Source organism: Arthrobacter sp. Leaf69 (assembly GCF_001422645.1).
Classification (GTDB): domain Bacteria; phylum Actinomycetota; class Actinomycetes; order Actinomycetales; family Micrococcaceae; genus Arthrobacter.
Window position 1 is genome coordinate 229,972 of the sequence record NZ_LMLR01000010.1, and the last position, 113,045, is coordinate 343,016.

Consider the following 113,045-nt stretch of genomic DNA (forward strand, 5'->3'; position numbering starts at 1 on the left):
GCCAAGACCGCCACGCCGGGCGCGGCAACGTCGGGCTTCAGCAGGTCGGATCCGGTTGCCAGCAGCGGGCCGCGGGAAGAGAATCCTGCGATCTGCGGCTGGGCCTCAAGCGGAAGCCCGGTGGTGTCCTTGTTGACCAAGGAAACGGTGATTGCCGCGTTGGCCGTGACCTTGGCCTTGATGGTCTCCGTGGCCGGAGGGTTCACGTGGACGGTGGGAATGGAGTGCTTGTCCGTGTCCAGCGAGGAGTTGCTGAGATTCACCAGGATCATGCCGACGCCGCCGCCGCGCTTGACTTCGGCGCTCTTGGCGACGCGGTCAAAGACGCCGCGGTCACACACGACCACCTTGCCGGCGACCTTGGCGGGGTCCAGTGTGTCCGGACCACACAGGGCAGCATTCGCATCGCCTGCAGTCGCCGCCGCGTTGGCAGCCAGCACGACGCCGGCACCCTTGACCTCGCGGTTCATGATGCTTGCTCCGCGGAACTTGCTGCCGTCGGAGAATTCGACGGTGCCCTGGAGCTCTTGGGAGAAGCTGCTGGCAGCGACCGTGGTGACCCACGGCGCGCCGTGGTTGACGGTGCTGGCCGTCGGACCGGAGTTGCCAGCCGAGGCTGCCACGAAGATTCCGGCCGAGGCCGCTGACAGGAACGCCATGGAGACCGGGTCCGTGGTGGTGGACGTGGACCCGGAGATCGAGTAGTTCAAGACATCGACGCCGTCGACGATGGCCTGGTCGATTGCGGCAACCGACGAGGAGCTGTAGCAACCGCCGGTGTTGGGGTCGGTATCTTCCCAGCAGACCTTGTAGACGGAGAGCTTGGCCGCCGGGGCGATCCCGCTCGTGAGGCCGAAGCTGCGGCCGTCAACGAACGTCTCGACGTTGGCGTTGCCCACTGCGGTGCTGCCCGTGTGCGTTCCGTGGCTGGCGACGTCGACCGGGGAGATCTTCTCGATCGGGGAACGCTTGTCCGCCGGAACGTACTTGAGGAAGTCCTCGGCGAAGTAGTGCGCCGAGAGGACCTTGGAGTTGCAGGCAGAGCCGTCGAAGTCCGCGCCCGTGCCTTCGCCTTTCTGGCATTCCCCGATGAACGTGTCGCCGTCAGACTTGAGCATCGCAATCTTGCCGTCGTCGGTGCGGTAGGGAACACCGACAACGGGATCACCGACCAGGGGCTTAACTTCTTCGCCGGCGAAGAAGGCGCTGGACGGGGTGTAGCCGGTGTCGATAACACCGACGACGACGCCCTTGCCCGCGTTCTTCTGGCCGCCGAACTTCGTGTTCCAGGTGCCGTTGGGGCCGCTGAGCTTCAGGAAGTCGGTGCTGGAGTAGTCGGGCGCGTTTTCCGTGTCCGGGGCAACGATGAGCACGCCGGGGTCCTTGGCGAGCTTGATGGCCTGATCCGCCGTCAGGCTGGCGCTGAAGCCGTTGACGGCTGCCGTGAACTGCCGCTTGATCTGGACGTTCTGCTGGCCTGCGACGTCGGCCTGCTTCTTTTCGAGGTACGCCTCGTACCGCTTTACCTCGGTCTTGTTGGTGTCGAGCTTCTTGCCCGATTTCGGCTTGGTGGCCGCGAATCCGGGCTTCCCGCCGTCATACGTGGCCGCCGGCTTGTCAGCCAGGACAACGATGTAGCGGCCGTCCTTGTAGCTGTTTGGATCCAGATTCTTCTGGGCAATCCCCGCCACGGTGGATCCCTGCGACGGTGCCGCGGTGGCGGGTACGATCGCGGCTGTTGACAAGAGAACCGGCAAGCCCAGGGTCAGTGCCACGGCCCTCCGGAGTCCCCCGCTTCGAAGGAAGCTCTTTCCTGGTGATTTCACGTGTGGTTGAACCTTTCATAAGGAACGGTCCCGACGTTGCTGCCGGGTCAAAGGACTGGCAGGACAGAAAGGAGCTGAGACTCTCACGGCCCCGACGGATACCAGCCGATTCATACAGTACAGACTGAGAGCCAGATATGACATAGGCCACAATGGAGAAATCAAAATTTGTCACACACTTCGACAGGAACCGGGGAACCGGGAGCGTCGGATGGGCGCAGGCGGCCCGGCGGCGCGCCGCCGCACGCGGGAGAAAGGCCGCCCGGCCGCACGCGGGAGAAAAAGCCGCGCCCGGTCGATTGCCCGCGAGTCGACTACCGGCGGGGCGTTACCGGCGGGGCGTCCTGACAACTTCGCTGATCCAGGCACGGGTCTTCTCATCGAGCGGACCGGCCACGTTGCTTTCCCGGGCCTTACGGTCCGCTTTGATCTTCTGCAGGACCATCCGCCCGAGGCCCGCGAAAACGGCAGCGGCAACAACGGGCAAAAGCACGGATTTCGATTTCTCAGCCATAAGCACATGCTACTGACGGGGCTCCGGGGTGACCATAGCGTCGTCGCAGGCCACCCCGTGTGTGGGGGCTGTTCGGCGGGGCGCGCTGCCGGCCCGACGGCCCCGGAGGCGGGCGGGCAGCGTTCATACTCCCGGCCGGATGCGGCCGGACGCGCCGCGGCCGGTAGAATGGGCATGCAAGCTCGCGGAGCGCCCTTTCACGCTGTAGCCCTCACCACACAGCGGACCGGCGTGAGACGGCACCACTCCGCTGCGCCCTTACCCAATGCTCACGCACAGGAGTTGCCGGATGCCCCGGATCGTTGTCGACGTCATGCCCAAGCCCGAGATTCTCGACCCGCAGGGGAAGGCCATCGTGGGTGCGCTCCCCCGGTTGGGCTTCACCGCGTTTAGCGCCGTCCGCCAGGGCAAGCGCTTTGAACTCACCGTCGATGGCGAGGTGACCGAGGAGATCCTGGCCCAGGCCCGGAACGCCGCGGAGACCCTCCTGTCCAATCCGGTCATCGAGGACGTCGTCAACGTCGAGGTCGTCGAGGCCTGACATGACTGAACTCCCCCTGATCGGCGAGGCCGTCGCCGTTGCCGCGCACCCGCAACTCGCTGGTGCGAAGATCGGCGTCGTCACTTTCCCCGGCACCCTGGACGACCGCGACGCCGTCCGCGCCGTGCGCCTCGCCGGCGCCACGCCCGTGGCCCTCTGGCACGCGGACACCACGCTCGGTGACGTCGACGCCGTCGTCATTCCCGGCGGTTTCTCCTATGGCGACTACCTCCGTGCCGGCGCCATCTCCCGGTTCGCACCGCTGATGTCCAAGATCATCGACGCCGCCAACTCGGACGCCAGGCTGCCCGTGCTGGGCATCTGCAACGGCTTCCAGATCCTCACCGAGTCGCACCTGCTGCCGGGCTCCATGATCAAGAATGACCACTTGAAGTTCATGTGCCGCGACCAGGTCCTGCGGGTGGAGAACAACACCACCGCTTGGACCGGGGACTACGGCGTCGGCCAGGAAATCACGGTGCCGTTGAAGAACCAGGACGGCCAGTACATCGCGGACGAGAAGACCCTGGACGCCTTGGAGGCGGAGGGCCGCGTGGTGTTCCGCTACGTCGGGTGGAACCCGAACGGCTCCCGCCGCGACATCGCCGGCATCGCCAACGCCGCCGGCAACGTGGTGGGCCTTATGCCGCACCCGGAGCACGCCGTCGAGGCAGGTTTCGGCCCCGAAGACGGCTCCGGCACCGAGGGCCTCGGCTTCTTCACCTCTGTCCTGAACAAGATCGTGGGAGACAACAAATGACGGAGACGTCAGCGGGCCGGACGGCCGGCACCGCCACCGAGACCAAGAAGTTCAACATCGACACCGTCGAGAACGCGGCGAGGACCCCGGACGTCGAACTCCCCTGGGCCGAACTGGGCCTCAAGCAGAACGAGTTCGACGAGGTGGTCAAGGTCCTGGGCCGGCGCCCCACCGGCGCCGAGCTCGCCATGTACTCCGTGATGTGGAGCGAGCACTGCTCCTACAAATCCTCGAAGAACCACCTGCGCCAGTTCGGCGACAAGGTCACCGACGAGATGAAGAAGGACATGCTGGTGGGCATCGGCGAAAACGCCGGCGTCACCAACCTGGGCGACGGCTGGGCCGTGACGTTCAAGATCGAGTCCCACAACTCGCCGTCGTTCGTGGAGCCCTACCAGGGTGCGGCGACCGGCATCGGCGGCATTGTCCGCGACATCATCTCCATGGGCGCCCGCCCGGTGGCCGTGATGGATCCTCTGCGTTTCGGCGCCATCGACCACCCGGACACTGCCCGCGTTATGCACGGCGCCGTGGCCGGCATCGGCGGCTACGGCAACTCCCTGGGCCTGCCGAACATCGGCGGCGAAATGGTCTTCGACTCGGTGTACCAGGGCAACCCGCTGGTCAACGCCCTGGCCGTCGGTGTCATGCGGCACGAGGACATCCGGCTGGCCAACGCCTCCGGCAAGGGCAACAAGGTGGTGCTGTTCGGCGCCCGCACCGGCGGCGACGGCATCGGCGGCGCCTCCGTCCTGGCCTCCGAGTCCTTCGACGACACCAAGCCGTCCAAGCGCCCGGCCGTCCAGGTGGGTGACCCCTTCGCCGAGAAGGTCCTGATCGAATGCTGCCTTGAGCTGTTCAAGGGTTCCCTGGTTGAGGGCATCCAGGACCTCGGCGCCGCAGGCATCTCCTGCGCCACGTCGGAGCTTGCCTCCAACGGCGACGGCGGCATGGAAGTCGAGCTGACCTCCGTCCTGCTCCGCGACCCCACCCTGACCCCGGGCGAAATCCTGATGTCCGAGTCGCAGGAACGCATGATGGCCGTCGTCACCCCGGAGAACATTGCCGCGTTCGAAGCTGTGATGGACAAGTGGGCCGTGGAGTACTCCTGGCTGGGCGAGGTGACCGATACCGGCCGCCTCATCATCACGTGGGAAGGCGAAGTCATCGTCGACGTCGACCCGCGCACCGTGGCCCACGACGGTCCGGTCTACGACCGCCCGTACGCGCGCCCCGAGTGGCAGGACGCCGTGCAGGCCGATGTCTTCACCGGGTCCGTGCAGGACGCCGGCCGCCCCTCTGCCCCCGCCGAGCTGGCCGCCGCCATCACCGAACTCGTCGCCTCACCGAACATGTGCAGCAAGTCCTGGATCACCAACCAGTACGACCGCTACGTCGGCGGCAACACCGCCATGGCGTTCCCGGACGACGCCGGCGTGGTCCGGGTGGACGAGGAAACCGGCCTGGGCGTGGCCCTGGCCACCGACGCCAACGGCCGCTACACCTACCTCGATCCGTACCACGGCGCGCAGCTGGCCCTGGCCGAGGCGTACCGCAACGTCGCCACCTCCGGCGCCGTGCCGATGGCCGTCAGCGACTGCCTGAACTTCGGCTCCCCCGAGGACCCCGACGTGATGTGGCAGCTGGCCGAAGCCATCCGCGGACTGTCCGACGCCTGCATGGTGCTGGGCATCCCGGTCACCGGCGGCAACGTCTCGCTGTACAACCAGACCGGCACCACCCCCATCCACCCCTCCCCCGTGGTGGCCGTGCTCGGCAAGTTCGACGACGTCGCGCGCCGCACGCCGTCGGGCTGGAAGGAAGACGGCCAGGCCATCTACCTGCTCGGCACCACCGCGGCGGAACTGGACGGCTCGGAATGGTCCAACATGCGCGGACATCTTGGCGGCCTGCCGCCCAAGGTTGACCTCGCCGCCGAACGCGAGCTGGGCGAGATCCTGATCAACGCCTCACGCGACGGCATGGTGGACTCCGCGCACGACCTCTCCGAAGGCGGCCTCGCGGCAGCCCTCGTGGAGTCCTCGCTGCGTTACGGAGTGGGTGCCCGGATCGCGCTCCAGGACGTCCTGGACCGCGACGGCGTGGACCTGTTCACGGCACTGTTCTCCGAGACGCAGGGCCGGGCCATCGTGGCCGTGCCCCGTTCCGAGGAGATCCGTTTCAAGGACATGTGCACCGCCCGCGGCTTCGCACACCTCCGGATTGGCGTTGTGGACGCCGAGGGCGGAACGCTGGAGATCAACGGCGTCGAGACCATGAACCTGGACGCGCTCCGCGAAGCCCACGAGGCCACCCTGCCGAAGTACTTCGGCTAGTCCCACACCCCAAACCACGCGGGGTCACTTGCCGCCCATAAATCCCCTCGGGATGGGCGGTAAGTGGCTCCGCGTTGCTTTTAGTCGTCGCTGCGGAGTTCGCGCTGACGGGCGCTGAGCAGTTCCAGTTCCGGCCGCGCCGCGACAAAGCGTTCGACGGCGGCAAGCACCTCGATCAGATGCGACCGGTCCGCCGCGACGAGACCGACGCCGATCACAGTGCGCCGGTACTGGTCGTGCAGGCCGGCCTCTGTCACGGAGACGTCGAAGCGGCGCTTGAGCTCGGCCAGCACCGGGCGCACCACAGAGCGTTTCTCCTTCAGGCTGTGAACATCGCCGAGGAGGACATCAAATTCGATCCAGCCAATCCACATGCCCTCAGCGTACGCAGCCGACGCCGGTCAGATGGTGAGTTCGCCCATCCGGTCCCAGCCTTCGCCGTCGAACTGGCGGCTGATGATCCGGGGCGTCTCCTCCAGGGCCTGCGGCATGTCCGCCATGGCCTGTTTGAAGTGTGCGCTGTTGACGTGGTCCCCGGCGGCGTCGTCCTGGAAGGCCTCGACCAGGACGAACTCGTTGGGGTCCTCCACGCTCCGCGACCAGTCGAACCAGAGATTGCCGGGTTCCTGGCGCGTGGCCCGGGTGAAGTCCTCCACGAGGCCCAGCCACCTATCGGACCAGTCCGGCTTTACTTTGAACTTGACGACAATGAAAATCACGGGGCTACGCCTTTCGTTGTGTGCGGTCGGTCAGTCCATTGTTTCACTTGGCGCAGCGACCGCCGGCGAAACGGCCGGCGCGGCAGGCTTCCCGGACACGGCGGCGAGGGAGTGCTCACACTCTGCGATCGCCTCCTGGGCCCGCACCAGCTGCTGTGGCGTGCCGACGCGTTCAGCCCATTGCTCCGCCAGTTGGAATTCCACCAATGCCTCGGTGAAACGCCCGGCCTCGTGCAACGTCCAGCCGAGGTTGTTGTGCAGCGAGACCATCCAGCGTTTGGTCCGCGGATCGTGCACCGTGGAGGCATACTCCAGGGCGCTGCGGGTCCAGGTTTCGGCGTGGGCAGCGTCCGCGATGGCGAGCATATGCAGCGCATCAACGGCAAGGAATTCCTCGCTGAGATGGTCCGCGAGTTCGGCGGCCTGTTCGAAGAGCGGCACGGCCATTTCGGCGTGGCCGCTGGTGTTTAGCAGGCGTCCACGTTCCAGGAGCACCCGGACTGCCACGGTGGGCTCGTCGGCATCGATCGAATCCAGCAGGGCATCGGCTTCGTCGTAGCGGCCCTGCAGCCCGATGGCCCTCCCCAGCTGGGTGGCGAGCTCGGCCTGTTCGTCGGCGTCGTAGCTTTCATCACCAGCTGCCGCCCGGAATCGTGCTTCGGAGCCGGCGGGGTCATCGAAGTTCCACAGTTGGTCAAGGGATTTCTGTTCCAGCATGTACGTTCTCCTGATCAGCTTTCACCTGCGGCGAGTTGACGTGCCCCTTCAATGTATCGGGAAGTGATGTGCCGCTGCGCCGCCCGGGCCACGAAGCCGCCGGCTGTGTAGAACCAGTTGGAGTGCCTGCTGAAGGCGGTGATCGTCAGGAAAACCCGTCCCTCGGCGTCGATCTCCACTTCGAACGCCTCTTCGCCGCGCTCCGGATGACCAGGGAGCGTTCCGTAGCCGAACCCGGCGCTGTCCGGGCCGCCGCCGGGCGCGGGCCGGCGCACCCACACCACCTCGCAGGGCGCATTGATCCGGAAGGGCCCGACGCCGAATCCGCTCACCACCCGCGCTCCGGGAACCACGACGTCGGAGTCGGTGCGGACACGCAGCCCGGACCGCTTCTGTAGCTCCCAGGCAAGGATTCCCTCCGCCACCCGCCGATAAGCCTCCGGCCCGGCGCCGAGGTGCGTCCGGGACACGAGGCAGGGAAATCCCGCCGGAGCCTGGCCGTGCTCGGTGAAGCCAATCCCCGGATAGTTCAGCGCGCCCCGGGCGACGCGGCCGGCGCCAGGGTTACCGCTCATGCGCCTCCACCCCGGGCGAGCCCCGCCCAGCCCAGCTGCTCGCGTTGCTTCCGGCTCAGCGTGGCCACCACCAGATCATAGGAGTCCTCCACCATGTCCCGGATCATGTCATCCGGCAGCGAACCGTCCAGCCGGACCCCGTTCCAGTGTGTCTTATTCATATGCCAGGCTCCGGTGATTTCCGGATGGGCGGCGCGCAGCTGTTCGGCCAGGGCCGGTTCGCACTTCAGGCTGACCGCGAAATCATCCGGATCCATCGCGGACAGCGCAAACATCTTGGCTGCGTGGCCGGCGCCGCCGGCCACCGCGGCCCGCACCTTAAAGACGGACGTCTCCGGTCCGAACGGGAAGTCCTCGAAAGCGCCGGGAAAGCCGAGGCAGATTCCCCGGAGCGCAGTTACATCCATGATCCGAGCCTACTGGCCGGGGCGGACATGGTGCGTGGACCTCCCGGCTCCGCAGACGTGCGGTCAGAGGCCGAAGCGCCGGGCGTCCTGCGCCGGGCATGCGTTCATGATGACGTCGAGACCAGCGGCTTTCGCCCGGGCCGCCGCCGCTTCATCGATGACGCCCAGTTGCATCCAGACAGCCTTCGCGCCGACGGCGATCGCCTGGTCCACCACGGCCCCCACCTTGTGCGAATTCACAAAGCAGTCGACGACGTCGATCGGCTGCTTCTCCGCGGGGATGTCGGCCAGGGCTGCGTAGCCGGTTTCCCCGTGCACGGGATCGGCGGGGAGATTGACCGGGATGATCTCCATCCCGAGCCGGTCGCGGATGAACAGGGACGTGTCATAGGCGGCACGCCATTGATTCGTGGACAGGCCGACGATGGCCCACCGCCCCTTGGTGCGCATGAGTTTTTCGAGGACTGCCGGATCGTTGACGTGGGCCATGTGCACAGCCTATCCGCCGCGGCGTCTGGTCCCGGCCAGCGCCGGCGGGACCGCGCGTCACTGCACGCCGAACAATTGACTGACACGTCGCCGCTGAATTACTGACCGCCGAATATTACGCGACAAATCCCCGGAATTTGAGGAAATGCCCGCGATCCGTTTTAGTTGGGAAGGACCATCCCGAGCGGCCAAGAGACCTGGATCGATGAAGCCGCAGCAACCCTGACCGCAGGGTGCTACCGCCAGGACCGATGGAGTATCCCCATGACAACTGTCCTTTCCTCGCCCGCGCCCCAGACGGCCCCCGGCAGTGCTGCTGCCCCTGTCACCGAAGAGGAGCGGCTCACCTTCTGGGAGGCGGCCGCACTCCGGCTCGACTGGGAGGACGCGCCTGGGCAGGACAAACCGTGGCACACCACCCACCGCCGCGTCCCGGCCGACGTCGACGCCGGCATTGGACCGGACATCACCTGGTTCGAAGGCGGCAAGCTCAACGTCGCGTACAACTGCGTCGACCGCCATGTAGCGGCGGGACGCGGGGACCGGGTGGCCCTGTACTTCGAGGGCGAACCCGGCGACCGGCGCACCATCACGTACGCCGGCTTGCAGCGCGAGGTCTCCAAAGCCGCCAACGCCCTGCTGGACCTCGGGATCGGCAAGGGCGACCGGGTAGTCATCTACCTGCCGGTCATCCCGGAAACGGTAATCATCACCCTGGCCGCGGCCCGCATCGGCGCCATCCACTCGCTCGTCTTCGGCGGTTTCTCCGCGGAAGCGCTCAAGTTCCGGGTGGAGGACACCCGCGCCAAGCTGCTGGTCACCACCGACGGGCAGTTCCGCCGCGGCGCCGCCGTGCCCGTCAAGGACAACGCGGATGCGGCCGTCTCCGGGGACAACGCCATCGAGCACGTCCTGGTGGTCAACCGCACCACGGCGCCGGACCTGCTCGACACCGTCCCGATGACCGCGGGCCGCGACGTGTGGTGGCATGACGCCGTCGGGCGGGCCCCGGACGTCCACAAACCTGAGCCGTTTGACGCCGAGACGCCGCTGTTCATCATGTACACCTCGGGGACCACCGGCAAGCCCAAGGGCCTGGTCCACACCTCGGGCGGCTACCTGACGCAGGCGTCCTGGAGCTTCGAGCACCTCTTCAGCAACCCCGACCCGGCGCTCCGGGACCAGGACGTCCACTGGTGCACGGCGGACCTCGCCTGGGTCACGGCCCACACCTACGAGCTGTACGGCCCGCTGTCCAACGGCGCCACCCAGGTGATCTTCGAGGGCACCCCCAACACCCCGCACCCGGGCCGGCACTTCGAAATCATCGAACGCTACGGCGTGACGCAGTACTACACCGCGCCCACCCTGGTGCGGTCGCTGATGGGTTGGTTCCCGGACGGCGTCCCGGCGAGTTACGACCTCTCCTCCATCCGGCTGCTCGGCACGGTCGGCGAGGCCGTCAACCCCGAGGCGTGGCGCTGGCTCCGGGAAAACGTCGGGGCCGGCACCGCCCCTGTGGTGGACACCTGGTGGCAGTCCGAAACCGGCGCCACCGTCCTCTCCCCCGCCCCGACGGACACGGAGTTCAAGCCCGGCTGCGCGGCCCGGCCCCTGCCCGGCGTCGGCACGCGGATCGTGGACGACGCCGGCACCACCGTGCCGCCGGGCGTCCAGGGCTTCATCGTGGTGGACGCCCCCGGCCCCGCAATCGCCCGCACCGTATGGGGCAACCCGCAGCGGTACTTTGACTCGTACTGGCGCAAGTACGCCGCCCAGGGCTGGTTCCTCGCCGGTGACGGCGCCAAGTACGACGACGACGGCGACATCTGGATCCTCGGGCGGGTGGACGACACTCTCAACGTCTCCGGGCACCTGCTCTCCACGATCGAGATCGAATCGGCCCTCGTCGCGCATCCGGACGTGGTGGAGGCCGGCGTGTGCCCGGTCGCTGACCCGAAGACCGGCCACGCCATCGTCGCGTTCGTCGTCCTGAAAGGTTCGGCGGCTACCGAGGACATCGCGTCCGAATTGAAGGCTCACGTGGCGAAGGCGATCGGGCCGATCGCGAAGCCGCGGGCCGTCGTCGTCGTTCCCGATGTGCCGAAAACGCGCAGCGGCAAGATCATGCGCCGGCTGCTGACCCAGCTGTTCGAAGGAACCACCCTCGGGGACACCACCTCGCTCCAGAACGAACCATCCATCGCGGACATCCAGGATGTCCTGCGGTCCCGTTACACCCAGAAGTAAGGAACTCTCATGACTGACATCAGCAACGTCGCCCGTCTTTCCGAACCGCTCAAGTTCGCGTACTGGGTTCCGAATGTCTCCGGCGGCCTGGTGGTTTCCACCATCGAACAGCGCACCGGCTGGGACTTCGAGTACAACAAGAAACTGGCCCGGATCGCGGAGAACTCCGGCTTCGAATACGCCCTCACCCAGACCCGCTACGCCGCTTCCTACGGCGCGGACAAGCAGCACGAGGCCACCTCCTTCAGCCTCGCCCTGCTGGCCGCCACCGAGCGGCTCAAAGTGATTTCCGCCGTCCACCCGGGCATGTGGCACCCCGGCGTGCTGGCGAAGTACATCATCACCGCGGACCACATCTCCAACGGCCGCGCCGCCGTGAACATCGTCTCCGGCTGGCTGAAGGACGAGTTCACCAACTTCGGCCTTGAATGGCTGGAGCATGATGAACGCTACGTCCGCACCGAGGAGTTCATCAAGGTCCTCCGCGGGCTCTGGACCGAGCAGGAGTACAGCCAGTCCGGCAAGTATTACAACATCAACAACTTCACCCTGAACCCGGCTCCGGTGGACGTGCCGGGCCGGGCGCACCCGGAGATCTTCTTCGGCGGGAACTCCACCGCCGCGCAGGCCACGGCCGGGCGCGTGGCGGACTGGTACTTCTCCAACGGCAAGGACCTGGAAGGCTTCAAGGAGAACATCGCCGGCGTCGTCGCCGCTTCTGGTGAGACCGGGCGCGGAACCAGCGGCGCCTTGCCCGCCCTGAATTCCTCCCACCTCCCCAGCCCGCGTTTCGGCCTCAACGGCTTCGTCATTGCCCGCGATACCGAAAAGGAAGCCCGGGACACCCTCCGCGAGATCGTCGCGAAGGCGCACAAGCCCGCCGTCGAGGGTTTCCGCGCGGCCGTCCAGGAAGCCGGCGCGTCCACGAAGGACGGCAAAGGCATGTGGGCCGATTCGAGCTTCGAGGACCTGGTCCAGTACAACGACGGCTTCAAGACCCAGCTGATCGGCACGCCGGAGCAGATCGCCGAGCGGATCGTGGAGTACAAGAAGATCGGCGTGAACCTGTTCCTCACCGGCTACCTGCACTTCCAGGAGGAGGTGGCCGCGTTCGGCCGGGACATCCTGCCGATCGTCCGCGAACTCGAAGCGGACCTCGCCCGCAAGAACGGCACCGAACTCGACCTGTCCGGCACCCCGGCCGGTTCAACCGCCGGGCTGGTGAACGCGTAATGGCGGACCGCACGTTCGGTTTCCGCACCCGCGCCCTGCACGCCGGCGGCACGCCCGACGCCGAGCACGGCGCCCGGGCCGTGCCCATCTACCAGACCACCTCCTTCGTGTTCAAGGACACCCAGGACGCCGCCAACCTCTTCGCGCTGCAGAAGTACGGCAACATCTACTCCCGGATCGGCAACCCCACGGTGGCCGCGTTCGAGGAACGCATCGCCTCCCTGGAGGGTGGCATCGGCGCGGTGGCGACGTCCTCGGGCATGGCCGCGGAATTCATCACATTCGCCGCCCTGACGCAGTCCGGGGATCACATCGTGGCCGCCTCCCAGCTCTACGGCGGCACGGTGACCCAGCTCGACGTCACCCTGCGGCGCTTCGGCGTGGACACCACTTTCGTCCCCGGCACCGACCCGGCGGACTACGCCGCCGCGGTCCGGGAGAACACCAAAGCGATCTTCGTCGAAGTGGTGGCAAACCCGTCGTCGGAAGTCCAGGACCTGGAGGGGCTGGCACAGGTGGCGCGCGACGCCGGCATCCCCCTCGTCGTCGACGCCACGTTGAGCACCCCGTACCTCGTGCGGCCCATTGAGCACGGGGCGGACATTGTGATTCACTCCGCCACCAAGTTCCTCGGCGGGCACGGCACCACGCTGGGCGGGGTGATCGTCGAAAGCGGCCGTTTCAACTGGGGTAACGGCAAGTTCCCCACAATGACCGAACCGGTGGCCTCCTACGGCAACGTCTCCTGGTGGGGGAACTTCGGCGAGTACGGTTTCCTGACCAAGCTCCGCTGCGAGCAGCTGCGCGACATCGGCCCCGCCCTCTCCCCGACCTCCGCGTTCCAGCTCCTGCAGGGCGTGGAAACCCTCCCGCAGCGCCTGGACGAGCACCTCAGGAACGCCCAGGCTGTGGCGGAGTGGCTTGAAGCGGATGAGCGGGTGGCCTACGTGAACTTCTCCGGCCTGCCCTCGCACCCGCACTTCGAGCGGGCCCGGAAGTACCTGCCGTTGGGACCCGGCTCCGTGTTCTCCTTCGGCGTGAAGGGTGGCCGTGCCGCGGGACAAAAGTTCATCGAGTCCCTGCAGCTGGCCTCGCATCTGGCCAACGTTGGCGACTCGCGGACCCTGGTGATCCACCCCGGTTCCACGACCCACCAGCAGCTCACCCCGGAACAGCTCGAATCCGCAGGTGTCCCCGAAGACCTCGTCCGCATTTCGATCGGGCTGGAAGACATCGAGGACATCCTCTGGGACCTCGACCAGGCTTTGGACGCCGCGTCGGAAGCGCCGAATGAGTCTGAAAAATCCGCCCCGGCCGACCTGCCGGCGGACACCTGCACGATCGGAGCAAACGTATGAGCACCGAGGAAACCCGGACCTGGACCGGCCCGTCCGCGCCGGAGCGGCTGGCCCTGTTGCGGCAGGCTAAATCGATCGCGATTGTGGGCGCCTCGGATAAACCCTCCCGGGCGAGCTACTTCGTGGCGACCTACCTGCAGTCCTCCACGCGCTACAAGGTCTATTTTGTGAACCCGGTGGTGAAGGAGATTCTGGGCGAGCCGACGTATGCCTCCCTCGCGGACCTGCCGGAAAGCCCGGACATCGTAGACGTCTTCCGCAAGCACGACGACCTTCCGGGGGTCCTGGACGAAGCCATCGCGGCCGGTGCCGGGACGCTGTGGCTGCAGCTGGGCTCGTGGCACGAGGATGTCGCGAAAGAAGCCGAAGCCGCCGGACTCGACGTCGTGATGGACCGCTGCGTGAAGATTGAGCATGCCCGTTTCCACGGCGGCCTGCACCTGGCAGGGTTCGACACCGGCGTCATTTCCTCCAAGCGGCAGGTGCTGGCCTAGCTCCCCCGGCGACGCTCCCGGACTGCCGCGGGCGTGTCCGGGTTGACCGGCTCCCGAATTCGCGGGTTACGTGCGGGGTCGCCGTAACCCGCGAATTCGCACGTTACCGGCGAACCGGACGGGCTAGCGAGCTGGGAGCGTGGGCAGCTCGACCGGAAGGGTCGGCTCCGGCAGCGGATTCGCGGGAAGGACCCGGTCCCCGCCCCGGCCGGGAAGACCTGGCACCCCGGGCGTGACCGGACGGTGGGGCGGTGTCGGAAGGATTCCGCCGCGGCCAATAGCGGGCGGAGTGGCAGCGGGCGTCCGGGGACCGGGAGTCGCGGATCCGGGACTTTCCGGAACGTTACCTGCCGTCGGCTGCGCGGTGGCGCCCGCCGCATTCGAGGGCGCGGGAGTTGCCGGAATGTCCGTCGGTGACGGCTTGGCAGGCTTCGGCGCCACGTCGGGCGTCTCGCCGGATGGCTGGAAGATGACGCCCACAGTGTGGTTGACACTGTCGCGGAAGTCCTCACTGGAGGCCGCGACTGCGCCCGCGCCGAGGGTCATGGCGCCCACAACTGCGCCCCCGACGATTGCCAGCCTGCGCTTCCGTCCGCGGCGCTCGGCGAGGCTCGAGACCCCGGCCGGCAGGGCTTCCTCAGTGTGATCGGGCGCGGTCGCGACAAGGGGCAACGCCGTTGTCGCGGCCGTCGGGACTGTCGCGGCAGCGGGGGCGCCGGCGGTCAGCAGCGCGGCGAGGTCGGCGCGGGGCGCGGGGGCCCGGTCCGGCACCAGGGCGCGGAGCTCCTCCAGAGAGCCGCGGAGCTCGGTGGATGATTCGAGTCCGGAATCGCGGAGCATCGCCTGGATGCTGCCATCCTGCTGGGGTTCGCGTGTTCCGGTCATGATGCTGCGTGGTCCTTTTCCGTGACGAGTTCGCGCAGGGCGCTGAGCCCGCGTCGTTGAAGCTGCTTGATGGCCCCCGGAGTCTTGTCCATGATGCCGGCCACCTGTTCGATGGAGAGGTCCGCGACGATCCGCAGGACCAGGACTTCCCGTTGCTCGTCGTTGAGTTGGGCGAGGAAATCCGTAATGCCACCCAAGGACCCCAGGGCCTCTTCCTCGGCGGAAGCGGCGTAGCGGGTGTCGTCCCGGGGATCGTATTCCGCCAGGTGGGGCGTGCGTTCTGCCCGCCGGTGGTGGTCTACCAGCCTGGCGTGTGCGATGGAGAAAATGAAGGTCCGCAGGCCGCTGTGACCGCCGGTGACCTTGGCCAGTTTCGGCAGGACATCGACGAAGACGTCCTGGGTCAGCGCCTCGGCATCGTCCACGCCGCGGGCCCGGAAGTAGCCGAGCACCGCGGGTGAAATGACCGTGTAGACAGCGCTAAATCCTGATGGCTCGCCAGCTAAGGCTGCTGACAATTCGTCATCGCTTAGCTGTTCTGCCAAGAGGCTGTCCTTCCGGTTACTGCTGGGGGTGCGGCCCCGGCAAGTCTAGCGGCCGCACCCCCGGTGCCTCCAAAGAGGCGTTAGTGCCTACTTGTTGAGCTCAGGCAGCTCGTCCGACGGCAGGGTCGGGACGGCCGGAACAGCCGGCACACCCTTGGCGCCCGGTACGGCCGGCACAGCAACGGTTACACCGGCGTGAGCCTTGGCCTGGGCAGCTCCCTGCGCGTTGGCTGCACCCTCGACGGAGGCGCCGTCCTTGTCAGCGGACACGGTGCCCTCTGCGGAGCCTTCGGCATCCTCGACGCTGGCGTCACCCTTGGCGGAGCCGTCAACGGACGGGGAAGCCGGAACAGCGGGGACAGCGGGGACGGCCGGCGCGGCGGGAAGTTCAGGAGTCTCCGGGACCTCGGGGGATGCCGGGACGGCGGGCGTAGCGGGGGTCACTTCAGCCTGCTGGGTGTTCGAAACCTGGGCTGCGTTGGCCAAGCCAACGCCGGAGAATCCTCCGATAGCGAGAATCGCGGCGCCGACAGCAATCTTGGTGGTCTTGCTAACACTCTTCATGAGAAACGTACATCCTTTGGTTGTTTGAAGGCGGCTGAAGCCTGATGGGGGCAGTCAACAGCCCGCGCGTTCGGTGGAAGGCTAGCCGGCGCCAGATGGGGGCGGACGCCGGCCGCACTTACAGTGGAAGGCCAGCCGGACACCTGGTGGGGGGTCCAAGCTCCGGCGGCGCTTACAAAGGAGTAATCGCTGGAGGCACGCAAAAGGTTACGCCCCGCTCGAAAGTTTTTTTCAAGCTCTTTGCGGGCAGCCTGACGACGACGGCGTCCGCCCCCGCCGAGGTGCCGCCGCCACACCCGATGCGTATCACTTGGCGTCGTTCTCAGGCCTCAGAACGACGCAAAGCGCAACAGCCGTCAGGAACGGAAGAGTCCGCTGTACGCGTTGAGGGCGATCTGGCCGCCCAGGTGGGCGTACAGGACATTGCTGCTGGCCGGAATCTCCCGGCTCTTGACGAGGTCGATCAGCCCGGCGAGGGACTTCCCCTCGTAGACGGGGTCCGTGATCATGGCTTCGAGCGAGGCGCCGAGGCGGATGGCCTCCAGGGTGGAATCGACGGGGATTCCGTAGAGGTCACCGGCCCAGCCCTCCATGACGTTGATTTCGTCCTCGCGGAGCTCCCGCCCCAGGCCGATCAGCTCGGCGGTGTTCCGGGCAATGCGCTCCACCTGGGCGCGGGTTTTCTGCAGGGTCGCCGAGGCATCGATGCCGATGACGCGGCGGGGTTTATCCTGGCCGGCAAAACCCGCGATCATCCCGGCGTGGGTGGATCCCGTGACGGTGCAGACGATGATGGTGTCGAAGAAGATGCCGAGCTCCCGCTCCTGTTGCTCCACCTCGTACGCCCAGTTGGCGAAGCCCAGCCCGCCCAGCCGGTGGTCGGACCCGCCGGCCGGGATCGCGTACGGCGTGCCGCCTGCGGCCTTGACCTCTTCAATGGCGTTTTCCCAGCTGCTGCGGATGCCGATGTCAAAGCCCGCGCTGTCCAGTCGGACGTCGGCCCCCATGATGCGGGAGAGCAGAATGTTGCCCACGCGGTCAGAGAGCGGATCGGGCCAGTCAACCCAGTTCTCTTGTACCAGACGGGCCTTGAGTCCGAGTTTCGCGGCCACCGCCGCCACCTGGCGGGTGTGGTTTGACTGGTAGCCGCCAATGGAGACGAGGGTGTCCGCGCCCTGCGCCAGGGCATCCGGGACGAAATACTCGAGCTTGCGGGTCTTGTTGCCGCCAAACGCGAGACCGCTGTTGACGTCCTCCCGCTTGGCCCAGATCTGCGCTCCGCCTAGGTGCGCGCTGAGCCGTGGCAGCGGGTGGATGGGGCTGGGTCCAAACATCAGCGGGTAGCGCTCGAAATCGGTGATGGCCATCATCTGTCCTTTGCTCGGTTAACCAGGGACTGCCAAAATGCAATATATTGCATTGTCCGATACCGGTTCCGGGAGGGCAAGGGGATATACGATATGTTGCATGCCCGTTCCCCCGCTTTCCGGAGTCCACAGACGGCCGCTGCTCCGGGACAACGTCTTCGATTCGCTCCGCAACGCGATCGTTGACGGCACGTTCGAGCCCGGCGAAAAGCTGAGGGACACGGAGCTGGAAGCATGGCTGGGCGTCAGCCGGACCCCCATCCGGGAGGCCATGCTGCGGCTGGAACGCGCCGGGCTGGTCATCGCGCTGCCGGGCAAGGCAACCATCGTCGCCCCCTGCGACCTGGCCTCGACCCGCAGCTGCCAGCAGGTGGTGGCCGGGCTGCACGAGCTGGCCGCGCGGCTGGCCGTCCCGCTCCTGACGGAGGAGCACATCTCCGCCATGGCCGAGGCCAATGCCCGCTTCGAACAGGCCCTGCAGGACGTGGACGTCGAGTCGGCACTTACGGCCGATGACGACTTTCACGGAGTTTTTGTCACGGTCAGCGGCAACCCTGTGCTCCGGGAACTGCTGGAACAGACCACCCCCGTGCTGCGCCGGGTTGAGCGGATGCGCTTCGGCTCCTTCGCGGCCCGGGGTTCGGTGGCCCAGCACGCTGAGATCATCCGGCTCGCCCGCCTTGGCGACGCTGAGGCTGCCGCGAGGGAGTGCCGGGAGAACTGGCTTTCGCTGCGCTTCGCGTCGGCGGAGTAGGCAGAAGGCGCTTAAACCACGACGGCGGCGGGCCACCTTTGTGAGGTGACCCGCCGCCGTCGTGCGTCAGTCAAAGCGTCAGTATCAGTCGTTGATCAGGTCGTTGATCACGATGGTCTGGTCGCGGTCCGGGCCGACGCCGATCGCCGAGAAGCGTGTCCCGGAGAGCTTCTCCAGGGCCAGCACGTAGTTCTTGGCGTTCTCCGGCAGGTCGTCCAAGGTGCGGGCGCCGGTGATGTCCTCGGTCCAGCCTTCGAAGTACTCGAAGATCGGCTTGGCGTGGTGGAACTCGGTCTGGGTCATGGGCATTTCGTCGTGCCGGACGCCGTCGACGTCGTAGGCCACGCAGACCGGGATCTGCTCGATGCCGGTGAGGACGTCCAGTTTGGTGACGAAGTAGTCCGTGAAGCCGTTGACGCGGGAGGCGTGGCGGGCCAGGACGGCGTCGTACCAGCCGCAGCGGCGCGGCCGGCCGGTGTTAACGCCGAACTCACCGCCGGTTTTCTGCAGGTACATGCCCATCTCGTCGAACAGTTCCGTGGGGAAGGGCCCTGCGCCGACGCGGGTGGTGTACGCCTTGATGATGCCAATGGAGCGCGAGATGCGGGTGGGGCCGATGCCCGAGCCCACGGAGGCGCCGCCGGCGGTGGGGTTCGAAGAGGTCACGAACGGGTAGGTGCCGTGATCGACGTCCAGGAACGTGGCCTGGCCGCCTTCCATGAGGACCACCTTGCCCTCGTCCAGGGCGGTGTTCAGCACATAGGTGCTGTCGATGACCAGCGGGCGGAGGCGTTCGGCGAAGGACAGGAAGTACTCCACGATCTCGTCCACCTCGATGTCGCGGCGGTTGTAGACCTTGACCAGGAGCTCGTTCTTCTGCCGCAGAGATCCTTCGACCTTCTGGCGCAGGATGGAGGCATCGAAGACGTCCTGCACGCGGATCCCGAGTCGTGCCACCTTGTCCATGTAGGCGGGGCCGATGCCGCGGCCGGTGGTGCCGATGGCGCGAGAGCCCAGGAACCGTTCGGTGACCTTGTCCAGGACCTGGTGGTAGGGCGCGACGAGGTGGGCGTTGGCGGAGACGCGCAGCTTGGAGGTGTCGGCACCCCGGGCTTCCAGGCCGTCGATCTCCTGGAACAGGGCCTCAAGGTTCACCACGCAGCCGTTGCCGATGATCGGAACCGCGTTGGGGCTCAGGATGCCGGCCGGAAGGAGCTTGAGCTCATACTTCTCACCGCCTACGACGACGGTGTGCCCGGCGTTGTTGCCGCCGTTGGGCTTGACGACGTAGTCGACTCGGCCACCAAGCAGGTCAGTGGCCTTACCTTTGCCTTCGTCGCCCCATTGGGCTCCGACGATCACGATTGCTGGCATGGGATCCTCCCCCATTCGTTCGGGCCGAAATCCGAGTGGTTCACCGGGGTGGTCACCGGAGCTCAGCGCCGTTCATGAGAATGCCCCGAATCTACCGCTGTGCTCTTTCCATCAACGCCAGAGTCCGGGGCTCTTACCACCCAAGTTTAGCCGATAGCGGTGGCGGCGGCTCATTTGACCATCCAATGGACTTCCGGCGGACTCCCCGGCCGACTTTGCCGCAGACTCCCAGGCAGACTTCCCGGCAGAAAACTGTGATTGTCTACACAGGCCGTGGTCCCGGCAGCCTCGCGCACCCGCACACCGCCGCTTCCAGGCCGGATTCCCGGGAAGGACGCCAGCCGAGGCATCGCCCGGAACCGCCCGGTCCCTGTACCTGGGCCTCCGGCAGCCGCGACATTTCGCAGGGCTTGATAGACTAATAAGGACCGACCAGGAATCGGTCCACACCACATTTTCAAACCACACCGTACTTGGCGTGCCCGGTGTTCGGCGTGCCCGTGTACGGTCTGGCAGCTTTACCAATCCCGCAGGAGAATCAGCAACATATGACAGCCTTGGCCACTGAAAATTCCCGCGAACAGCTACTGAGCCGCCGCTACGAACCTAGCGTCGCAGCCGTCAACGAGCTGTGCGACACGCTGCAGGCAACCAAAGCTGGCACGAATGTCCCCTACGTGGACCCGATGCACGACGTCGACGAGTGCCGGATCATCAGCCTCTTCTCCAACATCGGAACCGAGGACGAATCAGGTTTCATCACTGCCGGCGACGACGAAGCCGCCACCCGCCTGCTCGGTGTCCAATGGAAGCTGGGCCTGCGCCCCGAGTACGTAATGCCCTGGAACGTCCACCCTTGGTACGTCCCGGGCGAGCCCAACGGAAAGTTCACGCCGGACCAGATTTCCGCCGGCCTGAAGCCGCTGCTGAAGTTCCTCGCACTGGTGCCCCGCGCCTCGGTGATTGTGGCGCACGGCACCGAGGCCAACCGCCTCGCGAACCTGCTCCTGAAGACCGAGGTGCCCATGATCTGGCGCCGCGGCCTCAAGACGTACAAGGTCCGCTCGCTCAGCGGCCGTGCTTTTGCCGGCACCCCGGCCCGCCAGGAGCAGTACCTCGAGGAAATGGGTGCCGTCTACGCGGACGCTATGGCCCGCACGGGTCGGGCGCCCACCTTTCGGTGGACGCCCGCCGTCGTACTTTAAGAAAGCAAAGCGGGTTAGCGCTTCTCGGCTTCGATGGCTGCCTTGGCGGCGGGATCGGAGTCCTTGAGGAACTTCTCGATCCGCTCCGGCTCCTCGGCCTCGCCGATCGCCGCGGAGGCGCGGCCCAGCGAATACAGGGCGCGCAGGAAGCCGCGGTTGGGTTCGTGCTCCCACGGGATGGGCCCGACGCCGCGCCAGCCGTTGCGGCGCAGCGAATCCAGGCCGCGGTGGTAGCCGACCCGGGAGTAGGCGTAGGAGTCGATGGTCCGGCCCTCGGTCCAGGCTTCCTCGGCCAGCACGGCCCAGAGCAGCGAGGAGGTCGGGTGGCTTTCCACCAGGTCCAGAGCTTCCTGGCCGGCATCCAATGCTGCGTAGACCTCGGTCTCGGCAGGCAGGAGCGTGGGCTCCGGACCCAGCAGGTTCTTGCGGAACTCGTCCGACATGCCTAGAACGTCTTGCCGGTGGAGCCGAGCTGCTGGGCAGCCTCAACGACGCGGGCCGCGAGGCCGGCCTCGGCGGAAGCGCCCCAGACGCGGGGATCGTAGAGCTTCTTGTTGCCCACTTCGCCGTCGACCTTCAGCACGCCGTCGTAGTTGCGGAACATGTGGTCCGCTACGGGGCGCGTGTAGGCATACTGGGTGTCGGTGTCGATGTTCATCTTGATGACGCCGTAGGACACGGCGTCGGCGATCTCCTTCTCGGAGGAGCCGGAGCCGCCGTGGAAGACCAGGTCGAACGGGTTGGCCTTGCCGATCTTGGCGCCCACCTGCTCCTGGATGTCCTTGAGGATTTCCGGGCGGAGCTTGACGCCGCCGGGCTTGTAGACGCCGTGCACGTTGCCGAAGGTCAGCGCCGTGATGTAGCGGCCGTTTTCGCCGGAGCCGAGCGCGTCGATCGTGGCCAGGGCGTCCTCGACGGTGGTGTAAAGCTTGTCGTTGATGGCGTTCTCGACGCCGTCTTCCTCGCCGCCGACCGTGCCGATCTCGACCTCGAGGATCATCTTCGCGGCGGCGGTGCGCTCCAGGAGTTCACGGGCGATCCGCAGGTTTTCCTGCAGGGTCTCGGCGGAGCCGTCCCACATGTGCGAGCTGAAGAGCGGGTTGCGGCCGGCCTTGACCTCGGCTTCGGAGGCTGCCAGCAGCGGCAGGACGAAGCCCTCGAGCTTGTCCTTGGGGCAGTGGTCGGTGTGCAGGGCGATGTTGACGCCGTAGTTCTTCGCGACTTCGCGGGCAAACGCGGCGAAACCGAGCGAGCCGGCCACCATGTCCTTGGTGGACGCGCCGGACCAGTAGGCGGCGCCGCCGGTGGAGACCTGGACGATGCCGTCGGACTCGGCCTCGGCGAAGCCGCGGAGGGCTGCGTTGAGGGTCTGGGAGGAGGTGACGTTAACGGCGGGGAACGCGAAGCCGCCCGTCTTAGCGCGGTCGATCATCTCGGAGTAGATCTCTGGGGTTGCAATGGGCATGCTGACTCCTAAAGTGAATTTCGTCTGCGGGCTGGGTTGACCCTGGAGTGAACCTCGTCGGCTAGGAACCATCCTAGCCATTCCTGCGCCGGGGCAGTGTTTCCGGTCACTCGGGCCTGTAATACTCGCCCGTCCGGGTCCGGCGCCCCGCCAACCCGTGCGGTGTGCTACCCCGGGAGCTGGTTGAACACGTGCCGGCGGATCCAGGCGTGCATGGCGATGGCCGCGGCCGAGGCGGCGTTGATCGAGCGGGTGGATCCGAACTGCTCGATCGACAACGTGTCCACCGCTGCTGCGTGGACCTCGGGCGACAGGCCGGGGCCCTCCTGCCCGAACACCAGCACACAGTCCTTGGGCAGTTCATAGGTCTCCAGCGGGACGGAATCCGGGAAGATGTCGATTCCGATGATCGCCAGCCCCTCCCCCTGGGCCCAGGCCACGAAATCCGCCACGGTGGGGTGGTGGCGGACGTGCTGGTACCGGTCAGTGACCATGGCCCCGCGGCGGTTCCACCGGCGTCGTCCGATGATGTGCACTTCCTTGGCCAGGAACGCGTTGGCGCTGCGCACGACAGTGCCGATGTTCATGTCGTGCTGCCAGTTTTCGATCGCGATGTGGAAATTGTGCCGCTTGGAGTCCAGGTCCGCGACGATCGCCTCGTGCTTCCAGTAGCGGTACTTGTCCACCACATTGCGGCGATCCCCGTCCGCCAGGAGGTCCGGATCCCAGTGTGCACCCTCCGGCAGTTCGCCTTCCCAGGGGCCGACGCCGACCTCCGCCTTGGGCTCCGCCTCCGGCGCCGGGTCGCCCTCTCCTGCGGTCAAGCTGCCGGAACGGGTTTCGCTGGGTATCTCGGGTTCAGTCACGACTCAACATTAGACTGGGACTGGCATCGGCACATTATCGGCGGAGGACAGCATGACGGAGCAGCAGTCAAACCACACGGACGAGTCGGATCACGTGCGTTCATCAAAGTCGGTATACCGCAGCGGCCAGGAGATCGAGTGCTGGCTGACCGATATGGACGGGGTCCTGGTCCACGAAAACCAGCCCATCCCCGGCGCCTCCGAACTCATCCAGCGCTGGGTGGACACCTCCAAGCGCTTCCTCGTCCTGACCAACAATTCCATCTTCACTCCCCGGGACCTCGCCGCACGGTTGAAGAGTTCGGGCCTGGAAATCCCCGAGGAGAACATCTGGACCTCGGCCCTGGCCACAGCCCAGTTCCTCAAGGACCAGGTGCGTGGCTCGGAGTCCGGCAACCGCGCCTATACGATCGGCGAAGCCGGACTCACGACGGCGCTGCACGAGGCCGGTTTTATCCTCACCGACCAGGACCCGGACTTCGTGGTGCTCGGCGAAACCCGCACCTACTCCTTCGAAGCCATCACCATGGCCATCCGGCTGATCCTGGGCGGCGCGAGGTTCATCGCCACCAACCCGGACGCCACCGGCCCCTCGAAGGACGGACCGATGCCCGCCACCGGTGCGATCGCCGCGCTGATCACGAAGGCGACCGGCCGGGAGCCCTACATTGTGGGCAAGCCGAACCCGATGATGTTCCGCTCGGCCATGAACCAGATCGACGCTCATTCGGAAACCACCGCCATGATCGGTGACCGGATGGACACCGACATCATCGCCGGCATGGAGGCGGGGCTGCACACGGTGCTGGTGCTCAGCGGCATCACCCACAAGGACGACATCGCCGCCTACCCGTTCCGGCCCAACCAGGTCCTGAACTCCGTCGCGGACCTGAAGAACCAGATCTAGGGCACCGCCTTAGAAGGCAATCTTCTTGCCCCCGCCTGAGGGAAGCGGGAAGAGCTCGTCCTGCAGCCCTTCGATGACCGGCCGGTAGACGAACGGGTTCCAGCCCGGGCTGGCGTGCGCCGGCCGTGCGCCGTCGGTCCGGTGCGAGTCCGAGGCCATGTTGTCCTTGAACGTCAGGGACCAGGAGTCGCGGGCCGTCTCGTAGTCAACGGTCCGGTCGCGGGGGTTGCCGATAAAGGCCATCCGCGTCCCTCCGAGCTTTCCCACGAAACGGGTGGCATCAAAGTGGTAGATGTAGGCGGACTCGGACTGGATCAGGACGCTGGAGGGCGCAACCGGTGAAAGTTGCTCCAGGGTCTGGTCCACCACTTGCCCCCAGCTGCGCTCGTTCTTGTGCAGCATCCGCTCGCCGAGTTCGTAGCCGCCGCGCACCACCGTGGGGAACCGGAAGCCGCTCTCGTAGAGAAACACGACGCCCTCAAACCAGCTCTGGTCCAGCACGTCGTACTTGCTGTACGGGCTGGAATCCAGCAGGATGAACGCCACCTCAATGCCGTGAAGCTCCCGGAGCCGGGCGGCGACCTGGGTGGCCACCATACCGCCGAAGCTGTGGCCGTAGAAGTAGAGCGTATCCAGCTGGTGGGCCCGGGCGTGCTCCACCACCGCTATCACGATCTGGTCGATGTCGAGGCCCGTGTTGGAGTATCCGACGGCGGCCAGCTGGCCGCGCTTGTTCAGCGCCCCGCGCAGCGCATTCAGAATCCACAGCGCTTCCTCCCAGCTCGTCTTGTAGCCGGGGAAGAGGAACCAGCTGGCATGGGGGAAGTACTTCTCTGCGGTCTCGTCCGGCACGGTGAGGATCCTATGGACCCGGCGCTCGGCCTGCACACGCCTGGTAAACAACATATCGGCGGCCAACACGGAGGCGGACCCCGTGCCGATCAGGAAACTTCGCCGGGAAAATCTTTTGAGTTCGGCGGCGTGCCGAAGCACCCGGGCGTCGGCGTCGCCGGTCCCGTCCATATCCTCAACATCCGGCACATCTCTACCGTAGCCACAGGGGACGCCGGATCCGAAACGGGCCGCGGCTGGTTGCCCCTAGACCGGTTCCGGCTCCCGGCCGGCCACGGCGCCGCTGATCTCCCGGTCGAGTTCGCGCATGACGGGATAGGGGCCCACCTCGCGGCGGACGGTCTCCAGGCCACCTTCGCGGCGGCTGATTTCGAGGCCGATTTCGGTGTAGGTCGCGAGGAGCTGCGTCCGGGCCATATCCGCGGGGTTGTCCATCATCCCGAACACCGAGTCGCTCGCGGCCAGCAGTTCATCGTCGGAGTAGACATTCAACGGCCGGGTTCCTGTGGCGTCGATGGACGCGGAGAAGTCAGCGGAGAGGTCAAGCGGGCGCACGGCTCCGCTGGGGGCGTCCCGGAAAGGAGTCAGTTCAAGCGAGACGCCGGCGGAGGCGGGCAGCGCACCGGCTGTTTCGACCAGGGCTGCCGCGCCATCGATCGCGTTGAGGTCGTTCCGGAGACCTGCGAGGGCCGCTGACTCCACAAGAACAGCGAGGCCAAGGTTCACCCGGATGTGCGAAGTGATGCCCATCCGCCGGACGCGCTGGATCAGCTGCATGAGAACGGGGCGGGACTGTTGCGTAAGGCTCCCCCGGACGTCGATCCGGACGATATCTGACGCGATGTCTAGGGTGGGCTGGGCATTAAGAGAGGTGTCCATAGGTACTCCAAAAAGAAGGAATCTATGGCCGACGGCTCAACCTCATTCAGCGTATAGGCCAGCCGCGGTGCGCACAAGTCATATTGGGCTACCGGTTCAGCCGGCCTCTTGCCGGCCGGGTTCCTCGAAGTGGGTGCGGGACGCCGTGCCGCCCACCGACTGGACCAGTGAGGTGGCGATGTCGCGGAGCTTGACGTTGCCGTTGCTCGAGGCGTCCGTGAGGATCCTGACTGCAGTCTCCTGGCTGCAGCGGTTCTGGGCCATGACAATCCCGATGGCCATGTCGATCACAGTGCGGGATTCGAGTGTGGCCCGGAGATTCGTGGCGCTGTCTGTGTGCAGGGAGAACCGGACGGCCAGCCGCAGGGCCTGGGAAATTTCGCGGGTGTAGCCGCGGGCCCGGGCGGCAACATCGCCGTCGAACTTGTGCGGCACATCCGAATAGAGGTTGAGGGCCGCCTGGGCCTCGCCCTGCAGGTGGAACGGCACGGAGAGCACCGACCGCAGTCCGTGCGAGGCGACAGCGCTGGCGTAGTCCGGTCCCCAGCGGTCCTCGTCAAACAGGTCCGGAACGTAGACCTCACGCTCCTCCTGCGCCGCCGTCAGGCACGGGCCCTGCGAGAGCCGGTACTGGATTTCGTCCACCTCGCGGGCGGAATCGCTGCTCCAGCCGATGGTCGCGGCCTTGCGGTCGCGCAGCAGTGTGATTCCGCACAGGGCGTCGTCCCCGGTGCCCGCGACCTGGTGCGCGGAGAAACGGGCGAGTTCGTTGAGGAAGTCCTCGAAGTCGGCGCTGTCCAGGATGAGGTTCTGGATCTGATCGACCGTACTGAGGGGTTCACTTCCGAGGACTTCTTCGGGAAGGAGCATGGCGCGTGGTCTCCGGGGGTGTTCAAAGGGATATTACAGAATGATAAAACACACCCAATCCACCGTCTACACGCGTCCGCTGAGGGAAGAACCGCCTAGCCGAGGCCGAGTTCGTCCTTCCCGAAGGCGAAGAGGTAGGGAACGCCGGCCTCGGCCTCGATCTTTTCCTTGGCCCCGGTGTCGCGGTCCACGATCACGGCGACGGCAACAACGTTGCCGCCGGCCTTGCGGACTCCTTCGACGGCGGTCAGCGCGGAGCCGCCGGTGGTGGACGTATCTTCCAGCACCAACACCTTGCGGCCGTCAACGGAGGGGCCCTCCACCTGCCGGCCCATGCCGTAGGATTTCTGGGCTTTGCGGACGACGAAGGCGTCCACGGTGCGTCCGGCGTCGACGGCGGAGTGCATCACGGCGGTGCCGACTGGGTCGGCGCCCATGGTCAGTCCGCCGGCGCACTCAAAGTCGATCCCGGCGTCGTCCAGCAGCGAAAGCATGACCTGGCCGACCAGCTTGGACGCCTCATGGTGCAGCGTGATCCGGCGCAGGTCGATGTAGTAATCGGCTTCGGCGCCGCTGGAGAGGATGACCTTGCCGCGGACAACGGCCAGCTCCTTGATCAGTTCAAGCAGGCGGGCACGGGCGGCAGCGGTGTCAGCTGCAGGGGCACTGTTGGCAGTCATGGGACCCAGTTTAGTGGCTGGGTGGTTCAGGACTCCCAGCCGGTCTGTTAGATGTCGGGGCGCCGCGGGCGGATCCGGGGATGAACGCGCCGGGCCTTTCTCCTCTAGGCACCCCCGCCGGGCAGGAGTCCGATGGAACCATGACGGCAGGAACGGATTCTTCCACCCGCTGGCCCGCCATCCCCAAAGACCCCGGCAGCTTCCGGGTCCGGCCGAACATGGTGGACTACGACGCGGCCTGTGCCGCTTTTTCCTGGGATGAGGCCCGCCACGGACTGTCCGGGCTGCCCGGGGGCCGCGGCGTCAACATCGCCTATGAAGCGGTGGACCGGCATGCCACCGGCGGGCACGCACGGCACGAGGCCTTGCGGTTCGTCCGGGCCGACGGCAGCAGCCACTCGCTCACCTTCGCCGAACTCGCCGAGCAGACCAACCGCTTTGCCGGGGTGCTCCGGAGCCTCGGCATCGGGCGGGGAGAGCGTGTCTTTTCGTTGACCGGGCGCGGACCGGCGCTCTACGTTGCGGTGCTGGGCACCCTCAAGAACGCCAGTGTTTTCTGCCCCCTGTTTTCCGCGTTCGGCCCCGAACCCGTCCGCCAGCGGCTGCAGTTGGGATCCGGCCGGGCCCTGGTCACCACCCGGGCGCTTTACCGCAGGAAAATCGCCCAGCTCCGCGACTCGCTGCCGGAACTCCGGCACGTCCTGCTGACCGATGCCGACGGCAGCCCGGAGCCGGGCACGCTGGATCTCGCCGCGCTGATGCGCGCAGCCCCGGCCGACGGCGGGATTGCCGCGACGCAGGCCGAGGACATGGCCCTGCTGCACTTCACGTCCGGCACCACCGGGACCCCGAAAGGCGCCATTCACGTGCACGACGCCGTCACCGCCCACCACGCGACCGGCACCACCGCCCTGGACCTGCACCCGGAGGACATCTACTGGTGCACGGCCGACCCCGGCTGGGTCACGGGAACCTCGTATGGCGTGATCGCGCCGCTGACCCACGGGGTGACCACCATCGTGGACGAGGAGGAGATGGACCCGGACCGCTGGTACCGGATCCTCGCCGAACAGCATGTCACCGTCTGGTACACCGCTCCCACGGCGCTGCGGATGCTGATGAAAGCCGGGGCGGACCGGGCGCGGGGCCATGACCTGTCCGCGCTGCGCTTCGTCGCCAGCGTCGGCGAACCGCTCAACCCCGAGGTGGTCGTCTGGGGCCAGGAGGCATTCGGCCAGCCCGTCCACGACAACTGGTGGCAGACCGAAACCGGCGGCATCATGATCTCCAACTACGCCGCCACGGAGATCCGGCCCGGGTCGATGGGGCGGCCGCTGCCCGGCGTCGTGGCGGGCCTCGTGGCCCGGGACGCCCAGGACCGGCCGATTGTCCGCGACGGCGAGGCCGTCCTCGTGACGGCGCCGGACGCCGTCGGCGAATTGGCCCTGCGGCCCGGCTGGCCCTCGATGTTCCGCGGCTACCTGCACGAGGAGGAGCGCTACCGCCGCTGCTTCGCGGGCGGCTGGTACCTCACCGGCGACCTCGCCAGGTGCGACGCCGACGGGTACTACTGGTTCGTCGGACGCGGCGACGACGTGATCAAGTCCTCAGGGCACCTGATCGGCCCGTTCGAGGTGGAAAGCTGCCTCATGGAGCACGACGCCGTGGCCGAGGCCGGGGTGATCGGCGTCCCCGACCCCGTGGCCGGCGAGGTGGTCAAGGCCTTCGTGGAGTTGCGGCCCGGCTGGCAGCCGTCCGAGGAACTGCAGCTGGAGATCATCGGCTTCGCCCGGAAGCGGCTCGGCGCGGCGGTGGCGCCCAGGCTGCTGGAGTTCACCGCGTCCCTCCCCCGGACGCGCAGCGGGAAGATCCTGCGGCGGCTGCTCAAGGCCCGCGAGCTGGGCCTTCCGGAGGGTGACACCTCTACGATCGAGACCCCGGCACGGCCGGAGGCACGGACATGACCGGGCCGCTCGAGCCGCCGGCCCGCGCGCTGGACCCGGCCCACGGCCGGCATCTGCTGCTGCAGATGCTGCGTGTCCGGCGGCTTGAGGAGAAATGCGTCGAGCTGTACAGTGCCGCCAAGATCCGCGGCTTCCTGCACGTTTACATCGGCGAGGAAGCTGTCGCGGCAGGCGTCCTGGAATCACTGGAGCCGGAGGACGCCATCCTGGCGACCTACCGGGAACACGGCCATGCCCTGCTTCGCGGGGTTTCCGCCGGGGCGATCCTCGCCGAGATGTACGGCCACGTCGAGGGCTGCTGCCGGGGCCGCGGCGGCTCCATGCATCTCTTCGACGCCGCCACGCGCTTCTATGGAGGCAACGCGATCGTCGCCGGCGGGCTGCCGCTCGCCGTCGGCATGGCGCTCGCGGACAAGATGAGCGGCCGCTCCCGCGCCACCGTGTGCTTCTTCGGCGAAGGCGCCGTCGCGGAAGGCGAATTCCACGAGAGCCTTAACCTCGCCGCGCTCTGGCGGCTGCCCGTGCTGTTCTGCTGCGAAAACAACCTGTACGCGATGGGAACGGCGCTGGGCCGTTCGGAATCCCAGACGGACATGGCGCTCAAGGCCTCCGGCTATGAAATCGCGGCGTGGGCCGTGGACGGCATGGACGTTCTCGCCGTCGAGGACGCCGCGCGCCGCGCCGTCGAGGCTGTGCGCGCCGGCGGTGGACCGCACTTCCTGGAGCTGCGCACGTACCGGTTCCGGGCGCACTCGATGTTCGACCCGGAACGGTACCGCGACAAAGCCGAGGTGGCCCAGTGGCTCGAACGCGATCCCATCAACCTGCTGCGCGCCACGATGGAGGCCGCCGGCCAGCTCTCGGCCCAGGAGTGGGACCAGCTGCAGGCCGAGGCCAACGCGGAGGTCACTGCCGCCGTCGAATTCGCCGAAGCCGGGACCCTGGAACCCGTGGAGGATTTGACCCGCTTCGTCTACAGCGAGCGGAGCGCGCCATGAAATCCAGCTACCGCGAGGCGCTCCGGGCCGGGATTCGCGACGCCATGATCCGGGACGAGCGGGTCTTCCTGATGGGCGAGGACGTCGGGGCTTATGGCGGGTCCTTCGCCGTGAGCCTGGGCCTGCTGGAGGAGTTCGGCCCGGAACGCATCCGCGACACTCCGCTCTCCGAGTCCGGTTTCGTGGGCGCCGGCATCGGCGCGGCCCTGGGCGGGATGCGTCCCATCGTGGAGATCATGACCGTCAACTTCAGCCTGCTTGCCCTGGACCAGATCGTGAACAACGCGGCGAGCCTGCTGCACATGTCCGGCGGGCAGTTCAATGTGCCCATCGTGATCCGGATGACCACGGGCGCCGGGCGTCAGCTCGGCGCCCAGCACTCGCACAGCCTGGAGGGCTGGTTTGCGCACATCCCCGGGCTGCGTATCCTGACCCCCGCCACCCTGGCCGACGCCCGCGGGATGGTGTGGCCCGCGCTGCAGGACCCGGATCCGGTGCTGATCTTCGAACACGGCTCGCTCTACAACGTGACCGGGGAGCTCGACGACGATGCCGGCCCCGTGGACATCGACACGGCCGCTGTCCGGCGGCCCGGCGCCGACATCACGCTGATCACCTACGGCGGGACGCTTCCGGCCGTGCTGGACGCCGCAGAGCAACTCGCGGCAGAGGGCATCGACGCCGAGGTGCTGGACCTGCGCACGCTCCGTCCCCTGGACGAGGCCTCAATCCTCGCCTCCGTCCGCAGGACCCACCGAGCCGTGGTGGTGGACGAAGGGTGGCGCAGCGGGAGCATCTCCGCCGAAATCAGCGCCCGGATCACCGAGAACGCGTTCTATGACCTGGATGCCCCGGTGGGCCGGGTCTGCAGCGCCGAAGTGCCGATCCCCTACTCGAAGCATCTGGAACTGGCGGCCCTGCCGTCCGTGGACCGGATCCTCGCGGCGGCCAGGCAGGCGGTCAGCGCCGGTGGCTGATTTCCTGATGCCATCGCTCGGGGCCGACATGGAGCACGGCAAAATCGTCGAATGGCTGGTCAAGCCCGGCGACTACGTCCGCCGCGGCGATCTCGTGGCGGTGGTGGACACGGACAAGACCGTCATGGACGTGGAGTCCTTCCAGGAGGGAGTGGTCGCCGAACTGCTCGTGGACCCCGGGGCAACGGTACCGATCGGGACCCCGCTGGCCCGGATCACCCCGACCCCGGCCGAAGTCGGCGCGCCGGCCCCACCGGTTGCCCCCACGCCATCTAGTGCGGCAGCGCCCCCGGTCCGTGCCGCCGTAGTGCAGGCATCTCGCGGGGAGCCTCCACCCATCGCCCCTCCGGTGCGGCATCTGGCCCACCGGCTCGGGGTTGATACGGCCAGGATCCACGGCACCGGCAAAGGCGGCGCCGTCACGCGGGCCGACGTGGAGCACGCTGTGGCGGCGAGGCCGTCCGCCGGACGGGTGCGGTCCTCCCCGCGGGCCCGTCGGCTCGCCGCGGAACTCGGCGTCGAGCTGTCCGGGGTCAGCGGCACCGGACCGGAGGGCGCCGTGACAGTGGCCGACGTGCAGCACGCAGCGGGCAGCCGGGCGGAAGCCGCGGCTCCCGCCGAGCCCGCTCCCCCGCGGGAACACGCCCCCGAGGCGCCGCACCCGGGGAAAAGCCCGGACGCCCGCGAGCGCGTCGCCAGCCTGCGCCGTGCCGTCGGCGCCCTCATGTCACGGTCAAAGAAGACCATCCCCCACTACTACCTGAGCACGACCCTGGACCTGCGCGCCGCCGTCGAATGGATGCAGTCCGTCAACGCGCACCGGCCGGTGGCGTCCCGGCTGGTTCCCTCGGCGCTGCTGCTCAAGGCTGCGGCGCTCGCGGCCAAAGACGTGCCGGAGGTCAACGGCTTCTACGACGACGGCGGGTTCCGGCCCAGCGCGTCCGTGCACCTCGGCGTCGCCGTAGCCTTGCGGCAGGGCGGCATTGTGGCCCCCGCCATCCACGACGCGGACACCCTGGCCGTGGACGTGCTCATGGAGCAGCTGCGGGACCTTGTCGGCCGCGCCCGGACCGGCCGGCTGCAGCGCGCCGAAATGGCGGATCCCACCATCACCGTGACCAACCTCGGGGACCTGGGCGTGGAGAGTGTGTTCGGGGTGATCTATCCCCCGCAGGTCGCGATGCTCGGCTTGGGCCGGGTCATGGAACAACCCTGGGCACAGAACGGGCTGCTGGGTGTCCGGCCGGCTGTTACCGCCACCCTCTCCGCCGACCACCGCGTTAGCGACGGGCTCCGCGGCGGCCGCTACCTGACCCGGATCGACGAGCTGCTGCAGAAGCCGGAGGAACTGTGAACCAGATGGGAATTGTGAAGCAGAGTGCGCAACGGGAGGAACCATGAACGAACAGGACGCCCGGGACGCGGTGCGTGCCGCGATCGGCAAGGTGGCACCGGACGTCGAGCTGGCCGAGGTGGACGAGGACGCCCGGCTGCGGCAGGACCTGGAGCTCGACTCGTTGGACTTCCTCCGGCTGGTCGAAACGATCGACACGGCCACCGGCGTCGACATCCCGGAGCGCGACTACCCGGAAGTGGCCACCGTCAAGGGGTTGATCGGCTATCTCGCGGCCCACGGCTGAGCCCGGCCGCTACACCCCGGCAGGTGGACAACCAAACTGCCCCCTGATCGGCTCCTTGCCTGTGTGACGAACGGCTACGAACGCTGCGGAGTGCGGCGGGCGAAGGCGGGCGCGTGTTCGGGCCGGGGTCCGAAGGCAACGAACCGCGGCACCACCCGTCCGGCGGCCGGGATGTGCCGGGCCAGGAACAGCAGGACGGCCGGCGCCCCGGCCCGTTTTCCGGTCATGATTGGCTCGAACAGGACCCGGTGCATGACCCGCTGGACGGTCTGCACGACGACGGTGGGCGTCCGCCGCCGTCGTTCAACCCTCGCGAGATCCGCGCGGGAGACCCTGCCGCGGAGCAGCGCCGGGACCAGGCCCTCCGCGGCGGCCACGGCGTCCTGGATGGCCAGGTTGATCCCGACACCGCCGGCGGGCGACATGGCGTGCGCAGCGTCGCCAATGCAGAGCAGCCCGTTGATGTGCCATTCGCGCAGCCGGTCCAGCCGCACGTCGAGCCAATGCAGGTCCGCCAGGGAAGAGATGGCGTCCACACGGTCGGCCAGGTCGGGGCGAAGGGCCGCGATCCGCTGCCGGAAGCGGTCAATCCCTTCGGCGCGGATCCGGGCGTCGGTGCCTTTCGGCGCGAGGTAACCCATCTGGTAGTAGTCGGTGCGGTTGAGTCCCAGCAGGGCCTCGCCCCGGCCGAACGCGGGAACGATTCCGGCCACGGCACCCTGCTCGGAGGCATAGCGCGGCAGCCGGAACCACCAGGTGTCGAACGGCACCCGGTACTCCTTCGGCGCGAGCCCGGCCGCGCGGCGCAGGGTGGAATGCCGCCCGTCCGTGGCGACCACAAGGTCGGCCCTGAGCTCGCTTTCCGTTCCGTCCGCGGCGCGGTAGCGGACCCCGGTCACCCGGCCGCCGTTCCGGACCAGCGCGGTGGCGGTGGAACTCATCCGCAGGGTGAAGGACGGCTCGGCGGCGGCGGCGTCGGCAAGGAAGTTCAGGAAGTCCCACTGCGGCATCAGCGCCACGTAGTTGTACGGCGGCGGCAGCGACTCGAAGTTGCCCATCACCACCGGCCGCCCGCCCGGGACCGGGAAGGCGACATTGGTGAGCCGGCTTTGCGGAAGCCGGCGGAACTCCTCGCCGAGGCCCAGTTCATCGATCAGCCTGACGGTCGAGGCGTGGACGGTGTCGCCGCGGAAATCACGGAAGAAATCGGCGTGCTTCTCCAGTACCGTCACATCCACGCCTGCACGGGCCAGCAGCAGCCCCAGCATCATCCCGGCCGGGCCGCCGCCGACCACCACGCATCCGGTCGTCTCCATGGCCATACGCTACGCCCGCGCGGGCCCCGGCGGGAGGGGTTTTCGCGGCGAATTCCGCCCTGCGCGGCGGTTTCGGACCGGCGCTACGGAGATCCGCGCAGCGCCGGTCCGAATGCGTAGCGCAGGTCCGAAAAGCCCGCCGCGTTAGAGCCGGGTGTCGAAGGAATCGCAGAAGACGTTCTCGTTGAACGTGCCCTGGAATTCCGACTTGCCCTGGATCTTCCCGATGGTTGCCCGGATGGCCTCGGGCGTTCCGGCGTGCGCGTGGATGGCGGTCTTAACCATGGGCACGTCGATCAGGTGGTTGGGCTGATTGAGTGAGACGAACACGGTGGGGACCTCCGTGACGTACCAGGGGATTTCCGCGGCCATGGGTGTGGACCACTTGATCCGGATGGCAGCCTCCTGGGCGAAGCCCTTGACATTGGCGAACACGAACGCGGCGTCGTACTTGTCCGCGTAGTCGCCGGTGGCTTCCTCGGAGATGACCGACATGAAGTTCACGCCGGTCTCCCCTGCCGCCTCCCGCTGGTCCGCCGTCTTGAACAGGTGCACCTCGAACCCGGCGCTTTCCAGTTCGGCTTTGACGGTGTCCAGGTAAGCCAGCGGATCAGCGCGGGTGAAGTCCGCGCCTCCGGAGATGCCGTACAGCCGGATGCGTTTGTGCGTTTCCGGGGTGATGGGCAGGTTGTTGGCGGTGTCCTTGACCAGCGCGACGGTCTTGTCCGCGATCTCCGCCGCCACGGCACGGTGGGCGTCGCTGCCGATAACCCCAAGGGCATCCGCCGGCGGAACCAGTTCCGCGGCCGACTTGCGGTGCAGCCCCAGGCTTGCCTTGAGGGCCAGGATCCGGCGCAGGGCGTCGTGCAGCCGTTGGTCGGAAATGACGCCGGACTTGTAGCCGTCCAGCATGTACTGAAAATCCTCTGCCGGGTTGCGGAAGAACAGGAACATGTCGCAGCCGGCGGCGATGGTGGCGGGCACCAGATCCTTGCGCTTCATGGCCTGGGTCAGGCCGATCATCTGCGAGGCGTCCGTGAGGATCAGCCCGTTGAAGCCGAGCTCGCCGCGGAGCAGGTCCTGGAGCAGTTCCGGCGCGAGGGTGGCGGGCATGATGTCCTTGTCCGCCAGACCGGGGCGGAAGTGCCGGGACAGCTGCGGCGCCCCGATGTGCCCGATCATGATGGACTGCACACCATGGCCGATCATCTCCCGGTACACGTGCCCGTACGTCCGGTTCCACTCCTCGTAGCCGAGGGTGTTGTAGGACGTGACCCCGTGCTGGTCACGTTCGTCCATGCCGTCGCCGGGGAAGTGCTTCATGGCGCAGGCTGTGGGTGACTCGCTGATGCCGTCGAAGTATTCCTTGGCGCGCTCCACCACAATCTCCGAGGTGTTGCCGAAAGCCCGCGTGGAGATGACCGTGTTCCGCCAGTTGTAGTGGATGTCCACGATCGGCGCGAACGCCCAGTTGCAGCCCAGCGCCGCGGTTTCCACTCCGGCGACCTGCCCCATCCGCCGGGCGATGGACTTGTCCGGATGCGAACCGGCCTGCAGATGCGTCGAAACAAACGTTCCGTCGTCGCAGCTTCCGGCTCCACCCATTTCCGGGTTGGATGCCACCAGGAGCGGGATGCGGGCCTTGGACTGCGCGTAGCGGATGTGCTCTTGCACCGCGGCAGAGGGCCCCGGCCGGTAGCGCATGCCGCCGACGTGGTAGTTCTCCAGGACACCGTCGAGGTACTCCGGGGAGTAATCATTGTTGTGATTGATGAACAGCTGCCCGATTTTCTCCTCGAGGCTCATCCCGGCGATCGTGGCATCCACCCAGGCCACGGCGTCGTCGTCGAGGTTGAACGGCGCGGCCCGGAGGTCGACGTCGAACTCGCGCGGCCGGGTGCCCGCGGTACCGGATGGGTCACCGGCGCGGGTCCCCGTTCCCGCGGCGGAACCGGCGACGGCGGCAATGCCGGCCAGCGCTTCCGTCACCACCTGGCTGACCGGGGCGGCGATGTCCACCACGATCCCGGTTTCGTCGGACTCGAGCGGTTCCAGCGTTGCGAGCTGGGAATCGAGCAGCGCGGCCGGCATGAAGTGGCCGGAGCGGCCTTCGAGCCGCGACCCCAGGACCTCTTTGCTGCCGTGCAGGTGGAGGAACACGGTGCCGGGCGCCAGGGCGCGGATGGCGTCCCGGTAACAGCGTTTGAGGGCCGAGCAGGCGAGCACCAGACCGCCGTCGCCGGCGTTGGCGAGCTCGCTGCCCACGGTGGCGAGCCAGGGCCAGCGGTCCTCGTCCGTCAGCGGGATCCCGGCTGCCATCTTGGCGACGTTCTCCACCGGGTGGAGGGAGTCGCCGTCGAGGAAGGGTGCGCCGAGTCCGCGGGCGACGAGGTCGCCGATGGTCGTCTTGCCGCAGCCGGAGACGCCCATTACAACGATGCGGGGTCCGGTCATGCCTGTCGGTTCGGTGGCGGTCATCAGTGCTGCCCGGTTACCAGTCATGGACGGTTCCGTCGACGAGGCGGTTGTAGGGCAGGTAGGCCTGCTGGTACGGGAACGCGGCGGCGGCCTCTTCGTTGAACTCGACRCCGATGCCGGGCTTGTCGCCCGGGTGCAGGTACCCGTCCACGAACGTCATGGACTGCTCGAAGACCTCGTTGGTCTTGTCCGAGTGCTGCATGTATTCCTGGATCCCGTAGTTATGNCCGATGCCGGGCTTGTCGCCCGGGTGCAGGTACCCGTCCACGAACGTCATGGACTGCTCGAAGACCTCGTTGGTCTTGTCCGAGTGCTGCATGTATTCCTGGATCCCGTAGTTATGGATCGCCAGGCCCACGTGCAGCTGCGCGGCGAACCCGACCGGGGARATGTCCGTSGGCCCGTGGAAGCCGGACTTGATCTGGTACTGCGCGGCGAARTCCATCACCTTCTTCARCGGGCTGATCCCGCCGAAGTGGGTCGAGGCGGCCCGGACGTAGTCGATCARCTGTTCCTTGATGATCGTCTGGTAGTCATACACCGTGTTGAAAATTTCACCGATCGCCAGCGGCGTGGTGGTGTGCTGCCGGACCAGGCGCAGCGCTTCCTGGTTCTCCGCCGGGGTGCAGTCCTCCAGCCAGAACAGGTCATACGGCTCCAGCGCCTTGCCCAGCTTCGCGGCCTGGATCGGCGTCATCCGGTGGTGCCCGTCATGGAGCAGCGGCAGTTCCGGGCCGAACTCGTTCCGGACCGCCTCRAACACGCCCGGCAGGTGCCGCAGGTACGCCCGGGTGTCCCAGTCCTCCTCCAGCGGGAACGCGCCCCGSCCGGCCGGCTCGTAGTCATACCGCTCCCCCGAGGCCTGCGCCTGCGCCGCGACCCCGTACACGGCCTTGATCCCSGGCACCGCGGTCTGGATCCGGATCGACTTGTACCCGAGCTCCAGGTGCTCCCGGACCGAATCAAACAACGACGGCAGATCCGCGCCCGAGGCATGCCCCGGGCACCGCGGTCTGGATCCGGATCGACTTGTACCCGAGCTCCAGGTGCTCCCGGACCGAATCAAACAACGACGGCAGATCCGCGCCCGAGGCATGCCCGTACGCACGCAGCCCGTTCCGCGACGCCCCGCCCAACAACTGGTACACCGGCATCCCGGCCAGCTTGCCCTTGATGTCCCACAACGCCATGTCCACCGCGGCGATCGCGGCCATCGTCACCGGACCCCGCCGCCAGTACGAGGACCGGTACAGGAACTGCCACGTGTCCTCGATCCGGTGCGGGTCCTTCCCGATCAGCAACTGCGCAACATGCTCCTTCAAATACGCGGCCACCGCGAGCTCCCGCCCGTTCAGCGTCGCGTCGCCGATCCCCGTCACACCATCCTCCGTGGTGATCCGCAGCGTCACGAAGTTCCGCGAAGGGCTGGTCACAAAGACTTCAGCAGCAATGATTTTCANAACCCGTCGCCGCGTAGCCTGGCCGGGGGCGGCGCGGGCTCCCGCCCGTTCAGCGTCGCGTCGCCGATCCCCGTCACACCATCCTCCGTGGTGATCCGCAGCGTCACGAAGTTCCGCGAAGGGCTGGTCACAAAGACTTCAGCAGCAATGATTTTCATGGTCTGGATGGCTCTTTCAGTCGTAGCTGGTGGGGGTCAGTTGGTGGTGGACGTCAGCGGTTTGGCGGCAGGTCCGCCGGCAGCGTCGTCTGAGGTGTCCTCGGTGCTGTCATCGCTGCCCTCGGTGTGGCCGGCGGCATTTGCGCCGCTCTCGCGGCGGGCACGGATATCCGCGAGGATTTCCGCGTGCCTGGCGTCCGTGAGCTTGTATTTGGTCATCACGGCCACGGCCACGAGGGTCAGCACGGCCGGGATGGCGCCGGCGGCGAACTGGATTCCGAACACGGCTTCCGCGGTCTGCGCGGCGCCGGACTTGTAGCCGCCCAGGGCCAGCGCGTACGCGGCCAGTGCCCCGCCCACGGCCTGGCCAGTTTTGCGGGTGAAGGAGAAGAGGGCGTAAGTGATGCCCTCCGTGCGGACTCCGGTCTTCCATTCGCCGTATTCCACGGTGTCTGCTTCCAGAGCCCAGACGACGATGTTGACGGCCAGGACACCGACCAGGCTCAGGACGAGGCCCGTGAATCCGATCCAGACCTGGCTGGCGGGGGTCAGGAAGATCGTGATGCCGCCGATGACCGTCAGCAGCGACGAGTAGATGTAGACGCGCTTCTTGCCGAAGTTCCGGACCAGCCTGGGCATGAACCCGGCCAGCACGAAGGTGAGGACTAGTTGCGTGATGGACAGGACCGGGTAGAGGTCCAGCCTGCCCAGGACGTCGCGCAGGTAGAAGAGCTGGACCGACGTCAGGGCGAGGTAGCCCGAGAGGAAGAAGAAGGAGCTCAGGCAGAGCATCAGGAGCGGCTTGTTGCCCTTGAGCGTGTCCATGCTCTGTTTGAACGTGACGTTCGGGACGGCGCGGTGGACCCGTTCCTTGGCGGTCAGCACGGTGAAGAAGTAGAGGGCGGCGCCGATCACCACAAACGCGAGAGTGATGTTGGTGAAGGTCGCCTGGAGGTCGGCCCCGGGCTTGATGAGCGGTGCCACGAAGATGCCGAGGGCGGACCCCACCAGCAGCGCGCCGATCATGCGGGCGGAACCCAGCTTTGCCCGCTCCCCCGGATCCTGCGTCATGGCGCCGGCCAGCGATCCGTAGGGGATGTTGACCAGGCTGTAGGCCAGGCCGAGGGCGGCGTACGTGACGTAGGCGTAGAGGAGGGTGCCGGACTCACCGAGCTCCGGGATGGAGAACGTTGCCACGCTGAGCAGGAGCAGTGGGATGGACCCGAACATGATGAACGGGCGGAACTTGCCAAAACGTTTGCTGAACGTCCGGTCCACCACGCGGCCGGCGAACACGTCGGCGAAGGCGTCGAAGATCCTGACCGTGAGCAGCAGGGTGCCGGCCGCGGCGGCGGAGATGCCGGCCACGTCCGTGTAGTACACCAGCAGGAACATGGTGGCGGTGGTGAACGCGAGGTTGTTGGCCGCGTCGCCGGCGCCGTAGCCGACGATGCTTAACTTGCTGAGCTTTTTCATGTGTGGGCTCCTTTACCCGGGGCCGGCTTCGGGGCCGGCGAAAATGGTGAAAACGCTAGGAGGCGGAGATGCTCTTCGTGCTACCGTTCTTGACGCCGGCGAGAGCAGTCCAGCGCTGGCGCAGGGCGAACGCGGCCGGCTTGGGCCGGCGGTCGCGGGTGAAGACGCCCTTCTTGTTGCCGTCCACGCGCATGATGCCGTTGGACGTCTGGAAGTCGGCAAAGTTCCAGACCTGCTCGCCCACCATGGCGTCCACGCGGTCAAAGACGCGGTGGTACATCGCCAGGAAAGCGGCCTGGTATTCCTCGCTCCAGGGCTGTTCGTAGATGGAGTGGAACCCGGGCATGGTATCCGGCCCGTACTCGGTCATGATCATGGGCTTGCCGTACTTGGCTTCCCATTCCCGGAGTTCCTTTTCCAACACGGCCTCCGCCGTTTCGAGGTCCCCGTTGTTCAGGTACCAGCCGTAATAGCGGTTGAGCATAATGACGTCGAAGAGGTCGCCCAGCAGTTCCTTGTCCGGGGTGTCGAACATGACGTTGACGTAGCCCACGGGCCGGGTGGAGTCCAGCTCGCGGGTAAGTTCCACCAGCGGCTGGAAGTACTCGCGGGCGCCTTCCTCGGAACCGTTCGGTTCGTTGGCGATGGACCAGATCACCACCGAGGGGTGGTTCTTGTCCCGGGCCACGAGCTCGGTGATGGCCTGGCGGTGGCTGGCGGCGGTGTTTTCGTCCACGCCGCCGTCCTCATAGGTCTTCTTGGCGATGCCGCCGAAGACGGCGCCGAAGCCCAGGTGCAGTCCGACGGCGGCGGTTTCGTCGATCACAACAATCCCGTGACGGTCCGCGAACTCCATGACCTCTTCGGCGTAGGGGTAGTGCGAAGTCCGGAACGAGTTGGCGCCCACCCAGTCCAGGAGCTGGAAATCGTTGACCATCTGGGCGTTGCTGTGGCCCTTGCCGACGGTGACGTGGTCCTCGTGCATGCCGAAGCCGGTGAAGTAGAACGGCTCCCCGTTGATGAGGAACTCCTTGCCGCTGACTTCGACCGTCCGCACGCCGACGGGCAGCGTGTAGGTGTCCAGCAGCTGCCCGCCGGCACGGATCTCGGCGGTCAGGCTGTAGAGGTAGGCCGCGCCGGGCTTCCAGAGCACGACGTCGGCTACGGACAGCGTGCCCCGCGGACCGTCCGCGCGGGCCAGCTCGACGCCGTCGGCATCCTTGAGCGAGACGGCCACGGTTTCGCTGCCGGTCCCGCCGGCCGTGGAGACCGTGTAATCGACGCTGCCGGTGGTGCCGTCGAAGCCGGTGACCACCGTGATGTCGTCCACGGTCACCGCGGGGGTGCTGAACAGCCACAGGCTGCGGTGCAGTCCGGCGTAGTTGTAGAAGTCGTGCAGGTAGCTCTGCTGGCGGCGGCCGTCCTCGGTGACGGTGATGCTGCCCGGCGGGATGGTTGCCTGGGTGAGTTCGTTGTTCACGGAGATGGTGAGGCGGAATGCCCGGCCGGGGGTCACGTGGTCGGTGATGTCGGCGCTGAACGGCATGTAGCCGCCGGTGTGCTGGGCGACCAGGACATCGTCGACCCACACCATCCCCTCGTGGGTGGCGGAGTCGAGGCGGAGGTGGATCCGGTCTCCGGCCCAGCCGCGGGGGACGCGCACCTCGCGCTGGTACCAGACGTAGCCGACGTGGTCGCGGATGGCTTTGTCGGGGAAGACGTCGTTGTAGCTGGCGGGGACACCCATTTCCAGCGGCGACGCGAGCGGCGCCTTGAACCATTCTTCCCGGTGGCCGGACCGGTCGAAGTCCACCTTGAACCGGTACAGCCCGTCAAGGTTGATGAGCTCACGGGTTTCATTGGCCTGGGGCTTGAGCATCTGGGGAATCCTTACGCGTCGTTGCGGGGGTGCGCCTGCGGGTCTGGCCGGCGGGCCGGGATGTCCTCCCGGAGCGCCTTTGTCTGGATGTAATCCTAGTCACGTGGCAATCATTTGGCAAGCGGTTGCCAAACATTTCTGGAACAGTGGGGTGCCGGCGTCAAAAACAGCACTGCCCGGGTACCGGCATCGCCGGGCCCGGGCAGCGGTGCCCCCACAGGGGTCTGGACTACTCCGGGACAGCCGGCCCGGAGAACGTCCCCCTGAGGCTTTCAATGAGTTCCACGACCGGCCCGCCGCCGGCCGCCGCGGGGTCCACCAGATCCGGGGACAGCAGTTCGAGCATGGCGCGCGTGCGCCCGGCTGCGCTGCGGGTATTGGCTGCGGCGATGTCCTCCGCCAGCGGGTCGTGGAGCTCTGCCGCAGCCGCGGAGAAGTCCATCCAGGCGGCGATCATCAGCGCGGCGGCGGCTCCGCTGCGGCCGCGGCCGCGTTCGGCCAGGAGCACGGGCACGGCGCGCATGCGGAGCTTGGTGCTGCCGTCCATGGCGATCTGCGCCAGGTGGTGGGCGATCCGGGCATTGGAGAAGCGTTCGATCAGGGCGGCGCGATAGCCGGGGATGTCCAGGTCCGGACCCGGCAGGTTGGCTTCCGCCGCATCCCAGAAGCGCTCGACGGCGTCCCTGCAGAGCGGATCCGTCAGCGCCTGGGCCACGGTGCTGTGCCCGCGGAGTTGTCCGGCGTAGGCGAGCAGGGAGTGGGCGCCGTTGAGGAGCCAGAGTTTGCGGTTTTCGTAGGGTTCGATGTCCGCGACGAACACGGCGCCGGCGTCTTCCCAGCGCGGCCGCCCGGCCGGGAAATCCCCGCTGAGGACCCAGTTGTGGAACGGTTCGGCCACCACCGGGGAGTTGTCGCGGTAGCCGCAGGCAGCCTCGACGGCGTCGAGGTCCGCTCCGGTCGTGCGCGGGGTGATGCGGTCCACCGAGGTGCTCACGAAGCTGGTGTTCGCCTCGATCCAGGCCGCCAGGCCGGCATCCCACTCCCCGGCCATGCCCATAACGGCGTTGTGGGCCACCGTGCCGTTGTTGGACAGGTTGTCACAACAGACGACGGCGAGCGGTCCGGTGCCGGCAGCCCGGCGGGCGGCGAGGGCGAGCACCAGCCGGCCAAGCGGCGTCGTGGGGTGTCCGTCGCCGGATGCCAGCAGCGCAAGGTCGGCGGCGACGTCGGCCGCGGCCGTGTCCAGGCTGCCGTCGGCGCGGAGGCGGTAGGCGGCCTCCGTGATGGTGAGGGTGATGACGGCCGTGGCGGGGGCGGCCACCAGCGCCGCGAGCCGCTGCAGGTCAGCGCCATCCACGGCTTCCACAATGCTGCTGACGGTCACGAACGAGTCCCCGGCGTCGCCCCGCTCCACGACGGTGTACAGCCCGTCCTGCTCGGCAAGGGCCAGCGCGGCGTCCGGACGGCGCCCGGTGAAGGCGGCGATGCCCCAGCCCGCTGCATCGCCCGACTGGTGGGTGTACCAGGCCTGGTGCGAGCGGTGGAACGCCCCCAGTCCCAAGTGGACGATCCGCACGGGTGCTTTGGTGGACGGGCGCAGTGCGCGGTTGAGCCGGGGAAGCCCGACGGCGGATACCGTGCCGGCTTGTAGTTCGATGCTCACAGTTTGAAGACCCTTCGGGGAGATCCGTCGACGAGGTCGACGATGAGTTCGTGGGCGCGGTCCTCGCTGACGCGGTGTTCCGCGACGAGACGGGCCAGGAAGGAGGCCTCGATCCGGCGGGAGGCGTCGTGCCGTGCGGGGATGGAGCAGAACGCGCGGGTGTCGTCGATGAAGCCGGACGAGCGCGAGAACCCCGCGGTCTCGGTGACGGCGGAGCGGAAGCGCAGCATGGCGTCCGGTGCGTCCAGGAACCACCACGGCGCACCGAGGTAGACGGACGGGTAGAACCCTGCCAGCGGAGCGAGTTCGCGGGAGAACACGGTCTCGTCCAAGGTGAAAAGCACCAGGTGGAAGTCCTTCGCGGTGCCGAAGTCCTGCAGCACCGGGCGGATCGCCTCGGTGTAGTTGACCGCGAACGGGATGTCGTGGCCGGTGTCTGCGCCGAAGTTCTCGAACGTTGGGCCGTGGTGGTTGCGGAAGGACCCCGGGTGGATGGTCATGACCAGTCCGTCCTCCACGGACATCCGCGCCATCTGGTGCATCATGTGGGCCTCGAAGTCGTCGCGGTCCTGCGCGGTGGCCCCGCCCGAGCGGGCGCGGTCGAACAGTTTCGCGGCGTCGCCGGCGTCGAGTTTGAGCGTCGCGGGAGTGCGGACGCCGTGGTCGGCCGAGACTGCGCCGTGATCCACGAAGTAGCGGCGCCGGTTTTCCAGTGCGGTGAGGTAGCCGGCATAGCCGGAGCCGCCGTCGCCCGCTGCGGCGATGAGCCGGTCCACGTTGGCGGACCAGTCGGGGTGCGCGATGTTCAGGTAGGCGTCCGGGCGGAACGTGGGCAGGACGCGTCCGTGGAACGTGGGGTCCTGGGCGATCGCCCTGTGGCTGGCCAGGTCATCCAGGGGGTCGTCCGTGGTGGCGAGGACCTCGATGTTGAAGTCCTTGAAGAGCTGGCGGGGACGGAACCCGGGCTCGAGCAGACGGGCCGAGATCGCATCGTAGCTGGCGTCGGCCGTCGCGGCGCTGATCTCCTGCCGGAGGCCGAAGACACTGTCGAACTGGGTGCGGAGCCAGTAGCCGGAAGCCGTGCCTTCGAAGAGCGGCCAGGCCTTGCAGAACTCGTGCCAGACGGTCCGGGAGTCCGGTTCCGCCGTTGTGGAGCCCCGCAGCCGGTCCAGCGGGACACCGCTGGCGTGGATCAGGCGGGTGACGTAGTGGTCCGGGCTGACCAGCAGCGCTGCCGGATCCGGGAAGGGTGTGTTGTGCTCGATGACGGCGGCGTCAACGTGCCCGTGCGGGGAGATGATGGGGAGGTCCTGGACCCGGCCCAGGAGCTCGCGCGCAATGCTCCGCGTTCCGGGATCAGCGGGCAGGAGCCGGTCGGGATTGGCGGCTATCGACTGTGACATAGATCAATGGTCCGGCCTGACGGACTAGATTGTCAACCGGTTGCCAAAAATTGCCAAAACATTTGCCGATGTGGCGGGCCGTGCCCGTTCAGCCCGCCTCGTTCAGCCCGCCGGCAGCAGCCGGCCGCTCGAGCCCCGCAGCACCAGTTCCGTTTCGACGCGCAGGATGGCTGCGGGTTCCCCCGCGCCGAGCGGGAGATCGCCGTGAGAGAGATCCCTGTGCAGGAGATCCAGTAGCAGCGCGGCGGCGCCCGAGCCGCACTCCCCGAGCGGGGAGCGGACGGTGGTCAGCGGGGGCGTGGTGAAGTCCGCGCCGAAAATATCGTCGAAACCCACAATGCTGATCTGGTCCGGGACCACCACGCCGGCGGCCTGGAGTTCCTGCATGAGCCCGATGGCCAGGAGGTCGTTGTAGGTCAGCACCGCCGTGGCGCCGCTGGCCCGGACGTCGCGCGCCACCTGCCGGCCGCCGTCGACCGTGGGTTTGCTGGATTCCAGCCGCACGGCCTCAAGCCGGGACCACTCGCAGGCGGCCTGCACGCCCTCCCAGCGGCGGGCGGACATCCAGGACTGCGGCGGCCCGGCAACGAAGGCGACCTTCTGGTGTCCGTTGGCGGCCAGGCTGCGGACTGCCTCGCTGATGCCCTTGTTCACGTCCGGAACCACACACGGCACGCCGTCCACCTCGCGGTTGATGACCACCACGGGTTTGTCGCGGGCGAGGGCCCGGATGTTGTCGTCGTCCATCCGTGGGCTGGCCAGGATGAGGCCGTCCACGGTGGCCATCATCCGGCGGGCCGCCGTGAGTTCGGTGGCGGCGGACTCCGCCGATTCGGCGAGCACCAGGGTGTAGTCCCGGGCCGTGGCGGTGGTTTCGGCTCCGCGGATGATGTCGAAGAACGTGGGGTTGGTGATATCCGCGACGATCAGCCCGAAAGTGCTGGTCCGGCCGGTGGGAAGCGCCCGGGCGAAGGGGTTGACCTGGTAGTTCAGCTCGGCGGCGGCATCCTCGATGAGTTTCTGCGTCTTGGCGCTGACCCTGCCGGGCTTGCTGAGCGCCCGGGAAACCGTGGACGGATTGACGCCGGCCACCTTGGCGATGTCGTAGATGGTGGCATTGGGCTTTCCGTCCCGGGCGTGCTTTTTGACCGGACCTGCTGGTGCGGCACCTTCCGGCTCTTTGGGTTCAGTCACGGCTCCATCGTAGTGCGGCACGGCAACAAACAGCGGGACGGTTGCCAAACCATCTCGCACATCCCGCCCCCTGCACGCCAACGGTCTCTCACTTTCGTCAGGAAAGTGAGAGACCGTTCGCCTCACGGCGCCGAAATGTGCGGGAGCGTTGGGCTACGACCGCTGGGGGAACTTGCCCTCGGCCGCGATCCGCTTGTTCAGCTCGGCGAGGAACACGTCCTCGTCGAAGTCCAGGCCCACTTCCGTGCCGGTCCAGCTGGAGAGGTGGATGGCGTTGGCCAGCCGGACGCCGTTGATTCCGTCCGAGCCGGGGGCCAGCAGCGGGGTGCCGTCCAGGATGTTGGCGGCGAAGTTCTCCAGGACACCGGCGTGCTGACCGCCCCAGACGGACTCGAACTCGATGACCTCGGTGCTGTAGTACTCCTCGGGGTTCAGCTCCCCCATAAAGAGCTTGCGGACATCGTCCATGCCCATGCCGTCGCTGAGTTCCCGCTCGGGCTTCCGCAGGCGGGTCACGGTGGCGGTCTTGGAATTTTCGACGACGATCTTGCCCTGGTCACCCAGGATCTCGAAGCGGTCCGTGCCCGTCAGGTCGTGCGTGGCGGTGACAAACACGCCCGTGGCGCCGTCGCCGTAGTCCACCACGGCCGTGACCTCGTCCTCGACGGCGATGTCCCGGCGGAAGCCGTAGGCCACCTTCGCGTACACCGACTGGGGCACGCCGCAGATCCACTGCCACAGATCCAGCTGGTGCGGTGCCTGGTTGACCAGCACTCCGCCGCCTTCGCCGCCCCACGTGGCGCGCCACTCGCTGGAGTTGTAGTAGCCCTGGGGCCGCCACCAGGTGGTGATGATCCAGTTGGTGCGGCGGATGCTGCCGATCTCCCCCGCGTCCACGATCTCCTTCAGGCGCTGGTACAGCGGGTTGTTGCGTTGGTTGAACATGATGGCGAACGAGAGCCCGGGCTTGGACGCGGCGAACTCGTTGAGCTCCTTGACCTGCTTGGTGTACACGCCGGCCGGCTTCTCGACGAGGGCGTGGATGTTGCGCTTGAGCGTTTCGATGCCCATTTCCGGGTGCAGGAAGTGCGGCACGCACGTGACGATCGCGTCGACGTCGCCGCTTTCGAGCATCGTGATGTAGTCGTCGTAAAAGGGGACGTCAGCGTACTGGGACGAGGCCTGCTCCTTCTTCCCGGGGTCGACGTCGCAGATGGCCCCGATTTCCATGTTGGGGACCAGCCCGTCCTGGATGAACTTGGCGTAGGCGCCGCCCTGCTGGCCCAGGCCGATGATGCCCAGACGTACTTTTTTGCTCATAAGTGAATCTCCGTGTTCGTGGGTGCTGTGGTGGGGACGTCTTAGAAGAGTTCGCCGTGGCCCATGGCCACGAGGTTGTCGTAGGAAGTCTGCAGGGCGTCCCAGACGGAGCGGCCGTAAAGCTCGTCCTGCTCCACGAGCAGGTACCGGGCGCCCGCGGCCTGGGCGGCCGGGATGATGGCGGGGAAGTCCAGGTTGCCCTCGCCCACTTCGGCGAACTGGACCACGTTTTTGAACTCGGCCATGAAGCCGGCAAAGTCCCCGGTTTCCAGGAGCCCGAAGGCACTCTCGGGGAGCTGGCCGATCCGGTAGTCCTTCAGGTGGACCATCGCGGTGCGGCCGGCGTATTTGGCCAGGGTCCGGACCGGGTCCAGGCCGCCGCGCTGGACCCAGTGGACGTCGATTTCCAGGCCCATGGCCGGGGAGTTCGCGGCGATGATGTCCAGCATGTACGCGCCGTCGAATTTCGCGAACTCGATGTGGTGGTTGTGGTAGTACAGGCCGAGTCCGTGCTCGGCCAGGCGCTCGGCGTACCCGTTGGCCTGCTTGGCGAAGTCCACGACGGCGTCGATCGATTTCATGGCGGGGAACGGCAGCATGCCGATCCGCAGGAGCTTCGTGTCCAGGCGATTGGCGTCCTCGACGATCTTGTCGAAGTGGTCCTTCAGCGAATCCCCGGGCATGCCCTTGGGGGTTTCCATGGCCACGGACAGGGCGGCCACGTCCATGCCGAGTTCGGTCTGCGCGCGGTCCAGTTCCGCCACGTTTTCCGGCGTCATGGGGATCTGGGATACCTCGACCGCGTTGTAGCCGATCGCGTTGACCTTCCGGAGCGTTTCGAACGCCCCGAGATCCCTGAAGCTGTCCCGCAGCATCATGGCTTGTACACCTATTGTGGCCATTCCGGTTCCTCCGTCCGGCCGGCTCCCAAGGAAACCGGCACGTCGTATTTGTTGGTTGCTAGTGGTCTGGCCGCGTCCTCAGGCGAGGACACCTGCCTGTTCGTGCTGCTGCCGCTGGAGTTCCAGCAGCCGGTGCCTGTCGGCCCTGCGCTGTTCCTGGCGGTCCGGGTCCGGGACCGGCGAGGCCAGCAGCAGCCGCTGCGTGTAGGGGTGCTCCGGGTCCCGGGTGACGACGTCGGCCGGGCCCTGCTCCACAATCTCGCCGTGGTACATCACTGCGACGCGGTGGCTGATGTGCCGGACGACGTCGAGGTCATGGGACACGAAGAGGTAGGAGACCCCGGTGTCCCGCTGGATCTGCAGGAACAGGTCCAGCACGCGGGCCTGCGTCGACAGGTCCAGGGCGCTCACGGGCTCGTCGCAGACGATCAGTTTCGGTGACAGCGCCAGCGCCCGGGCGATGGCGACGCGCTGCCGCTGTCCGCCGCTGAATTCCCTGGGGAGCCGGTGGATGGCGTCGGAGGGAAGTCCCACCTGGTCCAGCAGCTCCCGGACCCGCGCCCTGGCTTCGGCGGGCGGCTTGCCCTGCACGGCGAGGGGTTCGGCGAGGATGTCACCGATTTCCAGTGCCGGGTTCAACGAGGTGTACGGGTCCTGGAAGACCACCTGCAGGTCCCGGCTCAGGGTCCGCCGGTCCTTGCGGCTGGCGTGGCTGATGTCCTTGCCGTCGAACGTGATCCTGCCCGCCGTAACCGGCGCCAGCCCCAGCACGGCGCGGCCCAGGGTCGTTTTGCCGGAACCGGACTCCCCCACCAGGCCGAGGGTCTCGCCCTGGCCGATGGTGATGTTGATATCCGTCAGTGCACGGAACGGTTTGGCCCGGAAGCCTTTGCCGGGATATTCCACGATGAGGTTGTCCACGCGCAGCAGGTCTGTGTGTTCCCCGGCCGCGGGGGTGGAGCCGGAAGTTACGGTTGCAGTCATGATGCCGCCCCCTGGGAGGTTGATGAAACGAGCGTGGTCATGGGTTCCCTGCCTTCCAGCATGGACCCGAGCAGGGTCCGGGTGTAGGTCTCCTGCGGGTTCCTGAGGATGCCGCGGACCGGGCCCTCCTCCACAAGCCGGCCGTTCTGCATCACCACGACGCGGTCGCAGAGGTCCGCCACCACGCCGAAGTTGTGCGTCACCAGGATCACGCCGATGTTCAACCGCTTCTGGAGGTCCCGGATCAGGTCCAGGACGTCGGCCTGCACGGTGACGTCCAGGGCCGTGGTGGGTTCGTCGGCGATCACCAGGTCCGGTTCGCAGCTGATGGCCCCGGCGATCAGCACGCGCTGGGCCATGCCGCCGGACACCTCGTGCGGGTAGGCGTCGAAGGTCCGCTTGGGGTTGACGATTCCGACGTCGGTCAGGAGCTTCAGTGCCCGCGTGCGGGCTTCCTCCTTGGAGATGCCGAGGACGCGCATCATGGGGGTGACCAGCTGGTAGCCGATGGTGAAGGCCGGGTCCAGGTTGCTCATGGGTTCCTGCGGAATGTAGGAGATCCTCTTGCCGCGCAGCTTGGACAGCCGCTCCTGGCTGACCCGTTCGTCCCCCGGCGCCACGGTGTAGTTGCCGTCGAACTGGATGGAACCGGCCACAATACGGGCGTTGTCCGGAAGCAGCCCCAGGATGGAGAACGCCGTCTGGGACTTGCCCGAGCCGGATTCGCCCACGATGCCCAGGATCTCGCCGCGGTCCACGTGGAACGACACGTCATCCACCACCTTTTTGATGGAACCGTCCGCCTGGGGGTAGCCGACGCCGAGATTGGTCACCTTCACCAGGTGGTGTTCGGTGCCGGCGTCGACGGCGGCCACGGACTTGCGCGACGGCCGCGCAGTGGAGGGTGCCGGCGTCGTGCCCGCCGACGGAACTGCCGCCTTCCTGCGGTGCTTGATCTTTTCGCCGTCTTCAAGCGCGTCGCGGAGGGCGTTGCCCAGCAGGACCAGGCCGCCGATGGTCAGCGCCATGGCAAGCGCCGGCCAGAACAGCAGCGTCGGGTTCAGGTAGACGTTCTTGAAACCCTCGGAGAGCATAACGCCCCAGGTTGCCTTGGTGGGGTCGCCCAGGCCGAGAAACTCCAGTCCGGACTGGATGGCGATTGCCACCCCGGCGATCGCCGCGGTCTGGATGATGATGGGTGCGCGGACCACAGAGAAGATGTGGCGCGCGATGATGCTGAGGTCGGAGAGCCCGGACACCCGTGCGGCGTCAACATAGAGCTCGTTGCGCACCGACTGGACCGCCGTGCGGGTCAGCCGGAAATAGGACGGGCTGATGAGGATGCCGAAGGCGATCATGGAAATCCAGACCGACGGGCCGAAGGCCGCCCGGATGGTCAACAGCACGATCAGGCCCGGAAGGCTCATGAGGATGCTGACCACCCAGTTGGAGCCGGCCTCGAACTTCCCGGCGTAGTAGCCGGCGATCAGGCCCGCCGGCAGTCCGATGACAATGGCCACGCCCGCGCAGAGCAGGGCCGATAGCAGCGTCAGTTGCGCGCCGAACAGCAACCGGCTCCAGACATCGCGTCCGGCGCTGTCGGTTCCCAGGACGTTGACTGAGTCCGGGGCGGCCAGGGTCTTGGCAATGTTTGCGTAGTTCTGGTCAAAGGGAGCCAGGACCGGGGCCAGAAGGGCCAGGAGCGAGATCACCAGGAGAATGCCCATGGCGGCGATGCCGAGGGGGTTCTTGAACAGGCGCCGGATCACGGTGGAACGGACCACGGTACCGCTTTGGCCTGTTCCCGCGGGGGTGGCAACTGCCGCGGTTGCGGCGGCTTCTTCGGAAGAATTGTTCATGAGACACGTACCTTCGGGTTGAGCCAGCCATTGAGAATGTCCACCAGCAGGTTCACGACTATGACGACGACCACCGTGTACATCACGACGCCCATCACCACCGGAAGATCCGACTGGCCGGTTGCGGCCACCGCCAGCGGCCCCATGCCCGGAAGGGCGAAGATCTGTTCGATGATCACCACACCGCCAAGCATGCCGATCAGCTGCAGGCTCAGCACGGTCAGGCCGGCCGGAGCGGCGCTGCGCAGCACGTGCTTGAACAGAATTTCGCGCTCGCCGATCCCGCGGCTGCGAAGGGTGCGGACATAGTCCCGCTCGAGTTGTTTGATGACGGCGCTGCGGATCTGCTGCGCGCCTCCGGTGACGCCGTTGATCAACAGGGCAATCACCGGAAGCGACATGGAATAGATCCAGGCGTCGGCCCCGGCGTCCGGGGAAATGGTGCTGGTGGCCGGGAAGAGTCCCAGCTGGATGGCCAGGATGGTGACCAGGATGACGCCGATGACGAACCCCGGTACGGAGTCGCCGATGATGGCGCCAACCTGGACCACCCTGTCCACCCAGCCGCGCTTGACCGCGGCGGCAACGCCAATGAGTGCGGCACAAATTGCGATCAGGATCATTGCGGCGAAAACCATGGTCATGGTCACCGGAATCCGGCTGGCCAGGGAGTTGGCCACCGGTTCCGAGGTGAACCAGGATGCGCCAAGGTTTCCGCTGAGGGCATCGGACACCCAGGTGAAGTAGCGGGACACCAGGGGTTGGTCCAGGCCCAGCTCCTGTTCTTTCAACGCCACCTGCTCAGCGGTGGCCTGGTCGCCCAGGATGTTCCTGGCGATGCTCCCGCTGGACATATACAGCAGGAAGAAGGTGAGCGCCGAGACAACAAGCAGCACCACCAGCCCGCTGCCCAGCCTTTTCGCAATGAACCTGATCATGGTGCCCTACTTGGCCGGTGAGTAGTTGTAGATGGACGGGACGGCCTGCTGGATCTGCGGCGTCACGTTCACCTTGGCGTTGTGGTAATACATCTGGTTGACGCGGAACAGCGGAGCGAACCAGGCCTGCTCCACCACGTACTTGTTCACGTCCTGGGCCAGCTTGCCGGCGTCGGCGCCGCCGTTGCGCACGGCGTCAATCTTGGCGTCGAGATCCGGCGACGCGTTCTTGAACGGGTTGTAGAGCGCCTTGGTGGAGATGATCTGGTTGATGGCCACGGTCGGCTGGCCCTGGAAGAGGGAGAAGTACATCGTGGTGTACTTCTGTCCGGCCACATCGGACGTGAAGGTGTTGGTGAGCGCGGCGCCAATCTTCAGGGTGATGCCGACGTCTGCGAGCTGCTGCTGGACCACGGAAATTTGGGTCTGGAAGTCGGGGATGCTGGGGATTTCCAGGGTCACTCCGGTTTCATAGCCGGCTTCTTTGAGGAGCTGCTTGGCCTTGGCCGGATCGTAGCTGTAGTAGTTTTCCAGCTCTTCGGTCCAGGCGCCGCTGGCCTTGCCGAAGGGCTGGGACGTCGGGGTGCCCTGGCCCAGCAGGACCTGGTCGAGGATGGTCTTGCGGTCAAAGGCGTGGTTGATGGCCTGGCGGACCTTGACGTTCTGCAGCGCGGGGTTCTTGGCACCGTCACGGTCCAGGAGGAGCAGCCCCTGCCAGTCCACCTCGTTGGCGGCCAGCTTCATCTTGGCGCCCTCGGCCTGCTTGCCGTTCTTGGGGTCCAGGAGGGTGGCGTCCACCTGGCCGGAGACCAGGGCGTTGGTGCGGGCGGTGGGGTCGGTCAGGATCTTGAAGGTCAGCTTGGAGTACTTCTGCAGGTCCTTGTTCCAGTAGTCCTTCCGGGCGGTGAACACGGTCTGGGAATCTTTGACCGACGCGGCCTTGTCCATCACGTAGGGACCGGAGCCCGCCGGTTCGGTCTTGATGCCGTCGGTGCCGAGCGCCTTGGGGCTGCCCATCAGGCCGGCGGCCTGGCTGAGGAAGTATTCCAGGGCCGGGTCCGGGGTGCTGAGGTTGATGTCGATGGTGTCGGTGTCCACCACGGCCACGTCCTTGACGGCATTGAGCTGGGCCATCTGCGGACCATTGGCCTTCTTGAAGTGGTCCATGTTTGCCTTGGCGGCTTCGGCGTCGAACTTTGCGCCGTCGCTGAAGGTGACGTCCGAGCGCAGGTCCACCGTCAGTTTGGTGTTGGCTGCGTTGTACTTCCAGGCCGTCGCCAGCATGGGGCTGAGCTTTCCGTCCGGCTCGCGGAGGATGAGGGTGTCGTACACGGCCTGGTACGGCTGGAGGATGTGGCCCACATGGGCCTGGGCCGGATCCCAGGACCGGACGTCCTGGATGGTGCCCAACGTCAGTGCCGTGGCAGCGCCGGCGGCCGAGCTGGATTTTGCAGCGCCTCCGCACGCTGTCAGGGCGAGGGCCGCGCTGACGGTGAGGGCGGTTGCTGCCGCCTTGGGACCTAACTTCATTGTTGGCTCCTAGTGAGTCTGTGACCTGGGTGCTTCAAAACCGGGAGGTGTGGCGTGGGCCACACCGGCCTTGTGGGATTCACAGTACGCATTGTTGCCTATCTTGGCAACCGATTGTCATATTCGTTGCAAAATGTCGATTGGAGGGCAGCGAAAAGCCCGGAATCAAATCATTAAGCGGGTTAACATCCGGTTGCCAGAAGGCTCAGGAAACCTGGTGGGCCGCGCCCGGGTAGCTCTGCCGGTAGATGTCCTTGACGATGCGCAGCGATTTCTCGGCCTCCGCCGGGCTGATCCAGAACGGCTCCGTCTCGGACAGCCGGCCGTAGAAGTCGTTGATCAGCAGTTCGTGCGAGACGCCCCAGTAGGACCGGCCGCCGGAGCCGCTCCTGCGCTCCGGAATGACCTCAGTGCGCCCGTCCCGATGGGCAACAGTAAGGTCGCCGCGCAGGCTCAGAACGGCCTTCTCCGTGACCACCTCGAGTGTCACCGGCGCGTTGGAGGCATTGGCAAGGGTGGCGTAGAACGCGCTCCGGGCACCGTTGGCGTGCTCCGCCACGAACTCGGTGGTGTCTTCCACCTCGATGGTGCCGCCCAGGAAGCGTGTGGAGGCGTTGCCACTGACAGCAACGACGTCTCCTACCAGCCACTGGAGCAGATCCACGGTGTGGATGGCCTGGTTCATCATCAGTCCCCCACCGCCGCCGGCCCAGGTCCCCCGCCATGGCCGGTCCCGGTAGTACTCGGCGGAACGCTGCCACATCACCGTCGCCGAGGCACCCATCACGGCCCCCAGCTCGCCGGATGACAGCAGCGCAGACATGGCCTGCGACGTCGCGTTGTACCGGTTCTGGAAGCACACTGCGATCTTCGCGCTGCCTGCCGAGGCCACGTCAACCAGCCGCCTCCCCTCGGCCAGGGTGTGGGCCAGCGGCTTCTCCACGATGACGTTGACGCCACGCTCCAGGCACTCCGCGGCCACCGAGGCGTGCTGGTCATGCGGAGTGCAGATGTGCACCACGTCCGGCCGGACCGCCTCGATCATGCTCAGGTGATCGGCGAAGCCGGGGACGCCGCGGGCGGCGACCGCGGCGGCCAGCCGCTCCGGATCCGAATCGCAGACCGCAACCAGGGTGGCGCCGTCGAGCTTTGCCAGCGCCTCGAAATGCACGGCGGAAACATCGCCGCAGCCGATGACTGCCGCCGTCGTACTCAAGAGAGTTCAACCCCGTTCTTCGCGGCGAGCGCTGCGAAGGCGCGGGCCGCTTTGCCGAACGCGACGGGCCCGGAGAATCCGCCCAGCTCGTGGGCGCTGGCCAGATGCGGCTCCAACGAGGCGAAGCCGCTGAAGCCGTCAGCCTTGAGGGCTGCGATGGTGGCGTCCAGTTCGCCGTCGCCCTCGCCGGAGGGAACCACCGCGCCCGTGGCGGCCACGGCATCCTTGACCTGGAAGTACTCCAGGTACGGGCGCAGCATCGCGTAGCCCTCCGTATAGGGCTTGACGCCCACCTGGACGAAGTTGGCGTTGTCCCAGGCGATGCGCAGCGCCGGGGAGTCGACAGTCTCCATGATGTCCAGGACACGCTCGGGAGTGTCGCCGAAGATGCCCTTCTCGTTTTCATGCAGGAGCACGACGCCGGCTTCCGCGGCGAGCGCCGCCAGCGCGGCCATGCGGGCCATGACGTCCTCGCGGATGTCTTCAGCAGCCTGGTTGTCCGCCCGGTAGAACGAGAAGATGCGGATGTACCGGGTGTCCAGCCCTTTGGCGACGGAGATGATCTGCCGAAGGCGTTCCAGTTCGTGTTCCGCCGGCAGGCTCACGTCCACCTTGCCGATGGGGCTGGCCACGGCCGAAACTTTGAGGCCCTTCTCGTCGAGAATGCCCTTGAGCCGGGCGACCTGCTCCGGTTCGAGTTCGGAGACATTCGTGCCCCAGGCGCTGCGCACCTCGATATGGCTGACGCCGAGGGCCAGGAGGACCGCGGCCTGCACCGCGGGATCCGGGTCGATTTCGTCTCCGAAGCCTGAGAGCGGCCAGACTGCGGTGGGTGTGTTGCTCACGCGGATCTCCTGGTTTTTCGCGGCCGCCGCATCGGGCAGCCCTGTTCCCGGCCCCGGCGCGGTGACGCAGTTCACAAACGGTGTCGAAGCCAGCTTAGCTACTGGCGGACGGTAATGACAACCGATTGCCAAACTTTGACAAGGTGTGGCATTCTTGGCGGACCGGCGGACCTGTGGCGGCAGTCACAGGCCGGCCATTCCACCCCCGGCCATCACGGCCCTGCCACCACGTTCAGAGAGGAGCGCCGTGGCTACGACGCAGCCAGCGGCCGTTGACCGGCCCGCCACCATCCACGACATCGCCGCGCTTTGCGGGGTGGCGGCCTCCACCGTTTCCCGCGCGCTCTCCACCCCGGACCGCGTCAACATCCGTACCCGCCAGCGGATCGAGGCGGCTGCGGCCCAGCTGCATTACATTCCCAACAGCCAGGCGAAGGCGCTGAGTTCCGGCCGTACGGGCGCGGTGGGTGTCCTGGTGCCGGACATCACCAACCCGTTCTACTTCGACCTCATCCGGGGAACCCAGCTCCAGCTCAAGGCGGCCGGCTACACGCAGTTGCTCGTGGACACGGAGGAATCCGACGAGGTGGAAGCGAGCACACTCGAGCAGCTGCGAAAGAGCGCCGACGGCATCATCGTTGCAGCGTCCCGGCTCACCGACGAAGCCCTGCTGGCCGCGGCGGCCAAGATGCCACTGGTCACCATCAACCGTGACGTTCCCGGAGTCCCCGCCGTCATCATTGACACTCCCTCCGCCACCAGCCAGGCGCTGGACCACCTCGTCTCGCTGGGCCATACCCGGATCGCCTACATGGCCGGTCCGCTGACGTCCCAGTCCAGCACGCGGCGCTGGACCACCCTGTCCGAGGCCGCCGAGGAACGCGGTGTGGAAGTGCGCCGGCTGGGGCCGTTTGCCCCCAAGACACAGTCCGGCGCCGCAGCCGCGGACGCCGCCGTGCACAGCGGAGTGACGGCCTGCATCGCCTTCAACGACCTCATCGCCATCGGCATGCTGCAGCGCCTGCGGGAACGCGGCCTGCGGGTTCCGGAGGACATGAGCATTGTGGGCTGCGATGACATCTTCGGCGCCGATTTCTGCAATCCGCCCCTGTCGACCATGGCCTCCCCGATCGAGCAGGCCGGCCGCGTGGCGGTCTCCATGCTGCTGGCCCGGTTGAACCCGCTGGCCGGCGGCGGCACCCGCAGCCGGTCCGTGATGCCCACCCACCTCACGGTCCGCGGCTCGACAGGACCGGCGCGGCAGGCTTTGTGATGGCCCCCGCTGACGGACTTAGTTGAGCATGGTTGACACTGCTGACTAGGCTGGGTCACATGCGCGAACTCCAGGCCAGGATCATTGAAGAAATGGGCGTGCAGCCCCGGATCGACCCCGCCGGGGAGGTGCGCAAACGCGTCACGTTCCTCAAGGAATACCTCAAGGCAACGCACACCAGGGGCTTCGTCCTGGGCATCTCCGGCGGCCTGGATTCCTCGCTCGCGGGCCGGCTCGCGCAGCTGGCCGTGGAAGAACTCGCGGCCGAGGGTGTGGAGGCCAACTTCGTGGCGGTCCGCCTCCCCTACGGTGTCCAGCACGACGAGGACGACGCCCAGGCCGCCCTGGACTTCATCCAGGCCAAGACGGAGTGGACGTTCAATATCTCCGCGGCAGTGGACGGGTTCGAGGACGAATTCGAGAAGACCGTGGGCAACGGGATCTCCGACTTCCACAAGGGCAACACGAAGGCCCGCACCCGCATGATCGCGCAGTACGCCCTCGCCGGCGAGCACAACTACCTGGTCATCGGAACGGACCACGGTGCGGAATCGGTCACCGGGTTCTTCACCAAGTACGGCGACGGCGGCGCGGACATCCTGCCGCTGTTCGGGCTCAACAAACGCCAGAACAGGGCATTGCTGGCCGAACTCGGCGCACCCGCCCGGGTCTGGGAGAAGGTCCCCACGGCAGACCTCCTCGACGGCCAGCCCGGCCGCACGGACGAGGACGAACTCGGCCTGAGCTACGACCAGATCGACGACTACCTCGAAGGCCGCGAGGTCCCGGACGCCGTGGCCGAATCCATCGAGCACAAATACCTCCGCACCCGCCACAAGCGCACAGTCCCGGTCACCATCTTCGACACCTGGTGGAAGTAGCCCGTCCCGGGATAGTCATCCGTCCGGGGGCGCTTTGACGCCCGGCTGGACCGTTTCGGCGCTCAGGGCCGGTGTGTCCGCGCCAATGTGCCCCCGGACGGCAGCAGCGTGGAGATCCGGTGGGCCTCATCCATCAGGAGGCGGCCCAGCATTTCCTGCCGTTCGCCCTTGAAGCGCGGTTCAATCCCGGTCAGCGACAGCGCCCAGGCGGGGCGGCCGCGCTGGTCGAACACCGCAGCGCCCATCCCCCAGCTACCTTCCAGCACAAGGCCCGGATTCACTGAGTAGCCGGACTGCCGCGTCTTCGCCAGGTTCTCCCGGACCAGCGGCTCGGTGTGCGCCGCCGCGAAGCGGCCGGCGTGCGCGGCCCAGCCGGCCAGCAGCTCTTCCTGCTCCGCCTCGGGCAGGAAGGCCATGATGGCGGTGCCGGCGGAGGCCACCCCGAGCGGGAACCGGACTCCCTCGTGCAGCACAAAGGACCGCACCGGGAAGCTCCCCTCCTCCCGGAGCAGGCACACCGTTTCCGCGCCGCGCCGGATCGAGAAGAAGGCGCTTTCACCGGTCTCTTCGGCGAGCCGTCGAAGGCTCGGCCGGGCGATGTCCTCCAGCGGGAAACGCGCCGAAGCCACCGAGCCCATCAGCAGGATCTCCGGCCCCAGCACCCAGTTGTTGCTCAGCGGGTCCTGGTCCAGCAGTCCTTCAGCGGCCAGCGAGGCAAGCAGCCGGTGCACGGTGGGCCGGGTGAGCCCGGTTTCCCTGACGAGTTCCACGAGCGGGGAGCCTTCCGGCCTCCGTCCGACAATGCGCAGCAGGGAGGCGACGCGGCTGACCACCTGCGCGCCCTGGACCGGTGGTGACGTCATCTTTTCCTCGAATATCGGCTCGGAACCAGCTAAACCATCCATATTGTGGACAGTGCACAGCCTACCGTCCACACTGTAAAAATGGCACTCTTTCTGCCGAATTCGCCCGTTGACAGTCTCCTTTTCGGCACCGTAGGCTCCAACAGCAGAGGAACGGTCCACAAAGTGGATTGCGTCATGAGCTCAATGAGGAGATGCGATGTCAAAGGTGAAATCCGGAGCGGCCGCCGCGCTGCAGGACGTACTGCGGGACGGCATGACGCTCGCCGTCGGAGGCTTTGGCCTCAGCGGCATCCCGGCCGACCTGATCGAAGCCGTGCGGGACTCGGGCGTCAAGGACCTCACGGTGGTCTCCAACAACATGGGCGTGGACGGCAAGGGACTCGGCGTGCTGATCGAAGCCGGGCAGGTCCGCAAGGTCATCGCCTCGTACGTCGGCGAGAACAAACTCTTCGCCGAGCAGTACCTCGCCGGCAAGCTGGAGGTGGAGTTCACCCCGCAGGGCACCCTCGCAGAGCGGCTCCGTGCCGGCGGCGCCGGCATCCCGGCGTTCTACACCAAGACCGGAGTCGGCACTCTGGTCGCCGAAGGCAAGCCGCTCGCGGAGTTCGACGGCGAGACTTTCGTCCAGGAACGCGCCATCAAGGCCGACGTCGCCCTGGTGCACGCGCACACCGCCGACACCGACGGCAACCTGATCTACCGCTACACGGCCCAGAACTTCAACCCCGTGGTGGCGACGGCCGGCGCCGTGACGGTGGCCGAAGCCGAAGTGATCGTGGAGCCCGGGCAGCTGGACCCGAACCACATCATCACCCCCGGCGTCTTCGTCCAGCGCCTCGTCCAGGCCAGCGGCCGGGTCAAGGACATCGAACAGCGGACGGTCCGCCCCCGCGCAGAAGCGGCCGAAGCCGCAACCGTTCCGGCCTAAGCGCCGCCCCTACTTTCGTCAGGAGAATCACCATGGCTTGGACCCGGAATGAAATGGCTGCCATCGCGGCCGAAGAACTCAACGACGGCGACTACGTCAACCTCGGCATCGGCATCCCCACGCTGGTCGCCAACAACCTGCGCGACGGCGTCCGCGTCGTCCTGCAGAGCGAAAACGGCCTGCTCGGCATGGGACCGTTCCCCTACGAGGGCGAGGAGGACGCGGACCTCATCAACGCCGGCAAGCAGACCGTCACGGTCCTGCCCGGCGGCAGCATCTTCGACTCCGCCACGTCCTTCGGCATGATCCGCGGCGGCCACGTCAAGGTCGCCATCCTGGGCGCCATGCAGGTCTCCGGCGACGGCGACCTCGCCAACTGGACCATCCCCGGCAAGATGGTCAAGGGCATGGGCGGCGCCATGGACCTCGTCGCCGGCACTCCGCGCGTCGTGGTCCTCACGGAGCACAACGCCAAGGACGGCACCGCCAAGATCGTCAAGGAATGCACCCTGCCCCTCACCGGCCTGAGCTGTGTTGACCGGATCATCAGCGACCTCGCGGTGTTCGACCTGGTGAAGCCTGAACAAGAAACTGGCGGCGTCCGCCGGCTCACGCTGACCCGCCTCGCCCCGGGCATCACCGTGGAGGAAATCCGCGAAAAGACCGAGGCCGAGTTCGACGTCGCCCCGTCCCTCGACGCGTCCCCCACCCCTGACAGCAGCACCCTTGACAGCAGCACCCTTGAAGGAGCCACCGCATGAGCCTGCGCGAACAGTTCGGCAAAGACATCCTGCTGACCGGCTGGGGCCACAGCCGTTTCGGCAAACTCACGGATGAGACCCTCGAATCCCTGATCGTCCAGGTCGCCACGGAAGCGATCGGCAACGCCGGGATCGAACCGGGCCACATCGACGAAATCTACCTCGGCCAGTTCAACTCCGGCATGATGCCGCTGGCGTTCCCGTCCTCGCTGGCCCTGCAGGTCTCCGAGCAGCTGGCCAACGTCCCGTCCACCCGGGTCGAGAACGCCTGCGCCTCCGGATCCGCCGCGTTCCAGCAGGGCACCAAGTCACTGCTGGCAGGCACCGCGAAGACGGTTCTCGTGATCGGCGCCGAAAAGATGACCCACGCGGGCGCGGACGTGGTGGGTGCTGCCCTGCTGGGCGCGGACTACGACATGGCCGGCAAGGCCTCCAGCACCGGCTTCACAGGCCTCTTCGCCGAGGTCGCCAAGCATTACGAGAAACGCTATGGCGCTGGCGCAGGAAACCTGTCGGACGTCCTGGGCACCATTGCCGCCAAAAACCACCGCAACGGCGTGGACAATCCCTACGCCCAGCTCCGCAAGGACCTCGGCGAGGAGTTCTGCCAGACCGTCTCGGACAAGAACCCGATGGTCGCCGACCCGCTGCGCCGCACCGACTGCTCGCCGGTGTCCGACGGCGCCGCCGCCGTCGTGCTGTCTGTCGCGCCGACCGGCGGGGCCACCGCGCCGGTGCGGCTCGCCGGGTTCGGCCACGCGAACGATTTCTTCCCCACCGAGCGCCGGGACCCCACCGCGTTCAACGCCACCCGCGCCTCGTGGCAGCGCGCCCTGGGCATGGCCGGCGTCGGGCTCGAGGAGCTGGACTTCGCCGAGGTGCACGACTGCTTCACCATCGCCGAGCTGCTGATGTACGAGGCGATGGGGCTGACCGAACCGGGCCAGGGATCCCGCGCCATCACGGAAGGCTGGGTGTTCAAGGACGGCAAGCTGCCCGTCAACGTCTCCGGCGGGCTCAAGGCCAAGGGCCACCCCGTGGGCGCCACCGGCGTCTCGCAGCACGTCATCGCGGCGATGCAGCTCACCGGCACCGCGGGCGACATGCAGTTGCCTTCGGCCCGCCGCGCTGCGGTGCAGAACATGGGCGGGGTGGGCATCGCCAACTACGTCAGCGTCCTCGAAGCGGTCTAGGCGCAGCCCGCGGACATGGTGTGGGTCACCAATTGGCTTGGCTTGGCGGCCGGCGCACCCGTTACGGTGCGCCGGCCCGGCCGTGCACCGGCCGTGGCAACAGTGGAGCTCGCGACCCCGGACGGACAAGTCCTCTGGGTCAGGTATTGGTTCTCGGCCGACCGCGCCATGCTCCACAAGGCCGACGGGACTGAAGTATGGTGCGAGGCGGACATTGTCTGAATCCAGCATTGAAAGCGTCGCGGATTTGCTGTTCCGTGACCTGCACTACCTGAAGGCGAGCAGCGTTCAGCGGTGCCTCGACGAAGTGCCCGGCTACCGGGGTGTGGCCGAAACGGATATCAGCTCCTCTGTCGAGCAGAATCTGCGCATGGCCATCCACGCGGTGAAGTCCGGCGCGGTGCCGGCGTCGTCGGAACTCGCGGTAGAGGCCCGGGTGGCCCAGGTCCGCTTCCACCAGGGCCTGCGCATCGAGGACGTTATGCGGGGGTACCGCCTGTCCATGGCCGTGATCCAGGACCGCTTCCTCGACATCGCGCACGAAGTGGGGCTCGGCGACCGGGAAGTCCTCGCGGCGCACCGGGTCCTCTGGGGCGTCAGCGACTCCTACACCGCCGCGCTCGTCCACTCCTACCGGGAAAGCAGTGTCCAGCAAGCGGTGCGGGACCATGAGCTGCGGCAGGACTACCTGCGCGCGGTCCTGGCGGGGTCGCTCGCGGACAGCGACCTGCGCACCCGCTCGTCGGACTTCGGGATCGACCCCCAGCGTTCCTTCCACGCTCTGCACGCCCGGCCCCGGCCCGGTGCTTCACCCGATGAACTGCTGCGTGTCCTGGCCGGACGATTGTCGACCGGCGACGGCGTCCTGACGTTGCGGGCGGGCGACGTCGTCGGATTCACGGCCCGCCGGCCGGATCACGGGGACACCGCCACCATCGCCCTGGGGTCTCCCCTCCCGCTCTCCGAACTGCCCCGCTCCAAAGCAGCAGCCGACCGGGTCTTCGACGCCGCCTGGAAACGCCCTGCGGGCGGCGTGTTCTCCCTGGAGGACCTGACCTGGCGGACAGCCGCCGGTGATCCGGATGTCACGGCCGTGCTACGCCAGCGCTACTTGGCCCCCTTTGCCGCCGACGCCGACTTCGGCCGGATCGTGCTGGCTTCGGTGCGGAGCTACCTGGACCACGACCGCCGGATTTCCGCAGCAGCCAGGGCCCTGTCAGTCCACGAAAACACCCTCCGCTACCGCCTGCAGAAATTCGAGCAGGCCACCGGTGCGCGGCTGGATGCCACGAACACTATCGTCGAGCTCTGCTGGGCCTTCGAGGCATGCCAGGAAGCGCCTGCGGGCGGGTTGTAGGAATCCACAACGGCGGCCCGAGACCCTTTGAGCTGGCTCCATAGTCCGGCGCGCCCGACGCTCCGTAACGTGGTTTGCATCACAGCCGGATGATCTGCTGAACCGCGACCTGACCGTCCGGACGACGCATCATGGATCGTCCGGGACCATCGGATCTGGGAGCAACCGGATGAGCGTCATCACCGCCGCACCACCTGTCAGCAGGGCACGCCAACTGGCGGCCGCCACCGTCGGAAACATCGTTGAATGGTTCGACTGGTACGTCTACTCCATGCTGGCCCTGTACTTTTCCGCCCAGTTCTTCCCCAAAATGGGCGACCCCATTGTCCCGTTGCTCAGCGCCATGGCGATCTTCGCCGTCGGCTTCTTCATGCGTCCTCTGGGCGGCTTCCTCGGCGGCATCGTGGCCGACCGTTTCGGCCGGAAGAAGGCGCTCACCGCGACCGTGATGCTCATGGGCATCGGCAGCCTCCTCGTCGCCCTTGCCCCCACCTACGACCAGGTGGGGGTGCTCTCGCCCATGATCCTGGTGCTCGCCCGGCTCCTGCAGGGGCTTTCCACCGGCGGCGAATTTGCCGCGTCCTCGACGTTCCTGGTGGAATCCGCACCGGACGGGCGCCGTGGATTCTTCTCGAGCTTCCTGTACATCGGGGCGACGCTGGGCAACCTCGTCGCGATCGGCTCAGTGGCCTTGCTCGTCGCGGGCCTGCCGGACGAGGCCATGCGCGAATGGGGCTGGCGTGTGCCGTTCGCCATCGGAACCCTCGGCGCGGCAGCCGGCCTGTTCATCCGCCGGTTCGCCGAGGAAACCCTGGTGACCGGGGACGAGGACCCCGGCTCCGGACCGGGCGCAGCCCAGCGCGCGCCGAAGCCCTCCGTCTTCGAGTTCATGCGCACCCACCCGAAAGAGTGCGTCCTGGTCTTCGCGATCAACGCAGCCCCCACCCTGTTCTTCTACGTGTTCACGTCCTACCTGCCCACGTACGCGCACATCACGGTCGGCTTTGACATGAAGAACGGCCTCCTGGTGGGACTCATCTCCTTGTCCTACTTCGCGATCCTGCAGCCCGTTATGGGCATTCTTTCGGACCGGATCGGCCGCAAACCCCTGCTGCTGACCTTCGGCCTCGGTTTCACCCTGCTGACCCTTCCCCTGCTGAACTCACTCCAGAACAGCTTCCTGAGCCTGCTCCTGGTCCAGATGGCGGCCCTGACGCTGCTGGCCTGCTACACCTCCATTACGTCCGCCGTGATGTGCGAACTCTTCCCCGCCCGGATTCGGGCCGCCGGAATCGGCCTGCCCTACGCGCTCGGCGTTGCCCTGGTCGGCGGCACCGGACCGTACGTCGCCACCTGGCTGGCCGACGCCCAGATGATCGACGTCTTCGGGTGGTACCTGACCATCCTCGCGGCGATCACCACGGCCGTCTTCCTGAGGCTGAAGGAAAGCTACAAGACGGGACTGCCGCAGTGAGCGTGATCGGATTCTTTGACCGGGGCTGGCGGTCCAACCCCGACGGCGTCGCGTATGTCCAGGGCGCCACCTCCTACACCTTCCGCGGGGCCGGCGAGCTGTCCTGCCGGATCGCCAATGCGCTCCTGGCCTCCGGGCTCTCGTCCGGGGCCAAGATCGCGGTCCTCTCCCCCAACGATCCGCTCGCCTGGATCTGTGTCCTGGGCATTTGGCGTTCCGGGTTGACCTGGATTCCGGCCAACCCGGCAAGCCCCAGCGGCGAGACCGCGCAGCTGCTTGTAGCGTTCGACGCGGAAATGGTGATCTTCCATTCCAGCCTGGCCGGCGATGCCCGCCATCTGCGGGACCGCCTCCCCGCCGTCAGGCAGTGGGTCCAGTTCGGACCTGGCGACGCCGGGCCCGCGGACACCCCTTTCGCCGAGTGGACCGCGCCGCACCCGGCCACGAAGCCGGCCATCCGTCCCTCCCCGGACGACGTCGTCTCGCTGGCCCCGACCGGCGGCACCACGGGCCTGCCGAAGGGGGTGATGAACACGAACAGAAGCCTGTCGGCCTTCGCGACCCACCTGATGATGGCTGCGCACTACGGTTCCGAAGACGCGATCGTGAACCTGGCCGCCGCACCGATGACCCACACCGCCGGGCTGCTCAGCCTGGCCGCCACCGCCCGGGGAGGCACCGTCGTCGTGCTTCCGAAAGCGAATCCGGAGGCCGTGCTCGATGCCATCGAGCAGTACGGGGTGACTGACCTGTTCCTGCCGCCCACCGTCATCTACCGGCTTCTGGAGGTGCTGCAGGAATCGCCGAGGGAACTGTCCTCGCTGCGGTACGTCATCTACGGGGCAGCGCCCATGTCAGTGGAGAAACTCCGGCGGGCGCTCACCGCGATCGGTCCGGTGATGATGGAGCTGTACGGGCAGATGGAGGCGCCCGCGTCCGTGACGTTCCTCCGCCCGGACGAGCACTTCGTCGACGGCGCCATCGCTCCCGATTCCCGGCTGTCTTCCTGCGGCCGCCCCTACCCATTGGTCGAGGTCGAAGTGCGCGACGACGAAGGGAGGGCGCTTCCGCCCGGAACCCCCGGCGAGATTTGCGTCCGGGGCGACCTGGTGATGAAGGGCTACTACAAGAATCCCGAGCAGACCCGGCTGGCGATCCGGGACGGCTGGCTGCACACGGGCGATATCGGGCTCTTCGACGATGAGGGCTACCTGCATCTCACGGACCGGAGGCGCGACCTGATCATCTCCGGAGGGTTCAACGTCTACCCGAGCGAGGTGGAGCAGGTTATCTGGGGCCACCCGGCGGTGCGTGACTGCGCGGTGGTCGGGTCACCGCACCCGGACTGGGGCGAGGCCGTCACCGCCGTCGTCGAGCTCAACGAAAACTGCTCCGTCACGGAACAGGAACTCATCGCCCTCTGCAAACAGGAGCTGGGCAGCATCCGGGCGCCCAAGGCCGTGCACCTCGTCCCCTCCCTGCCCCGCAGCGTCAACGGGAAAGTCCTCAAAAAAACCATTCGCGAAGCCTTCTGGCGCGACGAAAAAACCAAGATCTAGGAGAACAGCAATGCCGAAGAGACTAGACGGAAAAATCGCCCTCGTGGTGGGTGCCGGATCCAGTGCGCCCGGCATGGGCAACGGCAAGGCCACCGCCATCGCTTTTGCCCGCGAAGGCGCCACTGTGGTGTGCACGGACGTCAACGAAGCGGCCGCCAAGGAGACCGAGCGGCTGATCCTGGACGAGGGCGGCCGCGCACGGCACCTCGCCTTCGATGTCACCGACTCGGCCGCCGTGGGCCGTGCCGTCGCCGGCGTCATCGACGAATTCGGCCGGATCGACGTCCTCGACAACAACGTCGGCATCGCCAAGGTGGGCGGCGTCGTGGAACTGGACGAATCCGAGTGGGACCGGGTCCACGCCATCAACCTCAAGGGCCCCTTCCTGACCATGAAGCACGTCATCCCGCACATGGTGGCCCAGGGCGGCGGATCCATCATCAACATCTCCTCGCTGGCGGGCATCCGCTGGACCGGGGTCCCGTACTCCACCTACTACTCCTCCAAGGCCGCCCTCAACCATCTGAGCCGCACCACCGCCGCCGAATACGCCGCGAAGCACGTCCGGGTCAACGCGATCCTTCCCGGCCTCATAGAGACCCCGATGGTCACGGAATCCGCGGAACTGGCCGGAGCTTACGCGGACGGGCAGCGTGAGGAAATGCTCAGGAAGCGGCACGCCCAGGTCCCCATGGGCCATATGGGCACCGCCTGGGATGTGGCCAACGCCGCCGTTTTCCTGGCCAGCGACGAATCCGCTTACGTCACGGGCATCGAACTGCGGGTGGACGGCGGCATTTCGCTGGGGATCTGAACCTTGGCGGGGCGGGGTCAGGAGTAGTCGTTGTAGAAACCGCGGCCGCTCTTGACCCCCAGCCAGCCGTTGGAAATGTATTCCTGCAGCATGGGGGCCGATTTGTTCTCAACCCCGGCCGCCTCACAGTAGTTGTTCTCGACGTCGAGCACCACGTCCAGTCCCACCTCGTCCATAAAGCGGAAAGGCGTGATTTCGGATTTGAAGAGGTCGGCGAATAAGGCGTCCACGTCCTGCGGCTCCGCCACGCCTTCGGCCACGACCAGGAGCGATTCGCGCTTGATCGCCGCCCACACCCGGTTGAAGATGAAGCCGGCACTCTGCTTGCGCACCCGGTGCGGTTTTAGCGCGTATTTGGGCAGCTCGGCCATGAGCAACTCGATGATCCGGGGATCGGTGTGGCCGCTGGACATCAGCTCCACCGAACGTACTTCCGGCGGCATATAGAAATGCATGTTCAGGACACGCTCCGGGCTGTTCACTCCCCCGATGAATTCGGCGGAAGAGAACGAGGAAGAGTTACTGGCCAGCACGGCGTCCGGGGCGGCCAGCTGGTCAAGGTCAGCGAAGATCGCCTGCTTGAGGCCGAGCTTGTCAGGAACCGACTCGACCACGAGCCACGAATCCCGCAGGGCGTCCACTAGATCGTCTGTCGCCGCGAGCCGCACCGCCGGATTGCCCCCGAGCTCCTCCACGGCGCGGTGGCGCTGGGTTGCAATGTACTCGAGCGCAGCCCTGGCCACGGCGAGGCTGGTGTCGTAGACGCGCACTTCGGCGCCCTGGAGCGAGAGCATCAGGGCGATGCGCCGGCCCAGGGTCCCGCCGCCGATGACTGTTATGGGCCGGTCCGCGATGTTGGCGGGGAGCGCATAAGTCATGTCAGGTCCTTTCAGGAGGCTGCCAACGCTGCGGCGGCCGGTCTGTGCAGTTCATACTGGTGCCCTTGGCGATCAATACAAGGGCAGGACCACGGGAAGCACAAGGGCCAGCCGGCAGGGAGGACTAAACTCGGTCCAAACCCGCCCCGCAACCTCAGGAGCCTCCATGCGCGCCACGATCATCCACGCCCCCGGTGACATCCGGGTCGAAGACCGCGACTACCCCACCGTCCAGCTGCCCACCGACGCCGTGGTGAAAGTCACCGCGTCCTGCGTCTGCGGCTCGGACCTGTGGCCGTACCGGGGCGTGAAGCCCACCCGCAGGCCCACCGCGATCGGCCACGAATTCATCGGCACCGTGGAGAGCATCGGCGCCGGGATCACCGGCCTGGCGGTCGGCGATCTGGTGATTGCCCCGTTCGTGGTCAGCTGCGGGGCCTGCCCCCAGTGCCGCAACGGTGTCACCGTGGCCTGCGAACACCTGGCCGGCTGGGGCGGCAAGGACGACACCGGGCACGCAATCGACGGCGGCCAGGGCCAGGCGGTCCGGGTCCCGCTGGCCGATTCGACCCTCGTCAAGGTTCCCGGCATCACCGAACCGGACGACGCCCTCCGCAAGAGCCTGCTGACGCTCTCCGATGTGATGGCCACCGGCCACCACGCAGCCCTCGCCGCGAAAGCCGGCCCCGGCCGCACCGTTGTGGTGGTGGGCGACGGCGCCGTCGGACTCTGCGGCGTCCTGGCCGCCAAGCGGCTCGGGGCGGAGCGCATCATCGCGATGTCACGCCACGCGGACCGGCAGGCGATCGCCCGCGAGTTCGGCGCCACCGACATTGTGGAAGAACGCGGCGCCGACGGCGTCGCCAAGGTCCGCGAACTCCTGGGCGGCGTACTGGCCGATTCCGTGCTTGAGTGTGTCGGGACCAAGGAATCCATGGAGCAGGCGCTGCACAGCACCCGTCCGGGCGGCGCGCTGGGCTTTGTCGGGGTCCCCACCGGCGGCAGCGAGGTTCCGCTGCGCTACCTGTTCGACACCAACATCTCCATCGGCGGCGGCATGGCCCCGGCGCGGACCTACATCCCGGAACTGCTGGCGGACGTCCTCGACGGCACCATCAACCCGGGCCGCGTCTTCGACGTCGTGATGCCGCTGGAGGAAGCGCCGGAAGCCTACCGCGCCATGGACGAACGCCGCGCCATCAAAGTCCTGCTGACGCCCTGACCCCCGCCGGACGACGGCGGCGCAAGGAGGTCGCGCGGGCGTTGCGCGGCCTCCCGCAGCGCCCCTCCCCCTGCCCCTTGTCCTGCGACGGGCACCGGGTCTAGCGTGAAGCGCATCAGCATCCGCCGCCGTCGAGGAGCCGTCATGGCCAGGTTCGTGCAAATCATCGAATTCCAGACCGCCCGCATCGAGGAAATCGAAGCACTGGGCCGGCCGTCCAGGACCGAAGGAAGCACCGCTCCCACGTTCCGCCGGATCCTAGCCACCGCGGACCGCGACCGCCCCGGAACGTATCTCACCATTGTCGAATTCGATTCCTACGATTCGGCCATGGAGAACTCCAACCGGCCGGAGACTTCCGACTTCGCCGCCAGGTTTGCGGCCCTCTGCGACGGGCCACCGGTGTTCCGAAACCTGGACGTGATGTGGGAGGACACCGGCGATTCAACGATCAACCCGTAGCGGCGCGCCATGGACTCGATGCAGAGGGCCCTGGAAGATCCCCTAGTGCTGGACCTCCGCGGGACCGGCGCTGCACCCTTGCGGCTGGTGGGCGGCAAAGCCCTGAACCTCGGCAAGCTCGTGGCGGCCGGTTTGCCCGTCCCGCGCGGGTTCTGCCTGACCACCGCTGCCTATGAACTGGCGGCACCGCCCGGACTCGGGGCCCTCGCCGCCGACCTCGACGCGGCCGGGGCCGGAGCGGCGGCCCCGGCGCCGGGCACCCTGGGCACCGTTGCCGGACAGGCCAGGAGGCTGATCGAGGAAGCGCCGATTCCACCCGAGGTGGATGCCGCCGTCCGGAAAACGTACGAGGAACTGGGCGGAACCGTTCCGGTGGCGGTCCGGTCCTCGGCCACGGCTGAGGACCTGCCTTTCGCCAGCTTCGCGGGCCAGCAGGACTCCTACCTCGATGTCACCGGAGCCGACGCCGTGGTGGAGGCGGTCCGTCGCTGCTGGGCATCGCTCTGGACCGAACGCGCGGTGGCGTACCGGTCCGCCAACGGGATCAGCAATCGGGACGTGGGGCTCGCCGTCGTCGTCCAGGTCATGGTGGACGCTGAGACCGCGGGGGTTCTGTTCACGGCAAACCCCGTCACTGGGAAGCGGACGGAAACGGTGATCAACGCTAGCCCGGGCACCGGCCAGGCCGTTGTCTCGGGAGCCGTCAACCCGGACCAGTTCGTGCTGGAGACAGCCTCCGCCCGGGTGACGCTGCATACGCCGGGAGGGCCGGAACCCGGACGGATTCCAAGCCTGGCCGGCCCGCAGCTCCGGGAACTCACCGCGCTGGGGGACGGCGTCCAGCGGCTCTTCGGGGCGCCGCAGGACATCGAATGGGCCATCGATGCCGGGGGCAGGATCTGGCTCACCCAGTCACGCCCGATCACCACGCTGTATCCGCTGCCCGAGCCCGCGCCCGAGGACGCCGCAGCCGGCGCCGCGGCCCCGACGCGCGTGTACCTGTGCGGCACCCTCTTCCAGGGGCTGACCCGGCCCATCACGCCGCTGGGGCTGACCGTCCTGGAGATGATGCGCAACAGCAAGGGACCCTGGCGGTACGTCAACCCCGGGCTGCGGATGTACGTGGACCTGACGGCCCTGGTCCGCAACAAGTCCGGCCGCGGTTACCTGCTGCGCATGCTTCCCCTCGCGGACGGCAGGTCCGGAGCCGTGCTTCCGGCGCTGCTGGAGGACCCAAGGTTCGGCATCATCGAACGCTCTTTCCTGGAATCCGTCCGCAACGCCGGGAAAAGGCGCCGCAGCCCGCAACCGCCCCGGCGCACAGGAAGCACCCGCAGCACCGAGCAGACAGCCACCCTCGGTCTGATGGTGGGGCTCATTCCGGGCATGTTCCGGCCCGCTTTCCGGCCCGCCGCTGAGCTGCGCAGGGCGCTGAACTACCGGAAACGGCTCGAATCCGAGCTCGTCCTGGCTGAGCCAGCCAGCGCCGCCCTCCGCCTCGAGCACACCGAGCAGGTTCTTGGCCGGACAATCAACGGGCTGATCCAGGCCACCCTGCCGGGCCCGTCCGTTGGCTACATCATGCTGGCCGTGGCGCGCCGGCTCCTGCGCGGCATCGCACAGCCCCGCGAGCTGGAAGCAGTGCTCCGGGGCCTCCCCCACAACGTCACCACCGAAATGGACCTGGAACTCTGGCAGCTTGCCGTCTCCATCGGCGACGACCCGGTCTCGCGCGGGGAGTTCCTGGCGAAACAGCCAGAGGAGCTGGCCGCCGCCTACCTCGCCGGCAGGCTGCCGCCCCAGGCCCAGTCCGGCGTGCGCGGATTCCTCGCCCGCTACGGCCACCGCGCCGTCGCGGAAATCGACCTTGGCATGCCCCGCTGGTCCGAGGAGCCCGACCATATCCTCGGCATGATCTCCAACTACCTCCGCGTTGAGGATCCGGAGCAGGCCCCCGACCGGCAGTTCGCCCGGGCCGCCGAGCATGCGGAGGACCGGATACGCAGCCTCGTCGAACGGGCACGGGCCAGGAGTCCGTGGCACGCACGGGCCCTGGCGCTGAGCCTGCGCCGCGTACGGCAGCTCGCAGGACTGCGCGAGCTGCCCAAGTTCTACATCGTGATGGTGCTCGGCGAGATGCACCGGCAGCTGCTGCTGATCGGCAACGAGATGGCTGCGGCCGGCACAGTCGCGGCCGCCGACGACGTCTTCTTCCTGGACTTTGACGAGATCCGCGTCGGCCTGCGCGGCGCGGACCTGCACGGCATCGTCGCTGGCCGCCGCCAGCTGTACAACACTGAATTACGACGCCGGCGCATCCCGCGGATACTGCTGTCCGACGGCACCGACGTCGAGGCCGCCATGATGGCGAAGTCTCCCGCGGCCGGCGGCCTGAGTGGCACACCGGCCTCCGCTGGCACCGCCACCGGCCGGGTCAGGGTGATCCTGGATCCGGTGGGCGCCCATCTGGAACCCGGCGAAATCCTGGTGGCCCCCTCGACGGACCCCGGCTGGACGCCGCTGTTCCTGACGGCCGGCGCCCTCGTGATGGAAATGGGCGGGGTGATCTCCCACGGGGCGGTGGTGGCCCGCGAGTACGGGATCCCCGCCGTCGTGGGCGTACCGGACGCCACCACGCGGCTGCACACCGGCCAGACGGTCACTGTTGACGGGGCCGCCGGCAAGGTGGACGAGGCGCCGTGATCCCGCGCTGCGGACCGGGCCGGCGGCCTCACAGCTGTAGCACAGTTGTGCCAGATAGAATTGGGTGATGACCACACCGGCTCACCAGCCACCGCACCACGCGTCGTCCTTCCAGCAATACATTCAACGGCCAGAACAGTCCGGCGGCACGTTCGCTCTGGCCCGCCGGGCGAGGAACCTCCTGCGGCGGGTTCCGGTGTGGAGCTGGCGGGTGTTGATGCACTCGGTTAAAGCCAGCGAGAACACCCGCTTCAACGTCGATCCGATTGCCGGCGTCGAGTACTTCCACGACATCGATTTCGTGGGCGACGGCATCCGGGCGCACCGCCTCGACGTCATTGCTCCCCGGCCGCCGACCGGCACTGCAGCAGCCGGCCCTACAGCCGCCGATGCCGGCGCGCCGCGGGCCTTGCCCGTTTACGTGTACTTCCACGGCGGCGGCTGGACGTCCGGGGACAAAGCCTCGCTGACCAAATACTGCGCCAGCCAGGCCGAGGGCGGAATGGTGGTGGTCAACGTGAACTACCGGAAGGCCCCGCGCTTCCAGATGGCCCACGTCCTGGCGGATGCCAACGCCGCCCTGGCATGGGTCCGGCAGAACATCGCCGGCTACGGCGGCGACGCGTCAAGGATCGTGCTGGGCGGAGACTCCGCCGGAGGCCAGATCGCGGCCCTGGTGACCGCGGCCAGCTTCCGCCCGGAACTAGCACAGCACCACGGCCTGACGCCGGCCGTGCCCGCCTCCGATTTCAAGGGGCTCGTCCAGCACTGCAGCGTGGTGGACTTCTCGGTCTTCTTCGACAAGGGATTCGTGCTGAGCCTCAACTTCATCCGCATGCTGCTGCCCGGCCGCCGCACCGGGGCCGGCCAGTTGGACTCGCTCCGCAGGGGCGCAGGCTTCCTCTCGCCGATCGAATGGCTGGATTCCCGCTTCCCGCCGGTCTTTGTGACCACCTCGGAGCGGGACTTCTTCTACGCCGCCAACATGAACTTCATTGCCCGGCTGCGCGAACATTCCGTCCCCGTGGACAGCCTGATCTACGACTGGGACAACTCGAACACTGAACACACCTGGCAGCAGAACTTCCGCTACCCGGAATCGCAGGAAGTGTACCGCCGGCTCCACGCCTTCGTCCGCAAAGTGGCCTGAGCGGGGCCCATCCGCCCCGGCGCAGCCGCACCGGGCTATGTTTAGTCCATGGTGTCTGCCGACAGCAACGCACTGAATGACCCAGAACCCGAAGGGTTCGGTTCAGCGCTGGTCGATGAAGCCGCCCGCCGGGACGCGGCCCTGGACAACGTGGACTGGACCGCCGTGCCCGACGGCGCCGCGCGCGGCACTTTCGATGCGCCCAGCGGAACACTCGCCACCCTCTCCATGGGCACACCGGGAAATCCCCGGGTGCTCTTGATACCGGGGGCCACGGGATCCAAGGAAGATTTTGTGCTGATGCTGCCCGAGCTCGCCGCTGCCGGGTACTACGTCCTGAGCTGCGACATCGCCGGACAGTACGAATCCGCCGCGGCAGGCCCCGAAAACCTCGCGCCGCCCAGCGCGCACTACGATTACGATCTGTTCACCAACGACCTTCTCGCCATGCTCGACGCCGAGGACGCGCCCGCGCACGTCGTGGGGTATTCCTTCGCCGCGATCTTCGCCCAGCTGGCTTTCACCCGGCGCCCGGAAAAATTCCGCAGCCTCACCCTGCTCAGCTGCCCGCCCGAACCCGGCCAGAGCTTCCGCGGCGTCCAGCGCGTCGGCCGGTTCAGCGGCCTGATCAGGCCGCGGGTCGGCGCCGCCCTGATGATCTGGGGCATCCGGGTCAACGTCGTGCGCGTCCCGCCCAACCGGATTCGGTTCGTGAACCACCGGTTCCGTTTCACCCGCCGGAGCTCCGTGCGCGACATCATCGGACTGATGCAGCACGCACCCGACCTGAGGACTGAACTGGCCGCGGCGCCGCTGCCGAAGTTCGTCGCCGTCGGGGAACATGACCTCTGGCCGCTGGCGCTGCACCGACGCTTCGCACAGGCCATCGGCGCCCGCATCGCGGTCTACCGGGGCGGACACAGCCCGAGTGAGACCTCGCCGCACCAGATGAGCCGCGACCTGATCGCACTGTACAGATCCTCGTAACGCTGTACAGGTCCGCCTAGCCCGCGTGGTCACGTTCCCATTGCCGCCGCCGGCGGCGGCGTCGGAACGGACCCTCCTGCTTGAATTCGACACTGAACGTGGTCCACGCCATCGACAGGCGGCGCCCGACGGCGGCCCAGCCCGCCAGCGGACGCGCGGAGACTTGGACGCGCAGGGTGGGGTCGGCGATCACCTTGACGTCGGGCGGGATCTGGTAGGAAATGTCCAGGTCATCGTGGACCCGCGGAAGCCCACGGTGGACGGAACCCCGGATCCGATCCCAGACCTCGGACCGCAGGGCGAAATTCGAGCCAAACAGCGGCGGATGGCCCAGCAGCCAGCCGATGGCCCAGAAATATCCGGGAATGTACACGCTGGTGCCCACCCACCGGGCGAACCGGTTTTCGCCGTAGAAATCCCCGGGTCCGGACACTGCGGACAGCGGGCCCGCCGTGTCAAGGATTGCCTCGACCCGTTCCAGCCAGTCGGCCGGCGGGATCGAGTCCGTGTCCAGCCGGGCGATCAGCCCGGAGCGGGCTTCATCGAAGCCGTAGGCCGTGGAGGCTGCGATGCCGGGGAGTTCGACGGCGATCCGCCGGGCGCCCGCGGCGGCGCAGACCGCCGCGGTGTTGTCCGTGCTGGCGTTGTCCACCACCACGATTTCGTCGGCCTGACGGGTCTGGTCCGCGAGCGCTGCGAGGCAGACGGCGAGCATGTCGGCGTCGTTCCGGGTGGGGATAACCACCGAGATTGTTGTCATGGTGCCCCGACTATAGCCCCGGCACCTGACGAAATGCCCGCGTTGGCCTCTTGCACCATGGCCCCCGGACCCGTAGGTTGGGCAACAGCGGACGAATGTCTCCGCAGCCGTTGGCCTCCGGGCCGCCGGAGATCAGCAGCATTTCAGAAGGATATGGCATGGCTACAGGCACAGTTAAATGGTTCAACGCCGAAAAGGGTTTTGGCTTCATTGCCCCGGATGACGGGTCAGCCGACGTTTTCGCCCACTACTCGGCAATCGCCAGCAGCGGCTACCGCTCCCTGGACGAGAACCAGAAGGTCGAGTTCGACGTCACCCAGGGCCCGAAGGGCCCGCAGGCTGAGAACATCCGCCCGCTCTAAGGACTCCGGATAGCAGCACCGGCCATCCGGCCGCCATGCTTTCCCCAAGACCACAAACGCCCCCCGCGAGGATTTCCTCGGGAGGGGCGTTTGTCGTGGGGGCGTGACTCGTTCAGCCGACGTGGACCCACGGCCGCCGGGTCACGTCCGGTTCCGCCTCCCGCAGCACTTCACGGGTCACCGGCGCGATTTCCCCTTCGCCAAACGCCAGGAACCGGAGCAGGTTGGTGACCGGGTTGCCTTCGGTCCAGCGGAAGTAGACGTGCGGCATCAGGCCCGTCACATCGCGGATGTGGAGCAGGACGGAGGCGATCGTGTTCGGGACCACGGGACCGTGGACTTCCAGGATCCGGTAGCCGTGCCGGGTGATCCCGCGGACGACGAGCTCCGTCTCGAAGTCGGAGGAATCGTCCACCACCACTTCGAGGAACAGGGCCTCGTAATCCAGCGGCAGATGGCTGACCTCCATAGCGGACTCCAGTTTCTGCCGGTAGGCCTCCGCGGTCATGCGGAGCGGTTCATGGGCGATGATCCGCAGCGGCCCCTCCAGCTCATCGGACATGAATTCGAGGGCTTCCCGGTCCAGATGGACGTGGGTGGCGTGCAGCTCGAACGAGCGCCGGACCCGCGACAGCAGCGAGATGACGATGATCCCCAGGATGAAGATCGAGGCGATCCGGATGCCTTCCGGCCGTTCGATGATGTTGGCAACGGTGGTGTACACGAACACAACGGCGATGGCACCGAACCCGGCCGTGCGTTTGCGTTGCCTCTTTCGCCGGGCCGACAGGGTCACGGCCACCGCCGCCGAGGTCATCAGTACCAGCACGCCGGTGGCGTAGGCGCCGCCCTGGGCGTCGACGTCGGCGTCGAACAGCCAGGTGACCAGGAACCCGACCAGGGTAAACACGAGCACCAGCGGCCGGACGGCACGGGCCCACCCAGGGGCCATCCCGTAGCGGGGAAGGTACCGGGGTACCAGATTCAGCAGCCCGGCCATCGCGGAGGCCCCGGCGAACCAGAGGATCGCGATGGTGCTGATGTCATAGACCGTACCGAATCCAACCCCCAGATATTCGTGGGCCAGGAACGCCAGCGCGCGCCCGTTCGCCTGCCCGCCGGGCTGGAATTCCTGCTCCGGGATGAGCACCACGGTGGTGAAACTGCTGACGATCAGGAAGCTGCTCATGATGACCGCCGCCGTCGTCAGCAGATTGCGGGTACCTACGATGCGGCCGGCCGGGTTATCCTCGGTATCGCCCGCGCGTCCCCGGATTTGCGGCATGACGGCCACGCCCGTCTCGAATCCGGAAAGGCCCAGCGCAAGTTTGGGGAAGACGAGCAGGGCGAAGCCGACAGCCAGCAGCGGGTTACCGTGCGACGTGGCGATAGCCTGCCACCAGTTGTCCACGGCAACGGGGTGCGTGAACACCTCACCGACCGAAACGGCCAGCACGACGACGTTCAGGCTCAGGTACACGGCGACGATCAGGACCGCGACGCCGATGGCCTCCTTGAAACCGCGCAGGAAGACTGCACCCAGCATCGCCAGCAGGAACAGCGTGACCGGCACGTTCTGTCCCTGCAGCCAGCCTGGGACAACCGGGTTCTGAATCAGGTGCGCCGTGGCGTCCGCCGCCGACAGCGTCATGGTGATCATAAAGTCCGTTGCGGCAAACCCCAGCAGGACCAGGACCAACAGCTTTCCACCCCAGCGCGGCATCAGCCGCTCAAGCATCGCGATGGAACCCTCGCCCCGGTGGCTCTCGCCCGCCACGCGCCGGTAGACGGGCAAAGCGCCCAGCAACGTGATGGCGACGAGCACGAGGGTCGCGAGCGGCGAAATCACGCCCGCGGCGAGCGCGGCGATCGCCGGCTGGTATCCCAGGGTGGAGAAATAGTCGACGCCGGTCAGGCACATCACCTGCCACCACGAGTGCTTTTTCTCATGTGCTGTGGGCACTCCGCCCGGACCCTGGTGGGTGCCCTTGCTGTCCTGCAGCCCGAACAGCAGCCAGTTCTTCAGCGTGGCGATTCGCGGCGGACGGGGAGCTGAGGGGTCTGCCGGCGGGCGGCTCAGGGTGGTCATATCGTGCCTTCCTCGCGGCACGCTGCGGCGCACCGCACTGCGGTTACAGCCGAAGCTAGCACCGGTCCGGCGCGGTTTCCCCTGCTACCGGCTGATCTTGACGAATCCTTGACGCCTGTTCGGCCAGGTCCCCAAGGCAGCGTCAAGAATCCGTCAAGATTCGGCCCGCCGGCATCAAGGATCCGTAAGTCCCTACGCTTTCGTCTCTTCGGAGGACTTGACTGGACTTAGCCCCGCAAACGGGGCGCAGATGAAAGGAACCTGCAATGGCCGATCTGGCTGTTATCGGAATCCTCATGGTGTCCATGGGGTTCGTCATGTGGATCGGCCACGTCCTGGCCGGGATGGTCGGCGGTCCCGGGGACCGGCCGGAGGGTGAACGATGAGCGCCGACGCGATCATGTGGCTCGTGCTGCTGATCGCCGGGATAGCCCTCTTCGGCTACCTTCTGGCGGTCCTGATCCATCCCGAGAAATGGTGAGCGGATCATGACCTTCAACTACGCTTCCTTCATCGTCCAAGTGGCGGCGCTTCTCATTGTTCTGGCAGCCTTGCACAAGCCCTTCGGCATCTACCTGGCCCGGGTTTTCGAGGGAACCACGTCCAGTCGGCCGGAGCGGCTGTTCTACCGGCTTGCCGGGGTCGACGCCGGAACTGAACAGACCTGGTCCGTGTACCTGCGCAGCGTTCTGGCGTTCTCGGCTGTCTCCATTCTGGCCGTGTTCGCCCTCCAACGGCTGCAGGGCGTCCTCCCGGGCAGCGGTTCCCTGCCGGGGGTGGACCCGTGGGTGGCGATGAACACCGCGATTTCCTTTGTGACCAACACGAACTGGCAGACCTACGTCCCGGAGGCCACGGTCGGCATTTTCGTGCAGATGTGTCTGCTCGCGGTGCAGAACTTCCTCTCCGCCGCCGTCGGTATCGTCGTCGTCGTCGCCTTCATCCGCGGCATCGTCCGCACCAGGACGCAGCGGCTGGGCAACTTCTGGGTGGACCTGGCCCGGACGTCGTTCCGGATCCTGCTGCCGATCGCGTTCGTCGCGGCAGTGGTGATGGTCCTGGGCGGGGTGGTGCAGAACTTCTGGCCCACCGACGTCACCAACCAGGCGGCGGGAATCAGCCAGAGCATCCCCGGTGGGCCGGTCGCGTCCCAGGAGGCCATTAAGGAACTCGGCACCAACGGCGGCGGGTACTTCAATGCCAACTCCGCGCACCCGTTCGAGAACCCCAATGCCCTCATCAGCCTCTTCGAGGTGTTCCTGCTCCTGCTTATTCCCTCGGCTCTGCCCTACGCCTTCGGCAGGATGGTGGGTGACCAGAAGCAGGGCTACACAGTGGCCGCGGTGATGGGCGCTCTGTGGCTGGCATCGGTTTCGCTGATGGGCTGGGCCGTGGCTTCCGGCCAGGGAACAGCCACGGCGGCGGCCGGTGGGCTGGGCGAGGGATTTGAACAGCGCTTCGGACCGGTGCCGGGCGCGATCTTCGCCGCGTCCACCACGCTGACCTCCACCGGCGCCGTGAACACCGCCCACGATTCCCTGCCGCCGCTGGCCGGCGGCGTCGCCATGGTGAACATGATGCTTGGCGAGGTCGCCCCCGGCGGAACCGGTTCCGGGCTCTATGGTCTGCTGATCCTGTCCATCATTTCTGTCTTCATCGCAGGCCTCATGGTAGGGCGAACCCCGGAATACCTGGGCAAGAAGATCGGCCCGACGGAAATGAAGCTCGCCGCCATGTACATCCTGGTGACTCCGACCCTTGTGCTCGCGCTGGCCGGTATCACCGTCCTGCTGCCGGGCATCTTGGCCAACGCCCCGGCATCAGGGCCGCACCAATTCAGTGAAGTGCTCTACGCCTTCACCTCCGGGGCGAACAACAACGGCTCCGCGTTCGGCGGCATCACCACCTCGGGCCCGTTTCTCTCGGTCATGATGGGCCTGGCCATGCTGCTGGGCCGTTTCCTTCCGATTGTCCTGGTCCTTGCCCTCGCCGGCTCCCTCGCCCGGCAGGGCAAGATTCCCGCCTCAGCCGGCACCGTCCCCACTCACGGCCCGCTTTTTGGCGGTCTCCTGCTGGGCGTGACAGTGATCCTGACCGCCCTGAGCTACTTCCCGGCCCTTGCGCTCGGCCCCCTCGCAGAAGGACTCCTGAAATGACCCCGTCCAGCACGGACACCGCCGCCGCCACGTACGCGGACGGCAACCCCCTCGGCACCCCCGGCGAACACAAACACCACACCAAGGCACCGGCCAAACTGACGCTCGGGTCCGTCGCCGCCGCACTGCCCCTCGCAGTCCGGAAACTCTCCCCGCGGCAGATGATCCATTCCCCCGTCATGTTCACCGTGCTGGTGGGCGCCGCCCTGTGCACCGCGATCTCGGTGTACCGGCCCTCGGTGTTCGGCATCGCCGTCACCGCCTGGCTCTGGCTCACCGTCCTCTTCGGCACCCTGTCCGAATCCATCGCCGAGGGCCGCGGAAAGGCCCAGGCCGAGAGCCTCCGCGCCAGCCGCAAAGGTGTCCAGGCCCGGCTCCGGCAAGCCGACGGCACCGACAAAGAGATCCCCGGAACGGAGCTTCGGCGGGGCGACGTCGTGATCTGCGAAGCCGGGGACGTCATCCCCTCGGACGGCGAAATCATCGAGGGCCTGGCCAGTGTCGACGAATCAACCATCACCGGCGAATCAGCCCCGGTGATCCGCGAATCCGGCGGAGACCGGTCCTCGGTCACCGGCGGCACCCGGGTCCTCTCGGACCGGATTGTCATCCGCATCACGGCGGAGCCCGGACAGACGTTCATCGATCGGATGATCAAGCTGGTCGAGGGTGCCGTCCGGCAGAAGACCCCCAACGAAATCGCACTCCACGTGCTGCTGGTGTCCCTGACCATCGTGTTCCTGGCCGTCACCATGTCCCTGGCCCCGTTCGCCGCACTGGCCGGCGCCACCCCGTCCCCGATCGTGTTGGTGGCCCTGCTGGTCTGCCTGATCCCCACCACCATCGGTGCCCTGGTACCGGCAATCGGCATCGCGGGTATGGACCGCCTGGTCCAGCACAACGTCCTTGCCACGTCCGGCCGCGCCGTCGAGACCGCAGGGGACATCACCACCCTCCTGCTGGACAAGACCGGAACGATCACCTACGGCAACCGTCGCGCCGTCAACTTCTTCCCCGCCAGCCATGTGGAGAGGACCCGGCTCATCGAAGCGGCCCGTGTCTGCAGCCTGGCGGATGAAACCCCCGAGGGCCGGTCCATCGTGGACCTCGCCGCGGACAAAGGCGCCACCGGATCCGATTTGGTGACCCTCGAACGCAGCTCCGGCGATTTTGCCGTGGTACCTTTCAGCGCCAGCACGCGCATGAGCGGACTTGACCTTGACGGGCTGCAGATCCGCAAAGGCGCCGCTTCCACTGTGGCTGCCTTCGTTGCCGAATACGGCGGCCACACCCCGGCGGAGGTCGAGCAGCGGGTCAAGGAAATCTCGGCCCAGGGCGGTACACCCCTGCTGGTCGCCCAGGTGGGTAAAGGCGGCCGCGCGGAGATTCTGGGAACCATCCATCTGGCCGACGTCGTCAAGCCGGGTATGCACGCCCGCTTCGCCGAACTGCGGCAAATGGGCATCCGGACCGTGATGATCACCGGTGACAACCCCATCACCGCCAAGGCGATTGCCGCCGAGGCCGGGGTCGATGACTTCCTGGCCGAAGCAACCCCCGAGGACAAACTCGCGGTCATCAAGAAGGAGCAGGCCGCAGGGCGCCTCGTGGCGATGACCGGGGACGGCACCAACGACGCCCCGGCGCTGGCCGCGGCGGACGTCGGCGTCGCGATGAACTCAGGCACCCCGGCCGCGAAGGACGCCGCCAACATGGTGGATCTTGACTCCGACCCCACCAAACTCATCAACATCGTCGGCATCGGCAAGCAGCTGCTCATCACCCGCGGCGCGCTGACCACCTTTTCCGTGGCGAACGACGTCGCCAAGTACTTCGCGATTGTACCGGCCCTGTTCACTGCGGCCTTCCCGGGCCTCGGGCTGCTGAACATCATGGGCCTGTCCACGCCGGCCTCGGCGATCTTGTCCGCGGTGATCTTCAATGCCCTGATCATCATCGCCCTGGTCCCGCTGGCCCTGCGCGGCGTGAAGTACCGTGCCGTGTCGGCCAACCAAGCCCTAAGCCGGAACCTGCTGGTCTACGGACTCGGCGGGCTCGTCGCCCCCTTCATCGGCATCAAGATCATCGACCTGATCATTTCCCTCATTCCCGGAATTGGCTAGGAGCCCGCCCTCATGAACATCCTTACCGGCTATCTCCGCCAGGCAGGAACCGCCCTGCGTTTCCTTGTCCTTGCCACCCTCGTCCTCGGACTGGCCTACCCTCTGTCCGTCTTCGGCGTCGGACAGCTGATCGCCCCCTATCAGGCCAACGGCTCGATCATCAAGGACGCCGCCGGCGCCCCGGCGGCGTCCGCACTGATTGCCCAGGCCAGCGCCGATGACAACGGCGCCCGGGATCCGCGGTGGTTCCACGCCCGGCCGTCGGCCGTCGCCTGGGACCCGGCATCGTCCTCGGCCAGCAACCTGGGCCCCAACGAGCCCAAGCTCCTCGAGGCCGTCACCGCGAACCGGTTCACCGTCGCCGCCGCGGAAGGCATCAACGAGTCCGAGGTTCCGGCCGACGCCGTCACGGCAAGCGGGTCCGGGCTGGACCCTGATATCTCGCCGGAATACGCCGGGCTGCAGGTGGCCCGGGTGGCCGCGGCGCATGGCCTGGACACTGAAGCCGTGGCGTCGCTGGTGGACCGGCACACGAGCAGCGGGTTACTCGCTTTCCTGGGCCAGCCGTCCGTCAACGTGACCTCGCTGAACCTGGCGGTCGCTGAGGCCTCGCAAGCGTCGCAGCCGGCACAATCCGAGTGAGAGAATGACGGCATGGCACGTGGAACGCTGCGGATTTTCCTGGGGGCCGCGCCCGGAGTCGGCAAGACCTACGAGATGCTCGAAGAGGCGCACCGGCTCGGCAAGCGCGGCGAGGATGTCATCGTCGCGCTTGCCATGGACCACGGACGCAGCGAGACGCGGGCGCTGCTGGAGGGGCTGGAAATCATACCCCCGAGGCGCATGCCATACCGGGGCACCGAATTTGAGGAAATGGACCTGGACGCCGTCCTCGCCCGGGCACCCGGAACGGCGATCGTGGACGAGTACGCCCACTCCAACATCCCGGGGAGCCGAAACCCCAAACGCTGGCAGGACGTCGACGAGCTGCTCGACGCGGGAATCGACGTCCTGTCCACGGTTAACATCCAGCATCTGGCATCGCTGGGCGACGTCGTCAGCGCGATCACCGACGTCCACCAGGCGGAGACGGTACCGGACGACGTCGTCCGCCGGGCCGATCAGATCCATCTCGTCGACATCTCCCCCGAGCTGCTGCGGCAGCGCCTGGGCGACGGAAAGATCTACGCCCCCGAGAAGATCGATGCGGCACTCTCGAACTACTTCCGTCTGGGCAATCTCACCGCACTGCGGGAGCTGGCGCTGCTGTGGCTGGCCGACCGTGTGGATGAGGGCCTCGCCAAGTACCGGGCGGAGCAGGGTATCGAGGAAAGCTGGCCGGCCAGGGAGCGGATCGTGGTGGGCCTGACAGGCGGCCCTGAAGGGGAGGTCCTGATCCGCCGCGGCGCCCGGATCCTCAACCGCGTCAGCGGCGGTGACCTGCTGGCGTTACACGTTCGGGCCTCGGACGGGGTCGCCAGCGAGTCCCCCCAGGCGCTCGAAGCCCAACGCCATCTGATCCAGGACCTGGGCGGCAGTTACCACATTGTGACGGGTGAGGATCCGGCCGGGGCCCTGCTGGACTTCGCCCGCAGCGTCAACGCCACCCAGATCGTCGTCGGCATCTCCCGGCGCAAGAAGATCTCCGCTTTGCTGGGAAACCTGCTTGGCGGAGGCGTCGGCACGCGGGTTGTGCGCGATTCCGGCGACATCGACGTCCACATGGTTTCCCACCCGCTGGGCGGGCATGGCACCCGGCCGTCCCGGCAACGCGATCTGGGCCGCGTCCGGGTGACGGTCGGCTTCATTCTGGCCGCGCTCCTCCCGGCCGTGCTGCAGCTCCTGCTGCTGGTCCTGAACCCTGAGCGCAACGTGGCCACCGTGATGCTGGTCCAGCTAAGCGGTTCCATCGGGGTGGCACTCGTCGGCGGACTCTGGCCCGCGATCCTCGCCGCACTCTGGAGCAGCCTGCTCGTCAATTACTTCTCCACCCCGCCAGTCGGGACCCTCACCATCAGCGATCCGCAGAACCTCCTCGCCCTGCTGGTGTTTGTGGGGGTTTCGGCAGCCGTGGCGGTCGTTGTCGACTTGTCGGCCCGGCGGTCCAAGGAAGCTGCCCGCGCCCGTGCGGAAGCCACGACCCTCAGTGACCTGGCCAGGAGTGCATCCGGCGCCGACGATACGGTCCGGGCCCTCCTGGAGCAGGCACTAGGCGTCTTCCAGGTCCGGGGGGCCGCCATCTTCAGCCTCGCTGATTCCCGGAGCGACGGAGGGGCTTCTGGCGCCAACGGGCGGAAGTGGAGGCTGCTTGCCGCAGCCGGGGACCTTGCCGCAGGCGACACCGAACGGGGCGGCGCCGACGGCGAGAACATTGAAGAGATCGATTCCTCGACGCGCCTCGTGCTGTTCGGCCGGATCCTGCCAGCGAGTGACCGGCGCCTGCTGGGGGCCTTCGGAGTCCATCTGAATGCCCAACTGGAACGCCAGCAGCTCGCGGCCAGCCGCCGTCAGATGCTGCGCCTCGCCGAAAGCAATACCATCCGAACGTCCATCCTCCGTGCCGTGTCCCATGACCTCCGCACTCCGCTGGCCGGAATCAAACTCGCCGTCGGCGGCCTGCGCCGCGACGGCGCCCGGTATACCCCGGACGAACAACAGGAGCTGCTCGCGACCATCGAGGAATGCTCGGACCGGCTGGACGGCCTGGTGGGCAACCTGCTGGATATGTCCCGAATCAGCGCCGACGCCGCCCACCCCTTGCTCAAGCCCGTGCGCTGGTACGAGGTCATCCCGGACGCCCTGCGCGCCGTGCCGGAGGGGCGTGCCCGGGTGGAACTGCCCGCCAACATGCCGGAAGTCGACGCGGATCCCGGGATGCTTGAGCGCGTCATTGCCAACGTCGTCGAAAACGCCGTGAAGTACGCGCCCGACTCCGACGTCGTCCTGGTCGGCGCGGGGGGCGGGCTCAGCCCGGTTACCCTCGAAGGCCGCCCGGCAGGAGAACTGCGCATCATCGATCACGGCCGGGGAATCCCGGCAGAGAGGGTCGTGGAAATGTTCCGGCCGTTCCAGCGTCTGGACGACGCCCCGCAAACTACCGGCATCGGCCTGGGCCTGGCCGTGGCCAAGGGGTTCACCGACGCCATGGGCGGAAGCCTGACCGCCGAAGCAACACCCGGGGGCGGCCTCACCATGGTCATCCGGCTGCCGCTGTCCACCGGCATGCCTTTCGAGACACGCCGCCAACAGGCCCCCCTGGAACCGCAGTCCGCCATGGACCACCGGCGTCACACCCTGCCGCTCAGTGCGTCCGGAACGGACGCCGGATGACCGCCGTCCTGGTGGTCGACGACGACCCTCATCTGCTCAGGGCCCTGCGGATCACCCTGCAGGCCCACGGCTACGATGTGACCACCGCGGCTGATGGCCATTCGGCCCTGCTGGCGGCCACCCAGCACCCCCTGGCACTTGTTATCCTGGACCTCGGCCTGCCGGACTTGGACGGCACCTCCGTGATCCGGGAACTCCGGACCTGGAGCCGGGTGCCCGTTCTGGTGCTGTCCGCCCGCCACGGTTCCGAGGACAAAGTGGAGGCCCTGGACGCCGGAGCCGACGACTACATCACGAAGCCGTTCGGCCTGGATGAACTCCTGGCGCGGCTGCGCGCCCTGCTGCGTCGCAGCGCCGACCCGGATCAGGAACCCGTAGTCACTACAGATGCGTTCACCGTGGACCTGGAAAAACACCGCGTCACGCGGGACGGCCAGGACATCCGGCTTACTCCGACCGAATGGAAAATGCTCGAGGTGCTGGTCCGGAATCCGGAGAAACTCGTCACCCAGCAGCAGCTCCTGTCCGAGGTCTGGGGTCCGGCTTATGCCAAGGAGACCAACTATCTCCGCGTGTATATGGCCCAGCTCCGCCGCAAGCTGGAACCGGAGACCGCCGCTCCGCGGCACCTGATCACAGAGGCGGGGATCGGTTACCGTTTCCTGCCCTGACGCCGGCCGGGTGCCGCAGTTGCCCGGCCCCGGCCCGGCCTTAGACGAACGCGGACTTCCCGGTCACGGCCCGGGCCACGATCAATGAGTTGATCTCGTAGCTGCCCTCGTACGTGTACAGGACTTCGGCGTCGCCAAAGAGTTTGCCCATTTCGTAGTCGCTGCTGATCCCGTTGCCGCCCATCAGTGAGCGTCCCATCGCCACCGACGCCCGGGCCAGCCGGGTGGTGGTGGATTTGGCCATCGCGGCCTGGACCATCTCGAGCTTGCCGTCTTCCTGGATCCGGGCCAGCTGCGCCATCAGCGATAGGGAGGCGGACGCGTTGCCCAGGATTTCGGCCAGCTGCTGCTGGATCAGCTGGAAGCGCGCCAGCTCCTTGCCAAACTGTTTCCGCTCCAGCGAGTAGGAACGCGCGACGTCGAACGCGGCCAGCTGGATGCCGGCGGCCTGCCAGCCCACCCAGGCGCGCGAATCGCGGAGCAGTTCGTTGGCTTTGGAGAAGTCCGTGGCGCCCGGGAGCAGGTTGGACTGCGGGATGCGGACCTCGTCGAGCACGATGTCCGCGTTCTGCATGATCCGCAGCCCGATCTTGTTCGCGATCTTGGTGGCAGTGTAGCCGGGACGGTCCGTCTCCACGATGAAGCCCTTGATCTGCTGGTCCGCCACATCCCGTGCCCAGACCAGGGCGAAGTCCGCAATGGTGCCGGCACCGATCCAGCGCTTGGCACCGCTGATCACCCACTCACCGCCCTCCAGCCGGGCCGTCGTCGCCAGCCCGCCGGCGATGTCGGAACCATGGTCCGGCTCGGTCAGCGCAAAGGCGCCGATCTGGGTCAGGGCCGTCAGGCCCGGCAGCCAGCGTGCCTTCTGCTCCTCGGAGCCGAGCTGGTCGATCATGCCGACGATCAGCTCGTTGTGGATCCCGACGAGCGCCGAGAGTGACACGTCGGCGCGTGCCACCTCGACATACATCAGTCCCTTGAACAGCTTGGAAGTGCCGTCGGTCTGCAGTCCGCCGAGGCCGTACTTGCCGAGTTCGGCGAGCAGCCCGAAGGGGAATTCCTCGCGGTTCCAGTAGTCGATCGATGCCGCCCGGATCCGGGATTGGAGGAAATCGCGGATTTCCTGGTAGCGGGCCTGCTCCGCCGGAGGCAGCAGGTCCACGATGTACATCAGGTCGGCGTCCGGGAAGGGCGGGGCGGTTACGCCTCCCGGCGCTGCTTCGTCCCCAGTGACCTTCTGTCCGCTGGCACGTCCTTGTGGCTGCACGGGCATGTATCCCTTCGTAGTGAACCGGTCATGAACCGGTCCGGCTCTTCCAAACCCTTGGATGTCCTAGTATATTGCACAGTGATGGGGATCACTAGGCAACGGTGGATCTCCGGGCAACGGCGCCGGGCCTGAAACGGCTGCGCCACCAGACGTCGAAAGGTGCACCATGACAGTCACTGAGGAATTCCGCGCAGCACGCGACCGGATGCTTGGCCTCCGCACGGACTACGAGGCGGCGCGCACCGAATTCCAGTGGCCGCGTTTTGAGCACTTCAACTTCGCGCTGGACTGGTTCGACCAGATCGCGGCGGACCCGGCCAAAGCCGGCAAGCCGGCCCTCGTCATCGTCGAGCAGGACGGCTCCGCCACGCGGCGCAGCTACGCAGACCTCTCCCGCCGCTCCGCCCAGGTGGCCAACTGGCTGCGCGGCCAGGGTGTGCGGCGCGGCGACCGGATGATCATCATGCTCGGCAACCAGGTGGAACTCTGGGAACTGATGCTCGCCGGGATCAAGCTGGGCATCGTCATGATCCCCACCACTACCCTGATGGGGCCTGCCGACCTGAAGGACCGCGTGGAGCGCGGCGGGGCGAACTGGGCCGCCGTCGGAAGCGCCAATATCGGGAAGTTCGCCGAGGTCCCGGGCGACTACACGCTGATCGAAGTCGGCGCCGGCAGCGCGGCCGCCGATGAAAACGTCCTGCAGTACGCAGCCTCGGCCGGTTCGGGCGATGAGTTCACGCCGGACGCGCCGACCCTGGCCGACGAGACCCTGCTGCTCTACTTCACCTCGGGCACCACGTCCAAGGCCAAGCTGGTGGAGCACACGCACACCTCCTACCCGGTGGGCCATCTGTCCACCATGTTCTGGATCGGCATGGAACCCGGCGACGTGCACCTGAACGTGGCCTCCCCCGGCTGGGCCAAGCACGCCTGGTCCAACGTGTTCACGCCGTGGATCGCCGAAGCCTGCGTCTTTATCTACAACTACGAGCGCTTCGACGCCAAGGCGCTCATGGAGCAGATGGACCGCGAAGCAGTCACGAGCTTCTGCGCCCCTCCCACGGTGTGGCGCATGCTCATCCAGGCCGACCTGACCCTGCTCAAGAACCCGCCCACCAAGGTGGTGTCCGCCGGGGAGCCGCTCAACGCCGAAGTGATCGACCAGGTCCAGCGCGCCTGGGGCCAGACCATCCGCGACGGCTTCGGCCAGACCGAATCCACGGTGCAGATCGCGAACACCCCGGGCCAGCCGATCAAGATCGGCGCCATGGGCAAACCCCTGCCGGGTTACGACGTGGTCCTCGTGGACCCCGCCACCGGCGCGGAAGGCGACGACGGCGAGCTCTGCCTGCGCCTTGACCCCCGCCCCGTCGGGTTGATGAAGGCGTACTACGGGGACCCCGACAAGACGGCGGAGGCGTTCCGCGACGGCTACTACCACACGGGCGACATGGCGAGCCGGGACGAGCGCGGCATCATCACTTACGTGGGCCGCGGCGACGACGTCTTCAAATCCTCCGACTACCGGCTGTCCCCGTTCGAGCTGGAAAGCGTGCTGATCGAGCACCCGGCGGTGGCCGAGGCCGCCGTCGTCCCCTCCCCGGACGCGCTCAAGCTCTCCGTGCCCAAGGCATTTGTGGTCCTGGCCGCCGGGCACGAGGCCGGCCCGGAGCTGGCCGAGGACATCCTGCGCTACTGCCGCGACCACCTGGCACCGTTCAAGCGGATCCGCCGGCTGGAGTTCGCCGAGCTGCCCAAAACCATCTCGGGCAAGATCCGGCGCGTGGAGCTGCGGCACAGCGAAGAACTGCGCCACGGCGGCGGGACGGTCCCGGCGGGTCTCGGCACGGAGTACTCCGAGGCGGACTTCCCGGGGCTGAAAAGCCCGGCCGAAAAGCTAGGCTGAACCCCATGAAACTCAGGACAAGAAGCTGGGGGTGCCGTGGCAACGCCCCTGCCGCGTGATCCGATCGCCGACGCCCGGCTGAACTGGGAACGGCACGGCTGGTCCGACGTCGCCGCGCCCATGGCTGCCATCACCGCCATCATGCGGACCCAGCAGCTCTTGCTGGCCCGGATCGAAGGGGTCCTGAAGCCGTTCGGGCTGACGTTTGCCCGGTACGAGCTCCTGGCCCTGCTGAGCTTCGCCCGCAGCGGCGCGCTGCCCATGAACAAGGCAAGCGCGCTGCTGCAGGTCCACCCCACCTCGGTGACGAATGCCGTCGACCGGCTCCAGCAGGCGGGGCTGGTCCTCCGCTCGCCGCATCCCACCGACGGGCGCACCACTCTCATTGAGCTCACCCCGGAGGGGCGGACGCTGGCCAAACGCGCGACGGCGGCACTCAACACCGAGGTGTTCGCCCAGTCAGGCTTCGCGGAGCAGGATGTCGACCAGCTGATCCGGATCCTGGGCACCTTCCGCCGCAATGCCGGCGACTTCAGCGAATGATCCGCCCGAACTGAACGGACCGACCAACGCTGACCGCCCGTCACACTGCAGTGACGGGCTCCGCGGCCCCAGGAGACGACTCATGCAGCCGAACGCCTATTCCCGCCCCGATGACCGGGAGCTGCTCCGCGCATCCCTGCGCCTGCTCTCCGGCAGGTTCCGGCCCGCCGTGCTCTTCGCCGGGCTGGCCAGCGGCGAGCGGCTGCAACTGACGGACTTCCTGGGCACCGCGACGTCCAGCCTGCACCAGGTGGTGGTGGTCCCCGGAGCCGGCCTCGGCGGCCGGGTCTTCGCCCAGCGCCGGCCGTTCCTGGTGGAGGACTACATCGCATCCGAGGGAATCACCCATGAATACGATCTCGCCGTCAGGCGGGAACGGTTGACCTCGATGGCGGCCGTCCCCGTGGTGGTCAAGGGCACGTCGCGGGCGGTGCTGTACGTCGCCAGCCGCGACAGTGCGCCACTGGGGGAAACTGCTGTGCGCGAGGCGATGGCGGCTGCCGCCGAGATTGCCGGGGAACTCCGCGTCCGTGACGAGGTGGACCGCAGGGTGTCGATTATCGACACGGCACGGGCCGAGCCCGCCCTGACCCTTGACCGGAGCTGGCTGGAGCACGTCCGGGAGGCCCACGCCGAGCTGCGCTCCCTGGCCGGCTCGGTGTCCGACCCTGACCTGGCACGGCAGTTGGACATTATCGGCAGCCATCTGGCGCCGCCGCCCGCGGATGGGGTCCACCCGACGGCACGGCTGGCCCGCCGGGAACTCGACGTGCTGGCGCAGGTGGCACTCGGCTGCTCGTACCAGGAAACCGCGGAGCGCCTCGGGCTGAAGGCCGTGACCGTCAAAAGTTACCTGCAGAACGCCATGGCCAAATTGTCCGCGCACAACCGGCTCGAGGCCGTGTCCGCGGCCCGCCGGCTGGGACTCATCCCGTAGAGCGGGGCTGCCGGATTTCACCGGCAGCCCCGCTCCCCCAATGGCAGTTCTCCCACAACAGGATCCCTGGGCTTCGAATCCTCCTAGTGCCGGGAGGCGGGCTCCGCGGCTCCGGCGGCGCTTACGGTTGCGGACACATCCGGCGTCGCGCCTTCCAGTCCTTGCTTTTCGCGGTTGGGCAGGAAGAGGGTGCACAGCACGCTGAACACGCCGATTCCGGCGAGCAGGAATCCGACGGACCACGCCCCGGACGTCCCGGCTAGCTGGGCGGCCACGAGCGGCACGATGCCGCCGCCGACGACGCCGGCGAGGTTGTAGCCCATGCCGGCGCCGGTGTAGCGGTAGCGGGTCTCGAACAGTTCGGGCAGCAGCGCCCCGGCGGGACCGTAGGCGATGGCGAAAATGACGAGGGTGACCGTCAGGCCGACGGCGAACGCGAAGACGGTGTTTGCGCTCAGGATCGGGAACAGCGCCAGGGACCACGGCACGGCGAGGATGCAGGAGGTGGCGATGACCTTCTTGCGGCCGAAGCGGTCCGAGAGAATGCCGGAAGCCAGGGTCGCGGCGGCGACGAAAACGGAAGCGACCATGCCGGTGCTGAGCACTTCCACCCGGCTCAACTGCATGCCGGTGGGGCTCGAGGCGTAGCTGGTGAGGTAGGCGGTGCCCATGTAGAAGAAGGCAAACACCAGGGTCAGCGAGCCGCCGGCGAGCAGGATTTCGCGCGGCTGGCGCTTGATCGATTCGAGGACGGGAAGCTTGGTGGTGGTGTGGACGGTGGTGGCGGCGTTTTTGAACACCGGGGTTTCCTCGATGCTCAGCCGAACCCACAGGCCCACGAGTACCAGCACTGCGCTGAGGATGAACGGCACGCGCCAGCCGATGGAGATGAACGCCTCGGACTTGTCCCCGAGGGTGAGGTTGGTGATCAGGAAGGTGCCGCTGGCCAGGAAAAAGGCCACCGACGGACCAATCTGTGGAAAGGATCCGAAGAGGCCCCGCTTGCCCTTGGGCGCGTATTCGGCGACCAGCAAGGTGGCCCCGGCCCACTCTCCGCCCACGGCGAGGCCCTGCACGAAGCGCAGTACCACCAGGATGATCGGGGCGGCCACGCCGATTGTGTTGGCGTCGGGGATGAAGCCGATCAGCACGGTGGCGATGCCCATCATGAGCAGCGTGGTGATGAGGGTTTTCTTCCGGCCGATCCGGTCGCCGAAGTGGCCGAAGATGATGGCGCCCACCGGGCGGGCGAAGAAGGCGACGGCGAAGGTGCCGAAGGAGGCGATCGTGCCCGCGGCGGCCCCGAGCGCCGGGAAGAAGACGACGGGGAAGACCAGGGCAGCCGCGGTCCCGTAGATAAAGAAGTCGTAGAACTCGATGGTGGTGCCGGCGAAGCTGGCGAAGGCGACCTTGCGGAGTGTCCTGCGGCTGGGCGGCGCCTGCAGCCCGGCCGGCGAACTCGGTGAAACTGAAGTCATGGCGATCTCCTTTGATGTCAGACTCGGTGCACTGCTTTGTGACTCAGCTCACCGTAACCAAAGCGTGGACATCCAACTACCTCCTAAAAGAGGTAGCTGGGATGAGCGCCGGGCCGCCCGGGCGGTCCCCTAGACTTCGGAAAGAAACCAACCCTGAAACTAGAGGAGCGCAATGATTCCGGAGATCAACATCTGGGCGGTACTGCTGGCCACCCTGTCCAGCATGGTGGTCGGGTCCGTCTGGTACACGCCGAAGGTATTCGGCAACTACTGGATGCGCGTCGCCAAGGTCACGCCCAGCGGTGACGCGAAGGACGCCGTGAAACCGATCCTGGTCACCCTCGTCGTGAGCTTCATCAGCGCAGCGGTCCTGGCCGGATCAGCCGCCATCTCACAGCACTTCTACGGCGGGAACTTCCTGGCCAACACCCTGGTCACCGCCGTGATCCTCTGGGCCGGCTTCACGGCGGCCCGGTTCATCACCCACGACGCCTTCGAGGGCCGCCCGGCCGGGCTGACGGTCCTGAACTGCGCCCACGAACTGGTGACTTTGGCGGTGATGGCGCTCATCATCGGGTTGTTCGGGATCAGCGCGGCCTGACGACGCGTAAAAAGCCCTGCCGCTGCCTGACGGGCCTCGCGACGCGCAAAAGCCCTGACGCTACGGGAATAACGTGGCGTCAGGGCTTTTGCGCGTCGTGGAGCGTTAGCCGAAGCGCAGGAAGGTCGCGCGCCCCTGCCTAGCGGTGCGTGAAGTCCGGCTGGCGCTTTTCGGTGAACGCCGCCATGCCTTCCTTCTGGTCCTCGGTGGCAAACAGCGAGTGGAAGACGCGGCGTTCAAACAGCACGCCCTGGGCCAGGCCGGTCTCGAAGGCCGCGTTGACTGCTTCCTTGGCCACCATCGCCACCGGCTTGGACTTGGAGGCAATCACCTCGGCGGCTTTCAGGGCCTCCTCGACGACGTCGGCGGCCGGCACCACGCGGGACACGAGGCCGGCGCGTTCGGCTTCTTCGGCGTCCATGAAGCGTCCCGTCAGGATCATGTCCATGGCCTTGGATTTGCCCACGGCGCGGGTGAGTCGCTGTGAGCCGCCCATCCCGGGCAGGACGCCCAGGTTTATTTCCGGCTGGCCGAATTTGGCGTTGTCCCCGGCGATGATGAAATCGCACATCATCGCCAGCTCACAGCCGCCGCCGAGGGCGAAGCCGGATACTGCCGCGACCACGGGGATGCGCAGCCGCGTGAAGTCTTCCCAGCCCCGGAACCAGTCCGCCGCGTACATGTCCATGTAGCCCTTGGACTGCATTTCCTTGATGTCCGCGCCCGCCGCGAAGGCTTTGGCGGAACCTGTCACCACCACGGCGCCCACGTCCGGATCGGTGTCCATGGCCGTCACCGCGGCCACGAGGTCGTCCATGGTGGCCTTGTTGAGGGCGTTCAGCGCTTCGGGCCGGTTGAGCGTCACGAGCCCCACCCGGCCGCGCCGCTCCACCAGAATGTTTGTGTACTGCTCCGTCATGCCTGTCCCCTCGGCTGCTGTTGAGAAAAGTTTGCTGTTCAGAAAGGTTGCTGTTCAGAAATGCTTGGTCTTCGGCCGGCTAGTGGCCGGATTTGTCCCGGATGTCGGTGATGATGCCGGAGAAGTCCCGGCCCGCCCCGCCTTCCGCGGCAAAGGTATCGTAGATTTCGGAGGCGAGCGGCCCCAGCCGGGCGGCGACGCCGGTGCTTTCCAGGGCGTTGAGGGCCAGTTTGAGGTCCTTGGCCATCAGCGCCCCCGCGAAGCCGGGCTGGTAGTCGCGGTTGGCCGGGCTGGTGGGCACCGGCCCCGGGACCGGGCAGTTGGTGGTCAGCGCCCAGCACTGGCCCGAGGCCGCAGAGGCGACGTCGAACAGGGCCTGGTGCGTGAGCCCCAGCTTCTCCCCGAGCACAAAGGCTTCACTGACGGCGATCATCGAGACGCCGAGGATCATGTTGTTGCAGATCTTCGCGGCCTGCCCGGCACCGTGTTCCCCGCAGTGCACCACCCGCTTGCCCATGACTTCCAGCAGGGGTTTGACCGCTTCGAAGTCCTCCGGAAGTGCCCCCACCATAAACGTCAGGGTGCCGGCCTCGGCCCCCACGACGCCGCCGGATACCGGAGCGTCAACGGCCCGGTGACCGGCCGCGACGGCCAGGTCGGCTGCCTCGCGCGCCTCGTCCACGTTGATCGTGGAGCAGTCCAGGAAGAGCGTGCCCGGAGGGGTGATGTCCAGCAGGCCCGGCCGGCCTGCGTTGTCTGGGCGGTTGGGGGTGCCGCGGTAGGCGTCCAGTAGGTGCTGGCCGCTGGGCAGCATGGTCAGCACGACGGCGGCGCCGGCTACCGCTTCCACCGCCGTGTCCGCGGTGGTGATGCCGTGGGCACGGGCGGTTTCCAGTGCGGCCGGCACCGGATCGAAGCCGGTCACCGAATAGCCGGCCTTGACCAGGTTGATGGCCATGGGTCCGCCCATGTGGCCGAGGCCCAGGAAAGCGATGGTGCCGGCGTGGGCCGGTCCGGACCCTGTTGCTTCAGACCCCGTTGCTTCAGACCCCGTTGCTTCAGACATTGTCCCGCTCCTTCGAAAGGTTCAGTTCACGGTCGCCCAGCGGCGCGAAATAGGATTCGACGTCGCCACGGCTGACTTCCGCCAGGCTGGCCGGCTGCCAGTGCGGGTCGCGGTCCTTGTCCACCACCTGCGCCCGGATGCCTTCGCGGAAGTCGGGGCCGGCCAGGAACCGCAGTCCCACCCGGTATTCCTGCTCGAGGGCTTCCTCGAGGCTCAGGCCTGTGGCCCGGCGCAGGGATGCCAGCGCCACTTTCACGGCGGTCGGTGATTTGGTTTCGATCGTGTCGGCGACGTCCGAGGCTTCCCCGCCCACCGCGCGCAGCCGCCGCAGGATCTCTTCGGCGTCGTCGCTCGAGTAGCAGGCGTCAATCCATTCCTGCTGCGCTGCGAGGACAGAGCCCGGGGCTTCCCCGGCGAAGCGTGCGACGGCGGCGTCCACCGGCTCGTTCTCCAGCGCCTCCTCCAGCGCAGGCAGGCTTGCGGACGGCACAAAGTGGTCCGCGAGCCCCAGGAACAACGCGTCGGAGCCGCTCAGGTGCGCCCCGGTGAGGGCTGCGTGGGTGCCGGATTCGCCCGGCGAGCGGGAGAGCAACAAGGTTCCGCCGACGTCGGGCACAAAACCGATCGTGGTCTCCGGCATGCCCATCCGGGTGCGTTCGGTGACGATCCGGACCGAGCCGTGCGCGGAGATCCCCACCCCGCCGCCGAGGACCAGTCCGTCCATCATCGCCACGTACGGCTTGGGGTACTCGGAAATCAGCAGGTTCAGCCGGTATTCCTCGGCCCAGAAGCCGGCGGTCGCGTCGCCGCCGTCGAGCATGTCCCGGTAGATGGCCACGATGTCGCCGCCGGCGCACAGCCCCCGGTCGCCGGCGCCGCGGACCAGCACGGCGGCCACGGCGTCGTCGTCCGCCCAGAGGGTGAGCTGCTCCAGCATGGCGGACGCCATGCCGGCGGTGAGCGCGTTGACGGCGTTGGGCCGGTTGAGCGTGACCACGGCGAGCCGGCCGCGCCGCTCGAACAGCACCTCCGCGGGCGGGGAATCCCCGGAGTGCTTCCCCGCCATCAGCTGCCTTCCGGCATCACGAAGCTGGCACCGGTGCGGATACCGGAGGGCCAGCGGGTGGTGACCGTCTTGGTCTTGGTGTAGAAGCGGAAGGCGTCCGCGCCGTGCTGGTTGAGGTCGCCGAAGCCGGAGGCTTTCCACCCGCCGAAGGTGTAGTAGGCGATCGGCACCGGGATGGGGACGTTGATGCCCACCATGCCCACCTGGACCCGGCTGGCGAAGTCGCGGGCGGAGTCGCCGTCGCGGGTGAAGATGGCCACGCCGTTGCCAAACTCGTGCTCGCTGCACAGGCGCAGGGCCTCGTCGTAGTCCTCCGCGCGGAGCACACTCAGCACCGGGCCGAAGATCTCTTCCTTGTAGATCGTCATGTCCTTGGTGACGTTGTCGAACAGCGTGGGTCCGACCCAGAAGCCGCCGTCGTAACCCTCCACCTTGAGGCCGCGGCCGTCGGCCAGCAGCGTGGCGCCCTCGTCGACGCCGGCCTGGATGTAGCCTTCAATCCGTTCCTTCGCGGATGCGGCCACCACCGGGCCGAAGTCCGAGTCCTTCGCGAGGCTGTGGCCCACCTTGAGGTCCGCGATCCGCTCCTCTAGCTTGGCGACGAGAGCGTCGCCGGTGGCCTTGCCGACCGGCACGGCCACCGAGATGGCCATGCAGCGTTCGCCGGCGGAGCCGAAGCCGGCACCCATCAGGGCGTCCGCTGCCATGTCCAGGTCCGCGTCCGGCATGATCACCATGTGGTTCTTGGCGCCGCCGAAGCACTGGGCGCGCTTGCCGTTCGCGGCTGCCGTGGCGTAGATGTACTGGGCGATCGGCGTGGAGCCCACGAAGCCGATCGCCTGCACGCGGGGGTCCTCCAGCAGGGCGTCCACGGATTCCTTGTCACCGTTGACGACGTTGAAGACGCCGGCGGGCAGGCCGGCCTCGGTGAAGAGCTCGGCGAGGCGCAGCGGCACGGAGGGATCGCGCTCGGACGGCTTGAGGATGAAGGAGTTGCCCGCGGCGAGGGCCGGGCCGGACTTCCAGAGCGGGATCATGGCCGGGAAGTTGAAGGGGGTGATGCCGGCGACGACGCCGAGCGGCTGGCGCAGCGAATGAACGTCAATGCCGGTTCCGGCGCTGTCCGAGAATTCGCCCTTGAGCAGGTGCGGGGCGCCGGCGGCGAATTCCACGACCTCGATGCCGCGCTGGATGTCACCCTTCGCGTCGAGGAAGGTCTTGCCATGTTCCGAGGAGAGCAGGGTGGCAAGTTCGTCCAGGTTCTGGTTGACCAGGTCAACGAACTTGAGCAGGATCCGGCCGCGGCGCTGCGGGTTCATGGCCGCCCACTCGAGCTGGCCCTTCTCCGCGTTGGAGACCACGTTGCGGACCTCTTCGGTACTGGCCAGCGGCACCCGGGCCTGGACCTCGCCCGTGCACGGATCGTAGACATCGCTGAAGCGCCCGGAGGTGCCTTCAACATGCTGTCCGTCAATGTAGTGGGATAGTTCGCGAACCATGATGGAATGCTCCTTTGCACCGTGTGATTGACGTGGTGACGGCCAGGCCGCCTGTGACCCACATCATCTTCTGCTCCTGAATATACTCGGACTTCCTACTAAATTCCAGAGGGCCTCCAGCCGGCGGGCAGCTTCGTCCGGCAGCCAAGTTCGGTAAGTTAGGGAGTGTGAAGATAGCTACCTGGAATGTGAATTCGCTCCGTGCCCGCGCCGACCGTGTTGAAGCGTGGCTTCAGCGCACCGACTGTGATGTCCTGGCCATCCAGGAAACCAAGTGCAAGGACGACAATTTCCCCTGGGAGCTGTTCGAGAACATGGGCTACGAGGTGGCGCACTTCGGGCTGAGCCAGTGGAACGGCGTGGCCATCGCCTCCCGGGTGGGACTCGACGACGTCGAACGCACCTTCGTTGACCAGCCGGTCTTCGGCAAGAACGGCAAGGACGCCGTGCAGGAGGCCCGCGCGATCGGCGCCACGTGCGGCGGCATCAGGGTCTGGAGCCTCTATGTCCCCAACGGCCGGGCCCTCGACGATGAGCATATGCCATACAAACTCAGCTGGCTGGACTCCCTGCGGAACCATGCCGAAGGCTGGGTGCGGGACGATCCCGAGGCGCAGATTGCCCTGATGGGCGACTGGAACATTGCCCCGCAGGACGACGACGTCTGGGACATCGACTACTTCCGCGCCGAGGGCCTCACCCACGTGAGCGACCCCGAACGCGCCGCCTTCCACGCCTTCGAAGAGGCCGGCTTCCAGGACGTTGTCCGCCCGCACACCCCCGGGCCCGGCGTGTACACCTACTGGGATTACACGCAGCTGCGCTTCCCGAAGAAGGAAGGGATGCGGATCGATTTTGTCCTGGCCTCCCCCGCTCTGGCCGCCCGGGTCACCGGCGCCGCGATCGACCGTGAGGAACGCAAGGGCAAGGGCGCCTCGGACCATGCCCCCGTGATCGTGGAGTTGAGCGACTGATGTGCGCCGCCCAGCGAATCGAGGTGGTCCCATGACAGGAAACCTCTACCGCGGACAGGCCGGGCTGCCGTTCTCCTCGGCACTGCGGGTCTACGAGCCCTTGGCGGCGTTTCCCGAGGAGCAGCAGGGCGCCCTGCGCACGGCGGGAGCCCGGAGCGTTTCCCGGGCGGCCGTCGAAAACGCCGAGCTGCTCGCCTCCCTGGGCCGCATAACGCGCCAGGGCGGAGACCCGTTCCCCACCGGGGCGACGGACCTGGTCCGTGTCCTGGCGGCACCCCGGAAGAGCCCGCCGCCGGCACCGCCGGCCAACGACGGCGGCACAGTTACCCCCGGCGCCGGGAACCCCGACGCCGGGCCGCAGGACAGCCTGCTGTACTGTCCCAGCCAGCTGGTGCTCCGCGCCGGGCTGGCGGCCAACGCCTTGATGGAGGGCATCCACGGGCCGCTGGCGCAGTTGCTGATCCCCGAAGAGCAGCGCGATCGGCACCAGGAGCGCATCGATGATGTGCGGGCGCATGCCGGGCTGGGCCGGGTGCACACCCGGGCCTCCACGTGGGGCATCCCGTTCAGTTGGTTCTGCCTGTTCCAGGAATCGGATCCCACGGACGTGGTGGAATCCGAGGGGCACATTGTCACCGTGCGGATCCGGGCGACGATCGGCGAAGCCCTGGAGCGGGTCCGCTATGCGGTGGCCCACCTGGCCCTCGCCGCACCGGACTTGGACATGCTCGAGGACCTGACGCAGCTCACCGAATGGCTGGAACTCTTCCACCCGGAGTCGGTGGTGGAGCTGGACTACGGCGCCGTGGCGGACAAGGTCTACCCGGATGACTCGCCGATGGATGTGCGGCTGGGCATTGAATGCCTGGCCGAAGGGGACATGACCGGGGCGGCTGCCGCCTACCGGCGCCTGGCGTCCCGCTGGATTCCGATCCGGCAACTGGCCCGCGCGTCCTGACGTCCCCGCGCTTTTAGTACGTTGCCGCGCTTGCGGTTCGCGTGCCGGACGCCGTCAGCGTCCGGACTAGGCGTGCTGCCGGCGGTCAGCCACCCGGCGCTGCGCCGTTCCGGGTTGTACCGGCGCTCCGTGGCGGCGGCGCCGTGGTGCTGCGGACGATCAGTTGGTGCGGGGCGACCGTGGAGCGCACTGACCCGGCGATCCCGTCGAGCTCGTCCAGCAGCATTTTGGTGCCCAGTTCGGCCTGCTCGTCCGGGCGCTGCCCGACGGTGGTGAGACCCATGGCCTCGGAAAAGTCGTGGTCGTCGATCCCGATCACGGAGAGATCCGCAGGGACCCGCACCCCGGCCCGCGCGGCCTCGAAGATGATCCCCATGGCCATCTCGTCCGACGCGCAGAAAATTGCCGTGGGTTTCGGACCGGGCCTGTCCCACAGCCGGCGGAAGGCGTTCTGGCCGCTGCGGACCGTGAAATCCCCCCATTCGTCCCATTCCTCGCGGACGTTCAGGCCGGCTTCGGCCATCACGTCCTGGAACGCTTTGATCCGGACCCGGGGGACGTCGAAGTTGAGGTCGGTTTCGTCGTCGCCGTGCAGCAGCGCGATCTCCGTATGCCCGAGTCCGATCAGGTGCCGCACTGCCGTCGCGGCGGCGGCGTAGTCGTCGATTCCGATGTAGGGGCATTCCTCGACGTGGCCTCCGACGACGACCAACGGGATGTCGATCTTTTGGAGGTGCTCGATTTCTTCATGCGTCAGCGCCATACACAGCACCAGCAGCGCATCGATCTGCTTGTAGACCATCGTTTTGCTGAAGAGCCGCTCGCGGTGGCTGCCGTGGCCGCCCAGATTGAACAAAGAGAGGTTGTACTGCCGGGCATGCAGTTCCCGGTCTGCGCCCTCGATGGCCTTGGAGAAGAACCAGCGGCTGACGAACGGGGCCAGCACGCCGATGGTCTTGGTGCGCCCGGTAGCCAATCCGGACGCCGAGGAGGAGGCGACGTAGCCCAGGGCTTCGGCGATGCCCAGGATCTTCTCCCGGGTGGCCGGGGAGACCCTGGGCAGACCGCGGACGGCGCGGGACACGGTGGCGGTGGACACTCCGGCGGCAAGGGCCACATCCTCGATGCTGACGCCGGAGTGGCCTCCGCGTTGCGCCCTGTCTGTTGTCTTTGCCACCGTGTCCCCTTGTCGACTGTCTGCTGCCGCCTGATGTCCGGCGCAGGAGTTCCTTGTTCGCCTCCCCACGGCAACGGCGCCCCCGCGCCCGTCCTCAGTTGCGTCTGGTTGCCGTCCTTTCGGGCAGGCGGCGGCGCAGCCGGATCAATCCGTACAGGGCCAGCACCATAGCCAGCAGGCCCAGGGCCCAGCCAAGCGCCGGCTCGCCGGTTACCTCCATCCAGACGGTGACCACAAACAGCACCAGCGCCCAGAAGCCGAGGAGCCCGATAATGATGTCGAAGTCCTCGCCGGAGCGGACACGACGGTGTTCGCTCCGGACCAGACCACGGGTAGGTTTGCCGTTCACTGCCGGGCCATCACTTCACGGCGCCGGCGGTGAGACCAGCGACGATCTTACGCTGGAAGACCAGCACCAGGATGACCAGCGGAATTGTGACGATCGTTCCGGCAGCCATGATGGCCGTGTACGGAATCTGTTGCGGCTGGGCCCCGGCGAAGTTGGCGATAGCCACCGTTACCGGCTGGGTTGCGTCGTTCGAGAGCTGGCTGGCAATCAGGAACTCATTCCACGAGGAGATGAACGCCAGGATCGCCGTCGTGAAGATGGCCGGCGCCGCAAGCGGCATGATCACCCTGCGGAACGCCTGCCCCTGGGTGCACCCGTCCACGCGGGCCGCTTCTTCAAGCTCCCACGGCATTTCCCGGAAGAACGATGTCATGGTGTACACCGTCAGCGGGAGGACGAAGGAGATGTTCGGAATGATCAGTGCCTGGTAGGTGCCGATCCAGCCGATGTTCGTGAACAGCTGGAACAACGGGGTGATGAGGGCGACGCCGGGGAACATGGAGGCTCCCAGGATGAAGCCCAGCACGAAGTACTTGAACCGGAAGTTCAACCGGGCCAGGGCATAGGCCGCGAACACACCGAGAACCAGCGAGATCACGGTTACCGTCACACCGATGAACACACTGTTCAGCAGTGCCTGGCCGAACCTGTTGCCGAACGAGGTATCAAAGGCGGTGCGGAAGTTGTCGAGCGTGATGTGGGTGGGCAGGAGCGACGTGTCGTAGGTGTACCCCACGTCGCGGAACGCCGTCACCACCATCCAGTACGCCGGAGCGAGGCACCAGAACAGGATCACGGCGGCACTGACGTACGTGCGGACGCTGGCCCACTTCTCGCGGTTCTGGGCCGCCTTGCGGCCACGGTCCTGCTCGGCCCGGAGTTCGGTCGCGGCGGTCATTTCTTCCCCTTACCTGCACCGGTCTGCTGCTCCACGACATTCGCTCCGAGGAAGCGGACGAAGATGAAGGCCACCATGAAGATGATGATGAACGTAATGGTGGACAAGGCCGCGGCTGAGTTGAAGCCTTGCCTGATTTGGTTGACCACCAATATGGAGAGCGTCGTGGTGTTGTTGGAGCCTTCCGTCAGAATGTACGGGAGGTCGAACATGCGCAGGGCATCCAGCGTCCGGAAGAGGATGGCGACCATCAGCGCCGGCTTCACCAGCGGCAGGGTGATCATCCGGAACCGCTGCCATGCGGACGCGCCGTCGACCTTGGCAGCTTCGTAGACCTCGGCCGGAATCATCTGCAGCCCTGCCAGGATCAGGAGGGCCATAAACGGCGTCGTTTTCCAGGTGTCGGCAATGATGACCGCCCACCGGGCCGGGATTTCGCTGCCCGTCCACAGGATGGTGGTGTTGAACAGCTTGTTGCCGATGCCCTCAAAAGCGAAGATGAACAGCCACAGCTGGGCCGTGACGGCTGTGGGGATGGCCCACGGCACCAGCACGGCCGCGCGGACCAGGCTGCGGCCCCGGAAGGTGCGGGCCATAATGATCGCCATCCAGAAGCCCAGGATCGTCTCCAGCGTCACCGTGACGATGGTGAAGTAGAAGGTGGTTCCCGTGGCGGACCAGAACTGCGAACCGAGGGTACCCGGCGGGCAGGCCACGGTTCCGCCGCCCGGGGCGGCGCACTGCTGGAAAAGCCAGTTGGTGTAATTCGAGAAACCGGCGGGCCCACCCTCGGTGAAGAGTCCCGTGACGGGGTCAAGGCCGGCATCCTTCTGGAAGGACATCACGATGGCGCTGATGATCGGGTAGACGATCACAATTGCCAGCGCGACGATGGTTGGCGCCAGCAGCCACGAGGCCCACTTGCCCTGGCTCGCTATTGCGTTGTCCTCCCCCACGCCCTTGGGCCCGTGGTGGATCGGGGTACCGCCCGACGCCGGTTCCTTGACCGGCGTCGGGCCCAATTCGGTAGCCATGGCTGGACTACTGTCCCGCGCTAGCGGACTCGATGGACGCCTGCATGTCGGACAAGGCCGCCTCTACGGTCTTTTCGCCCTTGATGGCGGCGTACGCGTTTTCCTGGATGGCCTTGGTGACGGCCGGGTAGAACGGGGTGACGGGACGCGGCACGGCGTTCTCGATCGAGGTCTTCAGCACCGGGAGGTAGGGCAGCTTCGCGACGAGTTCCTTATCGTCGTACAGCGCGCCGAGCACCGGGGCCAGGGAGCCCTGCGTGGCGTAGAACTTCTGGGTTTCCTCGGAGGTGAGGAACTTCAGGAAGTCCAGGGCAGTGGCCTTGTTCTTCGAGTACACACTCATGCCGGCGCTGTGTCCGCCCAGTGTCGATGCGCCGGGGCCGTCCGCGCCGACCAGCGCGGTCATGCCGAGGACGTCCTTGACCTTTGACGATCCTTCCGTCTTTGCCAGGTTGTAGACGTAGGGCCAGTTGCGGTGGAACAGGAGCTTGCCGTTCTGGAAGGCCTGACGGCCCTGTTCCTCTTGGAAGGTGATGGCTTCCTTCGGGATGCTGCCGTCGGCGTAGGCCTTGGTCAGAGTCTCGAGACCGGCCTTGGCTTCGGGGGTATTCAGGCTCGGCTTGCCTTCCGCGTTCAGGACGGAGCCGCCGGCGGAGTTGATGGCCTCCGACGTGTTCACCGTGAGGCCTTCATACTTGGCGTACTGGCCCGCGAAGCAACCGATGTTGTTTTCCTTGGCGATGGAGCACATGCTCATCATCTCGTCCCAGGTCTTGGGTGCTGTGGGGACGAGGTCCTTGCGGTAGTACAGGATGCCGCCGTCGGAGTTCTGCGGGGCCGCGTAAAGCGTGCCCTTGTACGAGGCACTCTCAACAGTCGGCTTCAGCATCGCCGAGGTGTCCAGCGCCATTTTGTCCTTGAGCGGCTGGAGCCAGCCCTTGGCGGCGAACTCGGCGGTCCACACGACGTCGACGCTGACGACGTCGTAGTTGGCGTTCTTGGCCTGGAAGTTCTGGACCAGGTCATCGTGCTGCTGGTCGGCCTGGTCGGTCTGCTCCTTGAACGTGACCTTCTCGTCCGGGTGGGCCGCATTCCACTTCTCGATCAGCGGGCGGACCACGTTGCTGTTGTCCTTGCCTTGGACGTAAGTGATGGGACCGCGGCTGTCGAGGCCCTGCTCGGCGTCGCCGCCGGCGGTCGTTCCGCCGCCGCCTCCGCCGCCACAGGCGGAGAGGGTGAGGGCTAGAACGCCTGCTGTGGCGATGGGAAGTAGGAACTTCGGTGTTTTCATACTGGAGGTCTCCTCGCTGAGTACCGGACAAAAAGGCGGTGCGTTGCAGTGGTGCCCATCACACTAATCAACACCCCGCGAGGAATGCAAGCGTTTACACACACCTTTACAAAAAGGAGACCGTCGGCGCGTGGGCTGCCTCAGGCGCCGTTCCGCGCCTTTTCAGGGGCGGCCGGCGGACCAACGGCCGCTGTGTGGCGCGTGAAGATGGCGCCGAAAGTCCACGGCCTGGTCAGCGGACCCGGTCGGCCCGCCCGAATCTCGACCTCGCACCGGAGGCAATGTGGATGAGCACCGGGGTGCGTTTGCCGAGCGCAGCGTCGAGGGCCTCCACGAGGGCGGACACCTCCGCCGCCAGCCGGTGGGGGGCCACGCCCTGGCGGGGCTGGATCCTGATTCTCAGGCCCGGTTCACCGCGGAATTCGTACGTGGCGACGGTGACGCCTGCCAGGTCCGGACGGTCCGCCAAGGCGGTCCGGAGCGCCTGTTCGGCCACGCCGCTGCCGATCCGGACGTTTCCCGGCACGTCGCCCGGCTCTTCTTCGGACACGAGGAGGTTGGCCCGGCCCTTGCCCTGCTGGGCGACCCACGCCACCATGGCGCCAATCACCAGGAGCAGCAGCAGAACCACTACAATCCAGAGCCAACTCTCCGCACGCCCCGGGAAGCGCGTGCGTTCGAAGAGATCGCGCCAGAGGCTCCAGACTCCGGCGGCCCAACTCTGCCACCACACGCCGACGGCCGGCACACTCGCGAGCAGGATGAGCAGGACTCCGATGGCGAGGAGCTTGAAGCCGAGGACGCCGATCAGGATGCGGTTGAGGATCCTGGGGGTGCCGTTCATGCGCCGACCACCCCGGTTGTGGTCACATTGATCCGGACTTCCGGTGCGGGAACCGGACCCATGTCCCGGAGCTCATCCTTCACCGCGGCGAGGACGGCGTCCGGGCTCAGCGGCACGCCGGAAGTGGGCCGGACGCTGACGTCGACCTGACGTCTGGACACGGTCACCATCACCTGTTCTTGGCTCACGTTGGCGGCCAGCCTTGTACGCCGCGCCAGCGCGGACGCAATGACTTCGTCGTCCACGACGACGGCGGCGCGGCGGTCCGGCAGTACGTGGCGGGCACGGCGTCCGGGCAGTACAGCGTTCAGGAAAAAGAACAGCCCCGCCATCACCAGCACCGCGCCGAGGACGCCGAGCAGGAGCGGCGGGACCCCGTCCGGGAGTGCCACCACCCGTTCCGCGGCAGTCTGCGGATCCACCAGCCAGGGTGGCTGGCCGACGGCCCGGACCGCGGTTTCCAGGAGGGCGTAGATGCACAGTGCAATGACCAGCACGGCGGCGATGATCGAGGCAACGGCCCTTGAGGAGTGGGTTTCGCGTTTGAGGATTTCTTCCCCCGCGCGGCCGGTCCCCGCATCGTCATTGCCGGCCGAAGGTGCCTCGCCGGGAGCGGACGGCTCGTAGCTCCCGCGGCCGGAATTGTGGTGGGTGACGTGACTCAACGGACGCGTCCTCCTTCACTCATGCTGGCGCCGCTGATGCGGATGTCCACCCGGCTCAGCCGGGCCCCGCTCAGCGCGGTTACGCGCTGGAGGATTTCGGATTTGGCGGCCACGGCCCGGTCCCACATGGTCCCGCCGAAGCCCGCGACCCGTCCGGGGTCCCGCAGGACTGCGGTGAGCGCGGGGGCGGCGATGGGTGCGACAAGGGACAGCGCCAGCAGCCCGTCGTCGTCGGACCATTCCGCCCGGACCTCGTGCGGCGTGACGCCGAGGGCTTCCGCCGCGGCGGCCCGGGCCACGCTGGTCAGCGCCTGGGTGCTGATCCGGGTGTGCCCGGCCATCTCAGCGACGCGGACAGCACCTGCCGTGCCGCTCATGAGGAGGAACGCCGGCCTGTGAGGGCATCAAGCACGCTGCGCAGGTCCAGTTTTCCTTCCGCGGCGCGGCCCAGCAGGGCTCCGATCCCCATGAACAGCAGGGCGCCCAGGAACCCCCAGACGCCGAACTGGAAGGACATGAACGCCACAAAGGCCCCCATGGCGATCCCCACCACGGTAAGACTCACTGGATTGCCTCCCTTGCGGGCCGCGTCTCGGCCGCGGTGCCGGGCTTTGCCGGTCCGGGCACGTAGACATCGTTGATTTCGATGTTGACTTCGATGACCTGGAGCCCGACGAGCTCCTCGACCGCCGCATACACGGCAGCGCGAATCTGGTCCGCCAAGGGGTGGAGAGGCGTGCCGTAGAGCGCCACCAGGTCGATGTCCACGGCCACCTGCGTTTCGCCGACCTCGGCGCGGACGCCGGCGGCGTGGTCCGAGCTGCCCACCGCGTCGCGGAAGGCACCCAGCGCACGGGACGGGCCGGAGCCCAGGGAGTAAACGCCGGGGACAGCGCGGGCGGCGATGCCCGCGACCTTCGCGACGGCGTTTTCGGAAATGACAGTCCGGCCACTACCGGGCAGCAGTGCGGCCTGCCCGGGGTCCGGGACCGCTACGGGCTGAGGATTCTGGTATTCCATGAGGCACTCCCCCTTCTCTTTGTCACCACCCTAGTACCTGCCAGTGACAAGGTGGCCGGTTGACCCCGGGGAGGGGCTGCCCGGGACGGCCGTGCCCCTTCGAGGAAATCCGTGGAGACCCGGCACGCCTAGGCTATCGCCGGCGGAAGCGCGCTGAACAGGTCCGCTACCCGCAGTTGGCGGCGATCCAGGTCTGCACTGGAGCCATGGCGTCCTGGATCTTTCCGCTCGAGAAAACCGTCTGATCCTTGATGCCGGCGATGGCCACCTGGCTGAGGGTGGTGAAATCCGCTTTGATGCTGTCCGGCGCGCGTTCCGCGGTGCGGGTCAGTTCCGCTTTGGCCTGCTCCAGCTCGGCCGCCGTGCCCTGAGCCGCCGAGAGCGGGAGGAGGGTGGAGCCGGTGGCCTGTTCGGAAATCGTGGTGCAGGCCTCGACTGCCGTGGCGAAACCGCCCCAGGGGCCGGAAGACTCACTGGAGCTGGCGGTCGCGGACGCCGGCGCGGCGCTGGCGGTCGCGGACGCCGGCGCAGGGCCGGCGGCTTCGGGCGCGGAGCAGGCAGTGAGTGCGGAGGCTGCCAGGAGGGCGACGGCGGTCAACGGGCGTGCAACATTCTTCAAAATCACGTTTTTGGAATCACTTTTCGGTTGAGATTGCACCGCCGGGCCCGATCGGGCGTCCGGCGGCCTTGGCGTTCTTTCCCCAGCGTGCGAGTCTAGCCGCCGTTTCCTGTCGGCTGGTCCGTAACCGCCCTTTTGGCCGCCCGGAACGGCAGCTACGGAGCAGTCGATGCGTTAAAGAAGAAAAGCACCAGTTCTCAAAGAACTGATGCTTCCCAGTGGTGGCTCCGACCGGCGTCGATCCGGTGACCTTTCGATTTTCAGTCGAACGCTCTACCAACTGAGCTACAGAGCCTAGGTGACATGTCACCATGAGAGCCGGAATTTCTTCTGGCAATCAGAGCGACCCTGACGGGACTTGAACCCGCGACCTCCGCCGTGACAGGGCGGCGCGCTAACCAACTGCGCTACAGGGCCTTGCGTTTTTCTTGCTTCTCTGCAGTATCGCTACCGCAATTTTTCAAGGCCTTTAGCCTACCAGACTTTCACACCCGGTTTGACCAGTTCCTTGCGTACCCCCAACGGGATTCGAACCCGTGCCGCCGCCGTGAAAGGGCGGTGTCCTAGGCCGCTAGACGATGGGGGCCAGGACGCCATTCGGCTAAACCCGCTGAATCAAGGGCAAAAATTAAGGGCCGAAGCCTTCCGTTTTTGTCCTTTCGGGTTCCTCCGAACTGGACTATAAAACTATAAGGGCAGACCCCCGGATTATCCAAAATCGACGGGACGCCGCACTTTGGCGGCGCTCAGCTGCGGCCAGCCGGGGCTTGGTGCGCCCGCTCCACATCGGCGGCCGTATCCACCTCACCGCCGGCCCGCAAGCCCGCCACGACACCGTCAATGTCGGCCGCCGACCGGTTCTGGCTGAGCTTGCGTTTCGCTTCAACCCTCGTGATGACAAGCTCGACGCCGACGATCGCCCGGAGCTGCCCTGTGATGTAACGCGCGGGCGCATCGTCCACGGCCCAGGGGTGTTCCGATGCTGCTTCATGAAGCGTGGTCAGCCGCCGGACAAGACCTTCAACCCAAGCCGGGTCATCGTGGACGACGAGGCGGCCGTATACGTGCGCGGTGGTGTAGTTCCAGGTCGGGACAACCCGGCCGTGTTCGGCCTTCGCGGCATACCAAGACGGGGAAATGTAGGCATCGGAGCGTTGGATGATGACTAGGGATTCGCCCGACGCCGGGAGCCGCCACTGGTCGTTGTTGCGGGCCAGGTGGCCCTGCAGGGATCCGTGCTCGCCCGACTCCGGGTCAAAAACGAACGGCACAAGGGTGGCGAGCAGGCCATGCTCGGTCGAGGTCACCAGGTTGGCCGCGCCCGGGTTTGAGAGCAACTCGTTGATGGCGGCCTGGTCGGCGGCGAAGTGCGAAGGGACGTACATGGGGGCTTCCCTTGTCGGTTTGTGTTGAGGCGGTATTACGCGGGACGGCTGGCTATCTCAGGCTACGAGCATGACCGCGAGTGTGACCATAACCAAGGCGATGCCGCCGTCGAGCACGCGCCAGCTGCCCGGCCGGGCGAACACCGGCGCGAGGAACCGGGCGCCTGCGCCGAGGGCGGCGAACCACGCAATGCTGCCCAGACCGGCTCCGCCGGCGAACCACCACCGCCCGTCCGGGCCGTGGGTCCCCGCCAGGGACCCCAGCAGCAGCACGGTGTCCAAGTAGACGTGGGGGTTGAGCCAGGTCAGCGCGAGGCAGGTCCCGAGCGCGGCCGCCCAGGTTCCCTGCTGCCCGGTCGACAGCTGCGACGCCTGCGTTCCGCGGATGGCTCGCCGCGCGGCCATCAGGCCGTAAACCAGAAGGAACGCGGCTCCGGCCCAACGCACCACCTCAAGAACGCCGGGCGCCTGCTCGATGAGGACGCCCACCCCGGCCACGCCCAGCACGATCAGGACAAGATCGGAGAGGGCGCACACGGCAACCACCAGCAGCACGTGCGAGCGCTGGACGCCCTGGCGGAGAACGAAGGCGTTCTGCGCACCGATGGCGACGATGAGGGACAGCCCGCTGGCGAGGCCCGAGAGGAGAGAGAGGATCACGGGTTCCACGCTAGAGGGCCGGGCAGCATGAAACCAGTTAATAATTCTGGTCCAACATAAGATTGGCTAATGATTGACATTCATCCGGAGCAGGCCCGGACCCTCGCGGCCATCGTGGCGCACGGAAGCTTCGAGGCCGCCGCCCGCCACCTCTTGGTTACGGCGTCGGCGGTGAGCCAGCGCGTCCGCGCCCTCGAAGTGGCCGTTGGCCGGCCGGTGCTCAAAAGGACCCGCCCGGTGGAACTCACCGCTTCCGGCCACGCGGTGGTGCGCTTCGCCCGGCAACTGGACATGCTCTCCGCCGATCTGGCCGAAGAGCTTCAGCCCGGCGCCCGGCCCGCCAGCGTCCGGCTGACCCTGGTTATTAACAGCGATTCGCTGCACACGTGGGCGCTGCCCGGCCTGGCCTCCGTGGCGGGCAAGGTCCAGCTGGAGATCCTGCGCGAGGACCAGGACTATTCACTGGAACTCCTGCGCAGCGGCGCCGCAGCGGCCGCCATCACCACCACGGCCAAGGCGGCTCCGGGCTGCTCCTCCCGACGCTTGGGTGTCATGCGCTACCTGCCGGTCTGCACGCCGGACTTCGCGGCCCGGTGGTTTTCCGGCGGCGCGACGGCGGACACGCTCGCCGTCGCCCCTGTGATCGTTTACGACCGCAAGGACGACCTGCAGGACCGCTACCTGCGGGGCGTGAGCCGCAAAACCCTCCAGCCGCCGCGGCATTTCGTCCCGGCCGCCCACGAGTTCGGGGAAGCCATCCGTTGGGGGATGGGGTGGGGGCTGCTCCCCGAAATCGAGGTCTCGGACGAACTGAAGCGCCGCACGATGGTCTCCCTGGACCCCGCGGCGCGCGTGGATGTGCCGCTGCACTGGCAGCAATGGCGGCACGGTTCGGCTGCCCTGGAGGAGGTCGCGGCCGCCGTCCTGGCCGCCGCCCGCCTCCTCCGGTGAGCCCGCCGGTGGCGGGCGCGCCGCGACTGGCAGGAACTCGCGTAGACGTGACCGATTTCCGCCAGTCCCCGGGCCGCCGCACCGGCTAGATTGGCATCATGGCAACAACCGCCCAGACAGGCTCCCCCCAACCGGACAGCGCACGCCCGGGCCGCACCCACGACGTGCCGCCCGCCACCCGCTCCGCAAAACAGCCCCTCCCCCCGGCCCAGATCAGCCGCCTCGGCATCGCCGCCGTGGTGGTCACCGTCGTGCTGTGGGCGTCCGCCTTTGTGGGCATCCGGGCCGTGGGGCCCAGCTTCTCCCCCGGCTCCCTGACCCTGGGCCGGCTAGCGATTGCCGCCGTCGTACTGGGCCTGGTGGTGCTGCCGCAGATCCGGAAGAACCCCAACCTCCCCCGGGGCCGCGAATGGTGGCCCATCCTGGCCTACGGTGTCATGTGGTTCGGCGGCTACAACGTCGCCCTGAACGCCGCCGAACACCTGCTCGACGCCGGCACGGCCGCCCTGCTGATCAACGTCAACCCGATCCTGGTGGCCATCATGGCCGGGGTGATCCTCAAGGAGGGCTTCCCCCGCTGGCTGATCATCGGCAGCCTTGTCGCGTTCGCCGGCGTCGCCGTGATCGCGCTCGGGTCCGGGCAGCGGTCCACGGCGGACGTCGCCGGGGTGCTGCTGTGCCTGCTGGCGGCTGCCCTCGCCGCGGTGAGTGTGATCGTGCAGAAGCCCGTCCTGCGAAAGTTCCCCGCCGCCCAGGCCACCTGGTACGGAATCATGGTCGGCGCGCTCTGCTGCCTGCCCTTCAGCGGCCAGCTGGTCTCCGAGCTGCAGGCGGCCCCGCTGCCGGCGACGCTGGGGCTCGTCTACCTCGGCATCTTCCCGACTGCGATCGCGTTCACCACCTGGGCCTACGCACTGTCCCTGATCGACGCCGGCCGGCTCGCGGCCACCACCTACCTCGTGCCCGGCACCACGATCCTGATCTCCTGGCTGGTGCTCGGCGAGATCCCCACCGTCTGGGGCCTCGTCGGCGGTGTCATCTGCCTGGTGGGGGTGGGGCTGACCCGGCGCCGGTCCCGCTGATTCGGCGCTAGAGTTCAGCTATGCCCGCTTCCTTGCCGCCAGGCCTGCCCATCATTCCGGACGGCGCGGATGACGGCGACGAGGGCGACAGTCATGCCCCGTTCCCGATGTCCGAACCGGATTTCGAAGCCGCCGTCAGCGACGCCCTGGACCGGATCCCACCGGAGCTGGCGCAGACCATGAACAACGTGGCCATCTTCATCGAGGACGACTACACACCGCAGCCGGGCGAGGACCCCGACACCGTGCTGCTGGGACTCTACGAAGGCGTGCCCCTGACCGAACGGGACTCCTGGTGGGACGCCGGCTCCCTGCCGGACCGCATCACCATCTACCGCCAGCCGATCCTGGACATCTGCGAGTCGCGCGAGGACGTGATCGAGGAAGTGACGATCACCGTGGTCCACGAGATCGCGCACCACTTCGGCATCAGCGACGACCGGCTGCACGAGCTCGGCTGGGGCTAGCCTTGTAGGCATGGGACACGACCACAGCCACTCGCACGGGATTACCGCGACCGGGAAGCACCGCAAGCGCCTGGTCGCGGTCCTGGCCATCACCCTCGCCGTCGTCCTGATCCAGATCGTCGGAGCCCTGATTTCGGGGTCCCTGGCCCTGCTGGCCGATGCCGGCCACATGCTGTCCGACGCGGCCGGCGTCTTTATCGCCCTTCTGGCCGCCTGGATCGCCTCCCGGCCCGCGAGCGACCAGCGCACCTACGGCTACCAGCGCGCCGAAGTGCTGGCCGCCCTGGCCAACGCCCTGGTGCTGATGGTCATCTCGGTGGTCATCTTCACGGAGGCCATCCGCCGGATTGGCTCCGCTCCCGAGGTCCAGACCGACGTGATGCTCTACGCGGCCGTTCTGGGCGCCGTCGCCAACCTCGTGTCGCTGCTGATCCTGCGCGGTGCGCAGAAGGAAAGCCTGAACGTCCGGGGCGCCTACCTCGAGGTCCTGGGCGATCTGCTCGGCTCCTTCGCGGTCATCGCCGCCGCAGTGGTCATTATGGTCACGGGGTTCCAGTCGGCGGACAACATCGCTTCGATCGTGATTGCGCTGATGATCCTGCCCCGGGCCTGGCACCTGCTCCGCGATGTGGTGGATGTACTGCTCGAGGCGACCCCCAAGGGTGTGGACGTGCAGCTGATCCGCGAGCACATCCTTGCCGTGGAGGGTGTGGCGTCCGTGCACGACATCCATATCTGGACCATCACCTCCGGTGTACCGGTGTTTTCCGCCCATGTGGTGGTGGAGGATGCAGCCCTGGGCGCCCGCGGCGCAGACCAGGTCCTGGACAAACTCGTCAGCTGCCTGGGCTCGCATTTCGACACGGAGCACTGCACCTTCCAGCTGGAACCGGCCTCCCACGCGGAGCACGAATCACACCAGCACGCCTAGGCGCGGAACGCACGGAATGTCCGCGGCGCCGGGCGACACACCCCGCCAACGTGTGACCAAATGACATTCTTGTTGTTTATGTTATTGATGTGACCAGTGTTGCCAAAGTGGCCATTGGCACGTAGCCTCGACCGTGCTGGGGGATCAGCCGGGCGTTTCCACGCGCCGGCATCCACGCTTGCCCGCTCCAGCCCGATATCTGCAGCGAGGGTTTGACCATGACTTGGACCGGTTCCGGCCGAAAGACGGCCGTGCTGTGCGCCGCCGTCGTACTCCTGGGAACACTGGCCGTGCCCGCGCACGCCGCGCCGCCGGCGAAGGCTGCACAGGTCCCGGCTGTTCAGGTCCCGGCTGTTCAGGTCCCGGCTGTTCAGGACGTTCCATCTCCGGACGAGATTGCCGCCGCCAAGTCCAGTGAAAGCGCGACGGCGGCGCAGGTCGCCGCCATTGACGGGCTGCTGGCTGACGCGTCGGCGGCCCAGGACGCCAGCCTCGAGGCTTCCCTGCAGGCCAACAATGCGTACGGCGAGGCGCTCGTGGAACTCCAGCTCCGGCGCGACGCCGCTGAAGTTGCCGCCGCCAGGGCTTCGTCGGCCGGGGAGGAGCAGGAGAAGACGCGCAAGCAGATCGGCCAGCTCGCCGGCGATCTGTACCGCAACGGCGGGCTGAATCCCGCGCTGAGCAGCTTTGTCAGCGGCAGCGGCAATGCCCTGCAGCAGGCCGCCACCTTGGAGGCCGTGACCGCCGGCCGTTCCCGGGCTTTCCAGTCGGCGGAAACAGCGGCAGTGGCAGCTGATTCGCTGACGGCCGCCGCCGCG

General features: G+C 67.2%; 106 protein-coding genes, 3 tRNA genes and 3 pseudogenes (2 of these 112 only partly in view). 47 read left to right on the plus strand and 65 right to left on the minus strand.

What is annotated here, in order from left to right; genetic code table 11:
* Both ASE96_RS06355 and ASE96_RS06360 read right to left on the minus strand, forming a co-directional pair.
* Positions 1-1,775, minus strand: partial view of a S8 family serine peptidase gene (locus ASE96_RS06355; protein WP_235500155.1) — the 5' portion only. It extends 1,423 nt beyond the left edge of the window; 1,775 of the gene's 3,198 nt are visible here — the first part of the coding sequence; it begins with the start codon at positions 1,773-1,775; the stop codon falls past the left edge of the window.
* Positions 1,776-2,154: 379 nt separating this feature from the next.
* Complete coding sequence (locus ASE96_RS06360) at positions 2,155-2,340, minus strand: hypothetical protein (protein WP_056427640.1); 186 nt, start codon at positions 2,338-2,340, stop codon at positions 2,155-2,157.
* A 289-nt stretch (positions 2,341-2,629) separates the two neighbouring features.
* Here ASE96_RS06360 and purS point away from each other — a divergent pair, with 289 nt between their 5' ends.
* From purS to purL, 3 genes are read left to right on the plus strand one after another with little or no spacing between them, the layout of a single operon-like run.
* Positions 2,630-2,881: a phosphoribosylformylglycinamidine synthase subunit PurS gene (purS, locus tag ASE96_RS06365; RefSeq protein WP_056427643.1), complete on the plus strand. Its 252-nt coding sequence runs from the start codon at positions 2,630-2,632 to the stop codon at positions 2,879-2,881.
* A 1-nt stretch (position 2,882) separates the two neighbouring features.
* On the plus strand, positions 2,883-3,641 hold the full coding sequence (purQ, locus tag ASE96_RS06370) for a phosphoribosylformylglycinamidine synthase subunit PurQ (RefSeq protein WP_056427645.1): 759 nt from the start codon (positions 2,883-2,885) through the stop codon (positions 3,639-3,641).
* Positions 3,638-5,977, plus strand: a complete 2,340-nt coding sequence (gene purL / locus ASE96_RS06375; protein ID WP_056427648.1) for a phosphoribosylformylglycinamidine synthase subunit PurL — start codon at positions 3,638-3,640, stop codon at positions 5,975-5,977. Before purQ ends, purL begins: the two co-directional genes overlap by 4 nt.
* 80 nt (positions 5,978-6,057) lie before the next feature.
* Here purL and ASE96_RS06380 read toward each other — a convergent pair whose 3' ends face one another.
* The 6 genes from ASE96_RS06380 to ASE96_RS06405 all read right to left on the minus strand — a co-directional run bounded on the left by ASE96_RS06380 (position 6,058) and on the right by ASE96_RS06405 (position 8,884).
* Positions 6,058-6,351 (minus strand): DUF503 domain-containing protein, encoded by a 294-nt coding sequence (locus ASE96_RS06380; RefSeq protein ID WP_056427651.1) that lies wholly within the window; start codon positions 6,349-6,351, stop codon positions 6,058-6,060.
* Positions 6,352-6,378: 27 nt separating this feature from the next.
* Complete coding sequence (locus tag ASE96_RS06385) at positions 6,379-6,696, minus strand: putative quinol monooxygenase (RefSeq protein WP_056427654.1); 318 nt, start codon at positions 6,694-6,696, stop codon at positions 6,379-6,381.
* A gap of 30 nt (positions 6,697-6,726) precedes the next feature.
* Positions 6,727-7,413: a hypothetical protein gene (locus ASE96_RS06390; RefSeq protein ID WP_056427656.1), complete on the minus strand. Its 687-nt coding sequence runs from the start codon at positions 7,411-7,413 to the stop codon at positions 6,727-6,729.
* Between the two features lie 14 nt (positions 7,414-7,427).
* Complete coding sequence (locus ASE96_RS06395; RefSeq protein WP_056427659.1) at positions 7,428-7,988, minus strand: DUF1990 family protein; 561 nt, start codon at positions 7,986-7,988, stop codon at positions 7,428-7,430.
* Complete coding sequence (locus ASE96_RS06400; protein ID WP_056427662.1) at positions 7,985-8,395, minus strand: MmcQ/YjbR family DNA-binding protein; 411 nt, start codon at positions 8,393-8,395, stop codon at positions 7,985-7,987. Before ASE96_RS06400 ends, ASE96_RS06395 begins: the two co-directional genes overlap by 4 nt.
* Before the next feature lie 63 nt (positions 8,396-8,458).
* Positions 8,459-8,884: a CoA-binding protein gene (locus tag ASE96_RS06405; protein WP_056427665.1), complete on the minus strand. Its 426-nt coding sequence runs from the start codon at positions 8,882-8,884 to the stop codon at positions 8,459-8,461.
* 264 nt (positions 8,885-9,148) lie between these two features.
* Here ASE96_RS06405 and acs point away from each other — a divergent pair, with 264 nt between their 5' ends.
* From acs to ASE96_RS06425, 4 genes are read left to right on the plus strand one after another with little or no spacing between them, the layout of a single operon-like run.
* Positions 9,149-11,134: an acetate--CoA ligase gene (gene acs / locus ASE96_RS06410; protein WP_056427668.1), complete on the plus strand. Its 1,986-nt coding sequence runs from the start codon at positions 9,149-9,151 to the stop codon at positions 11,132-11,134.
* 9 nt (positions 11,135-11,143) lie between these two features.
* On the plus strand, positions 11,144-12,367 hold the full coding sequence (gene sfnG, locus ASE96_RS06415) for a dimethylsulfone monooxygenase SfnG (RefSeq protein WP_056427671.1): 1,224 nt from the start codon (positions 11,144-11,146) through the stop codon (positions 12,365-12,367).
* On the plus strand, positions 12,367-13,725 hold the full coding sequence (locus ASE96_RS06420; RefSeq protein ID WP_056427672.1) for an O-acetylhomoserine aminocarboxypropyltransferase/cysteine synthase family protein: 1,359 nt from the start codon (positions 12,367-12,369) through the stop codon (positions 13,723-13,725). The genes sfnG and ASE96_RS06420 overlap by 1 nt, the downstream gene beginning before the upstream one ends.
* Entirely contained in the window at positions 13,722-14,219 is a 498-nt protein-coding gene (locus ASE96_RS06425; RefSeq protein WP_056427675.1) for a CoA-binding protein, read from the plus strand. The genes ASE96_RS06420 and ASE96_RS06425 overlap by 4 nt, the downstream gene beginning before the upstream one ends.
* Before the next feature lie 123 nt (positions 14,220-14,342).
* Here ASE96_RS06425 and ASE96_RS06430 read toward each other — a convergent pair whose 3' ends face one another.
* The 4 genes from ASE96_RS06430 to ASE96_RS06445 all read right to left on the minus strand — a co-directional run bounded on the left by ASE96_RS06430 (position 14,343) and on the right by ASE96_RS06445 (position 17,580).
* Positions 14,343-15,104 carry a hypothetical protein gene (locus ASE96_RS06430; RefSeq protein ID WP_056427677.1) on the minus strand — a complete coding sequence of 254 codons (762 nt, stop codon included), beginning with the start codon at positions 15,102-15,104 and terminating at the stop codon, positions 14,343-14,345.
* Positions 15,101-15,649, minus strand: coding sequence for an RNA polymerase sigma factor (locus ASE96_RS06435; RefSeq protein ID WP_056427679.1), 549 nt, complete (start codon positions 15,647-15,649; stop codon positions 15,101-15,103). The genes ASE96_RS06430 and ASE96_RS06435 overlap by 4 nt, the downstream gene beginning before the upstream one ends.
* Before the next feature lie 87 nt (positions 15,650-15,736).
* Positions 15,737-16,213 carry a hypothetical protein gene (locus ASE96_RS06440; protein WP_056427682.1) on the minus strand — a complete coding sequence of 159 codons (477 nt, stop codon included), beginning with the start codon at positions 16,211-16,213 and terminating at the stop codon, positions 15,737-15,739.
* A 356-nt stretch (positions 16,214-16,569) separates the two neighbouring features.
* On the minus strand, positions 16,570-17,580 hold the full coding sequence (locus ASE96_RS06445) for a 1-aminocyclopropane-1-carboxylate deaminase (RefSeq protein WP_056427685.1): 1,011 nt from the start codon (positions 17,578-17,580) through the stop codon (positions 16,570-16,572).
* Between the two features lie 100 nt (positions 17,581-17,680).
* Between ASE96_RS06445 and ASE96_RS06450 the strand changes: the two genes are divergently transcribed.
* On the plus strand, positions 17,681-18,334 hold the full coding sequence (locus ASE96_RS06450; RefSeq protein WP_056427689.1) for a GntR family transcriptional regulator: 654 nt from the start codon (positions 17,681-17,683) through the stop codon (positions 18,332-18,334).
* Between the two features lie 84 nt (positions 18,335-18,418).
* On the opposite strand, the gene ASE96_RS06455 is transcribed toward ASE96_RS06450, so the two are convergent.
* A complete protein-coding gene (locus tag ASE96_RS06455) occupies positions 18,419-19,708 on the minus strand; it encodes an adenylosuccinate synthase (protein WP_056427692.1) in 1,290 nt (429 codons plus the stop codon).
* Between the two features lie 548 nt (positions 19,709-20,256).
* Here ASE96_RS06455 and ASE96_RS06460 point away from each other — a divergent pair.
* On the plus strand, positions 20,257-20,913 hold the full coding sequence (locus tag ASE96_RS06460; protein ID WP_056427694.1) for a uracil-DNA glycosylase: 657 nt from the start codon (positions 20,257-20,259) through the stop codon (positions 20,911-20,913).
* A 14-nt stretch (positions 20,914-20,927) separates the two neighbouring features.
* On the opposite strand, the gene ASE96_RS06465 is transcribed toward ASE96_RS06460, so the two are convergent.
* From ASE96_RS06465 to ASE96_RS06475, 3 genes are all read right to left on the minus strand, one after another.
* Complete coding sequence (locus ASE96_RS06465) at positions 20,928-21,356, minus strand: DUF3151 domain-containing protein (protein ID WP_056427697.1); 429 nt, start codon at positions 21,354-21,356, stop codon at positions 20,928-20,930.
* A gap of 2 nt (positions 21,357-21,358) precedes the next feature.
* Positions 21,359-22,378: a class II fructose-bisphosphate aldolase gene (fbaA, locus tag ASE96_RS06470; RefSeq protein WP_056427700.1), complete on the minus strand. Its 1,020-nt coding sequence runs from the start codon at positions 22,376-22,378 to the stop codon at positions 21,359-21,361.
* 167 nt (positions 22,379-22,545) lie between these two features.
* The gene (locus ASE96_RS06475) at positions 22,546-23,202 is read right to left on the minus strand and encodes a TrmH family RNA methyltransferase (protein WP_156367538.1); all 657 of its coding nucleotides are present in this window, start codon (positions 23,200-23,202) and stop codon (positions 22,546-22,548) included.
* A 94-nt stretch (positions 23,203-23,296) separates the two neighbouring features.
* Between ASE96_RS06475 and ASE96_RS06480 the strand changes: the two genes are divergently transcribed.
* Entirely contained in the window at positions 23,297-24,151 is an 855-nt protein-coding gene (locus ASE96_RS06480; protein ID WP_056427703.1) for an HAD-IIA family hydrolase, read from the plus strand.
* A 9-nt stretch (positions 24,152-24,160) separates the two neighbouring features.
* Here ASE96_RS06480 and ASE96_RS06485 read toward each other — a convergent pair whose 3' ends face one another.
* The 4 genes from ASE96_RS06485 to pyrE form a co-directional block, all read right to left on the minus strand.
* Complete coding sequence (locus ASE96_RS06485; protein WP_056427706.1) at positions 24,161-25,174, minus strand: thioesterase domain-containing protein; 1,014 nt, start codon at positions 25,172-25,174, stop codon at positions 24,161-24,163.
* Positions 25,175-25,249: 75 nt separating this feature from the next.
* The gene (locus tag ASE96_RS06490; RefSeq protein ID WP_200913005.1) at positions 25,250-25,882 is read right to left on the minus strand and encodes a hypothetical protein; all 633 of its coding nucleotides are present in this window, start codon (positions 25,880-25,882) and stop codon (positions 25,250-25,252) included.
* Positions 25,883-25,978: 96 nt separating this feature from the next.
* Positions 25,979-26,752, minus strand: coding sequence for a GAF and ANTAR domain-containing protein (locus ASE96_RS06495; RefSeq protein ID WP_056427712.1), 774 nt, complete (start codon positions 26,750-26,752; stop codon positions 25,979-25,981).
* A 95-nt stretch (positions 26,753-26,847) separates the two neighbouring features.
* Positions 26,848-27,432 carry an orotate phosphoribosyltransferase gene (pyrE, locus tag ASE96_RS06500; protein ID WP_056427715.1) on the minus strand — a complete coding sequence of 195 codons (585 nt, stop codon included), beginning with the start codon at positions 27,430-27,432 and terminating at the stop codon, positions 26,848-26,850.
* A 140-nt stretch (positions 27,433-27,572) separates the two neighbouring features.
* On the opposite strand from pyrE, the gene acsA reads away from it, so the two are divergent.
* Genes acsA through ASE96_RS06525 form a run of 5 tightly spaced genes read left to right on the plus strand, consistent with a single transcriptional unit; the run spans position 27,573 to position 33,011 of the window.
* Complete coding sequence (gene acsA / locus ASE96_RS06505) at positions 27,573-29,396, plus strand: acetate--CoA ligase (protein WP_056427718.1); 1,824 nt, start codon at positions 27,573-27,575, stop codon at positions 29,394-29,396.
* A complete protein-coding gene (gene pdhA, locus ASE96_RS06510; protein WP_082492618.1) occupies positions 29,393-30,394 on the plus strand; it encodes a pyruvate dehydrogenase (acetyl-transferring) E1 component subunit alpha in 1,002 nt (333 codons plus the stop codon). The genes acsA and pdhA overlap by 4 nt, the downstream gene beginning before the upstream one ends.
* Entirely contained in the window at positions 30,391-31,371 is a 981-nt protein-coding gene (locus tag ASE96_RS06515) for an alpha-ketoacid dehydrogenase subunit beta (RefSeq protein WP_056427721.1), read from the plus strand. Before pdhA ends, ASE96_RS06515 begins: the two co-directional genes overlap by 4 nt.
* Entirely contained in the window at positions 31,364-32,725 is a 1,362-nt protein-coding gene (locus tag ASE96_RS06520; protein ID WP_056427725.1) for a dihydrolipoamide acetyltransferase family protein, read from the plus strand. The genes ASE96_RS06515 and ASE96_RS06520 overlap by 8 nt, the downstream gene beginning before the upstream one ends.
* Positions 32,726-32,768: 43 nt before the next feature.
* The gene (locus tag ASE96_RS06525) at positions 32,769-33,011 is read left to right on the plus strand and encodes an acyl carrier protein (RefSeq protein ID WP_056427728.1); all 243 of its coding nucleotides are present in this window, start codon (positions 32,769-32,771) and stop codon (positions 33,009-33,011) included.
* A 74-nt stretch (positions 33,012-33,085) separates the two neighbouring features.
* Here ASE96_RS06525 and ASE96_RS06530 read toward each other — a convergent pair whose 3' ends face one another.
* From ASE96_RS06530 to ASE96_RS06605, 19 genes and pseudogenes are all read right to left on the minus strand, one after another.
* Positions 33,086-34,327: an FAD-dependent oxidoreductase gene (locus ASE96_RS06530; RefSeq protein WP_056429220.1), complete on the minus strand. Its 1,242-nt coding sequence runs from the start codon at positions 34,325-34,327 to the stop codon at positions 33,086-33,088.
* Between the two features lie 144 nt (positions 34,328-34,471).
* Entirely contained in the window at positions 34,472-36,781 is a 2,310-nt protein-coding gene (locus ASE96_RS06535; RefSeq protein ID WP_056429221.1) for a gluconokinase, GntK/IdnK-type, read from the minus strand.
* Between the two features lie 37 nt (positions 36,782-36,818).
* Positions 36,819-37,031: pseudogene (locus ASE96_RS19115) on the minus strand (bifunctional D-altronate/D-mannonate dehydratase); the annotation flags it as partial.
* Position 37,032: 1 nt separating this feature from the next.
* Positions 37,033-37,712: pseudogene (locus ASE96_RS19795) on the minus strand (enolase C-terminal domain-like protein); the annotation flags it as partial.
* Positions 37,713-37,767: 55 nt separating this feature from the next.
* Positions 37,768-38,238 (minus strand): hypothetical protein, encoded by a 471-nt coding sequence (locus ASE96_RS19800; RefSeq protein ID WP_442853891.1) that lies wholly within the window; start codon positions 38,236-38,238, stop codon positions 37,768-37,770.
* Positions 38,239-38,265: 27 nt separating this feature from the next.
* Positions 38,266-38,423, minus strand: a pseudogene (locus ASE96_RS19120) (hypothetical protein); the annotation flags it as partial.
* 36 nt (positions 38,424-38,459) lie between these two features.
* Positions 38,460-39,899: a glucuronide transporter gene (gene uidB, locus ASE96_RS06545; RefSeq protein WP_056427731.1), complete on the minus strand. Its 1,440-nt coding sequence runs from the start codon at positions 39,897-39,899 to the stop codon at positions 38,460-38,462.
* A gap of 55 nt (positions 39,900-39,954) precedes the next feature.
* On the minus strand, positions 39,955-41,778 hold the full coding sequence (uidA, locus tag ASE96_RS06550; RefSeq protein WP_056427734.1) for a beta-glucuronidase: 1,824 nt from the start codon (positions 41,776-41,778) through the stop codon (positions 39,955-39,957).
* A 229-nt stretch (positions 41,779-42,007) separates the two neighbouring features.
* Positions 42,008-43,441: a mannitol dehydrogenase family protein gene (locus ASE96_RS06555; RefSeq protein WP_056427737.1), complete on the minus strand. Its 1,434-nt coding sequence runs from the start codon at positions 43,439-43,441 to the stop codon at positions 42,008-42,010.
* A complete protein-coding gene (gene uxaC / locus ASE96_RS06560) occupies positions 43,438-44,844 on the minus strand; it encodes a glucuronate isomerase (protein WP_056427740.1) in 1,407 nt (468 codons plus the stop codon). The genes ASE96_RS06555 and uxaC overlap by 4 nt, the downstream gene beginning before the upstream one ends.
* A gap of 102 nt (positions 44,845-44,946) precedes the next feature.
* Positions 44,947-46,038 carry a LacI family DNA-binding transcriptional regulator gene (locus ASE96_RS06565; RefSeq protein WP_056429223.1) on the minus strand — a complete coding sequence of 364 codons (1,092 nt, stop codon included), beginning with the start codon at positions 46,036-46,038 and terminating at the stop codon, positions 44,947-44,949.
* Between the two features lie 153 nt (positions 46,039-46,191).
* Positions 46,192-47,358 carry a Gfo/Idh/MocA family protein gene (locus tag ASE96_RS06570; protein ID WP_056427743.1) on the minus strand — a complete coding sequence of 389 codons (1,167 nt, stop codon included), beginning with the start codon at positions 47,356-47,358 and terminating at the stop codon, positions 46,192-46,194.
* Between the two features lie 41 nt (positions 47,359-47,399).
* Positions 47,400-48,260 carry a sugar phosphate isomerase/epimerase family protein gene (locus tag ASE96_RS06575; protein WP_235500156.1) on the minus strand — a complete coding sequence of 287 codons (861 nt, stop codon included), beginning with the start codon at positions 48,258-48,260 and terminating at the stop codon, positions 47,400-47,402.
* 78 nt (positions 48,261-48,338) lie between these two features.
* A complete protein-coding gene (locus ASE96_RS06580; protein WP_056427750.1) occupies positions 48,339-49,244 on the minus strand; it encodes an ATP-binding cassette domain-containing protein in 906 nt (301 codons plus the stop codon).
* Entirely contained in the window at positions 49,241-51,103 is a 1,863-nt protein-coding gene (locus ASE96_RS06585) for a dipeptide/oligopeptide/nickel ABC transporter permease/ATP-binding protein (RefSeq protein WP_056427753.1), read from the minus strand. Before ASE96_RS06585 ends, ASE96_RS06580 begins: the two co-directional genes overlap by 4 nt.
* Positions 51,100-52,041: an ABC transporter permease gene (locus tag ASE96_RS06590; protein ID WP_056427755.1), complete on the minus strand. Its 942-nt coding sequence runs from the start codon at positions 52,039-52,041 to the stop codon at positions 51,100-51,102. Before ASE96_RS06590 ends, ASE96_RS06585 begins: the two co-directional genes overlap by 4 nt.
* Positions 52,042-52,047: 6 nt before the next feature.
* Positions 52,048-53,571: an ABC transporter substrate-binding protein gene (locus tag ASE96_RS06595; protein ID WP_056427759.1), complete on the minus strand. Its 1,524-nt coding sequence runs from the start codon at positions 53,569-53,571 to the stop codon at positions 52,048-52,050.
* Between the two features lie 205 nt (positions 53,572-53,776).
* Positions 53,777-54,787: a Gfo/Idh/MocA family protein gene (locus ASE96_RS06600; protein ID WP_056427762.1), complete on the minus strand. Its 1,011-nt coding sequence runs from the start codon at positions 54,785-54,787 to the stop codon at positions 53,777-53,779.
* Positions 54,784-55,632, minus strand: a complete 849-nt coding sequence (locus tag ASE96_RS06605) for a sugar phosphate isomerase/epimerase family protein (protein ID WP_056429225.1) — start codon at positions 55,630-55,632, stop codon at positions 54,784-54,786. Before ASE96_RS06605 ends, ASE96_RS06600 begins: the two co-directional genes overlap by 4 nt.
* Positions 55,633-55,879: 247 nt before the next feature.
* Between ASE96_RS06605 and ASE96_RS06610 the strand changes: the two genes are divergently transcribed.
* Positions 55,880-56,905 (plus strand): LacI family DNA-binding transcriptional regulator, encoded by a 1,026-nt coding sequence (locus tag ASE96_RS06610; RefSeq protein ID WP_056427765.1) that lies wholly within the window; start codon positions 55,880-55,882, stop codon positions 56,903-56,905.
* Positions 56,906-56,964: 59 nt separating this feature from the next.
* Positions 56,965-57,786, plus strand: coding sequence for an ammonia-dependent NAD(+) synthetase (gene nadE, locus ASE96_RS06615; protein ID WP_056427768.1), 822 nt, complete (start codon positions 56,965-56,967; stop codon positions 57,784-57,786).
* Between the two features lie 62 nt (positions 57,787-57,848).
* Here the strand turns inward: nadE and ASE96_RS06620 are convergent, their stop codons facing one another.
* Positions 57,849-58,649 carry an IclR family transcriptional regulator gene (locus ASE96_RS06620; protein WP_056427771.1) on the minus strand — a complete coding sequence of 267 codons (801 nt, stop codon included), beginning with the start codon at positions 58,647-58,649 and terminating at the stop codon, positions 57,849-57,851.
* A 199-nt stretch (positions 58,650-58,848) separates the two neighbouring features.
* On the opposite strand from ASE96_RS06620, the gene ASE96_RS06625 reads away from it, so the two are divergent.
* The 7 genes from ASE96_RS06625 to ASE96_RS06655 all read left to right on the plus strand — a co-directional run bounded on the left by ASE96_RS06625 (position 58,849) and on the right by ASE96_RS06655 (position 66,738).
* Positions 58,849-59,580: a CoA transferase subunit A gene (locus ASE96_RS06625; RefSeq protein ID WP_056427774.1), complete on the plus strand. Its 732-nt coding sequence runs from the start codon at positions 58,849-58,851 to the stop codon at positions 59,578-59,580.
* 32 nt (positions 59,581-59,612) lie between these two features.
* Positions 59,613-60,341, plus strand: a complete 729-nt coding sequence (locus ASE96_RS06630; protein WP_056427776.1) for a CoA transferase subunit B — start codon at positions 59,613-59,615, stop codon at positions 60,339-60,341.
* A complete protein-coding gene (locus ASE96_RS06635; RefSeq protein ID WP_056427778.1) occupies positions 60,338-61,534 on the plus strand; it encodes an acetyl-CoA acetyltransferase in 1,197 nt (398 codons plus the stop codon). Before ASE96_RS06630 ends, ASE96_RS06635 begins: the two co-directional genes overlap by 4 nt.
* A 214-nt stretch (positions 61,535-61,748) precedes the next feature.
* The gene (locus ASE96_RS06640; RefSeq protein WP_156367523.1) at positions 61,749-62,891 is read left to right on the plus strand and encodes a PucR family transcriptional regulator; all 1,143 of its coding nucleotides are present in this window, start codon (positions 61,749-61,751) and stop codon (positions 62,889-62,891) included.
* 169 nt (positions 62,892-63,060) lie between these two features.
* Positions 63,061-64,365: an MFS transporter gene (locus ASE96_RS06645; protein WP_056427784.1), complete on the plus strand. Its 1,305-nt coding sequence runs from the start codon at positions 63,061-63,063 to the stop codon at positions 64,363-64,365.
* Positions 64,362-65,924, plus strand: a complete 1,563-nt coding sequence (locus ASE96_RS06650; protein WP_056427786.1) for a class I adenylate-forming enzyme family protein — start codon at positions 64,362-64,364, stop codon at positions 65,922-65,924. The genes ASE96_RS06645 and ASE96_RS06650 overlap by 4 nt, the downstream gene beginning before the upstream one ends.
* Positions 65,925-65,934: 10 nt before the next feature.
* On the plus strand, positions 65,935-66,738 hold the full coding sequence (locus ASE96_RS06655; protein WP_056427789.1) for an SDR family NAD(P)-dependent oxidoreductase: 804 nt from the start codon (positions 65,935-65,937) through the stop codon (positions 66,736-66,738).
* Between the two features lie 17 nt (positions 66,739-66,755).
* On the opposite strand, the gene ASE96_RS06660 is transcribed toward ASE96_RS06655, so the two are convergent.
* Positions 66,756-67,616 (minus strand): 3-hydroxyacyl-CoA dehydrogenase family protein, encoded by an 861-nt coding sequence (locus ASE96_RS06660; protein WP_056427792.1) that lies wholly within the window; start codon positions 67,614-67,616, stop codon positions 66,756-66,758.
* A gap of 166 nt (positions 67,617-67,782) precedes the next feature.
* On the opposite strand from ASE96_RS06660, the gene ASE96_RS06665 reads away from it, so the two are divergent.
* The 5 genes from ASE96_RS06665 (at position 67,783) to ASE96_RS06685 (ending at position 74,140) form a co-directional block, all read left to right on the plus strand.
* On the plus strand, positions 67,783-68,838 hold the full coding sequence (locus ASE96_RS06665; protein ID WP_056427795.1) for a zinc-dependent alcohol dehydrogenase family protein: 1,056 nt from the start codon (positions 67,783-67,785) through the stop codon (positions 68,836-68,838).
* A 144-nt stretch (positions 68,839-68,982) separates the two neighbouring features.
* A complete protein-coding gene (locus ASE96_RS06670; RefSeq protein WP_056427798.1) occupies positions 68,983-69,300 on the plus strand; it encodes a hypothetical protein in 318 nt (105 codons plus the stop codon).
* A 9-nt stretch (positions 69,301-69,309) separates the two neighbouring features.
* A complete protein-coding gene (locus ASE96_RS06675) occupies positions 69,310-72,003 on the plus strand; it encodes a PEP/pyruvate-binding domain-containing protein (protein ID WP_056427801.1) in 2,694 nt (897 codons plus the stop codon).
* 67 nt (positions 72,004-72,070) lie between these two features.
* Positions 72,071-73,153 (plus strand): alpha/beta hydrolase, encoded by a 1,083-nt coding sequence (locus ASE96_RS06680; protein ID WP_235500157.1) that lies wholly within the window; start codon positions 72,071-72,073, stop codon positions 73,151-73,153.
* 48 nt (positions 73,154-73,201) lie between these two features.
* On the plus strand, positions 73,202-74,140 hold the full coding sequence (locus ASE96_RS06685; RefSeq protein WP_082492619.1) for an alpha/beta fold hydrolase: 939 nt from the start codon (positions 73,202-73,204) through the stop codon (positions 74,138-74,140).
* A 16-nt stretch (positions 74,141-74,156) separates the two neighbouring features.
* Here ASE96_RS06685 and ASE96_RS06690 read toward each other — a convergent pair whose 3' ends face one another.
* Positions 74,157-74,900, minus strand: a complete 744-nt coding sequence (locus ASE96_RS06690; RefSeq protein WP_056427804.1) for a glycosyltransferase family 2 protein — start codon at positions 74,898-74,900, stop codon at positions 74,157-74,159.
* 158 nt (positions 74,901-75,058) lie between these two features.
* Here ASE96_RS06690 and ASE96_RS06695 point away from each other — a divergent pair, with 158 nt between their 5' ends.
* Positions 75,059-75,262, plus strand: a complete 204-nt coding sequence (locus ASE96_RS06695; RefSeq protein ID WP_013599688.1) for a cold-shock protein — start codon at positions 75,059-75,061, stop codon at positions 75,260-75,262.
* 112 nt (positions 75,263-75,374) lie between these two features.
* Here ASE96_RS06695 and ASE96_RS06700 read toward each other — a convergent pair whose 3' ends face one another.
* On the minus strand, positions 75,375-77,351 hold the full coding sequence (locus ASE96_RS06700) for a hypothetical protein (protein ID WP_056427807.1): 1,977 nt from the start codon (positions 77,349-77,351) through the stop codon (positions 75,375-75,377).
* A 382-nt stretch (positions 77,352-77,733) separates the two neighbouring features.
* On the opposite strand from ASE96_RS06700, the gene ASE96_RS18780 reads away from it, so the two are divergent.
* The 6 genes from ASE96_RS18780 to ASE96_RS06725 are packed head-to-tail and all read left to right on the plus strand — an operon-like array spanning position 77,734 to position 85,631.
* Positions 77,734-77,832 (plus strand): potassium-transporting ATPase subunit F, encoded by a 99-nt coding sequence (locus ASE96_RS18780; protein WP_082492620.1) that lies wholly within the window; start codon positions 77,734-77,736, stop codon positions 77,830-77,832.
* A gap of 7 nt (positions 77,833-77,839) precedes the next feature.
* Positions 77,840-79,507, plus strand: coding sequence for a potassium-transporting ATPase subunit KdpA (gene kdpA / locus ASE96_RS06705; RefSeq protein WP_056427810.1), 1,668 nt, complete (start codon positions 77,840-77,842; stop codon positions 79,505-79,507).
* Positions 79,504-81,630, plus strand: coding sequence for a potassium-transporting ATPase subunit KdpB (gene kdpB / locus ASE96_RS06710; RefSeq protein WP_056427814.1), 2,127 nt, complete (start codon positions 79,504-79,506; stop codon positions 81,628-81,630). The genes kdpA and kdpB overlap by 4 nt, the downstream gene beginning before the upstream one ends.
* Before the next feature lie 12 nt (positions 81,631-81,642).
* On the plus strand, positions 81,643-82,272 hold the full coding sequence (kdpC, locus tag ASE96_RS06715) for a K(+)-transporting ATPase subunit C (RefSeq protein ID WP_056427817.1): 630 nt from the start codon (positions 81,643-81,645) through the stop codon (positions 82,270-82,272).
* Positions 82,273-82,284: 12 nt separating this feature from the next.
* Complete coding sequence (locus tag ASE96_RS06720; protein WP_056427820.1) at positions 82,285-84,960, plus strand: DUF4118 domain-containing protein; 2,676 nt, start codon at positions 82,285-82,287, stop codon at positions 84,958-84,960.
* Positions 84,957-85,631, plus strand: a complete 675-nt coding sequence (locus tag ASE96_RS06725; RefSeq protein ID WP_056427824.1) for a response regulator — start codon at positions 84,957-84,959, stop codon at positions 85,629-85,631. Before ASE96_RS06720 ends, ASE96_RS06725 begins: the two co-directional genes overlap by 4 nt.
* Before the next feature lie 40 nt (positions 85,632-85,671).
* On the opposite strand, the gene ASE96_RS06730 is transcribed toward ASE96_RS06725, so the two are convergent.
* On the minus strand, positions 85,672-86,907 hold the full coding sequence (locus tag ASE96_RS06730) for an acyl-CoA dehydrogenase family protein (RefSeq protein ID WP_082492621.1): 1,236 nt from the start codon (positions 86,905-86,907) through the stop codon (positions 85,672-85,674).
* Between the two features lie 163 nt (positions 86,908-87,070).
* On the opposite strand from ASE96_RS06730, the gene ASE96_RS06735 reads away from it, so the two are divergent.
* The 3 genes from ASE96_RS06735 (at position 87,071) to ASE96_RS06745 (ending at position 90,293) form a co-directional block, all read left to right on the plus strand.
* A complete protein-coding gene (locus ASE96_RS06735; RefSeq protein WP_056427826.1) occupies positions 87,071-88,813 on the plus strand; it encodes an AMP-binding protein in 1,743 nt (580 codons plus the stop codon).
* A gap of 36 nt (positions 88,814-88,849) precedes the next feature.
* Entirely contained in the window at positions 88,850-89,356 is a 507-nt protein-coding gene (locus ASE96_RS06740; RefSeq protein WP_056427830.1) for a MarR family winged helix-turn-helix transcriptional regulator, read from the plus strand.
* Between the two features lie 82 nt (positions 89,357-89,438).
* A complete protein-coding gene (locus ASE96_RS06745) occupies positions 89,439-90,293 on the plus strand; it encodes a LuxR C-terminal-related transcriptional regulator (RefSeq protein WP_056427833.1) in 855 nt (284 codons plus the stop codon).
* Positions 90,294-90,376: 83 nt separating this feature from the next.
* Here ASE96_RS06745 and ASE96_RS06750 read toward each other — a convergent pair whose 3' ends face one another.
* Positions 90,377-91,771 (minus strand): MFS transporter, encoded by a 1,395-nt coding sequence (locus ASE96_RS06750; RefSeq protein WP_056427835.1) that lies wholly within the window; start codon positions 91,769-91,771, stop codon positions 90,377-90,379.
* 172 nt (positions 91,772-91,943) lie between these two features.
* Here ASE96_RS06750 and ASE96_RS06755 point away from each other — a divergent pair, with 172 nt between their 5' ends.
* Positions 91,944-92,372 (plus strand): DUF1761 domain-containing protein, encoded by a 429-nt coding sequence (locus ASE96_RS06755; protein WP_056427838.1) that lies wholly within the window; start codon positions 91,944-91,946, stop codon positions 92,370-92,372.
* 139 nt (positions 92,373-92,511) lie between these two features.
* Here the strand turns inward: ASE96_RS06755 and ASE96_RS06760 are convergent, their stop codons facing one another.
* The 4 genes from ASE96_RS06760 to ASE96_RS06775 all read right to left on the minus strand — a co-directional run bounded on the left by ASE96_RS06760 (position 92,512) and on the right by ASE96_RS06775 (position 96,922).
* The gene (locus tag ASE96_RS06760) at positions 92,512-93,291 is read right to left on the minus strand and encodes an enoyl-CoA hydratase (protein ID WP_056427840.1); all 780 of its coding nucleotides are present in this window, start codon (positions 93,289-93,291) and stop codon (positions 92,512-92,514) included.
* Between the two features lie 79 nt (positions 93,292-93,370).
* A complete protein-coding gene (mmsB, locus tag ASE96_RS06765) occupies positions 93,371-94,357 on the minus strand; it encodes a 3-hydroxyisobutyrate dehydrogenase (RefSeq protein ID WP_268753745.1) in 987 nt (328 codons plus the stop codon).
* Positions 94,350-95,423 carry an enoyl-CoA hydratase/isomerase family protein gene (locus tag ASE96_RS06770; protein WP_056427843.1) on the minus strand — a complete coding sequence of 358 codons (1,074 nt, stop codon included), beginning with the start codon at positions 95,421-95,423 and terminating at the stop codon, positions 94,350-94,352. Before ASE96_RS06770 ends, mmsB begins: the two co-directional genes overlap by 8 nt.
* Positions 95,423-96,922: a CoA-acylating methylmalonate-semialdehyde dehydrogenase gene (locus tag ASE96_RS06775; protein WP_056427846.1), complete on the minus strand. Its 1,500-nt coding sequence runs from the start codon at positions 96,920-96,922 to the stop codon at positions 95,423-95,425. The genes ASE96_RS06770 and ASE96_RS06775 overlap by 1 nt, the downstream gene beginning before the upstream one ends.
* Before the next feature lie 167 nt (positions 96,923-97,089).
* Between ASE96_RS06775 and ASE96_RS06780 the strand changes: the two genes are divergently transcribed.
* Positions 97,090-97,896 carry an exodeoxyribonuclease III gene (locus ASE96_RS06780; RefSeq protein WP_056427849.1) on the plus strand — a complete coding sequence of 269 codons (807 nt, stop codon included), beginning with the start codon at positions 97,090-97,092 and terminating at the stop codon, positions 97,894-97,896.
* A 31-nt stretch (positions 97,897-97,927) separates the two neighbouring features.
* A complete protein-coding gene (locus ASE96_RS06785; protein WP_056427852.1) occupies positions 97,928-98,854 on the plus strand; it encodes a hypothetical protein in 927 nt (308 codons plus the stop codon).
* 85 nt (positions 98,855-98,939) lie between these two features.
* On the opposite strand, the gene ASE96_RS06790 is transcribed toward ASE96_RS06785, so the two are convergent.
* The 16 genes from ASE96_RS06790 to ASE96_RS06865 form a co-directional block, all read right to left on the minus strand.
* On the minus strand, positions 98,940-100,031 hold the full coding sequence (locus tag ASE96_RS06790) for a LacI family DNA-binding transcriptional regulator (RefSeq protein ID WP_056427855.1): 1,092 nt from the start codon (positions 100,029-100,031) through the stop codon (positions 98,940-98,942).
* 94 nt (positions 100,032-100,125) lie between these two features.
* Positions 100,126-100,380, minus strand: coding sequence for a hypothetical protein (locus tag ASE96_RS06795; RefSeq protein WP_056427858.1), 255 nt, complete (start codon positions 100,378-100,380; stop codon positions 100,126-100,128).
* A 10-nt stretch (positions 100,381-100,390) separates the two neighbouring features.
* Complete coding sequence (locus tag ASE96_RS06800; protein ID WP_056427860.1) at positions 100,391-101,278, minus strand: carbohydrate ABC transporter permease; 888 nt, start codon at positions 101,276-101,278, stop codon at positions 100,391-100,393.
* Complete coding sequence (locus ASE96_RS06805; protein ID WP_056427862.1) at positions 101,275-102,312, minus strand: carbohydrate ABC transporter permease; 1,038 nt, start codon at positions 102,310-102,312, stop codon at positions 101,275-101,277. The genes ASE96_RS06800 and ASE96_RS06805 overlap by 4 nt, the downstream gene beginning before the upstream one ends.
* A 7-nt stretch (positions 102,313-102,319) precedes the next feature.
* Entirely contained in the window at positions 102,320-103,603 is a 1,284-nt protein-coding gene (locus ASE96_RS06810) for an ABC transporter substrate-binding protein (RefSeq protein WP_056427864.1), read from the minus strand.
* 232 nt (positions 103,604-103,835) lie between these two features.
* Positions 103,836-104,447, minus strand: a complete 612-nt coding sequence (locus ASE96_RS06815) for a hypothetical protein (protein WP_056427867.1) — start codon at positions 104,445-104,447, stop codon at positions 103,836-103,838.
* Positions 104,444-105,112: a DUF6286 domain-containing protein gene (locus ASE96_RS06820; RefSeq protein WP_056427870.1), complete on the minus strand. Its 669-nt coding sequence runs from the start codon at positions 105,110-105,112 to the stop codon at positions 104,444-104,446. The genes ASE96_RS06815 and ASE96_RS06820 overlap by 4 nt, the downstream gene beginning before the upstream one ends.
* Complete coding sequence (locus ASE96_RS06825) at positions 105,109-105,489, minus strand: hypothetical protein (RefSeq protein ID WP_056427873.1); 381 nt, start codon at positions 105,487-105,489, stop codon at positions 105,109-105,111. The genes ASE96_RS06820 and ASE96_RS06825 overlap by 4 nt, the downstream gene beginning before the upstream one ends.
* Positions 105,486-105,677 (minus strand): hypothetical protein, encoded by a 192-nt coding sequence (locus ASE96_RS06830; protein ID WP_056427875.1) that lies wholly within the window; start codon positions 105,675-105,677, stop codon positions 105,486-105,488. Before ASE96_RS06830 ends, ASE96_RS06825 begins: the two co-directional genes overlap by 4 nt.
* Positions 105,674-106,132 (minus strand): Asp23/Gls24 family envelope stress response protein, encoded by a 459-nt coding sequence (locus ASE96_RS06835; RefSeq protein WP_056427878.1) that lies wholly within the window; start codon positions 106,130-106,132, stop codon positions 105,674-105,676. Before ASE96_RS06835 ends, ASE96_RS06830 begins: the two co-directional genes overlap by 4 nt.
* Positions 106,133-106,298: 166 nt before the next feature.
* The gene (locus ASE96_RS06840; protein WP_056429235.1) at positions 106,299-106,751 is read right to left on the minus strand and encodes a hypothetical protein; all 453 of its coding nucleotides are present in this window, start codon (positions 106,749-106,751) and stop codon (positions 106,299-106,301) included.
* Positions 106,752-106,970: 219 nt separating this feature from the next.
* Positions 106,971-107,046, minus strand: a tRNA-Phe gene (locus tag ASE96_RS06845).
* A 48-nt stretch (positions 107,047-107,094) separates the two neighbouring features.
* Positions 107,095-107,168 (minus strand) — tRNA-Asp (locus ASE96_RS06850).
* 96 nt (positions 107,169-107,264) lie between these two features.
* Positions 107,265-107,337: transfer RNA gene (locus tag ASE96_RS06855), tRNA-Glu, on the minus strand.
* Positions 107,338-107,497: 160 nt separating this feature from the next.
* Positions 107,498-108,136: an FMN-binding negative transcriptional regulator gene (locus ASE96_RS06860; RefSeq protein WP_056427881.1), complete on the minus strand. Its 639-nt coding sequence runs from the start codon at positions 108,134-108,136 to the stop codon at positions 107,498-107,500.
* Positions 108,137-108,193: 57 nt separating this feature from the next.
* The gene (locus ASE96_RS06865) at positions 108,194-108,796 is read right to left on the minus strand and encodes a LysE/ArgO family amino acid transporter (protein WP_056429236.1); all 603 of its coding nucleotides are present in this window, start codon (positions 108,794-108,796) and stop codon (positions 108,194-108,196) included.
* Between the two features lie 69 nt (positions 108,797-108,865).
* Here ASE96_RS06865 and ASE96_RS06870 point away from each other — a divergent pair, with 69 nt between their 5' ends.
* The 5 genes from ASE96_RS06870 to ASE96_RS06890 all read left to right on the plus strand — a co-directional run.
* Positions 108,866-109,747: an ArgP/LysG family DNA-binding transcriptional regulator gene (locus tag ASE96_RS06870; RefSeq protein WP_056427883.1), complete on the plus strand. Its 882-nt coding sequence runs from the start codon at positions 108,866-108,868 to the stop codon at positions 109,745-109,747.
* 98 nt (positions 109,748-109,845) lie between these two features.
* A complete protein-coding gene (locus tag ASE96_RS06875) occupies positions 109,846-110,829 on the plus strand; it encodes a DMT family transporter (RefSeq protein ID WP_056427886.1) in 984 nt (327 codons plus the stop codon).
* A 20-nt stretch (positions 110,830-110,849) separates the two neighbouring features.
* A complete protein-coding gene (locus ASE96_RS06880; protein ID WP_056427889.1) occupies positions 110,850-111,296 on the plus strand; it encodes a metallopeptidase family protein in 447 nt (148 codons plus the stop codon).
* A 10-nt stretch (positions 111,297-111,306) separates the two neighbouring features.
* The gene (locus ASE96_RS06885) at positions 111,307-112,227 is read left to right on the plus strand and encodes a cation diffusion facilitator family transporter (protein WP_056427891.1); all 921 of its coding nucleotides are present in this window, start codon (positions 111,307-111,309) and stop codon (positions 112,225-112,227) included.
* A 218-nt stretch (positions 112,228-112,445) separates the two neighbouring features.
* Positions 112,446-113,045: the 5' portion of a C40 family peptidase gene (locus ASE96_RS06890; RefSeq protein WP_056429237.1), read on the plus strand. Its footprint extends 876 nt past the window's final position; only the first 600 of its 1,476 coding nucleotides appear in the window; its start codon is at positions 112,446-112,448; its stop codon lies beyond the right edge, outside the window.

Coding starts and splice junctions, on each gene's coding strand:
- acsA (WP_056427718.1), top strand. CDS start 27,573: ATGACGGCAGGAACGGATTCTTCCACCCGCTGGCCCGCCATCCCCAAA.
- ASE96_RS06390 (WP_056427656.1), bottom strand. CDS start 7,413: ATGCTGGAACAGAAATCCCTTGACCAACTGTGGAACTTCGATGACCCC.
- ASE96_RS06570 (WP_056427743.1), bottom strand. CDS start 47,358: ATGAGCAAAAAAGTACGTCTGGGCATCATCGGCCTGGGCCAGCAGGGC.
- ASE96_RS06720 (WP_056427820.1), top strand. CDS start 82,285: ATGGCACGTGGAACGCTGCGGATTTTCCTGGGGGCCGCGCCCGGAGTC.
- ASE96_RS06460 (WP_056427694.1), top strand. CDS start 20,257: ATGACAGCCTTGGCCACTGAAAATTCCCGCGAACAGCTACTGAGCCGC.
- sfnG (WP_056427671.1), top strand. CDS start 11,144: ATGACTGACATCAGCAACGTCGCCCGTCTTTCCGAACCGCTCAAGTTC.
- ASE96_RS06815 (WP_056427867.1), bottom strand. CDS start 104,447: ATGAACGGCACCCCCAGGATCCTCAACCGCATCCTGATCGGCGTCCTC.
- purS (WP_056427643.1), top strand. CDS start 2,630: ATGCCCCGGATCGTTGTCGACGTCATGCCCAAGCCCGAGATTCTCGAC.
- ASE96_RS06420 (WP_056427672.1), top strand. CDS start 12,367: ATGGCGGACCGCACGTTCGGTTTCCGCACCCGCGCCCTGCACGCCGGC.
- ASE96_RS06660 (WP_056427792.1), bottom strand. CDS start 67,616: ATGACTTATGCGCTCCCCGCCAACATCGCGGACCGGCCCATAACAGTC.
- ASE96_RS06485 (WP_056427706.1), bottom strand. CDS start 25,174: ATGGACGGGACCGGCGACGCCGACGCCCGGGTGCTTCGGCACGCCGCC.
- ASE96_RS06575 (WP_235500156.1), bottom strand. CDS start 48,260: ATGGCCACAATAGGTGTACAAGCCATGATGCTGCGGGACAGCTTCAGG.
- ASE96_RS06440 (WP_056427682.1), bottom strand. CDS start 16,213: ATGAAGAGTGTTAGCAAGACCACCAAGATTGCTGTCGGCGCCGCGATT.
- ASE96_RS06745 (WP_056427833.1), top strand. CDS start 89,439: ATGCAGCCGAACGCCTATTCCCGCCCCGATGACCGGGAGCTGCTCCGC.
- ASE96_RS06755 (WP_056427838.1), top strand. CDS start 91,944: ATGATTCCGGAGATCAACATCTGGGCGGTACTGCTGGCCACCCTGTCC.
- ASE96_RS06495 (WP_056427712.1), bottom strand. CDS start 26,752: ATGCTCCTTCCCGAAGAAGTCCTCGGAAGTGAACCCCTCAGTACGGTC.
- ASE96_RS06450 (WP_056427689.1), top strand. CDS start 17,681: ATGCCCGTTCCCCCGCTTTCCGGAGTCCACAGACGGCCGCTGCTCCGG.
- ASE96_RS06810 (WP_056427864.1), bottom strand. CDS start 103,603: ATGAAAACACCGAAGTTCCTACTTCCCATCGCCACAGCAGGCGTTCTA.
- ASE96_RS06870 (WP_056427883.1), top strand. CDS start 108,866: ATGATTGACATTCATCCGGAGCAGGCCCGGACCCTCGCGGCCATCGTG.
- ASE96_RS06735 (WP_056427826.1), top strand. CDS start 87,071: ATGACAGTCACTGAGGAATTCCGCGCAGCACGCGACCGGATGCTTGGC.
- ASE96_RS06665 (WP_056427795.1), top strand. CDS start 67,783: ATGCGCGCCACGATCATCCACGCCCCCGGTGACATCCGGGTCGAAGAC.
- ASE96_RS06465 (WP_056427697.1), bottom strand. CDS start 21,356: ATGTCGGACGAGTTCCGCAAGAACCTGCTGGGTCCGGAGCCCACGCTC.
- ASE96_RS06580 (WP_056427750.1), bottom strand. CDS start 49,244: ATGACTGCAACCGTAACTTCCGGCTCCACCCCCGCGGCCGGGGAACAC.
- ASE96_RS06400 (WP_056427662.1), bottom strand. CDS start 8,395: ATGGATGTAACTGCGCTCCGGGGAATCTGCCTCGGCTTTCCCGGCGCT.
- ASE96_RS06490 (WP_200913005.1), bottom strand. CDS start 25,882: ATGGACACCTCTCTTAATGCCCAGCCCACCCTAGACATCGCGTCAGAT.
- ASE96_RS06725 (WP_056427824.1), top strand. CDS start 84,957: ATGACCGCCGTCCTGGTGGTCGACGACGACCCTCATCTGCTCAGGGCC.
- purL (WP_056427648.1), top strand. CDS start 3,638: ATGACGGAGACGTCAGCGGGCCGGACGGCCGGCACCGCCACCGAGACC.
- uidA (WP_056427734.1), bottom strand. CDS start 41,778: ATGCTCAAGCCCCAGGCCAATGAAACCCGTGAGCTCATCAACCTTGAC.
- ASE96_RS06430 (WP_056427677.1), bottom strand. CDS start 15,104: ATGACCGGAACACGCGAACCCCAGCAGGATGGCAGCATCCAGGCGATG.
- pyrE (WP_056427715.1), bottom strand. CDS start 27,432: ATGACTGCCAACAGTGCCCCTGCAGCTGACACCGCTGCCGCCCGTGCC.
- ASE96_RS06835 (WP_056427878.1), bottom strand. CDS start 106,132: ATGGAATACCAGAATCCTCAGCCCGTAGCGGTCCCGGACCCCGGGCAG.
- ASE96_RS06630 (WP_056427776.1), top strand. CDS start 59,613: ATGGCTTGGACCCGGAATGAAATGGCTGCCATCGCGGCCGAAGAACTC.
- ASE96_RS06685 (WP_082492619.1), top strand. CDS start 73,202: ATGGTGTCTGCCGACAGCAACGCACTGAATGACCCAGAACCCGAAGGG.
- ASE96_RS06530 (WP_056429220.1), bottom strand. CDS start 34,327: ATGGAGACGACCGGATGCGTGGTGGTCGGCGGCGGCCCGGCCGGGATG.
- ASE96_RS06750 (WP_056427835.1), bottom strand. CDS start 91,771: ATGACTTCAGTTTCACCGAGTTCGCCGGCCGGGCTGCAGGCGCCGCCC.
- nadE (WP_056427768.1), top strand. CDS start 56,965: ATGCGCGAACTCCAGGCCAGGATCATTGAAGAAATGGGCGTGCAGCCC.
- ASE96_RS06700 (WP_056427807.1), bottom strand. CDS start 77,351: ATGACCACCCTGAGCCGCCCGCCGGCAGACCCCTCAGCTCCCCGTCCG.
- ASE96_RS06480 (WP_056427703.1), top strand. CDS start 23,297: ATGACGGAGCAGCAGTCAAACCACACGGACGAGTCGGATCACGTGCGT.
- ASE96_RS06405 (WP_056427665.1), bottom strand. CDS start 8,884: ATGGCCCACGTCAACGATCCGGCAGTCCTCGAAAAACTCATGCGCACC.
- ASE96_RS06625 (WP_056427774.1), top strand. CDS start 58,849: ATGTCAAAGGTGAAATCCGGAGCGGCCGCCGCGCTGCAGGACGTACTG.
- ASE96_RS06395 (WP_056427659.1), bottom strand. CDS start 7,988: ATGAGCGGTAACCCTGGCGCCGGCCGCGTCGCCCGGGGCGCGCTGAAC.
- ASE96_RS06675 (WP_056427801.1), top strand. CDS start 69,310: ATGGACTCGATGCAGAGGGCCCTGGAAGATCCCCTAGTGCTGGACCTC.
- ASE96_RS06860 (WP_056427881.1), bottom strand. CDS start 108,136: ATGTACGTCCCTTCGCACTTCGCCGCCGACCAGGCCGCCATCAACGAG.
- ASE96_RS06800 (WP_056427860.1), bottom strand. CDS start 101,278: ATGACCGCCGCGACCGAACTCCGGGCCGAGCAGGACCGTGGCCGCAAG.
- ASE96_RS06875 (WP_056427886.1), top strand. CDS start 109,846: ATGGCAACAACCGCCCAGACAGGCTCCCCCCAACCGGACAGCGCACGC.
- ASE96_RS06620 (WP_056427771.1), bottom strand. CDS start 58,649: ATGACGTCACCACCGGTCCAGGGCGCGCAGGTGGTCAGCCGCGTCGCC.
- ASE96_RS06455 (WP_056427692.1), bottom strand. CDS start 19,708: ATGCCAGCAATCGTGATCGTCGGAGCCCAATGGGGCGACGAAGGCAAA.
- ASE96_RS06590 (WP_056427755.1), bottom strand. CDS start 52,041: ATGATCAGGTTCATTGCGAAAAGGCTGGGCAGCGGGCTGGTGGTGCTG.
- ASE96_RS06680 (WP_235500157.1), top strand. CDS start 72,071: ATGACCACACCGGCTCACCAGCCACCGCACCACGCGTCGTCCTTCCAG.
- ASE96_RS06425 (WP_056427675.1), top strand. CDS start 13,722: ATGAGCACCGAGGAAACCCGGACCTGGACCGGCCCGTCCGCGCCGGAG.
- ASE96_RS06805 (WP_056427862.1), bottom strand. CDS start 102,312: ATGGCTACCGAATTGGGCCCGACGCCGGTCAAGGAACCGGCGTCGGGC.
- ASE96_RS06825 (WP_056427873.1), bottom strand. CDS start 105,489: ATGAGCGGCACGGCAGGTGCTGTCCGCGTCGCTGAGATGGCCGGGCAC.
- ASE96_RS06380 (WP_056427651.1), bottom strand. CDS start 6,351: ATGTGGATTGGCTGGATCGAATTTGATGTCCTCCTCGGCGATGTTCAC.
- ASE96_RS06645 (WP_056427784.1), top strand. CDS start 63,061: ATGAGCGTCATCACCGCCGCACCACCTGTCAGCAGGGCACGCCAACTG.
- ASE96_RS06535 (WP_056429221.1), bottom strand. CDS start 36,781: ATGACCGGACCCCGCATCGTTGTAATGGGCGTCTCCGGCTGCGGCAAG.
- ASE96_RS06445 (WP_056427685.1), bottom strand. CDS start 17,580: ATGGCCATCACCGATTTCGAGCGCTACCCGCTGATGTTTGGACCCAGC.
- kdpB (WP_056427814.1), top strand. CDS start 79,504: ATGACCCCGTCCAGCACGGACACCGCCGCCGCCACGTACGCGGACGGC.
- ASE96_RS18780 (WP_082492620.1), top strand. CDS start 77,734: ATGAGCGCCGACGCGATCATGTGGCTCGTGCTGCTGATCGCCGGGATA.
- ASE96_RS06760 (WP_056427840.1), bottom strand. CDS start 93,291: ATGACGGAGCAGTACACAAACATTCTGGTGGAGCGGCGCGGCCGGGTG.
- ASE96_RS06885 (WP_056427891.1), top strand. CDS start 111,307: ATGGGACACGACCACAGCCACTCGCACGGGATTACCGCGACCGGGAAG.
- ASE96_RS06785 (WP_056427852.1), top strand. CDS start 97,928: ATGACAGGAAACCTCTACCGCGGACAGGCCGGGCTGCCGTTCTCCTCG.
- ASE96_RS06670 (WP_056427798.1), top strand. CDS start 68,983: ATGGCCAGGTTCGTGCAAATCATCGAATTCCAGACCGCCCGCATCGAG.
- ASE96_RS06880 (WP_056427889.1), top strand. CDS start 110,850: ATGCCCGCTTCCTTGCCGCCAGGCCTGCCCATCATTCCGGACGGCGCG.
- fbaA (WP_056427700.1), bottom strand. CDS start 22,378: ATGCCCATTGCAACCCCAGAGATCTACTCCGAGATGATCGACCGCGCT.
- ASE96_RS06775 (WP_056427846.1), bottom strand. CDS start 96,922: ATGGTTCGCGAACTATCCCACTACATTGACGGACAGCATGTTGAAGGC.
- uxaC (WP_056427740.1), bottom strand. CDS start 44,844: ATGTCACAGTCGATAGCCGCCAATCCCGACCGGCTCCTGCCCGCTGAT.
- ASE96_RS06525 (WP_056427728.1), top strand. CDS start 32,769: ATGAACGAACAGGACGCCCGGGACGCGGTGCGTGCCGCGATCGGCAAG.
- ASE96_RS06360 (WP_056427640.1), bottom strand. CDS start 2,340: ATGGCTGAGAAATCGAAATCCGTGCTTTTGCCCGTTGTTGCCGCTGCC.
- ASE96_RS06770 (WP_056427843.1), bottom strand. CDS start 95,423: ATGGCGGGGAAGCACTCCGGGGATTCCCCGCCCGCGGAGGTGCTGTTC.
- ASE96_RS06690 (WP_056427804.1), bottom strand. CDS start 74,900: ATGACAACAATCTCGGTGGTTATCCCCACCCGGAACGACGCCGACATG.
- pdhA (WP_082492618.1), top strand. CDS start 29,393: ATGACCGGGCCGCTCGAGCCGCCGGCCCGCGCGCTGGACCCGGCCCAC.
- kdpA (WP_056427810.1), top strand. CDS start 77,840: ATGACCTTCAACTACGCTTCCTTCATCGTCCAAGTGGCGGCGCTTCTC.
- purQ (WP_056427645.1), top strand. CDS start 2,883: ATGACTGAACTCCCCCTGATCGGCGAGGCCGTCGCCGTTGCCGCGCAC.
- mmsB (WP_268753745.1), bottom strand. CDS start 94,357: ATGTCTGAAGCAACGGGGTCTGAAGCAACGGGGTCTGAAGCAACAGGG.
- kdpC (WP_056427817.1), top strand. CDS start 81,643: ATGAACATCCTTACCGGCTATCTCCGCCAGGCAGGAACCGCCCTGCGT.
- ASE96_RS06585 (WP_056427753.1), bottom strand. CDS start 51,103: ATGAACAATTCTTCCGAAGAAGCCGCCGCAACCGCGGCAGTTGCCACC.
- ASE96_RS06595 (WP_056427759.1), bottom strand. CDS start 53,571: ATGAAGTTAGGTCCCAAGGCGGCAGCAACCGCCCTCACCGTCAGCGCG.
- ASE96_RS06635 (WP_056427778.1), top strand. CDS start 60,338: ATGAGCCTGCGCGAACAGTTCGGCAAAGACATCCTGCTGACCGGCTGG.
- acs (WP_056427668.1), top strand. CDS start 9,149: ATGACAACTGTCCTTTCCTCGCCCGCGCCCCAGACGGCCCCCGGCAGT.
- ASE96_RS06730 (WP_082492621.1), bottom strand. CDS start 86,907: ATGCCCGTGCAGCCACAAGGACGTGCCAGCGGACAGAAGGTCACTGGG.
- ASE96_RS06695 (WP_013599688.1), top strand. CDS start 75,059: ATGGCTACAGGCACAGTTAAATGGTTCAACGCCGAAAAGGGTTTTGGC.
- uidB (WP_056427731.1), bottom strand. CDS start 39,899: ATGAAAAAGCTCAGCAAGTTAAGCATCGTCGGCTACGGCGCCGGCGAC.
- ASE96_RS06515 (WP_056427721.1), top strand. CDS start 30,391: ATGAAATCCAGCTACCGCGAGGCGCTCCGGGCCGGGATTCGCGACGCC.
- ASE96_RS06655 (WP_056427789.1), top strand. CDS start 65,935: ATGCCGAAGAGACTAGACGGAAAAATCGCCCTCGTGGTGGGTGCCGGA.